The sequence below is a fragment of the Candidatus Binatia bacterium genome, from assembly GCA_026415395.1.
Taxonomy (GTDB): Bacteria; Desulfobacterota; Binatia; order HRBIN30; family HRBIN30; genus HRBIN30.
The window spans coordinates 1-115,343 of record JAOAHD010000016.1 but is presented as its reverse complement, the minus strand read 5'-3'; the positions used below and the strand labels follow the sequence as shown (position 1 = coordinate 115,343).

At 61.2% G+C, this 115,343-nt stretch carries 91 protein-coding genes, 1 tRNA gene, 1 other RNA gene and 3 pseudogenes (1 of these 96 running past the window's edge); 62 read left to right on the top strand and 34 right to left on the bottom strand.

Annotation, left to right across the window (positions count from 1 at the left end; genetic code table 11):
• A protein-coding gene (locus N3C12_12200; GenBank protein ID MCX8073194.1) for a hypothetical protein crosses the window boundary here: on the bottom strand, positions 1-1,543 show its 5' portion. The gene continues 443 nt to the left of window position 1, outside the view; 1,543 of the gene's 1,986 nt are visible here — the first part of the coding sequence; it begins with the start codon at positions 1,541-1,543; its stop codon lies off the left edge, out of view.
• A 231-nt stretch (positions 1,544-1,774) separates the two neighbouring features.
• On the opposite strand from N3C12_12200, the gene N3C12_12195 reads away from it, so the two are divergent.
• Entirely contained in the window at positions 1,775-2,968 is a 1,194-nt protein-coding gene (locus N3C12_12195) for a hypothetical protein (protein ID MCX8073193.1), read from the top strand.
• A 472-nt stretch (positions 2,969-3,440) separates the two neighbouring features.
• Here N3C12_12195 and N3C12_12190 read toward each other — a convergent pair whose 3' ends face one another.
• Positions 3,441-5,240: a hypothetical protein gene (locus tag N3C12_12190; GenBank protein ID MCX8073192.1), complete on the bottom strand. Its 1,800-nt coding sequence runs from the start codon at positions 5,238-5,240 to the stop codon at positions 3,441-3,443.
• 183 nt (positions 5,241-5,423) lie between these two features.
• On the opposite strand from N3C12_12190, the gene N3C12_12185 reads away from it, so the two are divergent.
• The 11 genes from N3C12_12185 to N3C12_12135 all read left to right on the top strand — a co-directional run bounded on the left by N3C12_12185 (position 5,424) and on the right by N3C12_12135 (position 21,699).
• Entirely contained in the window at positions 5,424-6,950 is a 1,527-nt protein-coding gene (locus tag N3C12_12185; GenBank protein MCX8073191.1) for a YifB family Mg chelatase-like AAA ATPase, read from the top strand.
• A gap of 117 nt (positions 6,951-7,067) precedes the next feature.
• On the top strand, positions 7,068-8,108 hold the full coding sequence (dprA, locus tag N3C12_12180; GenBank protein MCX8073190.1) for a DNA-processing protein DprA: 1,041 nt from the start codon (positions 7,068-7,070) through the stop codon (positions 8,106-8,108).
• Between the two features lie 33 nt (positions 8,109-8,141).
• Positions 8,142-10,463, top strand: a complete 2,322-nt coding sequence (topA, locus tag N3C12_12175; GenBank protein MCX8073189.1) for a type I DNA topoisomerase — start codon at positions 8,142-8,144, stop codon at positions 10,461-10,463.
• Between the two features lie 82 nt (positions 10,464-10,545).
• Positions 10,546-11,925 (top strand): methylenetetrahydrofolate--tRNA-(uracil(54)-C(5))-methyltransferase (FADH(2)-oxidizing) TrmFO, encoded by a 1,380-nt coding sequence (gene trmFO, locus N3C12_12170; protein ID MCX8073188.1) that lies wholly within the window; start codon positions 10,546-10,548, stop codon positions 11,923-11,925.
• A 45-nt stretch (positions 11,926-11,970) separates the two neighbouring features.
• Complete coding sequence (locus tag N3C12_12165) at positions 11,971-12,567, top strand: CBS and ACT domain-containing protein (protein MCX8073187.1); 597 nt, start codon at positions 11,971-11,973, stop codon at positions 12,565-12,567.
• A gap of 7 nt (positions 12,568-12,574) precedes the next feature.
• Positions 12,575-15,652 carry a bifunctional [glutamate--ammonia ligase]-adenylyl-L-tyrosine phosphorylase/[glutamate--ammonia-ligase] adenylyltransferase gene (gene glnE, locus N3C12_12160; protein ID MCX8073186.1) on the top strand — a complete coding sequence of 1,026 codons (3,078 nt, stop codon included), beginning with the start codon at positions 12,575-12,577 and terminating at the stop codon, positions 15,650-15,652.
• Between the two features lie 59 nt (positions 15,653-15,711).
• Positions 15,712-16,632: a branched-chain amino acid transaminase gene (locus tag N3C12_12155; GenBank protein ID MCX8073185.1), complete on the top strand. Its 921-nt coding sequence runs from the start codon at positions 15,712-15,714 to the stop codon at positions 16,630-16,632.
• A gap of 149 nt (positions 16,633-16,781) precedes the next feature.
• Positions 16,782-17,963 (top strand): hypothetical protein, encoded by a 1,182-nt coding sequence (locus N3C12_12150; protein MCX8073184.1) that lies wholly within the window; start codon positions 16,782-16,784, stop codon positions 17,961-17,963.
• Positions 17,960-19,144, top strand: coding sequence for a hypothetical protein (locus N3C12_12145; GenBank protein MCX8073183.1), 1,185 nt, complete (start codon positions 17,960-17,962; stop codon positions 19,142-19,144). The genes N3C12_12150 and N3C12_12145 overlap by 4 nt, the downstream gene beginning before the upstream one ends.
• Before the next feature lie 123 nt (positions 19,145-19,267).
• The gene (locus N3C12_12140) at positions 19,268-20,425 is read left to right on the top strand and encodes a hypothetical protein (protein MCX8073182.1); all 1,158 of its coding nucleotides are present in this window, start codon (positions 19,268-19,270) and stop codon (positions 20,423-20,425) included.
• Between the two features lie 59 nt (positions 20,426-20,484).
• The gene (locus N3C12_12135) at positions 20,485-21,699 is read left to right on the top strand and encodes a hypothetical protein (protein MCX8073181.1); all 1,215 of its coding nucleotides are present in this window, start codon (positions 20,485-20,487) and stop codon (positions 21,697-21,699) included.
• Between the two features lie 62 nt (positions 21,700-21,761).
• Here the strand turns inward: N3C12_12135 and gshB are convergent, their stop codons facing one another.
• The 3 genes from gshB to N3C12_12120 are packed head-to-tail and all read right to left on the bottom strand — an operon-like array spanning position 21,762 to position 24,417.
• Positions 21,762-22,709: a glutathione synthase gene (gene gshB, locus N3C12_12130; protein MCX8073180.1), complete on the bottom strand. Its 948-nt coding sequence runs from the start codon at positions 22,707-22,709 to the stop codon at positions 21,762-21,764.
• The gene (locus N3C12_12125) at positions 22,706-23,500 is read right to left on the bottom strand and encodes a 16S rRNA (uracil(1498)-N(3))-methyltransferase (GenBank protein MCX8073179.1); all 795 of its coding nucleotides are present in this window, start codon (positions 23,498-23,500) and stop codon (positions 22,706-22,708) included. Before N3C12_12125 ends, gshB begins: the two co-directional genes overlap by 4 nt.
• The gene (locus N3C12_12120) at positions 23,497-24,417 is read right to left on the bottom strand and encodes a 50S ribosomal protein L11 methyltransferase (GenBank protein MCX8073178.1); all 921 of its coding nucleotides are present in this window, start codon (positions 24,415-24,417) and stop codon (positions 23,497-23,499) included. The genes N3C12_12125 and N3C12_12120 overlap by 4 nt, the downstream gene beginning before the upstream one ends.
• 24 nt (positions 24,418-24,441) lie before the next feature.
• Here N3C12_12120 and N3C12_12115 point away from each other — a divergent pair, with 24 nt between their 5' ends.
• From N3C12_12115 to N3C12_12010, 22 genes are all read left to right on the top strand, one after another.
• Entirely contained in the window at positions 24,442-25,173 is a 732-nt protein-coding gene (locus N3C12_12115) for a glycerophosphodiester phosphodiesterase family protein (GenBank protein ID MCX8073177.1), read from the top strand.
• A 98-nt stretch (positions 25,174-25,271) separates the two neighbouring features.
• A complete protein-coding gene (rpsU, locus tag N3C12_12110) occupies positions 25,272-25,472 on the top strand; it encodes a 30S ribosomal protein S21 (protein MCX8073176.1) in 201 nt (66 codons plus the stop codon).
• 18 nt (positions 25,473-25,490) lie between these two features.
• Positions 25,491-26,000, top strand: a complete 510-nt coding sequence (locus N3C12_12105) for a CvpA family protein (protein MCX8073175.1) — start codon at positions 25,491-25,493, stop codon at positions 25,998-26,000.
• A gap of 10 nt (positions 26,001-26,010) precedes the next feature.
• On the top strand, positions 26,011-27,750 hold the full coding sequence (dnaG, locus tag N3C12_12100) for a DNA primase (GenBank protein MCX8073174.1): 1,740 nt from the start codon (positions 26,011-26,013) through the stop codon (positions 27,748-27,750).
• Positions 27,751-27,823: 73 nt separating this feature from the next.
• A tRNA-Ile gene (locus N3C12_12095) sits at positions 27,824-27,897 on the top strand.
• Between the two features lie 50 nt (positions 27,898-27,947).
• Complete coding sequence (locus tag N3C12_12090) at positions 27,948-28,679, top strand: C4-type zinc ribbon domain-containing protein (GenBank protein ID MCX8073173.1); 732 nt, start codon at positions 27,948-27,950, stop codon at positions 28,677-28,679.
• Positions 28,680-28,701: 22 nt separating this feature from the next.
• Positions 28,702-29,056, top strand: an RNA gene (rnpB, locus tag N3C12_12085) — RNase P RNA component class A.
• Between the two features lie 666 nt (positions 29,057-29,722).
• Positions 29,723-30,172 carry a division/cell wall cluster transcriptional repressor MraZ gene (gene mraZ / locus N3C12_12080; GenBank protein MCX8073172.1) on the top strand — a complete coding sequence of 150 codons (450 nt, stop codon included), beginning with the start codon at positions 29,723-29,725 and terminating at the stop codon, positions 30,170-30,172.
• Positions 30,173-30,248: 76 nt separating this feature from the next.
• Entirely contained in the window at positions 30,249-30,539 is a 291-nt protein-coding gene (locus N3C12_12075) for a hypothetical protein (protein ID MCX8073171.1), read from the top strand.
• On the top strand, positions 30,536-32,479 hold the full coding sequence (locus N3C12_12070) for a transpeptidase family protein (GenBank protein ID MCX8073170.1): 1,944 nt from the start codon (positions 30,536-30,538) through the stop codon (positions 32,477-32,479). The genes N3C12_12075 and N3C12_12070 overlap by 4 nt, the downstream gene beginning before the upstream one ends.
• 45 nt (positions 32,480-32,524) lie before the next feature.
• Positions 32,525-33,910: a UDP-N-acetylmuramoyl-tripeptide--D-alanyl-D-alanine ligase gene (locus N3C12_12065; protein ID MCX8073169.1), complete on the top strand. Its 1,386-nt coding sequence runs from the start codon at positions 32,525-32,527 to the stop codon at positions 33,908-33,910.
• The gene (gene mraY, locus N3C12_12060; protein MCX8073168.1) at positions 33,910-34,986 is read left to right on the top strand and encodes a phospho-N-acetylmuramoyl-pentapeptide-transferase; all 1,077 of its coding nucleotides are present in this window, start codon (positions 33,910-33,912) and stop codon (positions 34,984-34,986) included. Before N3C12_12065 ends, mraY begins: the two co-directional genes overlap by 1 nt.
• Positions 34,983-36,320 carry a UDP-N-acetylmuramoyl-L-alanine--D-glutamate ligase gene (gene murD / locus N3C12_12055; GenBank protein ID MCX8073167.1) on the top strand — a complete coding sequence of 446 codons (1,338 nt, stop codon included), beginning with the start codon at positions 34,983-34,985 and terminating at the stop codon, positions 36,318-36,320. The genes mraY and murD overlap by 4 nt, the downstream gene beginning before the upstream one ends.
• On the top strand, positions 36,317-37,483 hold the full coding sequence (ftsW, locus tag N3C12_12050) for a putative lipid II flippase FtsW (protein MCX8073166.1): 1,167 nt from the start codon (positions 36,317-36,319) through the stop codon (positions 37,481-37,483). Before murD ends, ftsW begins: the two co-directional genes overlap by 4 nt.
• Positions 37,483-38,562: an undecaprenyldiphospho-muramoylpentapeptide beta-N-acetylglucosaminyltransferase gene (murG, locus tag N3C12_12045; GenBank protein ID MCX8073165.1), complete on the top strand. Its 1,080-nt coding sequence runs from the start codon at positions 37,483-37,485 to the stop codon at positions 38,560-38,562. Before ftsW ends, murG begins: the two co-directional genes overlap by 1 nt.
• 5 nt (positions 38,563-38,567) lie before the next feature.
• Complete coding sequence (gene murC / locus N3C12_12040) at positions 38,568-39,965, top strand: UDP-N-acetylmuramate--L-alanine ligase (GenBank protein MCX8073164.1); 1,398 nt, start codon at positions 38,568-38,570, stop codon at positions 39,963-39,965.
• A complete protein-coding gene (gene murB / locus N3C12_12035; GenBank protein MCX8073163.1) occupies positions 39,965-40,903 on the top strand; it encodes a UDP-N-acetylmuramate dehydrogenase in 939 nt (312 codons plus the stop codon). The genes murC and murB overlap by 1 nt, the downstream gene beginning before the upstream one ends.
• Positions 40,900-41,730 (top strand): FtsQ-type POTRA domain-containing protein, encoded by an 831-nt coding sequence (locus N3C12_12030; protein ID MCX8073162.1) that lies wholly within the window; start codon positions 40,900-40,902, stop codon positions 41,728-41,730. Before murB ends, N3C12_12030 begins: the two co-directional genes overlap by 4 nt.
• A gap of 87 nt (positions 41,731-41,817) precedes the next feature.
• Positions 41,818-43,098, top strand: a complete 1,281-nt coding sequence (gene ftsA / locus N3C12_12025; GenBank protein MCX8073161.1) for a cell division protein FtsA — start codon at positions 41,818-41,820, stop codon at positions 43,096-43,098.
• Between the two features lie 69 nt (positions 43,099-43,167).
• On the top strand, positions 43,168-44,448 hold the full coding sequence (gene ftsZ, locus N3C12_12020; GenBank protein MCX8073160.1) for a cell division protein FtsZ: 1,281 nt from the start codon (positions 43,168-43,170) through the stop codon (positions 44,446-44,448).
• Positions 44,449-44,524: 76 nt separating this feature from the next.
• Positions 44,525-46,291, top strand: coding sequence for a radical SAM protein (locus tag N3C12_12015; protein MCX8073159.1), 1,767 nt, complete (start codon positions 44,525-44,527; stop codon positions 46,289-46,291).
• Positions 46,288-46,659, top strand: a complete 372-nt coding sequence (locus N3C12_12010; GenBank protein MCX8073158.1) for a holo-ACP synthase — start codon at positions 46,288-46,290, stop codon at positions 46,657-46,659. Before N3C12_12015 ends, N3C12_12010 begins: the two co-directional genes overlap by 4 nt.
• Here the strand turns inward: N3C12_12010 and N3C12_12005 are convergent.
• A complete protein-coding gene (locus tag N3C12_12005) occupies positions 46,633-46,920 on the bottom strand; it encodes a hypothetical protein (GenBank protein MCX8073157.1) in 288 nt (95 codons plus the stop codon). The genes N3C12_12010 and N3C12_12005 overlap by 27 nt on opposite strands.
• Before the next feature lie 91 nt (positions 46,921-47,011).
• Here N3C12_12005 and N3C12_12000 point away from each other — a divergent pair, with 91 nt between their 5' ends.
• The gene (locus N3C12_12000; protein MCX8073156.1) at positions 47,012-47,359 is read left to right on the top strand and encodes a hypothetical protein; all 348 of its coding nucleotides are present in this window, start codon (positions 47,012-47,014) and stop codon (positions 47,357-47,359) included.
• Positions 47,360-47,401: 42 nt separating this feature from the next.
• On the opposite strand, the gene N3C12_11995 is transcribed toward N3C12_12000, so the two are convergent.
• Both N3C12_11995 and N3C12_11990 read right to left on the bottom strand, forming a co-directional pair.
• Positions 47,402-48,490: an AAA family ATPase gene (locus N3C12_11995; protein ID MCX8073155.1), complete on the bottom strand. Its 1,089-nt coding sequence runs from the start codon at positions 48,488-48,490 to the stop codon at positions 47,402-47,404.
• A 10-nt stretch (positions 48,491-48,500) separates the two neighbouring features.
• Positions 48,501-49,460, bottom strand: a complete 960-nt coding sequence (locus tag N3C12_11990; protein MCX8073154.1) for a hypothetical protein — start codon at positions 49,458-49,460, stop codon at positions 48,501-48,503.
• A 143-nt stretch (positions 49,461-49,603) separates the two neighbouring features.
• On the opposite strand from N3C12_11990, the gene glpK reads away from it, so the two are divergent.
• The 4 genes from glpK (at position 49,604) to N3C12_11970 (ending at position 55,400) form a co-directional block, all read left to right on the top strand.
• On the top strand, positions 49,604-51,079 hold the full coding sequence (glpK, locus tag N3C12_11985) for a glycerol kinase GlpK (GenBank protein MCX8073153.1): 1,476 nt from the start codon (positions 49,604-49,606) through the stop codon (positions 51,077-51,079).
• A gap of 45 nt (positions 51,080-51,124) precedes the next feature.
• Positions 51,125-52,732, top strand: a complete 1,608-nt coding sequence (locus tag N3C12_11980) for a GMC family oxidoreductase (GenBank protein ID MCX8073152.1) — start codon at positions 51,125-51,127, stop codon at positions 52,730-52,732.
• 13 nt (positions 52,733-52,745) lie between these two features.
• Positions 52,746-53,180 carry a gluconate 2-dehydrogenase subunit 3 family protein gene (locus tag N3C12_11975; GenBank protein ID MCX8073151.1) on the top strand — a complete coding sequence of 145 codons (435 nt, stop codon included), beginning with the start codon at positions 52,746-52,748 and terminating at the stop codon, positions 53,178-53,180.
• 231 nt (positions 53,181-53,411) lie between these two features.
• Positions 53,412-55,400: a hypothetical protein gene (locus N3C12_11970; protein ID MCX8073150.1), complete on the top strand. Its 1,989-nt coding sequence runs from the start codon at positions 53,412-53,414 to the stop codon at positions 55,398-55,400.
• A gap of 107 nt (positions 55,401-55,507) precedes the next feature.
• Here the strand turns inward: N3C12_11970 and N3C12_11965 are convergent, their stop codons facing one another.
• Positions 55,508-56,224, bottom strand: a complete 717-nt coding sequence (locus N3C12_11965; GenBank protein ID MCX8073149.1) for a TerB family tellurite resistance protein — start codon at positions 56,222-56,224, stop codon at positions 55,508-55,510.
• 383 nt (positions 56,225-56,607) lie between these two features.
• Between N3C12_11965 and N3C12_11960 the strand changes: the two genes are divergently transcribed.
• On the top strand, positions 56,608-58,308 hold the full coding sequence (locus tag N3C12_11960; GenBank protein ID MCX8073148.1) for a hypothetical protein: 1,701 nt from the start codon (positions 56,608-56,610) through the stop codon (positions 58,306-58,308).
• Positions 58,309-58,323: 15 nt separating this feature from the next.
• Here N3C12_11960 and N3C12_11955 read toward each other — a convergent pair whose 3' ends face one another.
• A complete protein-coding gene (locus N3C12_11955; protein ID MCX8073147.1) occupies positions 58,324-59,466 on the bottom strand; it encodes a DUF1501 domain-containing protein in 1,143 nt (380 codons plus the stop codon).
• On the opposite strand from N3C12_11955, the gene N3C12_11950 reads away from it, so the two are divergent.
• On the top strand, positions 59,467-59,685 hold the full coding sequence (locus N3C12_11950; protein ID MCX8073146.1) for a hypothetical protein: 219 nt from the start codon (positions 59,467-59,469) through the stop codon (positions 59,683-59,685).
• A 124-nt stretch (positions 59,686-59,809) separates the two neighbouring features.
• Here the strand turns inward: N3C12_11950 and N3C12_11945 are convergent, their stop codons facing one another.
• The 9 genes from N3C12_11945 to N3C12_11905 form a co-directional block, all read right to left on the bottom strand.
• On the bottom strand, positions 59,810-61,354 hold the full coding sequence (locus tag N3C12_11945; GenBank protein ID MCX8073145.1) for a DUF1800 domain-containing protein: 1,545 nt from the start codon (positions 61,352-61,354) through the stop codon (positions 59,810-59,812).
• Between the two features lie 22 nt (positions 61,355-61,376).
• A complete protein-coding gene (locus N3C12_11940; protein ID MCX8073144.1) occupies positions 61,377-62,225 on the bottom strand; it encodes a hypothetical protein in 849 nt (282 codons plus the stop codon).
• A 233-nt stretch (positions 62,226-62,458) separates the two neighbouring features.
• Positions 62,459-63,907 carry a DUF1501 domain-containing protein gene (locus N3C12_11935; GenBank protein ID MCX8073143.1) on the bottom strand — a complete coding sequence of 483 codons (1,449 nt, stop codon included), beginning with the start codon at positions 63,905-63,907 and terminating at the stop codon, positions 62,459-62,461.
• A 16-nt stretch (positions 63,908-63,923) separates the two neighbouring features.
• Positions 63,924-65,408: a DUF1800 domain-containing protein gene (locus N3C12_11930; GenBank protein MCX8073142.1), complete on the bottom strand. Its 1,485-nt coding sequence runs from the start codon at positions 65,406-65,408 to the stop codon at positions 63,924-63,926.
• A 176-nt stretch (positions 65,409-65,584) separates the two neighbouring features.
• The gene (locus N3C12_11925; protein ID MCX8073141.1) at positions 65,585-66,748 is read right to left on the bottom strand and encodes a hypothetical protein; all 1,164 of its coding nucleotides are present in this window, start codon (positions 66,746-66,748) and stop codon (positions 65,585-65,587) included.
• 21 nt (positions 66,749-66,769) lie between these two features.
• Positions 66,770-67,954: a hypothetical protein gene (locus N3C12_11920; protein ID MCX8073140.1), complete on the bottom strand. Its 1,185-nt coding sequence runs from the start codon at positions 67,952-67,954 to the stop codon at positions 66,770-66,772.
• A 9-nt stretch (positions 67,955-67,963) separates the two neighbouring features.
• Positions 67,964-69,136 (bottom strand): glycosyltransferase family 1 protein, encoded by a 1,173-nt coding sequence (locus tag N3C12_11915; GenBank protein ID MCX8073139.1) that lies wholly within the window; start codon positions 69,134-69,136, stop codon positions 67,964-67,966.
• Entirely contained in the window at positions 69,133-70,887 is a 1,755-nt protein-coding gene (locus N3C12_11910) for an ABC transporter ATP-binding protein/permease (GenBank protein ID MCX8073138.1), read from the bottom strand. Before N3C12_11910 ends, N3C12_11915 begins: the two co-directional genes overlap by 4 nt.
• Before the next feature lie 28 nt (positions 70,888-70,915).
• Complete coding sequence (locus N3C12_11905) at positions 70,916-73,459, bottom strand: glycosyltransferase (protein MCX8073137.1); 2,544 nt, start codon at positions 73,457-73,459, stop codon at positions 70,916-70,918.
• Between the two features lie 219 nt (positions 73,460-73,678).
• On the opposite strand from N3C12_11905, the gene N3C12_11900 reads away from it, so the two are divergent.
• A complete protein-coding gene (locus N3C12_11900) occupies positions 73,679-74,212 on the top strand; it encodes a CBS domain-containing protein (protein MCX8073136.1) in 534 nt (177 codons plus the stop codon).
• Positions 74,213-74,347: 135 nt separating this feature from the next.
• On the opposite strand, the gene N3C12_11895 is transcribed toward N3C12_11900, so the two are convergent.
• Complete coding sequence (locus tag N3C12_11895) at positions 74,348-76,939, bottom strand: M1 family aminopeptidase (protein ID MCX8073135.1); 2,592 nt, start codon at positions 76,937-76,939, stop codon at positions 74,348-74,350.
• Positions 76,940-77,115: 176 nt separating this feature from the next.
• On the opposite strand from N3C12_11895, the gene N3C12_11890 reads away from it, so the two are divergent.
• Both N3C12_11890 and N3C12_11885 read left to right on the top strand, forming a co-directional pair.
• A complete protein-coding gene (locus N3C12_11890) occupies positions 77,116-77,649 on the top strand; it encodes an archaeosortase/exosortase family protein (protein ID MCX8073134.1) in 534 nt (177 codons plus the stop codon).
• Positions 77,633-78,247 (top strand): hypothetical protein, encoded by a 615-nt coding sequence (locus tag N3C12_11885; protein MCX8073133.1) that lies wholly within the window; start codon positions 77,633-77,635, stop codon positions 78,245-78,247. The genes N3C12_11890 and N3C12_11885 overlap by 17 nt, the downstream gene beginning before the upstream one ends.
• Here the strand turns inward: N3C12_11885 and N3C12_11880 are convergent.
• Positions 78,235-81,366, bottom strand: coding sequence for a dockerin type I domain-containing protein (locus N3C12_11880; protein MCX8073132.1), 3,132 nt, complete (start codon positions 81,364-81,366; stop codon positions 78,235-78,237). The two genes, N3C12_11885 and N3C12_11880, sit on opposite strands and share 13 nt — an antisense overlap.
• 98 nt (positions 81,367-81,464) lie before the next feature.
• A complete protein-coding gene (locus N3C12_11875) occupies positions 81,465-85,577 on the bottom strand; it encodes a hypothetical protein (protein ID MCX8073131.1) in 4,113 nt (1,370 codons plus the stop codon).
• Between the two features lie 1,482 nt (positions 85,578-87,059).
• Between N3C12_11875 and N3C12_11870 the strand changes: the two are divergent.
• From N3C12_11870 to N3C12_11860, 3 genes and pseudogenes are all read left to right on the top strand, one after another.
• Positions 87,060-87,314, top strand: a pseudogene (locus N3C12_11870) (hypothetical protein).
• Between the two features lie 1,015 nt (positions 87,315-88,329).
• Positions 88,330-88,824: pseudogene (locus tag N3C12_11865) on the top strand (hypothetical protein).
• A gap of 912 nt (positions 88,825-89,736) precedes the next feature.
• Entirely contained in the window at positions 89,737-90,519 is a 783-nt protein-coding gene (locus N3C12_11860) for a hypothetical protein (GenBank protein ID MCX8073130.1), read from the top strand.
• Positions 90,520-90,837: 318 nt separating this feature from the next.
• Here N3C12_11860 and N3C12_11855 read toward each other — a convergent pair whose 3' ends face one another.
• Together N3C12_11855 and N3C12_11850 are read right to left on the bottom strand one after the other, a co-directional pair.
• On the bottom strand, positions 90,838-91,017 hold the full coding sequence (locus N3C12_11855) for a hypothetical protein (protein ID MCX8073129.1): 180 nt from the start codon (positions 91,015-91,017) through the stop codon (positions 90,838-90,840).
• 66 nt (positions 91,018-91,083) lie between these two features.
• Positions 91,084-91,359 carry a hypothetical protein gene (locus N3C12_11850; protein MCX8073128.1) on the bottom strand — a complete coding sequence of 92 codons (276 nt, stop codon included), beginning with the start codon at positions 91,357-91,359 and terminating at the stop codon, positions 91,084-91,086.
• Here N3C12_11850 and N3C12_11845 point away from each other — a divergent pair.
• Positions 91,358-91,516: a hypothetical protein gene (locus N3C12_11845; GenBank protein MCX8073127.1), complete on the top strand. Its 159-nt coding sequence runs from the start codon at positions 91,358-91,360 to the stop codon at positions 91,514-91,516. The two genes, N3C12_11850 and N3C12_11845, sit on opposite strands and share 2 nt — an antisense overlap.
• Before the next feature lie 240 nt (positions 91,517-91,756).
• Here the strand turns inward: N3C12_11845 and N3C12_11840 are convergent, their stop codons facing one another.
• The 3 genes from N3C12_11840 to N3C12_11830 all read right to left on the bottom strand — a co-directional run bounded on the left by N3C12_11840 (position 91,757) and on the right by N3C12_11830 (position 93,769).
• Positions 91,757-92,734, bottom strand: coding sequence for a helix-turn-helix domain-containing protein (locus tag N3C12_11840; GenBank protein MCX8073126.1), 978 nt, complete (start codon positions 92,732-92,734; stop codon positions 91,757-91,759).
• Positions 92,735-92,807: 73 nt separating this feature from the next.
• On the bottom strand, positions 92,808-92,966 hold the full coding sequence (locus N3C12_11835; GenBank protein MCX8073125.1) for a hypothetical protein: 159 nt from the start codon (positions 92,964-92,966) through the stop codon (positions 92,808-92,810).
• A gap of 152 nt (positions 92,967-93,118) precedes the next feature.
• Positions 93,119-93,769, bottom strand: coding sequence for a hypothetical protein (locus tag N3C12_11830; GenBank protein ID MCX8073124.1), 651 nt, complete (start codon positions 93,767-93,769; stop codon positions 93,119-93,121).
• Between the two features lie 179 nt (positions 93,770-93,948).
• On the opposite strand from N3C12_11830, the gene N3C12_11825 reads away from it, so the two are divergent.
• Entirely contained in the window at positions 93,949-94,977 is a 1,029-nt protein-coding gene (locus tag N3C12_11825; GenBank protein MCX8073123.1) for a creatininase family protein, read from the top strand.
• A 19-nt stretch (positions 94,978-94,996) separates the two neighbouring features.
• Positions 94,997-95,935 (top strand): TIGR03560 family F420-dependent LLM class oxidoreductase, encoded by a 939-nt coding sequence (locus tag N3C12_11820; GenBank protein ID MCX8073122.1) that lies wholly within the window; start codon positions 94,997-94,999, stop codon positions 95,933-95,935.
• Between the two features lie 23 nt (positions 95,936-95,958).
• On the opposite strand, the gene N3C12_11815 is transcribed toward N3C12_11820, so the two are convergent.
• Both N3C12_11815 and N3C12_11810 read right to left on the bottom strand, forming a co-directional pair.
• Positions 95,959-96,915 carry a cyclase family protein gene (locus N3C12_11815; protein ID MCX8073121.1) on the bottom strand — a complete coding sequence of 319 codons (957 nt, stop codon included), beginning with the start codon at positions 96,913-96,915 and terminating at the stop codon, positions 95,959-95,961.
• Positions 96,916-96,926: 11 nt separating this feature from the next.
• Positions 96,927-97,766: a universal stress protein gene (locus N3C12_11810; GenBank protein MCX8073120.1), complete on the bottom strand. Its 840-nt coding sequence runs from the start codon at positions 97,764-97,766 to the stop codon at positions 96,927-96,929.
• A 180-nt stretch (positions 97,767-97,946) separates the two neighbouring features.
• On the opposite strand from N3C12_11810, the gene N3C12_11805 reads away from it, so the two are divergent.
• From N3C12_11805 to N3C12_11770, 8 genes and pseudogenes are all read left to right on the top strand, one after another.
• Positions 97,947-98,411, top strand: coding sequence for a hypothetical protein (locus tag N3C12_11805; GenBank protein MCX8073119.1), 465 nt, complete (start codon positions 97,947-97,949; stop codon positions 98,409-98,411).
• Between the two features lie 103 nt (positions 98,412-98,514).
• Positions 98,515-100,935, top strand: a complete 2,421-nt coding sequence (locus N3C12_11800; protein MCX8073118.1) for a TonB-dependent receptor — start codon at positions 98,515-98,517, stop codon at positions 100,933-100,935.
• 234 nt (positions 100,936-101,169) lie between these two features.
• Entirely contained in the window at positions 101,170-102,639 is a 1,470-nt protein-coding gene (gene tldD, locus N3C12_11795) for a metalloprotease TldD (GenBank protein MCX8073117.1), read from the top strand.
• A 3-nt stretch (positions 102,640-102,642) separates the two neighbouring features.
• Positions 102,643-103,998 carry a metallopeptidase TldD-related protein gene (locus N3C12_11790; GenBank protein ID MCX8073116.1) on the top strand — a complete coding sequence of 452 codons (1,356 nt, stop codon included), beginning with the start codon at positions 102,643-102,645 and terminating at the stop codon, positions 103,996-103,998.
• Positions 103,999-104,127: 129 nt separating this feature from the next.
• Positions 104,128-104,667, top strand: a pseudogene (locus N3C12_11785) (septal ring lytic transglycosylase RlpA family protein).
• Positions 104,664-105,293 carry a CPBP family intramembrane metalloprotease gene (locus tag N3C12_11780; protein MCX8073115.1) on the top strand — a complete coding sequence of 210 codons (630 nt, stop codon included), beginning with the start codon at positions 104,664-104,666 and terminating at the stop codon, positions 105,291-105,293. Before N3C12_11785 ends, N3C12_11780 begins: the two are co-directional and overlap by 4 nt.
• 234 nt (positions 105,294-105,527) lie before the next feature.
• Positions 105,528-106,640, top strand: a complete 1,113-nt coding sequence (locus tag N3C12_11775) for a type IV pilus twitching motility protein PilT (GenBank protein MCX8073114.1) — start codon at positions 105,528-105,530, stop codon at positions 106,638-106,640.
• A gap of 18 nt (positions 106,641-106,658) precedes the next feature.
• Positions 106,659-107,825: a PilT/PilU family type 4a pilus ATPase gene (locus N3C12_11770; GenBank protein ID MCX8073113.1), complete on the top strand. Its 1,167-nt coding sequence runs from the start codon at positions 106,659-106,661 to the stop codon at positions 107,823-107,825.
• Positions 107,826-107,935: 110 nt separating this feature from the next.
• Here N3C12_11770 and N3C12_11765 read toward each other — a convergent pair whose 3' ends face one another.
• Genes N3C12_11765 through plsX form a run of 3 tightly spaced genes read right to left on the bottom strand, consistent with a single transcriptional unit; the run spans position 107,936 to position 110,375 of the window.
• Positions 107,936-108,274, bottom strand: a complete 339-nt coding sequence (locus N3C12_11765; protein MCX8073112.1) for a divalent-cation tolerance protein CutA — start codon at positions 108,272-108,274, stop codon at positions 107,936-107,938.
• A gap of 17 nt (positions 108,275-108,291) precedes the next feature.
• Positions 108,292-109,350: a hypothetical protein gene (locus tag N3C12_11760; GenBank protein MCX8073111.1), complete on the bottom strand. Its 1,059-nt coding sequence runs from the start codon at positions 109,348-109,350 to the stop codon at positions 108,292-108,294.
• A gap of 11 nt (positions 109,351-109,361) precedes the next feature.
• The gene (gene plsX / locus N3C12_11755; protein MCX8073110.1) at positions 109,362-110,375 is read right to left on the bottom strand and encodes a phosphate acyltransferase PlsX; all 1,014 of its coding nucleotides are present in this window, start codon (positions 110,373-110,375) and stop codon (positions 109,362-109,364) included.
• Between the two features lie 343 nt (positions 110,376-110,718).
• Between plsX and rplU the strand changes: the two genes are divergently transcribed.
• From rplU to proB, 4 genes are all read left to right on the top strand, one after another.
• Positions 110,719-111,039, top strand: coding sequence for a 50S ribosomal protein L21 (gene rplU, locus N3C12_11750; GenBank protein ID MCX8073109.1), 321 nt, complete (start codon positions 110,719-110,721; stop codon positions 111,037-111,039).
• Between the two features lie 4 nt (positions 111,040-111,043).
• A complete protein-coding gene (gene rpmA, locus N3C12_11745; GenBank protein ID MCX8073108.1) occupies positions 111,044-111,298 on the top strand; it encodes a 50S ribosomal protein L27 in 255 nt (84 codons plus the stop codon).
• A gap of 84 nt (positions 111,299-111,382) precedes the next feature.
• Positions 111,383-112,444 (top strand): GTPase ObgE, encoded by a 1,062-nt coding sequence (gene obgE, locus N3C12_11740; protein ID MCX8073107.1) that lies wholly within the window; start codon positions 111,383-111,385, stop codon positions 112,442-112,444.
• A complete protein-coding gene (proB, locus tag N3C12_11735) occupies positions 112,441-113,616 on the top strand; it encodes a glutamate 5-kinase (protein MCX8073106.1) in 1,176 nt (391 codons plus the stop codon). The genes obgE and proB overlap by 4 nt, the downstream gene beginning before the upstream one ends.
• Here the strand turns inward: proB and N3C12_11730 are convergent.
• The gene (locus N3C12_11730) at positions 113,573-114,124 is read right to left on the bottom strand and encodes a GTP pyrophosphokinase (GenBank protein ID MCX8073105.1); all 552 of its coding nucleotides are present in this window, start codon (positions 114,122-114,124) and stop codon (positions 113,573-113,575) included. The two genes, proB and N3C12_11730, sit on opposite strands and share 44 nt — an antisense overlap.
• A 143-nt stretch (positions 114,125-114,267) precedes the next feature.
• Complete coding sequence (gene menB, locus N3C12_11725; protein MCX8073104.1) at positions 114,268-115,059, bottom strand: 1,4-dihydroxy-2-naphthoyl-CoA synthase; 792 nt, start codon at positions 115,057-115,059, stop codon at positions 114,268-114,270.
• Positions 115,060-115,343: the final 284 nt, after the last annotated feature.

The following is a 115,343-nucleotide window of genomic DNA, read 5'->3' as shown; positions in this document are numbered from 1 at the left end:
GATTGCAATACAATGGCCCATCGGGAGCCGCGTTCTTGATGTGCTTGTAGAAGAACTGTGTGGAAATGAAAAACGTCTGGTGAGGGTTCAGCCAGCGAATCCACTGGTTCCGATCGATGCCGAGAACGAAGTTGATCGAATCGCGCAGCAGCCGCCGCCCGTGGTTGCGCCGCCCGGCTGCGGTTCGCCGCGCGGCTGTGAACTGCCCCAGGTTGAACTCGAAGGGATCCAAATCTTCCTGTTGGAACGCAGGCTCATCTTTAAAGTACGCAAGCTCGCTGCGGATCACGCTGTAGTACTGCGGCAGCGCGAACGTCGTCGTGATTCCAGACACCTGTACGCGCGGAGCGGTCTGCACGGCGCGAACGGGGCTTCCGCAGTTCAGGTTCGTGTAGTCGGGCCGAGTTGGGTCTCCTGGGGTAGGACAAGGAAGACCGTCGTTGATTCCGAAGATGAAGGGGAGGACTCTGCCCTGCTGATCCAACTGCTGGGTGGTGAACACTTGGACCGCTGGCGTGTCGAAGTACGTGTAGTAGTGGGCAAGACTGAACGTGGCGTCGAACAAGTTAAAGACAATGCGCCCGCCCCCACGGGCGTCTTCGAAGTTCCTGGCAGGGGCGATCTTAATAGACCTGGTATCGTTGCTTGGAGCTCCCTGGCTGGGTAAGGCCCATGGGGAGCCATTGGGCACTCCAGGGATAAAGCCCACCTTGTTGTCGATCGCGATGTAACCCTCGAAGAACACCTCCGCCAGAGGTCCTAAGTCGCCCCAGTAGTACTGTGCCCGAAGCATATCCAAGGGTACACGCCGCTCATCCAACGGGATCAAAAACCCTCCGAAGCTCGCGTCCAGCGGATTGATGTTGTCGAGCAAGCGAAAAGCGTCCGTCTCACCCCAGGATAAAAGTTGGCGGCCGAAGCGGAAGAAAAAGTCGCCCACCTTCATGTCGAGGTAAGCCTGGAACAATCGCTCGCGGTGGACACCCTTCTTCCTGAGGTTTTTACGCAGTTGGTAAATATCATAAGGAGTCTGTTGAAAACCATCGGGGAACAATGGCGGGCCGATGAAAGGGTTGGGCGGATCTGCTTGCGCAAGCCGCTTGAACTCACGCGCCGTGCTGTACTCCTTGGGACCCCAGTCATAGATCCCATCACCCTCGCCTCGAAACGTGAGCCCGTACCCGAGGTCGCGGATCTTGAACGGCAGGTCGTTGAGCAGACTTAATGGACCAATACCTTCCCTGCGAATCCGGTCCAAGTCGTGTTTCAGCTCCGCTTCGATGAAGAAACGGTTCTGCCGAAGATGCCCCGCTGCGGAGCGCGGCCAGGTGGCTGAAGTGGATACGCCAGGATCGTCAGGGTCCCGCGCACCATCGTGGGTGCGTTCGGTACCAATTCGGGCGTTCACGTAGGTACGTACCCCGAGTTTGATGTCGCCATCCTTGTCCAACGGTACCGCCCACGCAGGTGCTCCTGAGAATTGCAACGCCAGTAGGCCGCTGGCAGCCCCCCCCCACCAAACCGTGCGCCAAAAACGCCGCATAACCAACCCTCCTCTGTCTCCCAGCACCGACCCACAGTCGGTCCCTTGGTTCGCTTGTTGCCGCGAATCCCTACGCTACCCGTCGGCCTCATGTCAAGTAAATCCAGGCTGTTCTCGATGGCCCTCTGTGTGACGGCGGTGCTTGTGCTTCAGGCCCTTTTTCTGAAATCGGGCGCGACATCGCTGGACAGTGTGGAGGATATCCACCCTTTCCAGAGGTGGGCTCCTGAGGTGAGTATGATCTCAGGCATGGATGTGCCCGCACTGTGGGGTTGCCCGGTGAGCAACATCCTGGCGTGGAGGTGTGAAACCGACTGCCGGCTAATGTTGCTTCAAGTGGACGAGCGCGATCCCATGGGGCGCTGGGTGCTGGACCGAGCAGAGGACGGCTCGCAAGATGAAGCACCAGGTTTGCTCGACGCCACGGACGTTCTTCTGTTCGGCAATTCCCACCTGGGCGAGGAGATATCGGAATGGCCAGCCACCGCGCAGTATTTGGTGAAGTTGCTCAGTCCAGCGGGATCCATCGAGGCTCGTTCGTTGTACTTAGGTTGTGGCCATGGCGGGAAGTCCAAGCAAAGCACCTGGGCCCCTCTTTTGTCCGTGGAGTCGGGTTCGGGCAGGGTGCGAATGCGGCACGCGACCATTGGGTTCAGGGGCGCCTGGCCGGATTGGCTCTCGATCGGTGCGGGGCCTAATCTCCTCGACCGACTGAAGGTGCGTGCTCGCGCACGTTTCCTCTTGGGGCTGGTTCGGGTCGAGCGCGACGAATCACACCTGCAAAGCCGAGTCGTGGGCTGGCGCGTAGGCCCGCTGCGCGCGATTCGCGCGCAAGAGCAGTGGGTATTTCTCGGCTGGGGCCTCCGCACCCCGATCATGCGTGCATACGCTGTCTTCTACCCCGACCACGTAGAGGTTCCGGTCGCTTTCCGCTTACGCTTTCCCGCTACATACTTCTTCTCCGACATTCGCATTCGAGCCTACGCAGATTTCCGCGACTTACATGGTTGGGTGCTCCTTTTGCCAGAGGATCCGGCCGAGTACCCGATCGATGGTACTATGAGCGCAGAGGAGCGAGGTCTCCGGGAGCGCAACCCAGAGTGGTTCGCACTCCGCGGCGCGACCGTGACTTTAGTTCAGGTGCTGACGCTCAGTGACTCTTTGCGTTCGGTTAAACGGACGTTTTTTTTCAACGACTCGCTCGGCGCTCAGTCGCCTCCCGAGTCTTCGGCCGGGGAACTTCCGGGTGTGGGCTACGAGCTCAGCGATTGGCAGCATGTCGGTGCAGGGCTCCACACATTGCAGCTCGTGAGTTTTGTGGTTCCCAACACGGTGCGCCCAGAGGATGTCGTTGCAGCTTATCGCAGACCGGCAACAGTCCAAGTTCTCCCCTTACCGTCCGCGGTGCAAAGTCCTCGTTTGTGACCGTCCTTTGCATTCGATCACTGCATGGAAGCTGCAACGCTGGGGCTCAAGAGTGTGGACGAGGCTCAGATGGACGAAGGAGGGTGGACTCCGAGCGCGGGTGGAGCGAATAAGCCGCGGAGGGCTGCTTTCGCGAAAGCCGGTGTTTCTTTTCTCGGTGCAAGTTCATGGTCGCTGCTGCGTTGATGAATAGACCCGGCGCCGTGTGAACCGAGGGCGCCCACCCGCCCCCGATGGCGAAAGGTAGGCTTCCGTTGCGCACGGAGCCCCCAAAAGGGTTTCGCGGCCGATGAGATGGTTGGCGATTGCGTGTCTGGCGTTGGTTGCCAACGCCAGCTCCCCAAAAGGGTTTCGCGGCCGATGGGATGGCTGGCGGGCGGCAATCGACGCCGAGGGACTTCTCAATTCTAATCCCGTTTGCAGCCCGGGCTACGCTAGCGTCCCCGGCGCAAGGCGCCCGTGAACATCTGCTTTAGATCACGTAGTCGACGCGAAACTGGATGTTGTCCCGATCGCGCAACAGCCCAATTCCACTACCGCCCTTGAGCCGGCCAGCGTCGAGGATGCTGTAATCGACGGTAAACCGGAACGGATCGCGGATGAAGGTGACCCCTGGCTGGTACACGAACGCCCCCACCCAATCGTAGAACACCGCCAGGGTTGGGTTGACTTTCCCGCCGCGGTAGGAGGTTGTCAGGAGCAGGGTTTGCAGAAATGACGTTGCTGGCTGGCTGACCATCACCGGCTCGAGCGGTACGCCGAGTTGGGGAAGGAGCGTGTCGATGACAGGCACGACTTCGCGATCGGGATTGAGTCGACCGTCGGGATTGAAGACACGCGAGCTACCCGCGTTGCGGATGTGCTTGATGAAGAATTGGGTGCTGAGGAACAAGGTATTGTTGGGGTTGAGGAAGCGCAGCCAGAAATTCACGTCCCAGCCGACGAGCAGGTTCACCGAATCGCGCAGCCGGCGGCCTCCGGTGGTGCCGCGTTGTCCGAAAAGGAAGGGATCGAATTGAAACTGGGAATACGCCGGCTCGTCTTTGAAGTAGGCGACCTCGCTGCGCAGAACGCTGTAGATTTGCGGGATGGCGAAGGTCGTCGTGCCTCCGAACACTTGCACGCGGGGCGCGGTTAAGTGCACGTGCACGGGGCTGCCACAGTTGTTGCGCGTGGGGTCGTTGCCACGGAAGGGAAAGCGAGGGTCGAGCGGGCAGGGTCGGCCCTCGTCGAACGCTTGAATGGGGATGCCACGCACGGTGAACAGTTGTGCGGCAGGTAGATCGAAGTACGTCGATAGGTAGGCAAGGCTGAACGTTGCGTCAGCCCAGTTAAAGACAATCCGTGCCCCGCCCCGGCCATCGCGGAACGTGCGCCGCGGCGTAAAGCTGAATGTCCTGACCTCGGTGCGTGGAGCGCCGAATGACGGTAGGGTCCACGGTGAACCGGCTGGGATGGCCGGCACAAAGCCCACCTTATTGTCGACCGAGAAATACCCCTCGAGGAAGGTGTCGGTCAGCGGTCCGATGGAGCCAATTCGGTATTGTGCCCGTAACATGTCGAGCGGCACGCGCCGTTCATCGAGCGGAATGAGGAATCCCCCGAAGCTTGAGTCCAGTGGGTTGATATGATCGAGGAGTTGAAATACGTCCGATTCTCCCCACGACAACACTTGCCGCCCGAAGCGAAAATAAAATCGCCCGGCCGTGGCCTCGAGGTAAGCTTGGAAGAGCCGCTCCCGGTGCGAGGCTACACGGCGCAAGTTACGACGGGCTGCAGGAATGTCCGGCGGCGTCTGGTTCAGCGCAACCAGCGGGAGGCGCAGCAGGAAGTCCAGAGAGTCTGCAGTTGCATATTCTTTCGGTCCCCAGTCGTAAATTCCGTCGTACTCCCCGCGGAACGTCAGGTGATAGCCTAGATTGCGGACGCGGAAGGGAAGATCACGGAATAGGGACAGCGGCCCGATTCCCTCTTGAACGAGTCGGTCAATGCGGTGGTCAAGTTCTGCTTCGACAAAGAAGCGATTTTGCCGTAAGTGACCCGCAGCGGAAAACGGGAAGGTGCCTGACGTCGACGGCAGCACTTCGCTACCGACGCGATTGGGTACGCCCTCGTGGGTATTTTCCGTCCCAACGCGCGCATTCACGTAAGTACGGACACCGAATTTAAGCGAGCCCTCGCGGTCGAGCGTGACCGCAATTGCCTGCCTGGAAACAGCGAGGCCTGCGATGAGTACGAGCCCGACACCCCACCAACCCCAACGCTCCCTCACGGTGCACCTCCCGAGAATGCAAGTTCCGCACTATTGGTTGCCTCGCTTACGGCGAAGTCGTGGGCGAGGTCAAGCGGACGTGGCGCCAGCGTGGCTCGCCCTCGCGTCATGCATTATACATAATCTGCTCAAATTATTATACACTATTGACAGTCAAGGAGTTGGTGTGGCAGGAAAGGGCTGATGTCCTCTCGGGTGCTCTCCGGTGCGGTACATGGGGTCGACGCCTTGCTGGTGGAAGTGGAGGTGGACTTTCTTCCCGGCTTGCCGCGGCTGGACATTGTCGGGTTGGCGGAAGGCCCGGTGCGCGAAAGTAAAGAGCGGGTGCGGGCGGCCGTGAAGAACAGCGGCTTCCGGCTTCCGAGCTCGCGGGTTGTGATCAACCTGGCTCCAGCAGATGTCAAAAAGGATGGCTCCGCGTACGACCTACCGATTGCCGTAGGGATCCTGGCAAACCTCGGACTCCTCGCGGGAACGCGGTTAGCCGAATACATGATTTTAGGAGAACTGTCTTTGGACGGGCGAGTGAAGCGTGTGCGGGGGGCATTGCCGATTGCCGCAACTGCCCGCCGCTACGGGCTGCGAGGGCTGCTACTGCCAGCGGAGAACGCGCGCGAGGCGGCGGTGGTGGACGGAGTCGATGCTGTTCCCGTGACGAGTTTGGCCGAGGCCGTTGGGTTTCTCCTCGGCCACCTCGACATTGCGCCCGTGCGAGTGAGCGTCGACGAATTGTTCCGGGAGGCGCAAACCCACGAGGTCGACTTCAGCGAAGTCCGTGGGCAGCTCCATGTAAAGCGCGCATTAGAGGTTGCGGCTGCGGGCGGGCACAACGTCTTGATGGTTGGCCCACCCGGTTCCGGGAAAACCATGCTGGCAAAGCGGATTCCCACGATCCTGCCCCCGCTCACTCTGGCCGAGGCGCTGGAAACCTCGCGGGTGCATAGTGTGGTCGGGCTGATGGACGGCCGCGCGCTGATTACCACACGTCCGTTCCGCTCGCCGCACCACACAATTAGCGATGCGGGGCTCATCGGCGGCGGATCCATCCCCAAGCCGGGGGAAGTGAGCCTTGCGCACAACGGCGTGCTGTTTCTTGACGAACTGCCGGAGTTCCGCAAAAACGTTCTCGAAGTGCTCCGCCAGCCTTTAGAGGAGCAGCGCATCACCATTGCCCGGGCCCTTGCCTCGATCACGTACCCTGCCCGCTGCATGCTTGTGGCGGCAATGAATCCATGCCCGTGTGGTTTTTTGGGTGACCCGCAGAAGGAATGCACCTGCTCGCCACTACAAATCGAGCGGTATCGATCCCGCATTTCTGGGCCATTGCTCGACCGGATCGATATCCACATCGAAGTCCCTGCCGTGCAATTCCGCGACCTCGCGAACTCCACCCCCGCAGAATCTTCAACCGCTATTCGCGAGCGCGTGGAACGTGCCCGGCGGCGCCAATTGGAGCGATTTCGTGGACGTAAACTGTACTGCAACGCCCAAATGACCAGCCGGGACCTCGCTCGTTTTTGCCGCTTGGATGCGCAAGGCGAGAAGCTCTTGGAGACAGCGATGATGCGATTGGGCCTAAGTGCCCGCGCCTACACCCGGGTGCTAAAGGTTGCCCGCACCATTGCGGACCTCGAGGGCACGGAGGCGATCCAACCGACCCATATCGCCGAAGCGGTGCAATACCGCTCGCTCGACCGCCCGGTCGCGTAGAGAAATAGGCAATCGAACCGGAGAGAGTGATTTGTGCGGATTGTGGCCGCTGCGCCTAGAGGACCTGAGGATTGGCGATGGTGGATCGCTCTTCGGCTTGTGCCTGGAGTGGGCCCGGTGGTGTACCAGTCACTCCTGCGCATTTTTCACGAACCTCGGCTGGTGTTTGGTGCTGATCGGGATGCGTTGGAGTGCGCAGGGCTCCGACCTGACGTCGCACGCGCGATTTGCGAATTCCAGCGGTGGAACGAAGTCGAAGAGGATCTCCGACGCGTGCAGCGTGCTGCTGCCAGGGTGATCACGTGGAACGATAGTGACTACCCGCTCTTGTTGCGCCACATCCATGATCCACCGCCGCTGTTATACCTCGTTGGAGAACTCCATCCTGCAGACAACCTTTCTGTGGCGGTGGTGGGTTCCCGACACCCGAGCAGTTACGGTTTCCGCATGGCGCGGGAGTTGACGCAAGGCATTGTCCAATTTGGCCTGACAATTGTGAGCGGCCTTGCTCGTGGTATCGATGCCGCGGCTCACTGGGCGGCGCTGAAAGAGGGCGGTCGTACCATTGCGGTGCTCGGGTCGGGAGTTGACGTGATTTATCCTGCCGAGCATCGTGTTCTCGCCCAAAGAATTGCCACGCAGGGTGCGTTGTTGAGCGAACTACAAATGGGGGCGCAGCCGGATGCGGAAAATTTCCCCGCCCGCAACCGCATTATTAGTGGTATGACGAGAGGGACGATCGTGGTTGAGGCGGCAGAGAAAAGTGGCTCGTTGATTACGGCTCATGCCGCGGCGGAACAGGGACGGGAAGTATTCGCGGTGCCCGGACCAGTGGGGGAGCGGTCGCGGGGAACCCACCGCTTGATTCGCCACGGAGCGAAACTTACGGAATGCGCCCGCGACGTGATCGAGGAGATCGCTCCGGAGTTACTTGCTGGAGGCACCCGATCGGCGCTAGTGCAACGGTCCCTGCCATTAGAAGCCGTGCCCATTGTGGAGCTCTTGCGCTCCCGCCCACTCCACATCGACGAGTTGATTGCCCGTAGCGGGAAGCCGGCAACGGAGGTTCTCACAACCCTGCTGAGTCTTGAACTGCAAGGGATCGTGCAACAGTTACCCGGCAAGTGCTTTGCTCTCGCAGCGGGTGTTTCTGGTTGACGACTGGGGCGTGCGGGCTATCAGATAACTTCCATGGCAAAAAATCTGGTGATCGTGGAATCGCCGACCAAGGCGAAGACTCTGCAGAAGTACTTAGGCAGCGACTACCAGGTGAAGTCCTCAGTCGGCCATATCAAGGACCTGCCGAAGAGCCGGCTCGGGGTTGATGTGCAGCATGACTTTAAGCCCGAATACGAAGTCATTCACGGTAAGAAGAAGATCATCACCGAGCTACGCAACGCCGCCAAGGGCAAAGAGCAAATCTTCTTGGCGCCCGATCCGGACCGCGAGGGTGAAGCAATTGCGTGGCACATCGCCGAGAGCCTCGGTGTCGACTCGAAGCGAATTCGGCGAGTGCTGTTTCATGAGATCACCAAGCGAGCCGTACAAGAGGCCTTGCAACATCCCCGTGACCTCGATCGCAATCTCTTCGAGGCACAGCAGGCGCGGCGTATCCTCGACCGTCTCGTAGGCTACGAAATCAGCCCCCTGTTGTGGAAAAAGGTTCGGCGCGGGCTGTCCGCTGGTCGCGTGCAGTCCGTGGCCGTCCGATTGATTGTCGACCGCGAACGTGAAATCCAGCAGTTCAAACCCAAAGAGTACTGGTCCATCACCGCTCGCCTAGAGGGTAAGCAGCCACCGCCTTTTGCGGCACGGTTATTCAAAATTGGGGAACAAAAACTTGACCCGGAAACGTTCCGCATCGAAACCGAGCAAGCGGCCCAAGAACTTGTGCAACGACTGCAGGGTGCAGAGTTCAAAGTTGTCCGGGTCGAGAAGAAGGAGCGCCGTAAGTTTCCCGCCCCTCCGTTTACCACCTCACGGCTGCAGCAGGAGGCGGCACGCAAACTTGGCTTTACGCCAACGCGAACGATGCGGATCGCCCAGCGCCTTTATGAAGGGGTCGAGCTGGGTCCCGAGGGTTTGGTCGGGTTGATTACCTACATGCGGACTGACTCGACCCGTGTATCCACCGAGGCACAGGCAGAGGCGCGCCGTGTGATCGGGGAGAGGTTTGGCAGCAACTATCTCCCTCCAGAGCCGCCGGTGTACGCCAGCAAGAAAGGGGTGCAAGATGCCCATGAGGCGATCCGGCCCACGTCACTCGATTACACCCCGGAGCGCGTGCAGCCGTACCTGAAGGCGGAAGAGTACGCTCTGTATAAACTGATCTGGGACCGGTTCATTGCCAGCCAAATGCTTCCCGCGGTGTACGACCGCACCACCGTAGATATCTCCGCGGCGGACACTCTGTTCCGCGCCACCGGGCAGGTGATGAAGTTCGATGGGTTCACCCGTGTGTACACCGAGGGGCGGGACGAGGGGCCGGCCAAAGCCGAGGACGAGGAAACTGACGGCGAGGGTGAGCTGCGGGAGGGGCTGTTGCCTCCGCTCGAGGAAGGAGAGGTGTTACGGCTACTCGAGCTCACGCCTGCGCAGCACTTCACGCAACCTCCGCCACGTTTCACGCAGGCGAGCCTGGTGAAAGAATTGGAGGAAAAAGGCATCGGTCGCCCATCTACCTATGCCACCATTGTGGGGACGATCCTCAACCGGGAGTACGTGGTGGAAGACTTGTCGAAGCGTTTGCGACCGACGGAGCTGGGCTTCTTGGTAACCGATCTGTTGGTGCAAGCTTTCCCGGACATTTTGAATGTGGAGTTTACTGCCGGGATGGAGGAGGAGCTGGACAAGGTCGAAGAGGGCAAAGAGAAATGGACTGAGACGCTGCGGCGGTTTTATGAGCCCTTTAAGCGGGACTTGGAGCAAGCCGAAGCCCACATGCGAGATGTAAAAAATGGTCAGCCGACCGATGTCGCTTGCCCCAGTTGTGGCCGCCCAATGCTGTTGCGGTGGGGGCGCACAGGCGAATACCTTGCGTGCTCCGGGTACCCCGAATGTAAGACGACGCGCAATTTCGCCCGTGAGGACGACGGCTCCATCCGTATCCTCGAGCGAGAAACGACTGAGGCAACCTGCCCCCAGTGCGGCAAGCCGATGCAGGTTAGGCACGGCCGGTTCGGCAAGTTTTTGGGGTGTTCGGGTTATCCTGGTTGCAAGACGATCTTGCCTTACGAGCGGCCGCGGGAAACGGGTGTGAACTGCCCAGATTGTAAGGAGGGCAAGATTCTAGAAAAACGAACACGGTCCGGGAAAACCTTCTTTAGTTGTAGTCGTTTTCCGCAGTGCCGTTTTGCCACCTGGGAACGGCCTGTGCCCGAACCCTGCCCAGAGTGTGGGGCGCCCTTTGTGGTCGAGAAGACTACAAAACGCCAGGGTACAGTGCGCCGGTGTCTGGCGGAGGGCTGTTTTTACCGCGAGACGGTTGCGGAAGCCGTCGAGGAAGTGTTGTAAGCGCTGCCCTGCGGCTCCGCCTAGTACCCTGGATTGGGCTGCCTTTCCGTGGAAAACAAGATTTATAGTAAGAGAGGTCTCCATGAGGTCTGACGCAAGATTAGCTGCCGTAGGTGAACCTGTGATCATTGTCGGAGGGGGGCTGGCGGGTTCGGAAGCTGCGTGGCAGTTGGCCCAACGTGGAATTCAAGTGCTTCTGTTCGAAATGCGCCCGCAACGGCAGACGGAAGCCCACCGGACCGACCGCTTAGCGGAGCTCGTTTGTTCCAACTCCTTTCGGAGCGCAAGCCTGGATACTGCGGTCGGGTTGCTCAAGGAGGAGATGCGCCGCCTAGGCTCTCTCGTGTTAGCTGCGGCGGAACGAACCAGCGTTCCGGCTGGATCAGCATTGGCTGTGGATCGCGACCTATTTGCTGAGGCAATCACCAGTGCGATTGCCTCATGCCCGAACATCAACGTGGTTCGGGAAGAGTTGCGGGACATCCCCGAAGGGTTGTGTTTGATTGCCACGGGGCCGTTGACGTCGCCCGCCTTGTCCTACGCACTCCAAGAGCTGCTGGGCCAAAAGTACCTATATTTCTACGATGCGATCGCGCCGATCGTGACTGCCGATTCGATCGATCGGAACGTGGTTTTCGCGGCCTCGCGCTACGGCAAAGGGGGAGAAGACTACCTGAACTGTCCGCTAACGCGCGAAGAGTACTATGCGTTTGTGGATGCGGTGTTGGCGGCAGAAAAAGTACCCGTGCGAGACTTCGAACGCTGCATCTACTTCGAGGGATGTATGCCGATCGAAGAAATGGCTCGCCGTGGTCGTGACACGCTTGCCTTTGGACCCATGCGCCCAGTGGGTTTGACGGATCCGAGGACGGGCGCACGTCCCCACGCGGTCGCACAGCTCCGCCAGGACAACGCCTCCGCGACCCTGTACAACATGGTTGGCTTTCAGACCAAGATGACATATCCGGAGCAACGGCGGGTATTTCGGATGATTCCAGGATTAGAAAAGGCGGAGTTCGTTCGGCTGGGGAGTTTGCACCGAAATACCTTCATCAATTCACCTCGGGTGTTATCGCCTACGCTGCAACTACGGCGGCGGCCGGTGACCTTCTTAGCGGGGCAGTTGGTCGGGGTGGAGGGGTATGTAGAATCCGCCGCCACGGGGTTGCTGGCCGGGGTGAACATGGCGCGCTTGCTTGCGGGATTGCCGTGCGTGGTTCCGCCGCCGACAACAGCCCTCGGTTCGTTATTAGCCTATATCTCGGACCCAGAGCGGCGCGACTTCCAGCCCATGAATGCGAACTACGGGTTGTTTCCCCCCTTGGGCGGGCGCGAGCGCGGGAGGGAAAAGCGCGAGCGGTTAGCTCGACGCGCCCTTGCGGATTTAGACGCTTGGATCGAGCAACACCGGATCGCGATCGTGAGGCCGATTCAAGAGCAAACCGTCGCTGTGGGTTCGTAACCGCGTGGCCGCGTTGGCGGGCAGCTTATGTTAGTTGGAGAGCACATGACATCGCCGGTGGTAACCGTGGATCCGCATACCACGGTGGCCGAAGCGCGTAGGCTGTTACGCGTGCATGATATTCGGCACCTTCCGGTGACGGAGCGCAGCCGGCTGGTAGGCATCGTGGCTCGGAGCGACTTGAACTGGCCAGCGACGGCAGGAATGTCCGACGAAATACCGGTTGCAGAAATCATGAGCGGCAATGTGATCACAGTGACACCACACACGACAATCGAAAATGCGGCGAGCCTGATGCTGGCGAACAAAATCGGTGCGCTGCCAGTGGTGGACGAGGAGGAGCACGTTGTCGGAATTTTGACTGCTGCTGACATTCTCTCCGTGTTCCTCGACGTCATGGGCGTAGGATCGGGTGCGCGCCGGATCGAAATCCGCTTACCGGATCGGCCGGGCGCGCTCGCGCCAGCGGTGCAGTGCATCGGGGAGCTTGGTGTCAACATCGTCAGCGTGGTTTCTGCACGCGAGCAGGACGGCTGGCGGAGTTTGGTCCTGCGGTTGGCGACGGACGACTTGGAGCCCGTGCTGACGGCGTTGGCTGATCGCGGGGTCGAAGTCGTGTCGACGGGTGAGGGGGACGACTGAGCCTTCCGTGGCAACCGCTGGCGACCTCTCCGCTCTCTTCGAACGCTTTGGTGTCGCCTGGTCACGAGTGGTTGAGTTTGCCAACGGGCCGGTCGCTGCCCGAATTCCGCCAGCAGTTCGGGCCAAACTGCCTGAACTTTTAGCCAGGGCTGCAGACCCCGCCACGGCTTTGACGAACCTTGAGCGCCTCGTCGAGTTGGAGCCGCACGCGCTGGAAGAATATTACGAGCAAGCTTGGTGGGTTGATCTGATCACGCTTCTGGGGGCAAGTCCGTCGCTGGCTAACTGGCTGGCTTCTCAAGGTGCAGAATGGGTGCGAGCATTTACCGACGCGCGACAGGCCCCGAGACTGAGCGCTGCGCAGCATGTAGATCGCCTGGCAAGTATCGTAACCCTTCCCTGGGGCGAATTTGCCGATGCGTTGCGGCGCTATCGCCACCGAGAGTACCTGCGCATCGGCTTGCACGACTTGGTTCACGACTATTCTGTAGAAACCACTTGGACGGAACTCAGCGAACTTGCGCAGGGGGTCGTGGAGTGCGCATACCGGTGGGCGCGCTGCCGCCTCGAGGGCGACTACGGTCCTTTACTGGATGGCTCCGGAAGGTTGGCGCCCTTTGTTGTCCTCGGCATGGGAAAACTCGGTGGCGGCGAGTTGAATTTCAGTTCCGACATCGACCTCGTCTACTTGTACGAATGCGACGCGAGTCAGAGTCAAGGTGGGCCCCAGGGCACCCTCGATGCTCGCGCCTACTTCACGCGCTTGGCTGAGGGGCTGACCCGTGCCTTGCAAGAAGTGACCAGCTGTGGGTTTGCCTTTCGCGTCGACCTGCGGCTGCGGCCCGATGGGGTAAACGGCCCGCTCGTTAACTCAGTTTCGAATGCGCTCCTGTACTACGAGTCGTACGGTCAAACTTGGGAGCGAACCGCATTGCTGAAGGCACGCCCGATCTCCGGGGTGCTCGAGCTGGGAGAACGATTCCTCTACGAGGTGCGTCCATTTGTCTTTCGGCGTTACTTGGATTTCGCCACCCTCGCCGACATGCAACGGATGAAAGGGCAAATCGAGGCCCAGCTTGTGCGTAAGGGCGATGAGTACAACGTGAAACTCGGGCGCGGAGGGATCCGGGAAATCGAGTTTCTCGTGCAAACCATGCAAATCGTGCACGGTGGGCGGGATGAGCGGGTGCGCTGCCGCCCTACGCTGGAAGCATTGGAGCGCTTGGCGACTTGCCGCTACCTCCCGAGCGACGATGCCCGAGCGCTCGCGGATGCCTATCGATTCCTTCGGGATGTAGAGCACAAACTGCAAATCGAGACGCAACGGCAAACCCACACGCTGCCCGAGGCGCCACTGAAGCAGGAAATTTTGGCTCGGCGGCTCGGATATTCTGGCGAGGTTGCTCGCGACGAGTTTCGCCGCGAACTGGGCCGGCATACCGCGAGCGTGCGAGCGGCGTTCGAAAAGCTGTTCTTCCGGCCGGAGTCGGAGCGCCGCGCCCAAGTGGCGGAGGCAGAAGAACGAATCGTTGCGGCGCTGGACAATCGGGACGCCGCTACCAGCCTGTTGGCTGATCTCGGCTTCCAAAGCCCGGAGCAAAGTTACGAGCACTTGCTCTTTTTACGGGATGGCCCGCCGTCCGCGCCTTCAAGCCCGCGGCGCCGCAAGGTGTTGTTCGAGCTATTGCCGAGCTTACTCTCCGCGATGCGGCAATCGCCGCACCCAGACTTGGCCCTACAAAACATGGCGAGTTTCCTGGCGGCGGTGGGCGCCCGCACGAGTTTTCTGATGTTGCTGCGGGAGAACCCGGGTACGATGCGCATGCTCGTGCGGGTATTTGCGACCAGCCAGTACCTGGCGAACCAATTCATCCGCCACCCGGAATTGCTTGATTCTCTTGTGCGGGCCGACTTGGTGCGAGTACGGCGCCCGCGCGCAGAGCTCGCGGCTGATCTCGCGAGTCTCCTCGCAGCAGCAGAAGATCTCGAAGGAAAACTCGATGCGCTTCGCCGCTTTCGGAACCAGGAGTTTCTACGGATTGGCATTAACTGCGTGGAGGACTTGCTCGGGGATGAGGAGGTCGGCGAGGAGCTAACGAACCTTGCCGAAGTGTGCTTGCAGGCATCGCTCCAGGTCGCGGCGGACCAAACCTTGGCACGCTTTGAACTGCCTGAGTTGCCGGGCCGGCTGGTCGTTCTCGGCTTGGGTAAATTCGGTGCGCGAGAACTGAGCTTTAACTCCGATCTGGACCTCATCTTCGTGTACGACCCTCAAGCCCTCCCCGGAGTGGGTCCGACACCGCATGAAATATTCACTTGGCTGGCGCAGCGCCTGATCACCGTACTGCAGGTGCCGACGAAGGAGGGGATCGTTTACCGCATCGATACGCGTCTGCGCCCCTCGGGGCATTCTGGGCCCCTGGTTTCTTCGCTTGCCGCCTTCCGCTCGTACCACGAGCAGAGTGCGCAGGTATGGGAGCGCCAAGCCTTGATTAAGGCCCGGCCGGTTGGCGGCGACGCCGGCTTGGCGCAAGAGGTCAGCGCAGTGGTGGAACAGTTCGTCTACCGGACACCGCTGTCGACGGAAGAGACCAGGGAGATTCGGCGCTTGCGCGGACGAATGGAACGGGAATTAGCCCGCGAGGGAACAGACCATGTCAACATCAAGACCGGCCGGGGCGGCTTGGTGGACATTGAATTTCTCGTGCAGATGTTGCAGTTGCACTGCGGAATCTTTCACACTCGCCTGCGGCAGCGAGCAACGCTTCAGGCCTTGCAAGTGTTAGCAGACCTGCACATTTTACCGGGTGACGATGCTCAAGTGTTGACTGGTGGTTACCGCTTTCTCCGGCGTCTAGAGCAGACGTTGCGGTTGCTGCACGACCGTCCGGTGGAGGACCTGGAGCGTCATGACGTTGATCTGTTCGTGGTCGCCCGCCGTCTGGGTTTTGCGAGCAGGAGCGACCCGGCGCAGGCGCTGTGGCAAGAATACGTAAGTCGGCGCGAGCGAATTCGCGAGCTTTACGAGCGGTGGTTCGACCGTGCGGAGCACGGAGAAATCGACTGCCGGGCGCACTCGCGGTAGGGCAAGTTTCGTTGACTGGCTTATCCGCGTGAGCTAGCCAACTCGCCTCCAAGGAGCGGCTGGTGGAAAAGACCGAACACATTTGGCTCGATGGCCGGTTTGTACCATGGGACCAGGCGCAAGTTCACGTGCTCACCCACACGCTTCACTACGGCTTGGGCGTGTTCGAAGGGATTCGGTGCTACGAAGGGAAGCACGGTCGCCCCCTGATCTTCCGCTTGACGGAGCACATTGAGCGGTTGTTTGCGTCGGCGCACATCCTGGGCATCAAGGTGCCGTTTTCTCGAAGCGAGATCGAGAGCGCGTGTGTGGAAACCATTCGGGTGAACCGGTTGAAGGCGGGCTACCTGCGACCGCTGGTATTTTTAGGGGATGGGGAGATGGGGCTCGCGGCCGTGCACAACCCAGTCCGCGTCGCGATTGCTGCCTGGCCCTGGGGAGCGTACTTGGGTGATGAAGGTGTTCGTCGAGGTGTGCGGCTGAAAACCTCGTCGTTTCAGCGGATGCACGTAAACTCGTTCATGACCAAGGCAAAGGCCGTGGGGAATTACGTCAATTCGATCCTGGCTGCCGTTGAAGCGCGTAGCGCGGGTTATGACGAGGCGATGATGCTCGATACCGATGGCTTTGTGGCCGAATGCAGCGGGGAGAATTTGTTCATCGTACGGCGAGGTGTGGTGAAGACCCCACCGCTGACTTCGGTGTTGGAGGGTATTACGCGGGCGTCTGTGCTGGCTTTGCTGGACGATATGTCGGTGCGTTGGGTGGAGGAGCGCTTCACGCGTGACGAGGCTTACATTGCCGATGAAGTGTTCATGACAGGCACTGCGGCTGAGGTCACCCCGGTCCGCGAGATCGACGGGCGGGTCATTGGGGACGGAGCCCCTGGGGTGGTGACGCGGCAGCTTCAAGACCGGTTTCGCGCCGTGGTGCGGGGTGAGGTTGCCGCATACCGCCATTGGCTCACAGAGGTGAGTTAGGGAGGCCTCGTTTTGGCGGAATTTGAATTGACACGACTAGGGTATCCGAGTATAAGCGCGCTGCCTGGATGTGTGTGGTGCGGAGGAATTGGATAGCGCCCTGTGGCGGGCCTTGGCGACTGGGGGACGCGACGGAGGATCGGGGAGTGATGGGTAAACTGAGCCGTTGGGTGGTTCGATATGCCATCGTCACCTGGATGGCTTCAGTGGCTTGTGTCTCCCAGTTGCGTGCTGATGTCAGCGTGGAGCGTGGAAGCTCGATCTTGATCTTTCCCAAGGTCATTTCGGACGGAGATGGCTTGCTCACCGGAGGCTTCCCAGTTGAGACAATTATTCAAATTTCGAACACTTCGAACTCGCTCGCTTTTGCGCACTGCTTTTACGTCAATGCTGCGCCCTTGGATCCAAGGCAGCCGGTCGGTCCCTTCAATCCACCGCAGTGGCAGGAGGTCGACTTCGATATCGTGCTGACGAAGCAGCAGCCGACATACTGGGTGGTGGGCCAGGGCCGGAGAGTGGATCCGACGGACCCTCAGTGCAGCCGTGTGCCGCCTGTGTTCAGTTGCCCGAACGCGGGGTTTGACCCGGGCCCGATCCCTGCAGTCCCTCCGAACTTTGAAGGGCAGCTCGTTTGTATTGAAGTCGACGCCGCTGGTGCCCCGTTGAACGGAAACCGGCTGAAGGGCGAGGCTACGTTGGTCACTCCCCGAGCAGTGACCGTTGGAGCGGTCACGATGCGGCAGGGCGAGGTTAGTAAGTACAATGCCGTAGGGATCCTGGGTTTGAACACGGATACCAACTCAAACGATGGGGATCTAACCTTGTGCATCGGTGGTCCTCCGAGGCCGGGCTGTCCGGGCGGCGCGGAATACAATGGATGCCCGGGTGCGGTGATTGTGAATCACTTTGCTGAGCGTGCAACGATGCCGGCGCTTCCAATAGCGGACATCCCCAACTCTCGTGTGGAAACTGAGGTTACCTTGGTACCTTGCACGCAGGACTTCGAAAACCAGATTCCCGGCACTGTGGTCGTGCAATTTCGCGTGACAAATGAGTTTGAGAACCTGTTCTCGGCTAGCACCACGGTTACATGCTGGTCGAACTTCCGCTTGAACTCAGTGGGGCGCATCTTTGACCAAAGTTTTTTGGGGACGCGCTTTGCGCAAACGCGAATGACTCCGGGTGGGCCTGAGCAGCCCGGTTTCGTGGGTGTTTCTGAGGAATTTTATAACGATGGGCGTGGGTTTCTGTCGCGCGCGGCTCTTAACCTGCACGTGGAGGGTGAACGCCCTGGTGGAGACCGCATCACGATCCCGGAGGTGGCCCCATGAAGCTGCGGCGCAACGCATGGGCAGTGCTGCTGATTGCTGCAGCGCTTACCAAAGTGGCTAATGCGCAGGTCGTTGGCTCCGATCGCGCCGCGGCAATCCTTGTCTTCCCGAAGGTCGTGGTCGACACAAATAACAGTGCTGGGCGCGGTAGGCTCGACACGCTCATTCGCATCAGCAACACGCTGAACAAGCCGATTCGGATGCAGTGCTTTTGGGTGAACGCCAACGGTCATTGCTTTAATGCCCCGGGGGTGATTTGCGATCCCACGTTGCTCCCGCGCGATGATCGTTGCCCAGCGAATTCGGTCTGTGTTCCGGGATGGCAGGAGACGGACTTCATTGTGCAGCTCACCGCTCGTCAACCTGTGGCCTGGCTCGCCTCGATGGGTGCAACCTTGTGCAGCGATGCTGTGGATCCGAACTTGCCGTGTTTCCCAATTGGCGGCGCCGGGCGGCCAAGCCCAACCAATAACTTGGAGAGTCGAGTGCCTGCTGTGCAGGAAGATCCCTTCGTCGGCGAGTTGAAGTGTATTGCGGTTGATCAGAATGACGTTCCGATTGAAGATAACGCCCTCAAGGGCGAGGCGTTGATCGTGCGTTCGGACATCCAGAACGGGATCAATGCCTTCGACGTGCGTGCATACAACGCTGTCGGCATTCCGGCGCTGCCAGGTGCCAACAATCGGGATAACGTTCTTGTACTGGGGGGTAACGGTGCCGAGTACGCCGGCTGCCCAAATGTGCTGATTTTGGATCACTTCTTCGACGGCGCGCAGGACCCGGTGACGCAGCAGGGAATCAACACCACACTCACCTTGGTGCCGTGTACGGAAGACTTCTTGACGCAGCGGCCAACATCCATCCCGGTGCAATTTTTGGTTTTCAATGAGTTCGAGCAGCGCTTCTCGACAAGCTTTCGCGACTTCAACTGTTTTCGGGAGTTCCGGCTTTCAGAAATCGACACGCGGGTGCCCACGTTTTCCATTTTCCACGCGGGTGTGTCAGGCACGCTTACAGGGCAAACGCGCATCCGGGGCGTGGCGAACAACGACCGTACGCGTGGCCAAACACTTCTTGGCGTAGCGGAGGAATTCCGTGCGGGGGGCGGGAGTGCGGCGTTTCAACTGCACATGCAGGGAGCGCGCCCGCAGAGCGACTTTGTCTATTTGCCGTTGCAGTGAGACGGTCATGAAATTCGGCGCTTTTAGCTTGACAAGGTGGAACCATGCAGATATAAGGCCGTCACTCAATCGAGGGGTTCGCCCTGGCGAATACGGTGCGGCGTGATCGAAAGGAGGAGGGTAATGCGTAGGCAGCGAGGGCTAGTTGGGCTCATGGGACTCGCGGCGTTGGTCGGTTGGGGTGTTAATGCCCGATTGGCTGAAGCCCGCGTCACTACGGAGCAGAGCGCATCCATTCTGGTGTTTCCGAAAGTGATTGCCACCGCCAGCCGGGATACGGTGATCCAAATCACGAACACCTCGAACAATATGCGGCATGCGCACTGCTTTTACGTGGATGGCTCGCCGGTGAATCCGGACCTGCCGGTGGGGCCACTCAATCCGCCGCGATGGGTAGAGACGGACTTCGATATTTGGCTCACTCGCCAGCAGCCCACTCACTGGGTGGTCTCCACGGGCCGCTGGGATGATCCTACCGATGATTCGTGTCGAGCCGTTGCATGTAACCCTTCAAGCAGTGGTGGCAACAACGGCACGGCGGACTGCTGCGATGCCGGCTTCGATCCTGGTCGGATTCCGCCAATGGGGCCAAACTTCACGGGTGAGCTCAAGTGCATCGAGGTTGATGCATCCGGTTTCCCGGTGCCTGGAAACTCGTTGAAGGGTGAGGCGACTTTGGTCGACCGTGGTCTTGACGGAACCTTTGACGTGTCGAAGTATAACGCAATCGGGTTACAAGGGTTCGACACCAACAACATGGATGGCGTGCTTTGCCTCGGTGGGTCGGTCAGCGCCTTGTGTCCATCTGGCCCGGAATATGAGGCTTGCCCACGTACGTGGATTTTGGACACGCCTTCTTCTGGGGCGGAAAATCCGGTGGTTGATGATGAAGACAGCAGTGTGAGCGTTGAGTTGACTGTGGTTCCCTGCTCGCAAAACTTTGAGACCCAAGAGTTGACTTCGGTCACCCTACAGTTCGCGATCACGAACGAGTTCGAGCAGACCTTCTCGGCATCGACAACCGTCACCTGCTGGGCAAACTGGGATCTTGAGCAGATCAACCCGGTGTTCAACGTGAACGCCGTGGGTGGGAATACGTTGCAAACGCGGATTCGTGCCGCCGCCGCGACACCCCGCGGGATTATGGCGGTCGTTGAGGAGACCGTCAGCCATCAAACGCTTGGGAGGGCGCGGGTTGCTCATAACCCACACAACACGCTGGACCCGGCGCCGGGCCAGGACCTGATCGTGATTCCGGCTGACCAGATTCAAGCTCCCTAAGGCGTGGTGGTATGCGTGAACAAAGGCGACGTCCAACGAATGGGGAAAGGAGAATAACGATGCGACAGGTGCGATGGGCTGGCTGGACAATGGCTGTCGCCGTCGGGCTGCTGTCTGGTGGACTGGTTACGAGAGGGTTCGCTGACATCGCCTCCGATAAGCCTGCAGCGGTGCTGGTATATCCGAAGGTGCAAGTGGTCGGCGCAAGAGGCGTAAATACGACCATCCGGCTTGCAAACACCAACACCACCAACCCAATCAATTTGCATTGCTACTACATCAACGCGAGTTCTTACTGCGTGGGTGGCACAAACGCCGGAGCGAACTGTACGCTGTCGCCCACGGTTTGCACTGGCGGTGGGTTCTGTCAGCCGAGCTGGCAAGAGACCGACTTCCGAATTGTACTGACCGCCGGTCAGCCGATCGAGTGGGTGGCGTCGGAGGGCCTGTCCGACGGTGACCTACCGTTGCCGCGTGGCGTGTGTGTGCGGAACCCGACCAGGCAGTGTGGGACGGATGCGGATTGCAATCCGTTCCCGGGCGGCACCTGCACGCAGAGCAACGCCGGAACACGAATCCCACCGGTGCCTGATGATCCGTTTATCGGAGAGCTGCGTTGTATCGCGATTGACCCACAAGGCAACCCGATCCCGAGGAACGACCTGAAGGGTGAGGGGCAGGTTGTGACAGTTGGTGATTCGTCGATAGACGTTGCCGGGTACAACGCTATTGGAATCCAAGCAACCGGCAATTCCGATGGCGTTGCGAATCAGTTGACCCTCGGGCCTGGCCGTAGGGGAGAATACAATGGATGCCCGAATTATCTGATTGTGGATCACTTTTTCGATGGGGCGCGAAATCCAGTTCCAGGTACGGCAGCTACGATTTCTACCAACTTGGTTCTGGTGCCGTGCTCGACGGATTACCTGCGGCAAATTCCGGGGCTTGCCGTTGCGCAGTACCTGGTGTTTAACGAGTTCGAGCAGCGATTCTCGACGAGCCGTGCGGTACGTTGCTATCAGGACATCCCGCTCAGTCGGATCGATACGGCCAACAGTGCCCGGTCGATTTGGAACGTGAGCGTCGCCGGAACCTTGACTGGCCAAACCAGGGTGAATCCGATTGGTGTTCCGTCTGCGAATCCGCCTTCCATTCCGAGTGGGCTGTTAGGGATTGCGGTGGAGACCCACACCGGATCGGTCACGAAGAGCGCGGCGTTCAACATTCATATGGCGGGTGATCGTGAGCAGGCTGACGTGATGATAATCCCGTAAGCCGCGTTTGGGAGCAGGAATGTAGAGTGAGGGGCTGGAGCCCATATGGGTCCAGCCCCTCGTCATTTTCGGATCTGTGCAAGAACAAGGTCAATGACAGCGGCTTCGAGACGGGTGCCGTGAAGTCGGTTGTATTCTTGGATCCCGGTGGGGCTCGTAACGTTGATTTCCGTCAAGTACGGGCCGATGACGTCAATGCCGACAAAGTAAAGACCATCGGCACGCAGTCGCGGCGCAAGCGTGGCGATGATTTCGCGGTCCCGCTCGGTGATAGTGGTAGGGTGGACGGTGCCACCGACGTGGATGTTGCCGCGATGGTCGTCGGCACGGGGCACGCGCAGGATCGCGCCTAAGGGCTCGCCGTTGAGGAGGAGAATGCGCTTGTCGCCCTCGCGCACCTCCGGAAGGTAACGCTGAACCATGAGGTATCGGCGTCCGTCCTGAGTGGTCAGCTCGAGAAGGGAGTTGAGATTGCGGTCGTCGATGGATGCGAGAAATACCCCCGCGCCGCCACAGCAATCGAGGGGTTTGAGAATTGCGGTTCCGCCTTGCTCGCGAATGAAGTCCTTGATTCTGGTGATATCCGAGCTCACCAGGGTGGGAGGAATGACGCTAGGAAAGTGCAGGGTGTAAAGCTTCTCGTTGGCTTCGCGCAGACCGCGGGGAGAATTGAGGACGAAGGTCTGTTGTGGGTTGACCAGGCTGAGCAGGTAGGTGGCGAAAAGATAAGATTGGTCGAACGGGGGATCTTTCCGCATGAATACCGCGTCGTAAAACTCAAGCGGTTCCACCCTGTCCTCTAGCCGGTGGAAGGGGTTGCCTTCGCGGTTGACGTCGGTCCGGTGAGCCTGGGCATAGGCACGGTGGCCACGTGCAAATAGTTGCTCGACCGTGCAGGTGAATACTTGGATCCCGCGCGCTTGGGCCTCCAGCATGAAAACAAAGGTGGTGTCGCGATCCGGAAGGATTCGCTCCAGTGGATCCATGACGAACAAAAAGCGCCGGCTCATGACTGGATGCTACGCGGCCGAGCTTCCGCGCGCAACTTGTCGCCTACGGAGGAGCATACCCGGAGGTCGCCCCACCAGAATTGCGCCAGTGTGAGGCCGACAACGGCAGCGGTTTCGGTGCGGAGGATCCGCGGCCCAAGGTGTAACGAGACGAACCCCGCCTCGCGGAAGCGGAGCCGTTCCTCCACGCTGAACCCGCCCTCGGGGCCGACGACAACGGTCACCCGTGGTGGAGGTTCGAGTGGCAACGGGTTTTGCGGGAGATGGTTCTCCAGCGTTTCCTGCTCGTCCAGCAGTAAACCAAAAGTGGGTCGCGTCTGCTCAATGAGCGTTTGCACCGAGGCACAAGAGCTGATCGCGGGCACGCAGCTTCGCTGGCACTGTTTCGTTGCTTCTTGAAGAATCCGTTGCCAGCGACGGAGACGAGCGCCCACGGCCGCCGGCCGCGAGCGTTCACAGGCGAAAATAATGATGCGAATCGCACCGAGCTCTGTGGCTTTCTCCAGCGCGTATTCGAGCCGTTCCGGGCGGATCATGGCAATGGCGAGCGTGATTTCCAAATGCGACTCGCCGGCAAAGGGAAGCGCGCGGCAAATTCGGAGGGTCGCTTCCGTGCGCCCAATGGTCTCCACGGTGGCGACGAATGAAGCGCCCGTGCCATCGATCACCCGGACCTCACTGCCGGGGCGAAGGCGCCGTACCCTCAAATGGTGAAACTCGCGCCCGTGAAGATTCAGGGTGCTGCCAATGCCGACGGAGAACGGTGCCGCAATAAAGGTCGGGAGCGTCATCGGACGGGATTGTGGAATAGCAGTGCTACCCAGCCATCGCGTTCCCAGCGCTGTTCCAGCGATACCCCACGCAACGTGTACGTGCTGACGATCTCAGCCTCGTCTGGCCTTAGGAAGCCGGCACAAACGAAACTTCCGCCTGCTGCTAGGTGCGTGGTGATCGGTGCAGCCAATTCGACCAACGCGTTGCGGTACAGATTGGCGACGATGCAGTCATATACGACACCGGGTAAGGCCCAATCTTCTCCTACGCTGACTACATCGGCGACTTGGTTGCCGAACACATTTTCTCGTGCGACGTGGAGAGCGGTACGGTCGATATCGACCGCGTACACTTGGGCCGCCCCCAGCTTGGCGAGGGCAATGGCAAGGATTCCGGAACCAGTGCCCAAGTCCAAGGCGGTCCGGACTGGGCATCGCTCGAGCACAACTTCGAGGAGTTCTAGGCACCCAAGAGTGCTCGCATGGTGGCCTGTCCCGAAAGCCATTCCCGGTTCGATCACGATTTTCAGTCGGCCGGGTGGTGCGTGCGTGGTCCAAGGTGGTTGAACCCACAGGCGCTGCCCAGCGGCCACGGGAGTGAACCAGTCGCGCCAGGTCTCCGCCCAATTTTCCGCTGCCAGCGTACGAGTCACAATGGTGGGCTGGGGGCAACCGAGCTCGCGCAGCTCCTCTTCGATCCGTTGCGCAAGAAACTCACTCGCAGGTTCTGGGAAGTAGGCGCGAAAAGTCACGGCCTGCCCCTGCTCTTCAACCTCCGTACCCGTAGAGCCGAGTTCGAACAGGACTTGGGAGGCAAGGTCAGCGTAGTCAGCGCGGACCGTTACGTCACACTGACGGTACGTCTGCATGCGATCGACAATAGCGCTGCTGACGGAGGCGCGCTCGATCATTTCCTTGGCAGTTGGTTTTCCCATGCGAACAGAGTAAACGCTGCTGGCATGATGCGGAAGTGTTTGTGTATCGCCCACCGGGGGTCGTCTGCCCATGCCCCGGAGCATACCCGCGCAGCCTTCGAGTTGGCACTCGAGCAGGGGGCGCAAATGATCGAGCTCGATGTGCAATTGAGCGCCGACAATGCCTTGGTTGTGCTGCATGATGCTGACGTCGCCCGTACGAGCAACGGAAAGGGAAAGGTGCGAGAGTTGTCGCTCGACCAACTGCGGAACCTCGATGCCGGCAGTTGGTTCGCCGCCGCGTTCGCGGGCCAAAAAGTATTAACGTTGGAGGAGGTGCTCGAGCTGATTGGGGGGCGAGCTCTACTCAACGTTGAGATCAAGTCGCCTCGCGAAGAGGGCGGCATCCTGATTCCAAGGCTGCTGGCGTCGCTGGAACGGTTCGGAGCGCTCCACACGACGCTGATTTCCTCGTTCGATTGGTGGCTGCTGGGTGACGTGCGGGAGGAAAGTGAAGAGGTGCGCCTTGCACTCCTGTGGAGCGATCCCTTGATCCCGTGGCCGTGGGACCGTGCTGCGAAGCTCCGAGCCACTCATTTGCATCCGCTGTGGGCGCTAGTCACACGGGAGCAGGTTTCCGAGGCGCATGCGCGAGGACTTTGGGTGAATGCTTGGACGGTGAACGATATCCCGACGATGGTCGAACTCATCGACATGGGTGTCGACGGGATCATCACAGATTACCCGGATCGATTGACACAGGTGCTGCAGGGTTGATTGCCGCGGAGGGGTGAGTTAGCCTCAGTCGCTCTGTGACAGAAGACACGACCCAGTGGAACCAAAGCTCGGCTTGCACGGGAAGGGGGTGAGTGTTTTTGGCAGGCGTGCGCGTAAAAGAAAACGAACCGCTCGATAGTGCTATCCGAAGGTTTAAGAAGCAGTGTGAGAAAGCCGGCATCTTGGCGGAGTTGCGCAAGCGGGAACACTACGAGAAACCGAGTGTTCGCCGAAAGAAAAAAGAACTAGCTGCAAAGAAGCGGTACCTCCGCCGTATGGCCCGAGCAGCGGGCTTGTGAGGAGGACAGCTTTGTGAAATGGCTGAGCCCACACAGGTGTCCGTGGTGAGTTGGGATCTGCCGGTACTCGGATTTTTGTTGTTGGCCAGTTTACGCGGCTTTTGGCGCGGCGTGTTTCGGGAGATCGGCTCGCTGGTGGGCTGTCTCTCCGGCATTATTCTCGGGTGGTGGGGCGCCGTGCCATTGGCAGAAGGCATGAGGAGTGGAGCGCCGGGTGCCGCATCGCAGCTCGATGCGGCACTCGTGTTTTTGGGGACCTTTGTTGGCTTGTGGATGGTTGGAGGGTTGGTTGGCTGGGCAGTTGAGAAGCTTGTGAGAAACCCTGTGGCGGTTTGGGTGAGTGGCGCGGCTGGCATGGTGGTCGGTGCGATCAAAGGTGGGGTGATTGCCGGAGCCTGTCTTGTGTTCGCTCAGGTGTTTGTCCCGCAAGCGGCGGCCCAGATCGAGCACGCCACTGTGGCTCGGTGGCTGAGCCAAGCGACGAGCACCGCGACCATGTGGTTGGTTCGGTACCCACAGGAGCCGTAATAAGCAGCTCATGGCAGAGTTCGTTGCCGATGCGAGCTTGGAAGAAATTCAGCGCCGAGTATCGATTGTCGATCTAGTCTCCACCTACGTACGCTTGAAGAAGCAGGGGCGCCGCTTTGTCGGGTTGTGCCCCTTTCACGCGGAAAAAACGCCTTCCTTCTCGGTCAGCCCTGAAAAAGGGCTTTTTTACTGTTTTGGCTGCGGTGTGGGTGGGAACATCTTTACGTTCTTCATGCGCGTCGAACGGGTCGACTTTCGCACCGCCGTCGAGCGCTTGGCAGAAAAGGCCGGGGTGCCCTTAACGCAGCGTAGAGGTAGCAGTCCGCACGATGTGCGGAACCGGGCTTACCTGGTTCACCGCGTGGCTGCTGAATATTTCGCGATGGCGCTCGCCCGCCCGGAAGGAAGGTTGGCTCGATCATATTTAACGCATCGTGGCATTTCGCCAGAACTCGCGGGGCGATTCGGCTTGGGATTTTGCCCGCCGGGTCCTGGGTTACAGCAGGCACTCACTCATGCTGGCGTGAGTGTAACGGAGGCGTGCCGTTGGGGATTATTGGCGGAGCGCACCGGTGGTGGCACCTACCCGCGTTTTGGGGGCCGGGTGATATTCCCGATCCGCAACGCGGCAGGGGCAGTGGTCGCCTTTGCGGGGCGCGCCATCGGGGATCAGCTCCCTAAGTACATGAACTCGCCGGAATCCGTTGTGTTCCGCAAGGGCGAATTGCTCTTTGGCTTATACGAGGCGTGCCAGGCCATTCGTGACAGTGGTCGCGTGTTGGTTGTCGAAGGATACTTGGATGTGTTGGCGCTCGTAGAAGCGGGGATGGGCGAGGTCGTGGCCACGATGGGCACAGCAGTGACGGAGAAGCACTTCGAAATCCTCCGCCGCTTAGCGGATGAGGTGTACATATGCTTCGACGGCGACGAAGCTGGTCGGCGAGCGGCGGAGCGCGCGTTTGTGGTCTCGACTAAGGTGGGCGTGTGGGCGCAAGGAGTTTTTCTGCCCGCCGGCCAAGATCCCGATTCGTTTGTGCGCAGTGCGGGAGTTGAGGCAATGCGCCAGGCAATCGCGAACTCGATCCCGCTTGCGGATTTTTACGTCGACCGCAAAGCCCCGCCACCCGGGGCCTCGGTGGCCGCAAAATCACGCGTGATTCACGAAATCGCCGAGGTGGTCGGTTCGATGCCCGACCCCGTGATGGCGCAATTGCTCGTCCAGAAGGCCGCGGTTCGAATTGGGGTGGACGAGCGCTTCTTCCAGCTCCAGCGACGGCCTTTAATAACGGAACAGCCGGATCCTCAGACGCCGACTACGGAAGGCGCTCCGTGGGCGAGGCCGGAAGAGCAGACTTTATTGGCGGCGATGGCAGCCAACCGGCAAGTGGCGCAGCGGATGGCGAGCGAAGGAGTCGGGCAACTCTTCTTGACGCCAGGTTTAAATGAGTTGGCACAGCGGATTACGCGCGCCTGGGAGAGCGCGACGGAGTCGTCGGAGTTCCTCAGTGAGTTGCCAGAGGACTTGCAAGGAATGGTGAGCGCCTATCTTCTTGGGGCTGGGCCCTTGGCGGGAGTGGACCTTGTGCGAGTGGCAAACGACTGCGTGGTGAAACTCAAGAAACGGCAGAGCCGAATGCGTTTGGAGACGCTGAAAGAACAACTTCGCCTAGCGCAAAGCCAGGGCAACGAAGCGAAAGTCGCCGCGCTCCGCGATCAGCTCAAGAGCCTGCGAGAGTTGTTAGACCCATGACTCGTCGGGAGAGAAGTGTTGCGTTGCTTACCGGTTGTTGCGAACTGTTGGAGGAGTGAGATGGCTTGGCATAGGGCCCATAGCTCAGATGGTCAGAGCCGCCGGCTCATAACCGGTAGGTCCCAGGTTCGAGTCCTGGTGGGCCCATCGTACTCCATCGCAAAGCGATTCGTGAGGAACGAGGAAGGAAACAATTTATGCCAGTGGAATCAGCGCTAGCGCAGTTGGCTGCCCTGCAAAACTTGGATCAGCAGCTCCGGGAGAAGATGGAGCAGCTCGAAGGGCTGCGCGCGAGGCTGAGCGATTGGCGCACTCGCATCGAAGCGAGGCGGGAGTCTGCTGCAGCATTGCAGAAGCAATTTCAGGAGCTCGATGGCCGACGCCGGGATCTCGAGCGGAGGCTTGCCGAAGAAGACGCTAAGATGCGCGACCGTCGAATGCGTTTGCAGCGCGTGCGCAACGAAAAAGAGGCCCAGGCGCTGCACCGGGAGATTGAGCTCGGCAAGCAAGCAAACCAACAACTAGAGTCGGACTTATTGCAACTCCTCGAAGCCCTGGAAACCCTGCAGAAGGAACTCAAGGCTGCCGAAGAGGACCAACAGGCCCTGGAGAACGAATTTCGTGAAGACAGCACGCGGCACGAGGTGGAGATTCAACAGTTGGCTCAGGAGATTGAGCGGATTCGCGCCGAACGGGCACAGTTGGCCATGGCAATCGATGCGAGCTTGCTGCGCAGGTACGAGCAAATTTTTCAACGGCGCGAAGGGCTTGCGGTCGTCGAAATTCAAGAGCCGATTTGCAAGGGCTGCCACATGAACCTCTCCCCGCAGTTCTTTATCGAACTGCAACGGGGTGACGAAATTCGCCTCTGCCCGAACTGCCACCGGATCTTGTATTTTCGCGTCGACCGAGCTGGTGAGGACGGGTAGATCCCGCTATCTGTAACCGCACGGAGAGGGCCGGGCGGCCGCTCGGGGAGACCCCGAGAGGAAAGTCCGGACTCCATAGGGCAAGGTGGCCGCTAACGGCGGCCTCGAGCGATCGAGGGAAAGTGCCACAGAAAAGAGACGGCTGGTAAGCTCTGCTTGCCAGATGCGGTGAAAACGATGTGCTCGCACATCAGCATTCGTGGTAACACGGGTGCTCGGCAAACCCCACCTGGAGCAAGACCAAAGTGAGGGTGCGTGGCCCGCGCAGACCCTCCGGTGTGTCGCTTGAGGCGGTTGGCAACAACCGCCCCAGAGGAATGGCCGCCACCCACCCCGTGGGGTGGGGACAGAATCCGGCTTATAGGCCCTCTCCGACTTCTGCTGCCACGAGCGGCGGTAACTCTCCACATCGTGAGTAGATTGGGGACGCGAGCAACCCCGGACGCGGGTGCTCGCCGCGGTGCGCGGCGCCCGACCTTGCTGCCCCGAGAGAGCGCAGCGCGATCTTCAAGCCGTACAGCTGGCCTTCGAGCGTTGCTGTTCGACTCGGCGTGAAATGGATGAGTAGCCCGGCCCCAAATCAACAAAGCGCACCCGCTGGTTCAACCGGTCCGTGTGCATGGACGCACGTGAGGATTCTTTCTCTAGCCGGATTCCGCCGTGCGGAGAATCCCTGGTCGCAGCCCGGACACAAGGTAGGTCAATGGTGCTCTGCGGAAGAAGAACTCCTTTGCCCACCAGGGGCAACCTCTTCTAGCTGCGCCTGCTGCGGGCTTCGAAAGCTACCCATTCGTCCTCCCTACGCATAACGCTGGGGGTTCGGGGCTAGCCGCCGCTGAACGCACCGCCTCCACTCCGTTACCAACGAGGGAATGCGACTCGTTTGGACCTCAGCGTAGCTGGGCCATGAAGGTGGGAACGAGCGGAGTGCCCGCGGCGAAAGCCCCCCACTTGCCGATTGACTTGCCAGGCCGAGTTGTTGTAGAGGGCGGCCCACTGGTGAAAAGTGGTATTAAGTGGGATGAAGGGCCATTTGGTGGAGCATGTTTCGGGGCACTTTCGAACACACGGTGGATGAAAAGGGGCGAGTGAGTGTCCCAGCTCGGTTCCGGGCGTACTTGCAATCGGTGAACGACAACCGAGTGGTCATCACCAATTTCCAGATCGACGGCTTCCCCTGTCTCGACGTTTACCCCTATGCTGCTTGGGTTCAGCTCGAGGAACAACTCCGCGGAAAGCCACAGTTCGACCCGCGGATCCTGAAGTTCGTCACCTTCTACGTCGCCAGTGCGCACGACTGCGAGTTGGACAAGCAAGGCCGAATCTTGTTGCCGCCCACGTTGCGCGAGTACGCCGGGCTCAAGCGCGATGTGGTGTTCGCTTCAGCGATCGACAAGTTCCGCATTTGGGATCGCGAGACCTGGCGTAAAGTACATGCGGCGGCAAGCGAGGTAGCCAATCAGCCCGAGGTTCTCGAGCAGTTGGGGGTGTGAAATGTCCGTTCGGATTGAACCTCGTTCCGTGCCGATTGCAACCTATAGCGTTTCGCGGTCCTCGCGGCCGCGCACGATGGCTTTAAGTGACGTCAAAGAGCGGCGCTTCCTCGCGCGGGTGTGGTTGGGATTCTCGTTTCTGGCGGCTGCAGTCGGGGTGTTTAACGTGGTTGTGCGTTTACGGGTCGCCGACTTGGGGTACCGGATCGAGGCCACGCACCGAGCGATCGAACGACTCGAGCTGGAAAGGCGCGAACTTCAAGTGCGGGCAGCGCGGGCCGAAGATGCCCGACGTCTGGAGCAGCTTGCAAAATCTCGTCTCGGCCTCGGTCCGGCTTCGGCAAGCCAGAGAATGGTGGTGCCATGAGTGGGTTGGCGGTGCGGACGGGCGCGCGACTGCGCTTGATGAGTGGTTTTTCGCTGCTGCTGTTCACTGCGTGCTTCGTGCGGGCTGTGCACCTTATGGTTTGGCAGGCCGACTTTCTGCAAGTCCGTGCGCGGCAGCAGCACACCCAGCGCGTGGCAGCCCCCATTGAGCGTGGGCCGATAGTGGACCGTAACGGGGAGCTGCTCGCCGTTACCGTTGAGGCCGGAGACATTTACCTCCGACCTGCTGAGTTCGATCCGGGTCACGCAGCCGCCTTGGCAGATGCGCTGGGCATGACCGCTCGCGAAGTGTTGCAGCGGGCGAGCGCACCGGCACCTTTTGTGTGGCTCAAGCGGAATGCCTCGCGTGAGCAAGTGGATCGCGTGGCGTCTTTGCGCACGCCTGGTGTGGGAGTGCAGGCGACTCGGCGTCGTGAGTACCCCATGGGATCCTTGGCTGGCCAGGTGCTGGGAACGGTCGGGGTCGATCTTCAAGGTCTCGGCGGCGTAGAAGCGGCGTACGATCGCTTTTTGCGGTTCTCTGGGCCGCGAGACTTCGTGGAGCGTGACGCTCGTGGTCGGCGCCTGCGGCGCCACGCGCTGAAGGGACCGGAAGCCGCCACCGGCGTGCAGGTGCAACTCACATTGGACGCAAGATTGCAACGCGCCACCGAAGAAAGCTTGCGCCAGGCGGTGGAGCAAACCCGTGCGCTGCAAGGTTTGGCGGTAATTCTCGATCCACAAACAGGCGAAGTGCTCGCCTTGGCCCATTACCCGTGGTTCGATCCGAATCAACCGGAGGAGGCAGCGAGTGGTCGAGCCCGCATTCGGGCGATTACGGATCCGTTCGAGCCAGGCTCTACGTTCAAAGCGTTTGTGGCCGCGGCAGGGCTCGAACATGGTGTTGTCCGGCAAGACGAGCGCCTCTATTGCGAGGGAGGTCGGTACCGGGTTGGCAATCGGGTTGTGCGTGATCACGAGGGCTACGGCTGGCTCAGCCTGGCAGACGTAATTCGCCACTCGAGCAACATTTGCACGGCAAAAATCGGCGAGCGGCTTGGAGCAGAACGACTGCACGCTGCGCTGACTCGCTTCGGTTTCGACCGCACCACCGGAATCGATTTGCCTGGTGAGAAGGCGTACCCCTTACGGCCGTGGCAGCGGTGGGCGCGCATTCACCTGGTGACGAAGAGTTTTGGTCAGGGTGTCGCCGTGACGCCTCTCCAACTTGTCACCGCCTACGCTGCTTTGGCCAACGGCGGGAAGCTTCTGCGACCTTACGTGGTTCGGCGTGTCACCAGCGCGGAGGGTACCGTTCTGTTCGAAAACCGACCCCAAGTTGTGCGCGAGGTGATCTCGCCCGAGGTGGCCGCCACTGTATCCAGCTTGCTCGAGGGTGTTGTGGAGTCGGGAACTGGTAAGAAGGCGCACATCCAAGGAATCCGCGTTGCTGGCAAAACGGGTACGGCCCAAAAGGTGGAACCGGGAACCGGCCGTTATTCTCCTCGGGATCGGATTGCATCGTTTGTCGGGTATTTCCCGGTTGAGGCACCGCGCTTCGTGATTTTGGTCGTCATCGACACTCCTCGTACAGCGACGTACGGAGGCTTGGTCGCCGCACCAGTCTTTCACGAAATCGGCGAGTTCGTCGCCGATCGGTTTGAATTGCGATTGGCTGCGGTGCCCCCTCTTCCCCCGCCCGCGCTTCCCAGCAGTGCTCCCTCCCTGCAGAAAGCAAACTGGGCGGGGGAAGAGGCTTTTGTGGGTATGCCGAGTTTTCTCGGCATGAGCCTGCGGGAGGCCTTGTTGCAGGCGCAAAGGGCCGGGTGGAACGTGGAGGCGGAAGGATGGGGCTTTGTCATCGCGCAGGATCCACCTCCTGGGGCTTTGGCAGCTCCGGAGAGAAAACTGAAGCTGCGGTTGGCACCCCCGATGGGTTGAACTATGCTCGCAAAATTTGCCGAACTGGAGAAAGTGCGCCGCGAGATGGAATGGAGCATCGGGGAAATCCTGCGCGCCACTGGCGGCAGCAGCGCCCTGCCGGAGGACAAGGTTGTGCGACGCGTGGTCATCGACTCGCGCTTGGCCTCCCCCGGCAGCCTGTTTATCGCTCTCAAAGGAGAGCGTCACGACGGCCACTCGTTCGTAGCCCAAGCCTTAGCGACTGGTGCCACTGCGGCTCTGGTCAGCACTCCACCTCAAGGGGTGGACAGCGGGCGCTGCATCTTCGTTCCGGATACCCTGGAGGCCTTAGGGCGGCTCGCAGCCTGGACGAGGCGGCGCGAGGACTGGCGGGTTGTGGGGCTCACTGGCTCGGCCGGCAAAACCACAACGAAGGAAATGATTGCCGCCATCTGCGCTCAGGCCCGGGGCAGCGAAAAAGTGCTGAAGACCCTAGGGAATTGGAACAACCTCGTCGGGCTCCCGCTCACGATTTTCTCCGCTCAAGGCGGTGAAGAGATCGCGGTCTTGGAAATGGGCATGAACCGCTTCGGTGAGATCCGTCGGCTTGCCGAGATTGCCGATCCGGATGTTGGACTCATCACCAACGTGGGCTTGGCGCACGCGGGTGGCGTCGGCGGAACGCAAGAAGGGGTGGCACGGGCAAAAGGGGAGTTGATCGAAGTTCTCAAGCCCACCGCCACGTTCGTGGTGAATGCCGATGACGAATGGGTTTGCCGCCTTGCCGAACGATTCCATGGCCCAAAGATTCGCTTTGGTAGCGGGGGTGAAGTTCAGGCGCACTGGATTCGCGACCTGGGTATCGACGGCGTTGTGTTCGAACTCGACCTAGCAGGGGAGCGAGCCAAGGTTCGTTTGCGCTTGTTGGGGGTGCACAATGTGAGCAATGCCTTGGCGGCGGCAGCCGCCGGGCTAGCGATGGGCTTTCGCGTTGAGGTGATCGCTGCCGGGCTGGAGAGTGTGGATGCGGTGGCGGGGCGGATGGAGGTGGTGCGGTTGCGGAATGGGGTGACCGTGCTCGACGACACCTACAACGCGAATCCGTCCAGCGTGGAGGCCGCCCTGAAAGTGCTCCGGCGCTTTCCAGGGCGGCCGCTGGTGGTGTTGGGCGCGATGTTGGAGCTGGGCGGCGAGAGCCAACGCGCTCACCGGCAAGTCGGTGAGCGCGTTGCAACTCTCGATGTGGCAGCGCTGGTTCTGCTCGGGCAGGAAACCGAGGCCACGGCCGAGGCTGCGCGCGCGGCCGGCTTGCCAGCGGAACGAATTTATTCGTGTCGGGACTGCAACGAGGCAGCACAGACTGTCGTGAACCTCTGGCGCAGCGGTGACGTGGTACTGGTGAAAGGATCTCACAGTTTGCATATGGAAGAGGTGATACGCTCACTCGCGATCAGTGGGAACTCGAGCTAATGCTGTATCACCTCCTCTATCCGCTGCACACTTCATTTTCCGCACTCAACGTCTTTCGCTACATCACCTTTCGTTCGTTGGTTGCGGCGCTGCTGGCGCTAGCCATCTCCTTTTTGCTCGGTCCATGGCTCATTCGCCGGCTGCGGCAAAACCAAATCGGCCAGACAATCCGGCCCGACGGACCAGAACGCCACCTTGCCAAGGCGGGGACACCGACGATGGGCGGTACCCTCATCTTGTTCTCGTTGCTCAGTGCCACCCTGCTGCTCTCTGACCTTACGAACTTCTATGTGTGGCTCCTGATTGGCGTGACCACTGCGTTTGGAGTGATTGGTTTTGTTGACGATTACCAAAAACTCCGCCGGGGCAATGCACGCGGGCTGACTGGCCGGGAAAAACTATTTGCTCAGTTCCTCGTCGCGTTCATCGTAGCGGAGCTGCTGTACCTGCGGCCCGGTTTCTCCACTGAGCTCTATGTGCCCTTCTTTAAACATATCCATCCCGAGCTGGGCTGGTTCTATGTGCCCTTCGGGATGTTTGTGATTGTCGGCGCGTCGAACGCGGTGAACTTGACCGACGGGCTGGACGGCTTGGCAATCGGGCCCGTGATGACCACTGCCTTCACCTACGGGATCTTTGCGTACCTTGCGGGAAGCCCCCGCCTCGCAGAATACTTGCAGATTCCACATGTGGCCGGAGCAGCCGAACTGGCCGTCTTTTGCGCCGCACTGATTTGCGCGGGACTCGGATTCCTTTGGTTCAATGCGTATCCAGCGAAGATGTTCATGGGAGACGTGGGCTCGCTTCCCCTGGGCGCAGCGCTTGCCACTGTGGCTCTGGTGACGAAACAAGAAATTGTTCTGATCGTTGCGGGTGCGGTGTTTGTGGCGGAAGCCCTGTCGGTGATTTTCCAAGTCGTGTCCTACAAACTGCGACGGAAGCGGATCTTCCGCATGGCACCGATCCATCACCACTTCGAGCTCCTGGGCTGGCCCGAGCCACAAATTATTGTGCGATTTTGGATTGTGTCCGTGGTGGCCGCGCTGCTGGCCTTGAGCACCTTGAAGCTGCGATGAGGTCCGCCTGGAGTGCGAAGCGGGTGGTGGTGGTGGGAGCAGGTCGAAGTGGCACGGCCGCGGCCCGCTTTCTCTGCGCAAACGGAGCGAACGTGCTGATGGTCGATCGCGACCCTCGTAAGCTGCAAGATCAGGCTCTGCACGCATCGGCTTCCGTGGGCGATGAGGAGTGGGGTGCCGAGCAAGTGCGGAGCGCAGACCTCGTGGTGACAAGCCCTGGAGTGCCACCTACAAACCCCGTGCTCCGACGCGCGCAGCAGCTCGCTGTGCCTATCTTGAGCGAAATTGAACTCGCGTTTCGCGAGCTTAAGGTTCCTGTCGTCGCCGTCACAGGGACGAATGGAAAAAGCACCACCACGACCTTGATTGGGGAAATGTGCCGCCAGGCCGGCATGAAGGTCTTCGTCGGCGGGAATCTGGGCACGCCGTTGATCGAAGCCGCCGGCCATCCTGAGTACTCGGTCGCCGTCGTTGAGGTATCGAGCTTTCAACTCGAATGGGTAGAAGAGTTTCGCCCCGCCATTGGGGTGTTCTTAAACCTCAGTCCAGATCACTTGGACCGCTATCCTAATCTCGACGCCTATGGCGAAGCAAAGCTCCGGCTGTTTGCTCGGCAGACGACACAGGACTTCGCGATCCTGAATCGCATGGACCCGTGGATTTGGTCTCGACGACAGCAGATCCCGGCGACAACCCGTTGGTTCGGCGGCTGCGAAGGCGGGCTATCGCACGCCTGGATCGAGGGTGAGTTCTTGCATGTGGCCGATGGGCGCGGGGATGCGTGGTGTTTCGCGCTTTCCGAAGCGTCCCTCGCGGGCCAGCATAACCGTGAGAACATGATGGCAGCGGTGCTCGCCGCTCGGTGTCTCGCACTGCCCTTTCGAGCTGTGAAACATGCGTTGGCGGCGGTTCGCCCGTTGCCCCATCGGCTCGAGTTCGTTCGGGAATGGCGCGGCGTGCGCTTTTACGACGATTCGAAAGGCACCAACGTAGGGGCAGTGCAAAAGTCGTTAGCGAGTTTTGACCAGCGGGTGATTTTGCTGGCTGGCGGTTACGATAAGGAAAGCGATTTTCGCTGCGTGATTCCGCAACTGCGAGAGCATGTTCGCTACGCGATCTTCTTCGGTGCAGCGGCGGGTAAGTGGGCGGAGCAAACTGGGGAGTTTGTGCCCCACACCGTCGTGCCGAGTTTGCGGCAGGCGGTGGAGGTTGCGGCTGCGATTGCTGAGCCCGGAGACGTTGTCCTTCTCTCTCCCGGCTGTGCGAGTTTCGACGAGTTTGAAGATTACGCCCACCGCGGCCGCTGCTTCCGCGAGTGGGTGGAGGCGCTATGACCTCGATCACTCGGGTGACAGACCTGCGCCCGCGGCCAGGGCGATTTTGGCAAAGAACGGTTGCCGTACCACGGCTGGGCTCCGGTGATCCCTGGTTGCTTGGTGCTGTGGCGGTGTTGCTCGCGCTCGGCACGGTCATGGTTTTCAACGCGAGCTACTTTTATGCGCGGGATGTGTACGGGGATCCTTTGTTTTTCGTGTGGCGGCACGTGACGTACATTGGCATAGGTGTGATTGTTGCGACTGCTGCGGCACGGCGCCCATGGACGTTTTGGGAGCGCTGGGCGCGAGCGCTTGTTTTGTTCGCGGCGGTGGCCCTGCTTGCCGTGCTGCTGTTCGGCCGCGAAGAGAACGGAGCGCGGCGCTGGCTGTCGCTGGGGTTTTTGCCGCTCACTGTGCAACCCTCGGAATTCGTGAAAACCATCCTTGTGATTTACCTGGCGCGGTACTTGGCTCGCCGGCATGACAAACTCCATCTTTGGTGGGAAGGTATTTTACCCCCCTTGTTTCTCACGGGAGTCTTGCTCGCGCTTTTGTACTGCCAGCCGGACTTCGGCACGATGATGATCCTTGCGGCGACCGCCGGCGGCATGCTGTTTGTGGCCGGCGTGAGCCGGAAGCAGATTGCCATACTGGCGACGCTCGCCATCGCAGGCGCCACAGCCGGGATTTTGGCAGAGCCCTACCGCGTGAGCCGGATCGTAAGCTTCCTCTCGGCGTGGGAGCGGGAACGAGACGTTGGTTATCAACTGGTGCAATCGATGATTGCTGTCGGATCTGGTGGATTGACTGGAGTGGGTTTGGGCGCCAGCCAACAGAAACTATTTTTCCTTCCTGCAGCGCACACCGACTTTATCTTTGCCCTAATAGGCGAAGAACTTGGCCTCCTCGGGGTGGCCGTTGTGCTGGGCTTGTTCGCATTGATTGCCCAGCGCGGCTTGCGCATTGCACGCGGCCATGAAGAGCTATTTGTCCGCTTCTTAGCCTGCGGCCTCGCCATCACGTTAGTGTTCGAGGCCTGGCTAAACATGGCAGTGGTGTTAGGCATGGCACCGACAAAGGGTTTAGCCTTGCCGTTTGTGAGCTATGGTGGTTCGGCACTCGTCGGCGCGTTGCTGCGCGTCGGCATCCTGTGGAATTTGTCGCGATCAACGAGTTCCTGATGCGCATCGTGATCGCCGGAGGAGGCACGGGCGGGCACTTGTTCCCAGGCTTGGCTGTGGCGGAGACGTGGGTGGAGAAGACGGGTGGAGAGGTGCTGTTCATTGGCAGCATTTACGGCCTGGAGGCGAGAGTGGTCCCCCTGAAGGGATACCGCTTCGAGGGCTTAGCGATTAAGGGCGCACGCGGTCGTGGATGGCGCGGATTCGGGGAATTTGCATTGCAGATGCCCCGTGCCTTTTGGCAAGCCCGCCGCTCCCTTGGGGAATTCTCTCCGGGAGTTGTCGTTGGCTTGGGCAGTTACGGATCCGTGCCCGTGATTTTAGCGGCCTGGAGTCGCAAGATTCCCGTAATCCTGCTCGAGCAGAATGCTCGGCCAGGAATGGCGAACCGGATCCTCGGTCGATTGGCCGCCAAAGTGTGTACAGCCTTCGAAGAAACGGCGGCGTTTTTCCCTGCCGGCCGGAGCGTGTACACAGGCAATCCGGTTCGTCGCCTGAACGTGCAAAGAGCAAGGACCGATGCCGGTGCGAACGAGTTTCATTTGCTCGCCTTCGGCGGGAGCCAGGGGGCTCGCTCGATTAATCGAGCCATGGTCGAGGCTGTTCGCCGGCTCCAATCGCATCTTCCTGCCTTGCAGGTAACGCACCAAACCGGCGAAGCCGATCGTGTTTGGGTCGAACAAGAGTATGCAGCCTCGGGTGCGCGGGCGCGCGTGTGCGCTTTCATCGACGACATGGCCGATGCTTATGCGTGGGCTGACCTTGTGGTTTGCCGGGCCGGAGCGACGACCCTTGCGGAACTTTCCACCGTTGGCAAACCTGCGATCTTGGTTCCGTACCCCTTTGCGGCGGACGATCACCAGCGGGCCAATGCGGAGGTTTGGGTGCGGGAGGGAGCCGCGGAGATGATTTTGGATTGTGAACTGTCGGGCGAGCGGTTGGCAGAGCGAATCGCTGCTTTGGCAAAAGATCCGCAGCGGCGGCTGTCCTTAGCGCATAATGCGAGTCGGCTAGCACGGCCCGATGCAACGGAGCGTGTAGTGGCTGTCTGCATGGAACAATTGGAGGGAGAAGCATGACGCCGCTGTATAAACGCCGACGGAAAGTTCATTTTGTCGGCATTGGGGGCGTCGGCATGAGTGGCATCGCCGAGGTGCTCCTTCGGCTCGGCTACCGAGTGAGCGGCTCCGATTTACGAGAAACGGAAACGACGCGACGGTTGGCTTCGCTTGGCGCGCGCGTCGTCTACGGCCACCACGAGAACAACGTGGAAACGGATGTCGAGGTGGTTGTGATCTCATCCGCCGTGCGGTTTTCGAACCCGGAAGTCATGCGTGCTCGAGCACTCAACATTCCGGTGATTCCGCGTGCGGAGATGCTCGCGGAGTTGATGCGCACCAAATCCGGCATCGCCGTTGCCGGAACTCATGGAAAAACGACGACCACTTCGCTCATTGCGGCAATTTTGGCTGGCGCTGGGCTCGACCCGACCGTGGTCATCGGAGGAAAGGTGCTGGCTTTGGGAGCCAATGCCCGCCTCGGCAACGGGGAGCTCATGGTTGCCGAGGCGGACGAAAGCGATGGCAGCTTCCTTTTACTTTCTCCGGTGCTCGCGGTGGTCACCAACATCGATCCTGAACATCTCGACTATTACGGCGATCTCGACCGGGTGAAGGCTGCCTATCTCGATTTCATCAATCGCGTGCCGTTCTTCGGGGCCGCAGTCGTTTGCCTCGACGACCCCAATCTCCGTGCCCTTTTACCGCAAGCAAAGAAGCGCACGATCACCTACGGGACCTGCCCAGAGGCTGAGTATCGGGCGACAGAAGTGTGGGTGCGGGGCTTGCACACACACTTTGTCGTGGAGCGACACGGACAGGCTCTCGGCGATCTAGTCGTGCGCATGCCTGGTAGGCACCAAGCGCTGAACGCCTTGGCGGCGCTGGCCGTTGCGACGGAACTCGAGGTGCCGTTTGAAACGGTCCGCAAGGCTTTGGCCGAGTTCAACGGAATCCACCGCCGCTTCGAAATTTGCGGCGAAGAGCGCGGGGTGCTGCTCGTCACCGACTACGGCCATCACCCCACCGAAATCCGCGCTACCCTTGCCGCTGCCCGCGAAGGCTTCGGGCGTCGATTGGTCGTCGTCTTTCAACCGCACCGCTTCACGCGCACGCGGGACTTGTTCCAAGATTTCCTCGGGGCCTTCGATAGCGCCGATGAGCTGTTTCTAACGGAGATTTACCCAGCCGGGGAGCAGCCCATTGAGGGAATTACGGGCGAGGCTCTGTACCGGGCGCTCCGGCGTCGCGGCCATTTGGATGTCGAGTTTGTTCCTGATTTGAGCGAGCTTCCGGGAGCCGTGGCCGCCCACGTGCGCCCGGGTGACCTGGTCTTGCTCTTAGGGGCAGGGAACATTCACGAGTTGGTGGAGCCGCTTCGTGAGCGGCTGGGAAACATTGGGTCGCCGCTCTCCGTACACTGATGAATCCGGAAGTTGTTGCCCCTGGGCTCGAAGACGAATTGCGCGCCTTATTCGGGCGGCGGGTGCGCCGGAACGAACCGCTCGCCAAGCACACGTCGTTTCGCATCGGTGGGCCGGCTGACTACTGGGTCGAAATTCAGGAGCCTAGGGAGATCGCCGCTGTGCAGGAGTGCGCGCTGCGCTACGGGGTGCCGTGGACGTTACTTGGCGGCGGCACCAACGTGCTGGTGAGCGACCTCGGCGTCCGTGGCATCGTGATACGATTGGGCCGCCGCTTCGCGTTCATCCACTGGCAGCCGAAGGGCGAGGCCGTTTCCGTTCGTGCCGGTGCCAGTTTGCCTTTGAAGAAACTTGTGCTGGAGACCGTGGAGCGGGATCTCTCCGGACTGGAATTCGCAGAGGGAATTCCCGGTACCGTCGGTGGCGGTTTGCTCATGAATGCAGGAGCCTTCGGCGGTGAATTGGCCGACGTGGTGCGAGCCGTGGAGTTGGTGAGCCCAGAAGGGCAGGAGCTTCGCGTTCCGAAGAAACAGTTGCGCTTCGGTTACCGCTGGTTCGACTTGCCCCGCGGTACAGTTGTGACCGCAGTAGAGTTCGAGTTGCGCCACGCTCCGAGCGAACACATCCAGCGTCGTTACCAGATGGCCAAGGAGCGGCGCGATCGCAACCAACCAAAGGGGCTGCCGAACGCTGGCTCGGTCTTTAAAAACCCGCCGCAAGATTTTGCAGGGCGGTTGATCGAGGCTGTTGGCCTGAAAGGACACCAGGTCGGACAAGCCATGATTTCTTCGAAGCATGCCAATTTTATTGTCAATCTCGGGGGCGCAAAGGCAGCAGAAGTGCGGCAACTGATGCGTGAAGCGCAAAGACGGGTCGCCGAGCGGTTCGGGGTTCAGTTGGAACCTGAAATTCGCCTTATGGGGGAGTGGCGGGAATGAAGCCGATGTCCCTGCGGCCCTCGCGGAATGATTCGTGGCTCCGGACCCTGGTAAGGGCATCGGCAGTGATTCTCCTCGTGTTGGCCCTCGCCCTCTCATCCCAGCACGCGCCACCGTTGCTGAACTCGGTTCGTCATCACCCGTACTTCCGCGTCTCTACGGTGGAAATTGAAGGGAATCGGCGCGTGCCGCGCGAGCAACTGGTCGAGTGGATCCACTGGCAGGATGACGTGAGCATTTGGGATATCGACCCAGACACCCTAACGGCTCGTCTGGCACAGCATCCTTGGGTACGTGGCGCCACCGTCCAGCGCATCTTCCCGCGCCGCGTGCGCATTCAAGTGCGTGAGCGCCGGCCAGTGGCACTCGTACAAGTGGCGAAAGGGTTCCAATACGTGGACCGAACGGGCAAAGTACTGGGCCCCGTGCACTCCGGTGAGGCCCCGGATCTCCCGATCATTTCTGGCGTGGATCAGTTTAAAGAAAGAGAACTTTCGTCCCTGCACGTGCATCGCGCGCTGCAGTTATTACGGATTTGCGAGCGCCTACAGTGTTTCGACAGCATCTCGCAGGTGCAAATAGGCCGTAAGGGTTTGGTCGTGATTCCGGTGCGCAATCGCGTTGCGGTGGTCTTGGGCTGGGGCGGGTTTGCGGAAAAGCTGCGGCGCTCCGCACGCGTGTTCGCCATGTGGGAGGGGCAGGTGGACCGGTTACGGGTGCTCGATCTTTCTTTTCCTAAGGTTGCGGTCCTGAAAGTCGCGCCAGAGGAACGCGTAACGCCTTCTTCCCGAAAGACGAAGCGACGACCGGGACACACCGAAGCGTAAAGGAACGAGCGCGAAGTGATGCTCTAGCTGCAGAAATGTGGTAGGCACAACGGCGATGTTTGCGGTGGTTGAGGGTGCGGTTCGCACATGGCTCGGCAGGAGGAGTTGATCGTCGGTCTCGATGTTGGCGCATCAAAGGTGGCCGCGGTGGTTGCAAAGCGGAGCCCTGCAGGCCTTACGCTGGTTGGCTGCGGCTTTGCCCCGCTGGTGAGCGACGGCCAAGTGGCGCTCCACGACCGTGTCCGGCGGGGGACCGTGATCGATGCGGACGCAACCATCCAGGCCGTGCAGGACGCTGTTCGCGAGGCCGAGGTCAGCGCTGGCTGCTCCGTTCACAGTGCCATCGTTGGGATCGGCGGCGCGCACTTCCGGGGCGTCAATAGTCACGGTGTGATTCCCGTCCGACGCGGAGAAGTGCGGGCGGAGGACATCGAGCGCGTGTTGGACGCGGCGCGTACCATTGCCTTCCCGGCTGAACGCCAGGTGCTTCATGTACTGCCGCAGAACTATGTGCTCGACGACCAGGAGGGCATCGTGGACCCTTTGGGAATGGTCGGCGTGCGCTTAGAGGCGCGGGTGCATGTTGTAACCGCTTCGGTATCCGCGGTGCACAACGTGATACGTTGCTGCCAGCGCGCTGGGGTGGAACCCGTGGAACTCGTATGGGCGCCTCTTGCTGCCGCCGAGGCGCTGCTCACTCCCGATGAAAAGGAGCTGGGCGTCGCATTTTGGGACCTGGGCGCCGGCACCACCGACGTCCTGATCTTCCACCGTGGGGGGCTTCGCTTCAGTTACTCCCTGGGTATGGGTGGAGCCTGTATTACGAGCGACGTTGCCCAAGGGTGCCACACCACCCTGCACGAAGCCGAGCTCATCAAAGTTCGTTACGGCTGCGCATTGCGCAGCGAAGTGAGCGAGCAGGAGGTGGTCGACGTGACCGGCCTTGGTGGGCGACCGCCCCACGCGGTTCCGCTGCGGGAGCTGGCGTGGATGATCGAGGCACGAGCGGAGGAGATCCTCAATCTAGTGTGGCAGGAGGCCCGTAAGGTGGAAGCGAACCAGTACACTCGCTGCGGTGCCGTAATTGCTGGGGGTGGCGCGATGCTGTCTGCAATTGATCGGTTGTTGCAACAAGTAAGTGGAGTGCAGGTGCGGGTGGCACGACGGTGCATTCTTCCACAATCCGAGGAGACCGAAGTTGCAGAGAGGGTTCTGGCCGATCCGACCTATGCCGCAGCGGTTGGCCTCGTTGCAATGCACGAGCGAGCAAGGTTGCGACCACGGAACGACGTTGCCGCGGATGGTGGCGGAAGGTGGAATCGAGCTTGGTCAAGAGTGTCCTCTTTTCTTCGGGCGCTGTGGGAGTGAACGACCGAGCCGAACAAGAAGTTGTCACTGTTTGTGTGGGTGGACCCTAGCTGTGGGAGGTGTGGTGACATGCACGGGATGGAAGGTGAGGCGCGTGTAGGTGCAAGGATCGTCGTCATCGGCGTTGGCGGAGCTGGCGGGAATGCACTGAACACGATGATTGAGCGAGAATTGCAAGGAGTGGAGTTCATCGCCGCTACCACGGATATGCAGGAGTTAGCGGCCAACCTCGCTCCGGCCAAGATCCAGCTCGGCGAGAAACTTACCCGCGGCCTCGGAGCGGGAGGCAACCCGGAAATTGGGCGTGAGGCTGCGCTGGAAACCGTCGATGCAGTTCGCCGCGCCTTGCAGGGGGCTGACATGGTTTTCGTTGCTGCCGGCATGGGCGGCGGCACGGGTACCGGAGCTGCCCCCGTGATTGCAAAGGTTGCGCGCGAGCTGGGCGCACTGGTTGTCGGTTTGGTCATGAAGCCGTTTTCCTTGGAGGGGAGGGTTCGCCTCAAGCGGGCCGAGGAAGGCATCCGCGCTCTCGAAGAGGTGGTCGACTCGTTGATGGTCATCCCGAACGAGCGGCTGATGAGTGTGGTAGAGCGCGGGACGTTTGTTCTCGATGCCTTGCGTCGGATTGACGACGTATTGTACCAGGCAGTCCGCGGCGTGGCTGACCTGGTGACTGTGTATGGTTTCATCAATCTCGACTTTGCCGACGTGCGCGCGGTCATGGCCGAGGGGGGCCGGGCACTGATGGGATGGGCTTCTGCCTCGGGACCTGACCGCGCAATCCAGGCAGCGCAAGCGGCTATTAGCAGCAAGTTGTTGGAGGGCGTCTCGTTGGACAAAGCTCGGGGCCTACTGATCAACATCATGGGCGGCCCGACACTGGCGATTGATGAAGTCATCGAGGCGGCAACCGCCATTCAGCGGCAAGCGAACGAAGACGCCAACGTATACTTCGGCGCCGTGTTCGACGAAACCTTGGTCGATGAATTGCGCGTTACCGTGCTCGCCACCGGTTTCCGTGCCGAGGACGTCGATGCGCTTCCAAAGCCGGGTGCAGGAAAACTCACGGCTCAGGCCCTTGCCGTTGGCGATGGAGACCGGCCCGCAACTCAGGCGGCACCGGCAGGCTCCGCGGACCGTCGCAAGCAACGGGTTTTCGTAGGTACGATTGAGGAGACGGAGGATGGCCCACGACTGCGTCCAGCACAGGTTCCCGGGGTCCCGACAACGCAAGGGACTGGTCCAGCTCCAGAGCCATCTGAGACTCGGTACGTGCTCGACGAAAATGGCAAGGAGTTCGACGAAAACGATCTGAGTATCCCTGCCTTCCTGCGGCGCAGTCGTGGCTGAGCTTTCTCGAGACTCCTAGTTGCGGCTCCCTGGGGTGCGGCTATAGCCTTGGCTATTGGTGAGCCAGGGAAAATTGGTGAGTGCTCGGAACCGTCGATCCATCGGGGCGAAGCCCGTCAGCGAAGAGGTGGCTTTGTTCCCGAGAAGGAGTGTAGGCGCTCTTCGCGTTTGCCTGCTTTACCCCAACGAATACCGGGTCGCCATGGGAAACCTTGGCTACCAGGCGGTGTACGAAATTTTCAACCTCTTCCCAAAGATCGTTTGCGAACGGGCATTTTTGCCTGAGCGAGAGCGGAGGGTGCGCCGTGGCGAGTTGCGGAGCTTCGAAACCGGCACGCGCGTCAGCGAGTTCGACATTCTCGCCTTCTCCGTATCCTTCGAAACCGACTATCTGCACATCGTTGGGTTGCTCGACGCTGCTGGGTTACCTGTGTGGAGCCATGAGCGGCAGCAGGGCCCGCTAGTGATCGCCGGCGGAGCCGCCGTCTTCCTCAACCCGGAGCCCATTGCACCCTTCATCGATCTGTTTTTGATCGGGGAGGCGGAGCAAATGCTGCCCGAGTTTTTGGAGGTGCTGCGCGACTGTGGCGGCGCGGCCGACCGCGAGCGGGTTTTGCTCGAAGCAACACAACACGTGTCGGGATGCTACGTGCCTAAGCTGTACCACCCTCGTTACGAGGGCCCGCATACGGTTGCGGTGGACTTTGAGGCGCCCGCGAAACCGCGAGTGGAGCGGCGTATCGTTTGGAACCTGGATGCCTTCCCGACCACCACGCGGGTGCTCGCCCCCGACGCCGTGTTCGGCGATATGGTCTTGGTGGAAGCGAGTCGCGGGTGCCAGTGGGGATGCCGTTTTTGTGCTGCGGGCTACATGTACCGGCCGCTCCGCCACCGTTCGGTACAACAGCTTGCAGCGGCAGTGCGCGCCGGGCTGCAGCATCGCCACACGATTGGCTTGGTCGGCGCCGAGATGGCGAGCGTGCCTGGGGTTGCTGACCTGGCTACCTTGGCCGCGGAAAACGGTGGTCGGCTGTCACCCTCCTCGATGAAAGCAGATTGCATCACTCCTCAGCTCGCACGGGCGCTGGCAGCCGGGGGTACACAGAGTGTGACCGTGGCCCCGGAGGCCGGCTCGGAACGGATGCGCCGGGTGATCAACAAAAACCTGAGCGAGGCCGACATCCTCCGTGCCGCCGACTTGCTGGTCGGCGAAGGCGTGCCCGACCTCAAACTGTACTTCATGTTCGGCTTGCCGGAAGAGCGCTGGGAGGATGTAGAGGCAATTGCAGAACTGGTAGCGAAGATTCGCCAAACGTTGATCAGTCGCGACGGCCGGCGCAGCCGCGTGGCCAAAATTACGGTTTCCGCGAATCCTTTCGTTCCCAAACCTTGGACGCCCTTTCAATGGGATGCCATGATGGAACTCCCTGAGCTAAGGCTGCGTGCCCGTAGGCTTGAACGGCTATTGGCGGCGATTTCTGGGGTCCGCTTCGACTGTGAGTCCCCGCGCGAGGCGTTTTACCAGACGTTGCTTTCTCGTGGAGACCGCCGCACCGCGCTGTTCTTAGTGGCGACCTACCAGGCAGGGAACGATTGGTGGGGGACAATCCGCTCGTGGGCGCGGGGCGACGCGCATGCCGCCCCGTGGGCGACAGCGTTGCCACCACCCCACGACTATGTCCACCGCACCTACGAAGAGGACGAGATCCTTCCGTGGGACTTCATCGACCATCACTTGAGCAAGCAGTACCTGCTTGCCGAGCGCCGCAAAGCGCGCGCGGGCTTACAAACACCTCCGTGCGACACGACCACCTGCCGCATCTGTGGCGCCTGCCCGGCATGATTGTCGGCATTGGTGTAGACATCGCTGAGGTGGAACGCATCGCCGCAGCCCTTGCTCACCCGACACGAGGGCAACGCTTCCGCGCGAAAGTCTTTACACCTGCGGAAATCGCTTACTGCGAGCGACGACGCCACGCGGCCCAAAGTTACGCCGCGAGATTTGCCGCGAAGGAGGCGGTGATGAAGGCGCTCGGTGCGTTTGTTCCGTGGCGTGAAGTGGAAGTTGTCCGCTCCGACCAGGGCCCCCCGCGGGTACAGTTGTCGGGCAGGGCCGCAAAACGCGCAGAGGAGCTCAAAATCCGGCGTTGGTCCCTTTCCCTGACCCACACGAACAACCTCGCCTTAGCCTGGGTTGTCGCGGAGGCCTGACGCTGGTGGCGCTTGGCTGCGTTGCCGCTCTTGTCGCCGCGTGAGCAGCAATAAGCACACGACTGCCCATAACCCAGCGATGAAACCAAGTAGCGTCCAGAGGTTCTCCGAGTAGCGGTTGTTCCGAGCGAAGACACGGCAGAGGATCGCGTCGAGCAGATGGATCACGATCAGCGTCGGCCAAAAATATTCGTCGCTCAACCGCGGAGCCAATAGCCGGACCCCGGTTGCGTAGCCGATCCAGGTCTCAATTGAGCTCACGTGCCCTCCGCTCGATCCGACAGTATGGGGGGTGAATCGCCAATGCAACAGTCGGTTGACCGCTGCCGCGTTCTCGCGGTATGCAGCGGCCATGTCGACAAAGCCACAAAAGGATACAAAGAGCGTTTTGGACTGGCTCCTCAGCCAAGGCGAAGCAACGCTAAATCAAGTCATCGAGGAGCTGCTCCGCCGCCCTGCCGTAAGTGAACAGATTGGGAAGGTGCTGCAGCGCGCTGCGAAAACTAAAGGCCGCGTAGACAAGAATGTGGAGGCCTTGCTTCACTTGTTGAATCTTCCCAGCAGGGCTGACTTGGAGAAGCTCCGCCTCAAGCTCGACGCGCTGCAAGGAAGCTTGGTGAATCTGAACATAAAACTCGATCGGTTATTGGCAGCGCAGGAGCAACAGCACGCGAAAAAGAGCCCGGCGAAGAAAGCCTGACGTGGCCGTGCCACCCTCGCCGGCCGTGGCTGACGCCCGCCGCTACGGCTGGTCGGCGAGCAGGTGTTCTGCGACCTGTGCGAGGCCGGACAGCGAGCAAGGTGGTGTTGCTTGCACCGGCACGCGCGCCAGGATCGGCAGCCCGGCTTTCTTCACGAGGCGCGCCAACTCCTCGGCATCCCGCTGGCTGCGAGCCGCAAGGGCACGGTAATTTTGCCAAAGGCGCCTGGTGAACGGATCCGGCCCGACAGATTCGGGGAGTGTTTGGGAAGCGAACATGTGGACGCGGTTGGCCACGATTCCGGCAACCGGATAACCGCCGGCCCGCAGCTCATCGAGGAACGCTTGTCCGAGGCTCATTGTGTGCGGCTCGGGGGTGGTGACGAGCAGGAAGACCGTTCCCGCGTCGCGCAACAGCCCTGCGGTGACCTCCGCCCGGTTGGCGAAGCTCGCCAGCATCGACTCGAATGCATTCACAAAGTCGGCAAGATCTTTAAGCAAAGGCAAACCGCTCCAACGCTGCAGTGCTTCCAAAAGCGTGCGCAAAGCAAAGCGCGCGGTGCGCGACGTTGCGCCCTCGACTAAACGGGACGGAGCCTGTAACAAACGCACGGCTCGCGAGGCGAGCAGAGTCAGCAGGCGGTTTGGGGCAGCCAGTAGGTCGTGGATATGGGCACTGGGCGGCGTGTCGACGATGAGGGTTTCGTAGGCACCGCTGCACACTAAGTCGTGCAGCTTCTCCATCGCCATGTACTCTGCCGAGCCGGCAAGCTCGTTGGAAAGTTCGCGGTACAGGCGGTTGGCAAAAATCCTCTCGGCGGTCGCCTGATCTGGGGCAAGGCGCTCGACGAGCTGATCGAACATGCGCTTGGTGTCGAGGGCCAGAGCATCGAACGCGACGCGGCCGCCATTCACCTTGACGCGGTGCGGCTCGTGGGAAAGGGTATCCAGACCCAGGGCACTTTTGAGTCGTTTCGCGGGATCGACGGTAATCACCGCCGCCCTTCTTCCGAGCTCAGCACTGCTCAGGGCTAGGGCTGCAGCGGTGGTTGTTTTGCCCACCCCGCCGCAGCCGACGCAGATAATCAGGCGCTTGCTTCGCAATAAGGCAGCTAAGGAAGATCGGTGCATGACGCTAGGGCTACGGCCGAACGTCCCGCTCCTCCGCCCGCTGGCACGGGAGCCAACCGGCGTCCTTCAGGAGAGCATCCAGCAGCCGAGAGCCCATGCGCTGGAGGTCGTCTCGCGTCATGGTCCCCGCGAAGTTCTCGCCAACAAATGTTGGGCGTTTTCCTGTGGTCTTGTGTAAAACCTTGGTGAGCCGTTCGGCCTCTTGTCGCATCGCGATTGCATAGCGGGCAGCGTCGTACAGCGGCCCGCCGTTGCGCTCGCTGGTAATCTTGCGAATCTCCGCGGTGGAGAACCTGCGGGGGTGCACACGGTTCACTACCGGGCGGCTGACGTTCAAAAAAAGCTCTTGGCGCAACACGGCCCAATTTTCCAAGGTCTCCTGAACGGCGAGCTCTTCCGCGAGGGTAACGGGCACCACCAGGCAGCGGCTCGGGTCGGCGAGCAATGCCTCGAGATGCAGCGCCGTGCGCCGTAATGGCCCGGCCAAAACCAGGTTCAAGAGCTGCCGCGGAACCTGCAGGAGCTTGCGCATGTGGCCACTGGCTGGGCCGTCAACTAGCACGAGGTCAAATCGTTGCCGCCGGTGCCAAAACGGGGCATCGACCCACATGCTCAAGTGCTCGAGCAAAAGAAACTCCACCACCCCAGGAGCCGCGTCGGTCAACGCGCGGAAGCTCGTACTTTGCAGGAGCCGTTCAACAAGAAATGGGATTTTCAGGAGACGAGAGAAGTAGTCGCGCACGAGGTGCTGGGGATCCACCGCTACGCCAGCAAGATCTGCAACCAAGGGCCGGGGCCGGAAGCCGAGCTGTTGCAGGTTGAAAAGTCGGGCTAGGGAACCGTCCGCCGCAGTTTCGACCACTAGTGTGCTAAGGCCGGCACTGGCAGCGGCCAAACCGAGCGCAGCGGTGATGGTGGTCTTGCCGACGCCACCTTTCCCAGTCACGAACACGATGCGCCCCGCAGCCACGTGCGCAATCCTAGCGAGGTTCCGAACGCGGAGCTAGCTGCCACCGGGCTTTCTTGCAAAACGCTGCGGAGCGGATGACGCGCATGGTACGCTGTTGTAGCTAGAGCGGGGACGAGTGCGGAGCACGCAAGGGAGGAGAAGGGATGAGCCGGTATGTGGTGGCTATCGATCAGGGAACAACCGGAACCACGGTGCTCGTGTTGGATGAAGCGGGCCGGGTCCGGGGCCGTGCCTATCGGGAGTTCTCGCAATTTTATCCGCGACCCGGATGGGTGGAGCATGACCCGGAGGAAATTTGGACAACGACCATCGGTACCGTCCGCCGGGCGCTACGCGCGGCTAAGGTGGCTGCCAAGCAAGTGGCAGCGGTCGGGATCACAAACCAGCGGGAAACGGCCGTGGTGTGGGACCGCCGGACGGGCCGCCCCCTGCACCGCGCCATCGTCTGGCAAGACCGGCGTACCGCTCCGCGCTGTGACGAGCTGCGCTCTCGTGGCGTGGCAGGGGAAATCCGTAAACGCACGGGACTGGTTTTGGACCCCTACTTTTCCGCGACGAAGATTGAATGGTTGCTTGCTCATTTGCCTGAGAGGCGGCGGAGAAACGTCGCGGTGGGAACAATCGACTCTTGGCTCGTATGGAAACTGACGAATGGGGCAGCCCACCTGACAGATTTCACCAACGCCTCGCGAACCATGCTGTTTCACCTCGAAAAGCGCGAGTGGGATCCGTTTTTGCTCGAGCTCTTTGGTGTTCCCTCGGAGGCGTTACCGGCGCTCGTCCCTTCGGCGGGTGTTGCCGCCACCACCGCACGCGCGGTGTTCGGCGCAGAGGTGCCCATCGCTGGCATTGCTGGGGATCAACAAGCGGCCTTGTTTGGCCAGGCGTGTGTGCAAGCCGGGATGGTGAAGAACACGTACGGAACCGGTTGCTTCCTGCTTATGCACACGGGGGCGGCACCGGTGTATTCCCGTCGCGGACTGCTGACCACGGTTGCGTGCGGTCCCGCTGGTGAGCCCGCCTACGCTATGGAGGGCTCCGTGTTTATCGCCGGAGCCGCCATTCAGTGGTTGCGCGACGGCCTGGGCTTGATTCGCGACGCCAAGGAAAGCGAGCGCTTAGCCCGACAAGTGGAATCGACCCTCGGCGTGTACTTCGTGCCGGCCTTCGTTGGCCTTGGCGCGCCCTATTGGGACCCGGCGGCGAGAGGCGCAATCGTGGGGCTCACGCGCGGCGTGACCAAAGCTCACCTTGTCCGCGCTGCCCTCGAGGCCCTGGCGTACCAGACCCGCGATGTGGTGGAAACGATGGTGGCGGACTCCGGCCAACCGCTGAAGCTATTGCGGGTAGACGGTGGTGCGGCCGCGAACGACTTCCTGTTGCAGTTTCAAGCGGATATGTTGGCCGTACCGGTGGACCGCCCCGCGCTCGTAGAAACGACTGCGCAGGGTGCGGCGTTCTTGGCTGGTTTGGGTGTGGGCTTGTGGAAGCCATCGCAACTCGAACGGCTACGTCGGCGGGACCGCTTGTTCCGGCCGCGAATGGCGGGTGAGCAGCGCGAATTGCTCTACCAAGGATGGCGACGAGCAGTGGCGGCTGTGCGCTCCCTCGGGTCTTGAACCCACTCTCGACTGGAGCTCTGCACTCTTTCTAATTTGACTTCGATGACACGTAACGAACCGGTTGACGTACTGATTGTCGGAGCGGGTGCCTCGGCAGCGGCTTTTGCCTGGAGTCTTGCAGAAACGAAGATGCACATCCTCTGCCTCGAGCAGGGCGACTGGATTCGCCCACAGGACTTGCCCGGCAACCACCTCGATTGGGAGGTGCGACATCTGAGCGACTTTCACTTCAGTCCGAACGTGCGTCGCCGGCCCGAGGATTATCCCGTGAATGATTCGGCTTCGCCGATCCAGGTGTCGATGTTCAACGCAGTCGGCGGGAGCACGATTTTGTATGCCGCACATTTTCCGCGATTCCGCCCGGAAGATTTTCGCACCCGCTCCCTCGATGGAGTAGGGGACGACTGGCCGATCGATTACGACACACTCGCTCCGTTCTACGATTTGAACGCGGAAATGATGGGGGTGTCAGGGCTCCCGGGCGACCCGGCATATCCCGCGAAACAGGTGCCGTTGCCGCCGGTACCTTTGGGGAAGCTTGGCGTGACGCTCGCAGCCGGCTTCGAGCGCTTGGGTTGGCACTGGTGGCCCTCGGATAGCGCCATCATCACCCGCGATTATCGCGGACGAGCAGCCTGCGTGAACGCAGGCACTTGCTTGGTGGGTTGCCCGCAGGGGGCAAAGGGCAGCGTCGACGTCACGTACTGGCCCGAGGCGTTGCGGCGCGGGGTGCAACTGCGCACGCGCTGCCGCGTGGGTGAAATCACCGTCGATGAATACGGAATGGCGAGCGGCGTGGTGTATTACGACGCCGAAGGTAAGGAACACCACCAACCGGCCCATGTGGTCGTACTCGCTTGTAACGGTGTCGGCACGCCGCGCTTGTTACTGGCTTCGCGTAGCAAGCACTTTCCGGAGGGTCTCGCGAACCGCTCCGGCATGGTGGGGAAGAACCTGATGTTCCACCCCTATGCCATGGTCATGGGTGTCTTCGATGAACCGCTGGAGGCCTACAAGGGACCCACTGGCTGCTGCATCATGAGCCAGGAGTTTTACCGCACCGATCCCCGCCGCGGTTTTGTCCGCGGGTATTCGTTCGAAATCCTGCGCGGATTTGGGCCCATCTCCACGGTGCTCTGGGGCATGCAGCAAGGCGTTCTTCCTTGGGGGCGAAACCATCACCGCGCGATGTCGGAATTGTTCGATCACGTCGCCGGCATGGTGGCCATTTGCGAAGACCTGCCGGAGGAGCACAACTGCGTCACGCTTGACCCCGACCTTTGCGACGAGCACGGGGTTCCGGCGCCGCGCATACAGTATCGACTGAGCGAGAACAGCCAACGTATGCTGGCTCACGCGGTAGAGCGTGCACGCGAGGTGCTCGAAGCTGCAGGAGCACGCCAGACGTTCGTGCAGTCGCCGCTGCCGTTTGCCGGTTGGCACTTAATGGGTACCGCGCGGATGGGACGGGATCCGCAAACATCCGTGGTGAACGAGTGGGGTCGGTGTCACGACGTGAAAAACTTGTTCATTATCGATGGCAGCATTTTCGTTACCTCCGCTGCGGTGAATCCCACAAACACCATCCAAGGCTTGGCCCTGTACATTGCCGACCAGATGAAGCGGCGGCTCGCAAATCTCTTTGACTGAGGGAGCCCGCACGATGAAACAACCCGACTGTGGGGCATTAGCGTTCACTGCCGAGGAGCAGCTCCTGCTCGCTGCGGTGTTGGATACGCTGATCCCGGCGAGCGACGATGGTCGCTTTCCCGCGGCTGGAGCTCTGGGCTGTGGTCCGTCCGTGATTGAGGGCTGCAATCGGATCCCCGGCCTTTTGCAAGTCGTGCGGGACGGCTTGCGAGAATTGGCGCGACTCAGCACGGCCCGGTACGGGCAGCCGTTCGCCGCGCTCGATGGTACGACGCGCGAACAGCTACTGGCCGAGCAAGGTTTTGTGTTCCCCTTACTGATGCAGACCTACATCGCTTACTATCGGCACCCTGCGGTTCTGGCAGCGCTTGGGTTAGAACCACGCCCGCCCCACCCAAAAGGTTACGCCCTTGCAGAACCCGCAATGCCCGTCCGTCCGAAGGCGTGAGTCGGTGCCCCCTAGTGTCGGTGCTGAGGCTGTGGGTAAGCTCCAGGCAACTCGCGAGAATCGCGTTCCAGGCAGCGGTTCAAGCGAGGCGACGCCATCCCGAAGCGCCCAGGTCCAGTGCTGGAAGCCCCACCGGAACCGGAGTTGCCCTTGAAAGGGGCGAAGCGGCGCAGCTTGACTTTGTCTACTCAAAGGGTGTAAGCGCGCTGGCCAGATGGGAGGGAATGCCGTGTGCGGCCGTGGCTGATCCTGGTCTTAGCCGTAGGTGTGGCGGTAAGCGGTCCGACACGAGCACAATGTCCTGAGGACAGTTTCCAAAGTACCTGGGAAATTGTGCAAGATGTGTTCGTGCGGCGTGGCTGCACGAACGACCTCTGCCACGGTGCGGCCCGTGCTGGGGACTTGGACCTCCGTGGCCACCGCGCCTACGAAAACTTGGTCGAGGTCGACGCCTCGACTGTCCCAGGGATCGATCGGGTGCTGCCAGGGCTCGGTACCCGCAGCCTCTTGTTCTTGAATGTCGCAGCAAGGGCACTCCCCGACCTTTATCGGGCTCCGCTTCGGCCGATGCCGCCCGAACCGCTGCCGGCACTCAGTCGAGACGAAGTGGAGCTCATCCGCTTGTGGATCCAACAGGGGGCACCGCGAGAAGGCGTGGTCCCGGGCACGGCCAATCTGGTCGACGCGTGCTTGCCGCCGCCAGAGCCGATGCCAATTCAACCATTGCCTGTGCCTGACCCGGAGAAAGGCTTTCAACTCCGCATGCCCCCTTGGGTGGTGCCGCCGCACAGTGAGAAGGAAGTGTGCTTCGTGAGCTACTTCGATCTCCGCAGCGTGGTTCCACCACAGTTCCGGGGGCGTGGTGGCTTCACCTTCCGTTTCCGCGCCAACGAGGTGCGGCAAAGCCCGGTGAGCCACCACATGATCGCCAACCTGTACGTCGGCCGTGCTTCCCCGAATGACCCGGTTTGGGGGCCGTTCCGCTGCCGAGGAGGGGAGCGCGACGGGGAGACCTGCCCGCCCATGGACACGACCTTCTGCGGCTCAGGCGTGTGTGCTTCGGATCCGGTAGAAGCGGTTGGTTGTGCAGGGTTCGGTCCTCCCGATTTGGGTCAAGGGCTTAGCCTCATTCCTTTCTCGGGCAGCCAGCAGGTGGCGAACGAAATGCGGTTTCCTCCCGGCGTGTTCCAGGAGTTACCGCTGCGGGGACTGATTGTGTGGAACGCCCACAGCTTCAACCTGGGCGACCGCCCCGCTGTGCACGAGGCTTGGCTGAACTGGGAGTACGCAGCCCCGGAAGAGGCCCGCATGGTGGTGTGGCCGATCGCAGGCAATCGGGACATCTACAAGATGACGCCGGTGCCACCGTTCACCACGCGGGAAGTCTGCAGCCACTACGAGTTTCCTCGCTTTGCTCGACTCTTTCAGCTCAGCGGCCACGGCCACAAGCGGATGAAACGTTGGCGGACCTTCGAGGGAAAGTTTGCCTGTCAGGGCGGACCGGCAGCGGGCGAAGCGTGCTCGCCGCTGGGTTATGATTTTGCAAGCCCCGATGTTTGCCAAGGCGCCCCCTGTCAGGCGTGGGAGCGCGAAGCCGCCAGCGACTGCAACGAGGATGGCACTGTCACCGTGGACGAACTTGTGCGCGCGGTGAACGTTGCGCTGGGCTTGGCTGCGGCGGGGAGCTGTATCGATGCCGATGCGAACGCCGATGATGCGGTGACCGTGGAGGAGATCGTTCGCGGCACCAACGCGTTGCTGACCGGCGGGCCAACGGCGCGGCCACGCGATCCGCACGCCTCGCTGTTGTACCTCAGCACGGTTTACAGCGACATGCTGGTGCTCGACTTCGATCCCCCTCGCCGGTACGATGCGATCGCTCCGGAGAAGCGCACAATTACGTACTGCGCGCTGTATGACAACGGGTTTGTCGACCCGCACGCGGTGAAGCGAAAGTCCACGGCGCCGGTGCCCTCGTCGCCGGGAGCCGAAGGTGGCCCGTGTGCAGTTCCCACTCACTGCACAGAAGGCCGGGTGGGCGCGCCATGCTCCGGTAGCACACTCGAGGAGCGACACCGCTCCTGCGACAGGGGCGACGGCGCGCGCGACGGCTTCTGCGATGCCTGCCCGCTTACCGGAGGCGTGACCACCGATGACGAAATGTTCGTGCTCCTGGGGTTGTACTATTTGCTCAACGTGCCGCCGACTGGTGACAACTAAACGAAGCCAGGAGTGAACCGATTGGCCGGGCAGGGAAGCACCGGGCTCGTCTGGCCTACGGGGAACACGGCCAGGGCATCCGAGCCAGCACGAGGGGGATGAGTGAATCAAGATGGACGGGTGTGCTCCAGGCGCTTCCAGGTAAGGTAGGCGTCGGCAATTTGACCGAGTCGGCGGATCGCTAGTACAGCAAACTCGGGCCCGAGGTCGATCACATGAGCCGGGTCGTAGCGATGGACCAGCGCGCGGAATGCTTCATCGACGGCCGCCGGAGAAGCATCCGGTGGCAAGCCGAGCACCTCCAACGCGCGCACCAGCTCTGGTGGTAAGCCATCGCCAAAGCGAGTTGGGGCTGCGCCGCTTTCCATTGTCGAACTGCTTCTCGCTTCGGCCTCCGATGTTCGGATAGGCACTTTCACCCCCGCTTCTTCGCTGGGTTTGTCTTCGCTCCGCAGTGGGGGTGGCGGAATCTTGCTGCTTGTTGCCGGCTCCAAGTCCCAGCGTGCGGCAAGACGGTCGAGCAGTGCTGCCTCCGTTTGACTCAGGTCCCCATCCGCTGCCGCAAGCTCAGCGAGAACTTCGAAGATCACCGCACGCGCTCGAGGCGAGAGGGCCGCAAGCGCAGCAATCGCGGGCTCGAGCTCGAGCCGCCCAGACCGAGTCTGCTCAAGTTCGGCAAGCAAACGCGGGCGCATGGGGCCAAGCCCAAGCTCGTCCAACACTGCTGCCGTTGCCAATTCCTCTGAGGTGATTCGGCCATCCGCCACCATCACAGCCATAGCGAGCCGTGCCAGTGCCGCCGCCGGATCCATCGGATGTTCCATGAAAACCTCCTGGGCCGTGACTGTGCCACCCCTTGGAGGAAAGCGCAATGACGGCAATACCGCGCGACTCGACGTTGTTTCCCTTCCAAAAAGAACGGGCCCAGCCTGAGCGGAATGGGGCGTGGGAGCGAGTTCCGCCGGCCTTGGCGTGGGACTAAATGGAAGCAACCGATGAGCGCTCGCCGACCGCTAAACGTGCGGGTGCGCGCGTGCGGTCGCACCGACGGAGCGCGGCCCCTGGCGGAAGCTTCAGGAGATCACGCCAATTTCTCGAGGGTAGCCTGGAACGGAAACAACCGTCCGTGGGACGCGGAGCCACAACAAACGCGCCAGAGATGATCGTCGTCCACGACCATGGTAGCGTGTTTCGCAAGGAGCGCCCTGTGAACGGAACTCGGTGGCATTGGTGCTTCGCGCATTCCGAGATGGTGGTCGTTCCTGTGGAGGCCATCAGCTCGAGCGGACTTTGCCACGAGTTTGCAGAAGCCTTGGAGTCCACGGGTGGGATGCGGGCGCCTTGGGTTCGCGCGCTGCACGATGCCATCATCCGTTACTGGCAACGAGCGCGCGCCTTGCATGAAATCGCTCCGCGCGACTGGTTTCCCCCGCGCGCACAACACATTTGCATCGTACGACGCGGGCACCGGGTGAGACCGTACTTCCAACCCATCTACAACGGTTCGTGGCTTTTGTATGAAGACGACTTCGACCCTGCCACCTCCTCTCCAGAGTTCGGCACCTACCTTCTATTTCACGCCGAGCGCATGGGGTGGCACCGGCAGGTGCTGGCCGCCTTTGAACGCAATTTATCCTACTGGTTGGTCCGCACGGAGGAGGAGGTAGCGGACTTTTGCAACGGCGCTCGCCGCTCTACGCGGCCTGATGCGAGGGCCTTGCAAGCGCTGGCTGACGCGTTGCCTTGGATTCGCATGCTGTATCACCCGGCCTTGCGTCCACCGAGTCTGGCAATTCCTGGCGGACTGGTGCCACTAGGTGCGAGCGGCCTGCTCGGCCCGCGGACGGTGGGCGAGGAGTGGGCCGCTCTTCAGCGGCGTTGGCAGCGGGTAGCCGAGCGTGTGGTCGAGCAACATTACCGCTCGTACAAGCGGGTCGATAAGGATCGCGTGCGGGCGTTTTGCTGTTGGCTCGAGACCGAGCGCCCCGAGGTCTTGGTTGTCGGCGAACGAATGGACATTGTTTGGGATCCCGCGCTGCCGGACGACACGAGCCGTGTGAAATCCTTTTTAGCGGGCTCCTCTGCCGACGCGCTCGCGAGTGTGCAGGCCGACTTGAAAGTGATTGACCACCATAGCCTAAGCTTTCGCAGAGCAGCGTGCGAAGAGATGCCGGCACAGGTTGGCGGCGTGGAGCCAGGCGGCCTCAGCTTCTTGTGGCCGGGGCGCGCAATCATTGCGTATCGCTTAGGTGAGCCGGGCATGGATCGCTTGCGCCTTCCGGCTCCGCCGTACGAGCGCCTCATGCTCGGTGCGCGCACGATGCACGAGTGGGGTCATTTGGCCGCTTCGGCTGGCTGGGTGGGTATTCCTGCGGAGAGTGAAGCAAAGGGGGTAGCATTGTGTGCTCGTTTGGAGGACATTTGCGAGCGGGTGGTCCGCGATGCGCCGACCGCGGTTCGAGCTGCGCTGAGCCACGAGCTGGAAAAGCTTGCGACGCAAGCTGGGGTAGGGCGCGCCCTAGCCAACATCGTGTATGCACGAATGGAAGATTACCGGGCGAACGTCGTCGCTCGGGAGTTCTTGTCGCCGTTGGAACTGGAAACTTACGTCCGTAACAACGTCACTTGCTTGCAGCAATCCACCCGGCCAACGGCGTTGTTTCAGCGTTTGGTGCGCTACGCCTACGAGTTTCAGTACCTGCACCTGCTCGGCTTGCGCGATCCGTGGAGTTACCTGTGCTCGAGCACTTGGTTCGATCGGGAATACTGGCTGAGCGGCGTGGTGTCGCGGTCATTGACCGAGGAGCTCTTCCACTGTGTGGCAGAAATGTGTGCCCTGCAGCAAATCGACGAGAGCAAACTCCACGTCCCGTCGAGAGCCGCCAACTCGCCACGACGGCAAGCGTGAAACAGCCATATGCTCTTACGCTAAGAATCCTTGCGGCTGGTAGCTAAAACCACCGGCCCCGAGAATGTTGTTCGCGGTGGACGGAGAGAGGCCGAGCCAGTGTACCATGATTTCCCCGTAAATGTGGCGGAAGTCCAACGTCGGGACCATGTTGCCGTTGCGGTCAGGAAGGTGTAGCTCCGGATACGCACCATACACGCCGCCAGCTACGAAGGAGTTGGTCGAAGCTTGGGTCTTCGTCGGGCCGATGACGAACACCGGGCTTGCGGTTCCATGGTCGGTGCCACTGTCGGCGTTGTTGTTGCCGTTCTCGGCAATTCGGCGACCGAATTCGGTGAAAGTCATGATCAGCGTGTTGTGGTGCAGGTTGGCGGCCTCGAGGTCACGCCAGAAGGCAGTGATGGCTTTGTCGACCTGGTGCAGGAGCTTGCCGTGGAGCTCATCGGGAAAGTTCTCAGCTACTTTTTGATTCAGCGGCTTTTGACTCAACGGGATGTGCTTCCCTTGGTCGGAATGAGTGTCGAAGCCGCCGATGCCGACCCGGAAGATGCGGCAGCCCAGTGGCTGGTCTCCTGGTTGAGCACCGCGCAGCAGTGCGTACACAAGCCGCAGCGCGGTTGCCAAACCGTAGCGTTGCCGCGTAGGTGCTGCGATCGGATGATCCGGTGCGCCGTTGATCAGTGCATTCAGATTTTCTGCGGTTGAAGAAGAAACCGTCCGATACGCGTCCATGCGCGAGGCTACCGCATAGCCGACACGCGCCCATTCCCCGATGAAGCCACCGCTGGAATTTGCCAGCTCCTGGTAAACCGAGCGAAAGGCTTGTTCCAATGGCTGGCGATCTGCGTTCTGGCTGAACACGGGATTGCTGGGGATGACCAGGTCATTCACGCTTGTAAAAGCAAGAGTTGAGGTTCGCCCGAAGAACAGCGGGTTCAGCGATCGACCGATGTCAACCGCTGGCACGGGCATATTTTGCCCTAAGCACAGCGCGTCGAGTGTGCGCCCCATCCAGCCGTCGCTGATGCCGGACAGCAACGGATCTGCTTTGTACCAGATAGACTTCGAGACGTCGTGGGAGAGGTTCCCGTTGGCGTAATGGGCGCCGAGGATTACCGCGACATTACCGCTATCGTACAGCGTTTTGAGCCCGTTCATATGAGGGTGCAACGCGAGCGCACCGTTGTGCAGCGGGTCGTTATCGATTTGGGTGGGCCCGAGCTCCGACACTGGAATATTCAACCACTTCCGGACCAAGTCATAACGGGTGCGGTTTTGCCCCGTACCATCCGACATTGGCACGACGGTGTTGAGCCCGTCGTTCCCGCCATCGAGCTCGACGAGGATCAAATTCGTTCCTTGTTCGCAGGCCTCTAGGGCGCTGGCCTCGCGCGCCCGCAACCAGACACCCGGCAGCGCAAAAATAGCCGATGCTCCCAGCGAAGCTTTGAGAAAATCTCGGCGGGAAAACTGCATGAGTGCACCTCCTTGTTCCTGCTCTTCAGTGCACGTGGTACTGCGGCAACATCAGAATCATTTGCGCAAGCGGATGAAGACGGAAGAAGATGTTTTGCTCGTCGCGAGGATCGAAGGGATCGTCCGGGCCAAGGAGCTCGACTAAGTGGTTATGGGTGACGGCGTCGACTTCGATCGGGCCGAGGAGCAAGAGCAAGCGGTTCACGACCTCGGCACGCGGCATTGCACGGCGGGGGAGCAAGCGTTCCACCCAGACCGCGTCTCTCGGTCGGTTTACTGGCCAGCGGCGAGCACACAGGCGAGCCGCGAAGATTGCCCGCTGCAGCAACGCATGAGAAGTGATCCAATAGGAGTTGCCCTTCCAGCTAAAAACGTCCGGAGGATCCAACAAGGTCTGCCCCATTTGCCCGAGGCCACCTTTGTTTTGGTTCCCCTGATCGCTGAGCTCTTCCAACGTGTCGAGCAACGTGTAGCGGCCGTCCTCGGTCCGCGTTGCCTTGAGCATGCGTAAAGAGCCAACCACGTATTCGACAGGGCTTTTCACGGTCCGCGTGCGGTCCGCGTAAAATTCGGTGCGGAGAAACATCGCCCGTAACACTGCCGGAATGCGGTAGCCGCTGGCCACGAACACGTCGGCGAGCTCGTCAATCAAGCTCAGGTCTTCCCGGCTGGTGCCGACGTCCACCACCGGATCGTACGCGTAGAATTTCCACAGCTTGCGCACGAGGAAGCGGGCTGCCGTAGGCCGCCCTTCTGTGTCTCGATGGTTGAAGATGGCGTCCACCAGCCTCCGGTGTTCCTCCGCCGCCCAGGGCGCGTCGTTGGAAGCGGGTTCCGTGTATGCATTCGCCGGGTTTTGTAAGGGGGTTTCATTCGGATCGGGGGCGAAGATGGTTTTGGAGCCCGTATCGTGGCGGTTCATGTCGAAGTAGGCTTCGACGTCGTTATTCACTTCGCGGATCCGCCAGCCGGTGAGCATGCGCGCTGCCTGGGTGACGTCGGCTTGCGAGTAATTTTTGTTGCCGGCGAAGTCGAACACGCCCAAGGTAAACAGCTCCATGAGTTCGCGAGCGTAGTTCTCGTTAGGGGCACGGCGGGAATTTGACTGTCCATCCAGCCACCACAGCATGGCTGGGTCGATGTTGATCGCTTTGACGAGCTCACGAAAGTCCCCGAGCGCGTACGCCCGGAACAAGGCGTTTTGTTTCGCCATGTAGAGCGACTTGTTCACGCGCGATTGGGCCGTGGCAAAATGCGTGTGTAGGAACAGAACGATTTTCTCCAGGGCGGGATTCTTGGTTTTGATCATCGACTGCAGCCACCACGCCCGCAGAGAATCGAAGGACGCCCAGTCGCGGGCGACAAGATTCCCTGGGCCTTGGAGTTGTCGCGGGACCCGCAAGTTCAAAACCCAATCGACAGCCTTCTCCGGTGTCTTGTTGGCGAGTGCGCGCACGAGAGTTGCCTCGCCAGTACTTTTGCGGATGGAACCGTGGTGACCGAATCCCGAACGCAACAGTAAGTGCGCTGCCGTCTGGTAATTCCACTGCTCTGGGCCGATCACCGGCATCAGTGCCACCTCCTAACCGAAGCTATTGGCAAGAGTAGCTGCTGCTGATGAACCCGGAGGCAGGAGCCCCGGCAAGGATCCAATCTTTGAGCAAACGGATCTCGCCAGCCGTCAGCCGAGGGCGAGCACGATCGGCAGCCGGGTTGTGATAGGGCATGCGGAGCCCGTACGCACCGGTGCCGAACGTCGGACTGTTGAGACGAGCCCCTCCCAATAATTTCAGGTACAAGAGGCTTCCGTCTGGGTCGCCGGGTTTGACCCGCAACAGTCCGTCCGATGCGGCGGCGAAGTTGTGCGGCGTGGCGTTCACGAGATCTGTGTGCGCGGAGCGGCCACCACCACAGGAAGGCTTAAGACACAAGTCATGCGTGGGCTCGATGGAGCCGTGACATCCGGCGAGGTTGGAGCACTTCCGGTCAAAGATGTGTTGTTGGATTTGCTCGAAGGTGCTGTTGATGCCGCTGCAAGGACTGATGGGCTGGTTGGTCATCGGATCCACCGGCGGCAAACACGCAAGCTTGAAGGTATCCTTATCTTGACTGACGCCGGCCGGACACTTGCCTCCACTCAACAAAGGCACCGCGCAAATCGTCGTCTGGAGTTTCAAGGTATAAGGGCGGAAGCGCGGCCCTGAACTCGTTTGCGTGACTGGCAGTATTACCCGCACCGTGGCGGGGCTCGACCAACGGTCGGTATCCGCACTCGTGAGGGGGAGTTCGCCCTCGGCAAAAAGCTGCAGGGGCTCGAAGTCCGGCACATGCTTTGGGTGATCATCGAACCCGGGCCCCGAGTAGGGGATCGCAAAGCCGCCGGCAGGGAAACTCGATGGGCTACAGCCCGTGAAGGCAGTCGTGTTGAGGCCGATTTGCACCTGGAAACCGCACTGCCCAACGGTGGCATCGCTATCTCCGCAGCTGGTGTCTTGGTCGCGGCAGCGAACGTACTTCGGTCTCGACGTTGGAGTGTTTGGCGCCGGGCTCGATTGGAACGCGACCCAACAATCCGTTGCGGCCGGGCCTCCTCCGGCCACTTGCGCGTTGGCCAATGGCGTCACAGCGCTCAACGACAGCAACCAGAAAACTTGCAGGAGAAACCTTGCGCGTCTCATGGCAAGAACAAAGGCTGGCTATTGCTCGGGTGCACAAAGTCGAAGTTGGGGGCAGTCCAGTACTGTGCAGGGTCGCCTATGTCTGGCTGCAAGAGACTGGCAAGAATCTCCGTTTGGGGGATTGCCAGCCAGTGTTTGAGAATGGCCCCGTAAACGTCGCGGAAGTCGGTGGAACGGTGCGGATCGGAGTTGTCCTGCGAGTACTTGGTGTTGCCATCATCCCACGTGGCGCCGGGGTTCAGAACACGGCTATCCGAGATGTTAGGGTGGTTGCCATACACCCCGCCGTTGATCCGGCCGCCCACGAGGAACACGGGGCCCTGCGAGCCGTGATCGGTGCCGTTGTCGTTTTGCTGTGGCCGTCGCGAGAACTCGCTCCAAATCATCACAAGCACTTTGTCGGCCACCCCCATGTCGTCGAGGTCGTGGTAGAAGAGTTCGAGTGCATCCCCGACCTCCCGGTGCAGCTCGTAGTGGGCTTCGTTTGCACCCACGGTGCCTTGGTTGGAATGCGTGTCATAACCGCCATTGGCTAAGGCGAAATGCCGCGCAGCGATGTTGGGCACACCTTGCGTGATCCCGTAAATCACTTTTGCCACCTCGCGCAGCCGACGTGCCGTGCCGCTGTCGAGGTCGTCGTACTGCTGGAGCCAGGATGGGCGATCGGTGTTGTACAAACCATCGAGATCCGGGTAGGCCTGGGTCGCCGTGAGTGTGGCTTGGCCGCTGTTTCCCACAAAACGGAGCAGCGGCTGCGCCGAGGCCTGAGCAGCGGCATATACAGCCTGAAATGCGGCGATTTTGTCGCTGTCGTCCGCCGGGTACCAGTCGTCGAGCGGAAACTCGAGTTCCGAGAGGCGACTGGCCGTCAACACACTCGTAGCCTGTTGGTGTAGCTCTCCCGCCATCCAGTAGCCGACGGAGAGAGCCGGGATGTCCGAGGCTCCATAACGCGACGCTAAGTAGCGGCCAAGCCAGCCCCCACCCATGGCCGCACGCGTGCCAGTTTCCCATATGGAGCGCGACACCGCATGGGACAAATTGTACTCCGGATAGCCACACCCTTGGATGACCGCGACTTTGCCGAGTTGATACAAGCGATGGAGCCCCTCGAGCCCGGGGTGAAGCGCGAGGGGAGTATTGGTGGAAGGGTCGGGGGCGATGGCTAATGGAGCTAGCACGCTCGTAGAAAGGCGTAACCCACCGGGTCCGCTGCGACGCAGGGTTTCGTAACTCGTTCTAAAGTTTGCGAAGGTCCCGTTGGCAACCGGCACAACGGTGTTGAGCCCGTCATTGCCCCCGTCGAGGAATATGGACACCAGAAAGCGATCTCCGATGTCTGCCCACGCCTTGCGCACGAGGGCACGATTCCACAGCCCCTGGGCCATCAGGCCGCCGGCGAGAAGGCCCGAACGAATGAGAAAATCACGACGAGAAAGCGACATGTGGGCGAACTCCTCTTCAGTGAAGGTGAAATGCGGGCATTTGGAGAACCAGAGCAAACAAACCGTGCAGTTTGCGCTGCCGGACACCAGGGTCGTTCAAATCCAGCGAGCCAGGGCCAAGGTAGTTGATCAGCGCCTGACGCTCGTCAGACGAGACGTCATCGCGCACGCCGAGCACCTCGGTGACGGCGTCGACGATGTCCGCAGGCGCAGTGAGGCTGAGGTCCATGAGCAGCTGCGGGCGGAGGTGCTGGGCTTTGTTGCCCCGCGCCATGGCGACATCGCGGGCGAAAGAGTAGCGGGCGAGCAGGGTGGCGCTGTTGATCCAGCCCTCTTCCCAGTCCCAGCCAAATACGCTGGGCGGCTCGAAAAGAATCTGCCCCATGTCGGCCAAATAATCCGTTACGTTCCCCCAGTTGCCGCCCTCGATGTACCAGTTGCCCCACTTGTCGCTGCGCGGGCTGACGCGCAGCAACCGCAAGGTGGTCATCACGAAGTCGATGGGCCAAACCACTGACTTTGGAGTGGTCGCAGAAAACGGTGCGGTTGCTGCCGTCTCGTAAAAGAAATCGTCGACAAAAATCTCGCGCACTAACCGGCGGAGGTCCCAGGTGGTGTCAAAAGCGGCGCGCTGCACAATGCGGTCGATGATCGTGGCATTCTCCGGATAGGCTGGCAGCGGGTGTGCGAAATACTCGAGCAGCTTCTTCGTGATAAAACGGGCAACAGTGCTCTTCCCGTCGCTGTCTTGGTGTTCGAAAATGATGTCCACGACTTGAGAAATCTCTTGCGGCCCTTCGCCGCCTGGTTGGGTAAAGTCTCGTCCACTGGGGCCAAAGCCCCCGTGGTTTCGGAAAATGACCTTGGGCCCTCGCTCGGCGCCGTACTCACTCATGTAGTCGTGTGCCCAATCGTTAAAGCGCACCCGATTACGACTCCAATCCCAGCCCCAGCCGGAAAACGCTCGGGCAATTTGCACAATGTCCTGTTGCTCATAGTTCGGCTGCCCGGCTAGGTCAGTGACCCCCAGAGTAAACAGCTCCATGAGCTCCCGCGCGTAGTTTTCATTGGGCTGCTCTTTGAAGTTCCGGAAGGTGTCGAGGTATTCCATCATCGCCGGGTCGACATTGATGGCTTTCACGAAGTCCTTGAAGTTGCCCTTGCAGTAGGTACGGAGCAGCCGGTTCTGATCGGCCATCCAGTGGTGGTTTTGTACCTTGTCGTAGCCAGTCGCGAAGTGATCGTGCCAGAAAAGAACGAGCTTTTCTTGCAACGGAGTCTTGGTGCGCACCATGTACTTCAACCAGGACACACGGCGACGCCAGATGTCCTTCCCGGAGGGCCGAAACTTTGCAGGCTTGAAGCTGGTCAAGCGATCGGCCGCGGCGCCACGGCTGAGCCCGGAAAAGGTGTCCACGTCGCTTTTGCGCGCGCCGAATCCCGCACGCCGCAGCAGGTGACGTGCGTGTCGGACACCTAGAATCGTGTTTTCATCGCCCATGACTCCCTCCGCCAATGTGGTGCGCTGGAACGCGGTCGCTCGGAATTAGCGAATCCCGCGCCGTATCGTTGAATGCGCACACACCTCTGTCAACGAGAAAGTCGTATGTGATGAGACCCACGCGAAGGGTGTCACCACGTTGTCAGCAGTGCCGGTTTTTGTCAGTTGCCGGAATGTTAAACGTGTTCGATCAGCTCATGGAGGACCTGTCGAGCCTCGAACCAGGTCCGGGCGATCAATTGGGCGTGTGCCCGGTGGGGAAGCGGATCGGATGCTACTGCGCGGATCGCTGCCGCCGCTTCCTCCACAGTGGTCACAGCAAAGAGACCCTCTGCGGTTGGCAAAACCTGCTCGAATCCGGTTGCTTGCGTGACAACCGGCCGGCCGGCGGCGAGATAACACGCGCTGCGGTCGGAAAACCAGCCCGTGCGCAGGCGCACGTTTAAGTCTTTCGCTGTGGTGAACTCTCCAGCGGACGAGCAAATGAAGTCCCGGTATACGAACGGATCGGCCGAGACGGCTAATGGGTCGACGACTTCCCACCCGTAGCGGTTCAAGAGCGCCAGGTCGTTGGGAAACTTGGCAACATCCATAGCAACGCAAAAGCGCTGTGCTGCCCGCTGCGGTAAGTCGAGGAAGCGCAACCACTCATCGCGCTTGCTCCAACCGTAGCGGTCGTTCCCAGTGACGATATCGCGGCGAGTTTCGTGCCAACGACCGATGGTGGTCCAAGCTCCATCCTCTGCAGGTGACGACCCAAGCCACAGCCGCGTTACGACGGGCTGCCGCGTGGGGAGCCAGTGCAAGTTGCCGGTGGGCACCGCGCAGGCTGGAGAACCAATGAGTTCGCCAATGGTGAAATGACGGTGGTGTTCGTGCAACAAGGAGCGTAACGCCTCATCACCTTGGTGGTAACGAAACTGTGTGTATCCAGGGTCAAGGTCGATGAAGACGCGGGTGGCGCGCCCCGCTTGAGGGACTCGAGTCACGGGTGCAAGCGTGAGCACGAGGCGAGCGCGCTCCAGAAGATCGAGCATCACGCTGCGTGGGAGCCCGAACTCGCGTTGTGACCCTACCTCCCAAAAATGCCAGCGCTTGCCGAGCCCATGAGCGGCGAAAAACTTGGAGAGGATTTCTACGCCGCGGTCGCACCGTGCCGGCATCGTGCGGGTGACTGGGTCGAAGCACTCGCCATAGAGGGCGGTGTCTTCATAGAAATAAGCTTCAAACCCCAGCTCTTCGAATCCGAGCAGGTAGTGCAACACTTGCCACGCGTACCCGCCGAGAGGGCAGCGCGCGAAGTAGCCGGCAATGACGACGACGTCCTTGTTGGTCCCCATCGGAAGTCGAGTTCCTAGAGTTCAAACCCCCGCGGTTTGCAACAAGCGCTGGAGAACCCGATCGGAGTCGAAGTACTCCCGGGCGAGCTCGCGTGCACTCGCGGCATGTTGCTCATAGCGAGCTTCAACCATTCTCAACGCCTGGCAGGCCTCTTCAAGATTGACGAAGGAAAGCAAACCGCTTCCGGTGGGCAAAGCGCTGCTGAAGCCCGTTTCCTGGACAACCGCTGGGCGACCGGCAGCTAGGTAGCAAGCGCTCCGGTCGCTGAACCAGCCAGTGTGGCCAACGCGATAGCCGTTTTTCACCACCGTAAACTCGCCACGCGAGCTTTGAATGTAGTCCCGGTACGCAGCGGGGGTGGCGGCGCATTGTCTCGGATCGACAATTCTCCAACCTGCCTCGCGCAAACGGGGCAAGTCGGGCTCTTCGGGGTGAATTGCAAGGCACAGCTCTAGCGCTGCTGGGGCGCTTCGCGGCAACGAAAGGACGCGAAGAAACTCCTCGCTCTTTTGCCCGTACCACGTACCCTGCCATTGCACGGGGCTGTAGCCACGCCAGTCGGCAACCGTTGTGTATGTACTCCCGGGAGGAAGGTTCGTTGCCCAAGCATCCAACACGACAGGGGGCAGGGTCGGGTGCCAACGAATGCTGCATGTGGGCACGGGGCATTGCGGGGTTCCCACACAAAGGCCGACGGTAAAATGACTCTCGTGACCCTGGAGGTTCATGTTCACGCCATACCCTTCTTGCCAGATCTGCGTGAAACCGGGGTCGAGGTCGATGTAAATCCGCTTGGCAGGGCCAGCGAGGATTTCAGCCCGATGCATGCGCCCGGAGAGGTTCACAATCGCGTCAGCAGTCCGTGCTATCGCTGAGAGGGTGCGAAACGAGAGCCCTACCCCTTCGTTGGGGTTCTCTGCCGGCCAAATGCCCGCGTGGTCAGCAAAACCGAACTCTTGCATCACTTGCTGCACGTAGCGCGCGTTGTAGGAGGAGGCGAAGGGGACTCGCCGCCACTTTTCGTCGAAGCAGCCTTGCGGTGGCAGCTCCTCCACGTAGAACACCTCGAAACCCAGTCGGCGCAGCCCCAGTACGTACTGGAGAAACGCCCAGGTGTTGCCACCGCCGCCAATGGGATGCGCAGCGATGGCTCCGGCAACGAAGATGCGCCCGCAACGCTTTGTGGAGCCGCTGCTCGAACTCACGCTTGCTCCTCAGGCCAAGCCGCAGTCGGCCAACAGCTTTGTCAGCACCCGCTCTGCCGCGAAGTGCTGCTCGGCTAAGGCCCGTGCGGCATCGCAGTGGTGGCGATAGGCTGACTCGATTTGCTCGAACGCAGCGACCGCCTCTTCCAAGTCGCGAAACGCAAACAACCCGTTCCCCACTGGCAAGTAGCGGGAGAATCCGGTGTCCTGCAAAACAACTGGTTTTCCGCTGGCCAGGTAGGACGCACTGCGGGTGGCAAACCAGCCACTTCTGGTTGCAACATAGGCGTTCTTCGCAACGCTCCACTCCCCGCGGGAGCGTTGCAAGAACCTCTGGTAAACGCGCATGTCTCGTGAGCAACGGTAACCGTCAACCAGTGCCCATCCGTGCTGCACCAACTGATCGCGCGGGGCCGCTCCCGAAAGGGCGACGCGGAGCTGCACGGAGGTGCGCTGGGGGAGGTCGACAAATTTGAGGAACTCGACGTCCTTGTCACCGTAGCGCACTCCGCCAAAGGTTGGCGGGCGGATGTCAATTTTCCACGACATCACCGTGCTGTACCAACGAGCCTTGGGGGTGTAGCGCACCGGCCAATCTGCCAAATAAATCGGTTGTCGTGTGCGGCGCCACTCGAGCCCGCAACGTGGCAACAAGCAGTCATCGGCCCCCATGTTTTCCGCCAATGTAAAGAAATGCGTGTGTTGCCGAATCAGGCCGACGGAAAATTGTTGGTCCTCCGTGGCCACGCCCTGCTCCACCGCCCAAAGCTTCGCCTGCGTATAGCCCGGGTCGGTATCCAGGTACGCAACGCAGCGCGCACCGCGATACCAGTCTCGTAGCCAGCAAGCGCCGGAAACGTTGAGGAAAAGGTCGGCATTCGCACAAAATGCCGCCACCGCTTCTTGCGTGCTGCCGTGGTACAGACCATCGGGGGACCGCAAAGCCCAGCGCGGCGGGCGGTTTAGCCGGGAGTGATCGAGGGCCTGTTCGAGATAGCGGGCATTGAACGACGGATCAGGTGTGAAGGTGCTCGCGCGCGGGTCGTAAAACCACTGCCCTGTGTCCTCGAGATATAGGACATCGCACCCCAAGGCTTGAAATCCCCGAACGTACGCCAAGTAGTCCCAACTAACCCCGCCGAGCGGGTAAGTGGCGATCAGCCCGGTAACGACAACTCTCATACCCTGGTTTCTGGGGGCGGTGCAACAAGCCCGTGGGAATACAAGTGGTGAAAGAATCCCCGCCTCGCGAGCAGCTCCTCGAAGGTACCGCGCTCCACAATGTGGCCACGGTCGAGCACAAGGATGAGGTCGGCTTGCTGCACCGTGGGCAGCCGGTGGGCAATGACAAAGGTTGTTTTTCCGCGCATCGCCGCGCGCAATGCCTCGATAATGGCAGCCTCGGTGGCAAGATCGACCGACGAGGTCGGTTCGTCGAGGATGAGAATTGGCGCGTCGCGAAGCAACGCGCGGGCAATGGTCAAGCGCTGCTTCTCACCCTCGGACAGCGTCGCACCCTGGCTGCCGAGAGTCGTGTCGTATCCCTGCGGCAGGCGTTCGATGAAGGCGTGGGCCTGTGCGAGCTTTGCGGCGCGCTCAATTTCCGCTGTCGACGCATCGGGGCGCCCGTAGGCGATGTTCTCCCGCACGGAAACCGGGAACACGATGGGGGGCTGCAAGACCATGGTGACCACTTGTCGCAACGAATGGAGGGTAAACTCGCGCACGTCCACGTCATCGAGGAGAACTCGCCCTTCACCTGGGTCGTAGAACCGCGGAACAAGACTGACCAAGGTGCTTTTGCCAGCGCCCGTGGGCCCGACAATTGCCACCACTTGCCCGGGCTCCACTTCGAAATCGATGTCGACCAGCGCCGGTTTTGTTGGCTCATAGGCAAAGCTGACGTGCTCGAAACGAACGCGACCAGCCGGCTTCCAGCTCAGAACGCGATGGCCGTCTTGCACCTCGGGTGTCGTCGCGAGCAGCTCGAGCACCCGACGCAGACCTGCCCTGGCTCCCTGGACGGAGCCGTATGTGGCAAAGATGGCGTGCAACGGAGAGTACAAAGAAGCCAGGTAGTTGAGGAACACCACGAGGTCGCCCGCGCTTAGCCCTGCGGTCCATACCCGTTGGGCACCAAACCACAACACCGCCGCGCTTCCAGCCGCGAGCAACAGGCCGGTCGAGGCGCCGAAGGCCGTTTGCCAAAGGTAAAGGCGGAGGTGGGCGCGCAGACTGGCTGCACTCCGGTGCGTAAAGTCGGCGTGCTCCTCTGCCTCTTTGCTGAACGCTTGCACCACTTTCACGGCCGACATCGTCCGGTGCACATGCTCGTACACTTCGCTCTCTCGCTCGCGTGCCTCGCGCGCAGTGTCGGTGAGCTTGCGTTCCATCAGGAACAGCACCGCCACGAGAGCCGGACAGACCCCTGCCGCCATGAGGGTGAGCAGCCAGTCCATCTGCACGAGCACTGCGAACATTCCGGTCAGCAAACACGCCGAGGCTAGCACTGGGAACACGCCGTTCATTGCGAGGGTCTGGATCGCGTAGGTGTCGCTGGTCACCCGGTAAATGAGGTCGCCCACGGAGGCGCGGGTGTGAAAGGACAGCGAGAGACGCTGCAAGTGTTCGTACATCTTGCTCCGTAGGTCGGCGACCATGCTTTGGCCGATGGCGATGGTGGTGTAGTTGTTCCACACCTGAACGGCTCCCAGGAGTCCATAAATCGCCACAAGGCCCACCGTGGCAATGAGGAGCAAGGTGTGTTGCCGACCGATGCTGGCAGGCAGCCACGGAGGAGGTTGGTTGGGGAGCACATAGTCAATTGCGATCTTGAGCGGCCAAGGCTTGGCCAATTCCAGGGCGGTGATCAATGCAACTTGCGCCAAGCCCACTACGAAGCGCCCTTTGTATGGGGCGAGGGAACGGAGCACAAAAGGCAACACCCGTGGAGGGTTTTGCCTACCTGCGGGTGGACGCGACGCTGTCATCGCTGAAGAGATGCAGTTGCTGGGCCACGATTTCTTGCGCATGCCACACGGTTTGCCCGAGGCGGAGCGCTTCCACGCCAGTCACACCCACGGAGATGGCGAGGAGCAACAATGCCAGTTCCCCGACCTCGCGAAGCCCGCTCACCAATGCAAGCACAGCCACAATCAGCAGTGCTGTGGACAGGGAACGAACGAACCACGAAGGGCGCACTCGATTCCGCGTACGGAGGAGCCGTTTGGTTCCCCCGTGGTTCTCGGCAGCGACAGTAACGTCCACCCGCGACCACAAGCCACGGTGGACGCTGATGTCGTAGTCGCTCCATCCCTGATCGATCGCCACGAGGTATTTGCGCGGCGTTAGAAAATCGATCAGCGCCTGGAGGAAATGCTCCTTTTCGGTTCCGGTCTCACTCCAAAAGCGCAATAAGAACTGGCGCTGACGCCAATGCACTTCCGGCTGTTGGGGTACGCCGGTGAACTGGATTCGCGAGGCACCGTTTTGCCCTTGGATGCGGTGGAGGTACCGGTGGACACTGCGGACCAATGGGCCGAAATAAATGAGCGCGGCCACCAGCAGGCGTCCCCGCCAGTGGTCGAAGCGCGGGTCGATTTTGGCCCGCCAGGCTCGGATTAGGGCGATTCCGGCCGGAACCAGCAACGGCAAAGCAGCAGCAACGCGCCACCGCCCGGCAATGACAGCGCCGCACAAGAGTACGACGCCAATCAGGTTCCACTCCAAGGTGAAGGGAAGAAACGCAAGCAACGAGGACGGCGTTTCATACAGAGTCTGAAACAGCCCTCGCCCGAACACGCCGTAGTAGATGATCGGGCGAGAGGAAAGCACCGGCAGACCGATATCTCCGTAAATCCGCCCAATCCATTGCGACTGACCGAGCATGTTGAACCGAAAGGGATGTTTGAAGTAGAGTTGTGCTTCTGCTTGCCCGTAGCCCATCTGCTGCTTGAGGTAAGCGCGCACCGTGTTGCGGCGAAAATGCCAAACTTGAGCCGCCGCACTGAACCCAATGCGATACCCTGCGTCTTGTAGGCGCCAACACACATCGACGTCGTCCCCCGCAGCACGGTGGACAGGATCGAAACCGCCGATCTTCTCCAACGCCTCCTTGCGGAACGCCATGTTGCAGCCGGGAATGTGCTCCGCCACTTCGTCATCGATGAGTACATGGGTGGGGCCTCCGGGGGCCGCCGCCACGTAAGCAGCAATGGCTGAATCTTCCGGCGGTGGCAGGTTCGGTCCACCGACGCCGGCAAAGTCGGAGGAAACGAATTTGTAGGCGAGGTAGGTGAGCCAGTCGGGATCGACCACACAGTCGGAGTCGGTGTAGGCAACGATCTCCCCGCGGGCAGCTTCGAGACCGACGTTGCGAGCGACACTGAGTCCTTTGTTTGGTTGCGAAATCAGCCGAAACTCGGGATATCTCTTCGCGATGGCCTCGGTGCGGTCGGTCGAACCGTCGTTGACGACGATGACCTCGTAGTCCGGATACCGCAGCTTGCGGAGCGCAGCCAAGCAGGCATCCATTGTCCGCTCCGCATTGTAAGCGCAAATGATCACTGAGATTTTCGGCGGCTGGGCTAGAGGAGGAGGGAGTACGCCGCGGTACAGCCGCTGGACACTCGCGAACGCCGGCTTGCGGTGGCGAGTGCGGTCGACCAATCCGAAGGCCCAGTCCTCCACTTGAAAACCGCCGGTGAACCAATCGTCCGTCCAAGAAAACACGAACGTCCCGGCCACGCCGCATTCGAATGCGGCGCGCACTTGCCAAGCGAGGATTTCTGCCTGCCGGTCTTCACCCTCTCGTAAAGAGTCGACGCCAAATTCGGTCAGCACCAGGGGCTTCTCGCCCGCCAAATTCTGCAAACGCGACACGTAGCGGCGAAAGTCGCCCTCGCGGTGCAGGTACACGTTGAAGGCAACAAAATCGATGAAATCCAGCTCCAAGTACTCGGTCGGCGGGAAATTCGCATAGCTCACGAGGGCATCAGGCATTTCCTCTTTGGCTATCGCAAAAAGGCCGCGCAGGAAGTCAGCAATCCGCCGGGGGCCGTGCCAACGCACGATATCGGGAGGGATTTCGTTGCCGATGAGAATGCCAAATACGGCCGGATGCCGGCCCAGGGCCCGGATGGCGGCGGTGACGTCAGTACGGATGCCCTTGGTGACGTCCGAATGGTCGAGAAAACAAACGTGCTCGGTCCACGGGATGCCCGCGAGTACCATGATTCCGTGTTCGGCGGCCAAGTCCAGAAACCAAGCAGGTGGCGGAGTGAATGTGCGCAGGCAATTGGCGCCCAGGTCGCGCATCAACGCCAGATCGCGCACGACGGTCTCGCGAGGGGGAAAAAACGTGCCGTCGTGCGGGGCAAATGGACCATAGGTGACACCGCGCAGATAAAGTTTCTCGTCGCCCCGGAAAAAGAACTTGCCTGCGGTTCGCACGCCGGAGCTTTCTGGGGCTTGCTCCACGCGCCGCTCGAGTGAAGCTGCGTACATGACCGCTCTGGGTAGCGAAGCCCAACGGTCATGAAAACTCGGCACCAGTAGGGGATCGAGGCGGAACTGTCACCTCCTTTTTCTCCTGGGAGCGCCACCGCCTGGTGGCGACAGGGCGGCTTTTTCATACTTTGCCCGTAGGGAAGCTGCCGCTTTGCTGTGTTTCTTGCGGCCGCCGCCCGTGGTAGGCATAAGATCGTTTACCCGAGGAGAACAGCCATGTTGGATGAAATCTTCGCTGAAGAAGAAGAAATCCAGGCGGAACGCGAAGCGGAGGCTGCGCGGCTGGGCGCGCAAATTCTGGGGTTGCCGATTCGGGAGTTGTCGACATTGAAGCCGGCCGTGTGCCTGCCGAGGGAGGCGACGCTGCGCGAAGCGATCGGACGCATGAACGCTTCCGGAGTTGGCTGTGTATTGGTGGAGGACGGCGGCCGCTTATGTGGAATTTTCACGGAGAGGGATGTGCTGACTAAAGTCGTGGGGAAGCCTATCGATCTCGACCGGGAACCCGTGGATCAATTTATGACGCCTGAACCGGAAACGCTGTCGCCCGAGGATCGTGTGAGCTTTGCCTTGAACTTGATGACGGTGGGTGGGTTTCGGCATGTCCCCCTGGTGGACGAAGCCGGCCGGCCCGCCGGAGTGGTGTCGATGCGGAACGTGGTTGATTACATGGTAGAGCTTTTCCGTACTGAAGTGCTGAACCTGCCTCCCTCGCCGCGCCACTTGGTGCACACGCGCGAAGGCGGGTGATGGGCAATTATGTTTCCGTTGGTCGGAATCGAAGCCGACTGCGCGATCCTTTTTTAAAGGCCTACTCTTTCCTTCACCGTTTCGGGCTGCGCAGCTCCGCACTTCTTGACTTTCCCGCGGCGCTCCGTCGATTGGCTAGGGGCTGGCTTCGAGGGCGAGCCCATCCTGGCCAACTCGTAGCCGCACGATCGTACGGGACCACGGGTAGAGCAACGGGCGATCCGGTGGGATGCGCCGAGCAATGGCGAGCAAGGCATTGTCTGCCGCCCAGGCAACTTGTGTGAAGTCGAGGTCCGGGTCCGACCAGTGCTGCACCCGCCGTTCGCTCAGGTCGAGCACAAAGACCTGTCGCTGCGTGCGCGGGTATCTTCGTGCCGGTGCTGCAACAAAGGCGAGCAGATTGCCCTCGGGGCTTAAAGCCAGATCGCTAAGCAGCACGGCGCCTTGAACGAGCGGCCGAGCCGGGGGTACGTCCGGAGAAAGCTGCCAAACTTCCCACACCCAGCCGTTGGGTATGCTGACGAAGAAAGACTCGTCAGCGGCTCGCCAGACGACGAATTGTGGAGACCTCTCCCAACGGAACACGGTCTCTACCCGCGCCGTTGCGTCGCGCTGCACGAGAAGGTTGCTGAAAAATTTATCAGTCGTCACCAGGGCAAAGTGCCCGGCCGACGCAAGAGGAACGATCATCTCCACTCGTTCGTTGGGAAGGCGAAGCAACGTTCGTGCGCGGCCGGAGGGGCCATAGCGCACCACCCGGTTGCCAGCGGCAACTAAAATTGCGCCGCCGTCGGCCGGCACGGGAGCACGGCCCGCTCCAACTTCGCGTCGGCTGCCGTCGGCCTCTACCACCACGACCTTGCCCGTGTCCCCATGCGACGCGGCAACGTTCAGCACAAACCAGCCGTGCTCCCCGTCCACCCGCGGGGGTCCTAGCAAGCCGCGAGGGAACTCCCACTCCTTGACTTCCCCAGCCGTGGGTTCGAGGCGCACACGGGTTTTCGACCACGGGAACCCTTCGCCACTAACCACCAAGATGCCGCGGTCGCTGGCGGTGACCGACAATGGCTCCTCCCTGCGCGGATAGCGATTGTTCTCTCGTGTCACATCCGCCCAATGCAAGTAAGGATCGACGAGCACTTCGGCATTCGCTGCCCCGATGGGAATCTCGGCCGGGGGAATCACCTCGAGCTCGCGTGTTGCTGCGCTGTCGGGGGCGCGAATGATTACCGTTACTGGGTGTTGCCATTTGGCGGTGCCCACGTTGGTAAGCGACAACGTTCCCGGAGAAGCCGGATCTAGCGAGAAATCCAGCGTTGCTCGCCCACGCACAAAATCGTCGAAGAACGCGCTCAGGTCTTGGCCGCTCGCCCGTTCGAAAATTTCTTGCACCTCTGCAACTCCGGCTTCCTTTTGGGCGTAGCTGTGCACCAGCTCGGTGAGCCCGGAGAAGAAGGCATTATCGCCGACGATGCGGCGGAGCATCCACAGCACATACGCACCCTTGCGGTAGATGGTCTCCCGCGCGTGCGCCTCCGGCAGGGCGTTGTCCAGCACGGTCATTTCGACCAGTGCCTGTTGCTGTTGAGGATCGTAGAACTCGCCGAGGAGCCGCTTGACGAGCGCGTCGCGCCCATAAACGGACTCGGTAGCCAGAAGGCTGCTCGCTTCCGCGAATCCTTCGATAATCCATTGCGCGCCCGTGCCTGCGCGCAACCAACCTCCGGTAACGGTTGCGCCCCACCACGAATGCGCCAGCTCGTGAGCGACCAGCGCGAAACCGCCGTCTTCACTGGCGAGGGAACGACGCGGAATCCCCATCGAGCCCGCTCCATCGTGAAAAGCACGATTCAGCGCAGGGTGAACGAACAGACTGAGCACTGGAAAACCGCTGGGACCGAGGCGACTCGTCAGTGCTCCGTAAGCACTCTCCATCGTGTCGAGGAGTGCTGCGGGATCCAAAGGATCGTGTGCGGGCACGTACACGCGGAGACGCACCTCGCCCGCCCATCGTTCGTGATAGCGATACGCTCCTGCGACGAGGCTAAATCCGGCCACGGCACGGTGCGTTTCCCAGCGATGCTCCCGGTAGAGACCTCTCCAGTAGGTCTCCGCCGTCCCCGCGCTATCGATGCGCTCCCAATTCGCAGGCAACTCGATGCTCGCTTCGAGTGAGAAAAAGCTCTGCCCGTCCATGGGGTACCAAAGGCAATCCGGGGGCAGGAGAACTTCCGTGGCGTCGATCCTGCAGTCCGCCGGATGGAGCAATGGCTGGCCAGCGTAGCGGATCCGCACGCGTTGCTCCGCCGCGCTCATCCGTGGCGGGAAGATTTGTACTAGCGGGCCGATTTGCACCCAGTGCACGGGGATTTGATTCCGCTCGGGGGACTCGATTGTGACGTGTTGGACTCGCAGTCCGGGATCGAGAAGGAAATACAGTGGAGCCGCGGGGGTGTTGGAAGTCTGCCGTATGCGCAGGGTTGCGGCGGCGACGATTTCGCGTCGGTCCGCCTCGACGCGAGCGTGCAGCGAAAGTGCCTCGGTGGTCTGATTGGCGACCAGGGTCTGAACCCGCGCCAAAACTTGACGCATCACGCGGAGGTCCGGCGCCTGAAGCGTGTGCCAGCAGACGAACACGCTCACCAACACCAGCAGTGCCACCAACCACGCTCCTGCTTCGACCAGCCCAAGTGCTGCTCGGGCGAGCGATCGAGCCCACGCCAACATGCGCGCGGTTCATACGTGCCGAACCTAGGGAATGTCAACGTACAGGGCGGATGGCCGGGGTGAGCCCGCTTTGCCAAGCGCGGGTGAGCCGCAGTGCGCGAACGATCTGCGCTTGACAGCCTCGGAGGGAGCGGCGACATTGCCGCCCACCAAACGAAGGAGCGTTCGCGGTGTCGATGTTGTGGCGCTGGCTGCGAGAGCAATGGCTGGTGATCCGCGTGGTCGGAACGTTTTTGGCGGTGATCCTGCTGGTATTTTTTGCCACCGACTACGCGCCGCTTGCGGATCGGCTGAACGTCGCGGCATGGATGGCGCAGTTCGCCACCTGGGCCAGCGCGATTTTCTTGCGTGTCTTAGGCTCATTGTTGGGCTTTACGCTGTCGGTCGAGGGCACGCGTTTAAGCGCGAACGGCTTTGCCGTGGATGTGACAGAGGCGTGTTCCGGAGTGGTGCCGACCGCGATTTACAGTGCGGCTGTGCTCGCTTACCCGGCCAGTTGGGTTTCGCGGTGCGTTGGGCTGGTGCTTGGAGCGGTGGTGATCCACGCACTCAACGTGCTGCGGGTCGTCGGGCTTTTTCTCGTCGGGTTGTTCGCCAACCCATACTTCCATTACACCCACGTCTACTTGGCGCAGGCGATGATTATTGTCGTCGCCGTGGCAACGTGGCTGTACTGGGCGCAGCGGTTCGTGCATGTCGCTGGCCGTTGAGCCACTCAAATTCTTGGGCCGCATACTCCTGGCTTTCTTGGGCTTCTTTGTCTTTTGGCTCCTGATTGGCTCGGCATACACAGCAGGGTTGGCGGTGTTTGCCGAATTGGTGGTAAGCATCGTCGATCGGCCTACGAGCGTGTGGTCGTCGGGCACGACGTTGTTCTTTTGGCCGCGCGGCTACCAAATTCCAGGCAACCCGCCGAGCATTGCTGCGGAGTGGATCCACGCAAACACGGTACTGCTCCTCGCCTTGATGATCGCGACGCCCGCTCCGTCCTGGAACGCAAAGAGCAAACGGCTCAGTGTGGCGCTCTTGCTATTGCTGCTGTGGCAAGTGCTCGACGTCGTTTTGGCAATCGAGTTTGGGTATGCAACGAGAATCGACCCGCAGGCCTATAGCGCTCGGTTTCGCTACCGCTTGGCCTTGCTCACCGACCTGGCGATGTATGTGGACACTCAAGTTGTCCCCTTCATGATTTGGGCTGGGATCCATTTTCGCCAACTCCTCTCGATTGCCGGTCGGGCGCGGCGATTCTCACAGGCCAACGGCCATCAACGGGGCCACAAGTCACCAGCCCGCGCTCACTCGACGTGAATCCACTCGATCCGAAGCGCTCCGCGCGGGACTGCGGCGGCCCCGCGAACGTCGACCCATAGGGTGCTGGGTTCGGCAATCGCGACGGCACTTGCCGCGGCCACCCGTAACTCTCCGCCGCTGGCGTATTGGGCCACCAGAACATTCCCACCGCGAGCCACGAGACGAGCCCGCACGGAGCGAATCGTGCGCGGGTCGTAACGCAGGCTACCCTCGAGTGCGGAGAACGGCCTTGACGGTACGATGCGAAATGGAATCCGGACCACCGTTTGGCCGCTGCGACGCACGAGCCGCATCGGGCCTCGGTGCGCCGTGGCGGTATGCTTCGCGATCAGCGGTCCCGAAGCTTGCCAAGAGGCGTTGACGTCCCCGAGGAGAATGCCGGTGAAATTTTGCCCCGCAGCAGACGTGCTGAGCGGCTCGTACGCGATCGCACCGGCGACGCAAGGATTCGCTGCAGGTTGTGGTGTAACGATCAGTTGATTGGGCGCCGGATCCGGTTCGGGCAAGAAGAGCCACGGGGAGCCGCACCTGGCCGCGGCAGGAAACTCCGGTATACTGCCAACCACATACTGCAGGACTGTGGCCGCGTCAGCCGCGGTAACGTCTCCCGACGCGTTCACGTCCGCGGCAAGGGTTCCCGCGGCGTTCAGCGACTGCATGCCTACAAGAGCTTGCAAGATGACCACGGCATCGGCGGCGGTAACGGCACCGTTCACCGCACCGCTATACGAAGGCGTGATCCGCCCAATGCCGAGCGGCACGGAGCTGAGAACAAACTCGCCGTTGGAGTTCGTGAGCGCGTCGATGGCCGGGTCGGTAAACCGCACCTGCACGCCGCTGAGAGCTTGGGAGGTTTCGCGGTAAACCACGCTGCCGGTGAGCGAGTTGGTTGGCGCGGGGGTGGGAGTTGGGGACGGTGCGGGCGAGGCAGTGTGCGTGGCTGACGAGGTTGCGGTGCGCGACGGGCTTGCAGTGGGTGTCAGGGTTGGAGACGGTGTGGAAGTCCGAGTCGGGGAGAAGGTTGCCGTCGAGGTCGGGGAGCGTGTGGGCGTTGCGGACGGTGTTGCGCTGCGAGTGAAGGTAAATGTCGGTGTTGGAGTAAGGCTGCGTGTGGGCGTGCTTGAAAAGGTGGGGGTGAGAGACGGTGTGGCGGATGGCGTGGTCATAGGGGAGGGTGTGGAAGTTGTGGTGGCGGTCGGCGAGAAAGGCGGCGTCGGACTTTCTGTTGCTGTGAGGGTCGGGGAGGCGGTTTCCGTAGGTGTCGGGGTCTCGGTGGGCGTGCGTGTTACAGTCGGTGTGCCCGTAGGGGAGTGCGTCGGAGTGGTCGTTCGCGTCGCGGTGCTCGTGCCCGTCGGGGACAATGTCGGCGTGAGCGTCGGTGTGAAACTCGCTGTCCGTGTGGCGGTGGCGGACGGCGTAGGGGTTCGTGTTGGAGACAGAGTTTCGGTCGGCGTGGCTGTAGTGGTTGGCGTGTCGCTCGGCAGGGGGGTCGGAGTGGGGGTGGCCGTGATCGACGGGGTGGGTGTGTTGCTCGCGGTGGCGGTCTCGGTAGGTGTGGCGGAAATTGTGGGTGTGGGCGTGTGAGTCGCCGTCAGCGTTGCTGTCAGCGTGGGGCTTGCCGTGAAGGAGGCGGTTGGTGTTGGTGTCGCGGAGCGAGTGGCGGTGAACGTCAGTGTCGATGTGGGAGTTCTCGTCGCAGTCGGAGTGAAGGTGCCAGTTGGAGTGCGCGAGGGCGTTGCGCTGTTGGTCGGCGAGCGGGTGGAGGTCATGGTGGGCGTGGGGGTTACCGAGGGGGTATTGGTAGGGGTTCGTGTGTCCGTGGGTGTAAACGTGGGCCCAGAATATGGGTACACGAACTGCATCGCGGCCACATCGTCAACGCGCACTTGGGCGCAACGCCCGTCGTTGTGTGCGCGGTAGTACATGGTGGCGTCCTTCAATGTGAAATTCGGCTCCGATGGGTTTTCAGAGGAGTGGCCGAATCCGATGCTGTGGCCGATTTCATGGGTGATGACCTCGGCGACCAGGCAAGGGGTCCAGAAGCTGGGGCATTGCGTGGACCACCCGTTGTTCAGCACCACTTTGCCGGCGGTAATTCCAACAAAGGTGGTGCCATTCACGGTGACTTGGTTAAAGCCGCTTGCGCAGTAACCGCCGATTGCCAACGTGCCGCTACAATTGCTGGGATCCGTGATCTCCCCGCGCGGGTCATCGAAGATCACTCGGTTGAAAGCACATCCGCCGTAGCCGAGCGGTGTCGGTGTAGGGAAGCCCGGAGCCGGTGTCGGAGTCGGGCTCATCAAGCCGCCATAGGCTAACACCAGGGAGGCTCCGGACACACTGCTCCACGCGGCCAAGGCGTCGCTCACGGCTTGCATGGACGCAGTGGGACCAAGAGCGCTGTCGGCCGTGCTCACATACGTCACCGGAGTTCCTGTGTCCGCCTCGTGCCAGCGGGCCGGTGGGCTCCCGAGGAGGGTAAAGGCAGCGTGATATTCGAATTCACCGCTATTGTCTGTCGCAGCAGGTGTCGGCTCGCTTTCGCTCGCACCGCGTGGCGCGGAAGGGCCTACGAGTCCGCGGATGTAGTTGAGGAATGACCAGAGCTCTTCCACGCGTGCTGCCGGCGACGCAAGCCCGCCGCCCGGATCGAGGAGAGCAGTGCCGAGCCCGAGCTCGCGCACAATTACAGAAGTGCCATTGCTTTGCTGGCGAACCCCGAATTTGCCCCACGCGAGAGAATTTGTTTGCCACTGCCCCCGAACGTCGCGAACGAGAAACAACAGAACCTCTTCTCCCATCAGGAACTGCGGAGCGCCGAAAATCCATTCGATGTGCTCCCCGACCTGACCTCCGGGGACCCACACCATCAGCACCGGATCGCCCACCTGGCCCTTGAGGACTTCGTACACCTCCACGCTCACCTCGGTGCGGACGCTGTGCGCCGCATCGAGGTGGGAGCGAATTTGGCCCACGCGGCCAAGCACAATCGCGTCCGAGCTTGCCACTAGCGCTTCATCGTTCATGGGTACGAAGGTGCTGGCCAGAGCCCGCTGGCCAGCCGAGGCGATGATCGTGAGGATCACCAAGAAACACCAGTCACGAAGCCGGCTCATGGACGCATTCAACAGCTCTGCGCTTTGGAATCGACGATGCCACCGTGGCTCACCGCACTCAAGCAAGATTTTGCGTCCGCCTTGAGAGCGGCAGAAAGTTACTCCACTCGCACGTTCTGAATTGCCAATACATCGCTGCCAGGTCGAACGCGCCGGTCGAAAAGCAGCCAAGCGAGAACCTTGTGGTCCGCCCGGGCGTGCGGGCGGGCAACCGCCAGCATCACCTCATTGCTACCGACCCTATAAGCCGTCAGTGAACCGTCGGTGCTTTTCGGTACGGAGACGCGCATCCCGCGCAAGCGGCGGGCATCGAAGCGAATGTGCACCGTGGCCGCGCTCCAAGGCCGCGAGGCCAGGACTTCTACTGGGACTCGCCAGGCGCCGCGTTGACGAAGAGGTCTGCCGACAACGGCGCCCGTTCGTGTCGGGTCTTCGCGCAGCGCGTGGGCGACGAGTCCTCCGCTGTTGCCAGCGAGACTGCCGTTGCAGTCACCGACCACTCCAGAGACAAAGTTAATTCCGCTCACGTCTTGGAGCGCGTCGGCTAAAGATACCTGCAGATGCGGCCCACAAGAGCCGGTTGTGGTGGGCGTGGGAGTGGCGATTGGCGGAAGACCTGCATCGGGCTTCACGGCCCACGTACCGATACATGAGTCCTCAGGCGCTGCGCCGACCACGGACTGGAGAATAGCCACTGCATCGCTGGCCGTGATCGAGCCGCTACCGTTAGCGTCGCAGACGGATTGCTCGAGATCCGTCAGGGCAAGCAGTCCGGTCACCGCTTGCAGGACTTTCACGGCATCTGCTGCTGTAATCGCTGCGGTTCCCGTGCTGATCCGCGGGTTCAGCGAGTGACTTTGATCCGGAAGTGCCGCCACACTCACGGAGCCCGGGGGTACTTGCTCGATTCGATAACTGCCATCGCTTGCTGTGCGGGCCTCGAGCATACCTCCCCGGGTGTCGGCACGGACTAACACGTCGGGCAGCGGGTTAACGCTGTTGAAGTAGGTCACCATTCCGCTCAGGCGAATTCCGTTCGCTGTTGGAGTAGCGGTTGGCGTCGGGCTCGCCGTGGTGGTCGGTGTTGCGGTGCGCGTAGGCGTGCCCGTGTTCGTGGCCGTCACGGTGCGGCTCGGTGTGAACGAGGGAGTGGCGGTGGGCGAATTCGTTGCCGTCCTCGTTGCGGTTGCAGTCGGCGTGAAGGTCGGCGTGCTCGTGGATGACGGCGTGCGGGTGGGCGTCCACGTGAACGTCTGGGTGGGAGTTAGGGTGAGCGTGAATGTGGGCGACGGAGGCATGGTCGGAGTGGCGGTTCGAGTCGGTGTCGGCGTCCTCGTGCTCGTCGCGGTGTTTGTTGCGGTGCGGGTTGGGGATAGCGTCGGAGTAGAGCTGTTCGTCGGTGTTCGTGACGGTGTCGGTGTGAAGCTCGGCGTCGGAGTGTTGGTTGGCGTATGGGTTGCAGTTTGAGTCGGCGTGTTCGATGGTGTGGCGGTCGGGGTCGGTGTACGCGTCTCCGTGCGCGTGGGTGTGGAGGTGCGCGTCGGTGTCGTAGTGAACGTGTGGGTGGCGGTGGGGGTGTTCGTCGGGGTGAAGGTTTGTGTCGGCGTCGGCGAGGCGGTCCAGGTGGCCGTCTGGGTGGGCGTGAGGGTCGGTGTGCGCGTGAAAGTCAGTGTGGGTGTGTTCGTTGCGGTGAACGTGTTGGTCGCAGTAGCTGTGGAAGTCGGAGTGCGTGTTGGGGTGTGAGTAGCGGTCTCCGTTGGCGTCGCCGTGCGGGTGGAGCTTGCCGTCACTGTGGGCGACGCCGTAGGGGTCGGCGTAAAGCTTGGTGTTGGCGAGTTCGAAGGGGTAAACGTACGGCTTGCCGTTGCTGTCGGTGAGGGGGTGAATGTCGGCGTATTCGTTGCCGCTCTGGTTGCGGTCGGTGTGCCCGTTGAGCTTGGTGCTAGCGTCACTGTGGGGCTAGGAGTGAGCGACGCGGTAGCCACTGGAATCGGCGGTGCGATGTCCAAGCTTGCCACGCGCACCCGCGCCGCGTCGGGTACCGACAAGAAGAGATGCCCTTCGTCGTCGATCGCTAAACCACTGACCCGCGTGAGGCTTGCGGCCAGTACCGGTCCCCCATCGCCTGAGTTCATCGGGGCACCATTGCCAGCCACGGTGGTGATGATGCCTGTAGACATGTCTACCCGACGGATCCGATAATTGCCCGCATCGGCAATCAGGAGGCCGCCGTATTGGTCGAAGGCAATCCGCGTCGGCCCAGAAAGTTGCGCTTGCGTGGCGGGTCCGCCGTCACCGGCAAATCCCGCCCACCCCGTACCTGCCACCCGCTCTAACAAGCCAGCACGAATGCGCCGCACTATGTTATTCCCACGGTCGACAAAGTACAGGGTGCCGTCTGGCCCAATCGCCACGTCCGTGGGGGCGCCGAGGGGAGACTGCGCGGCAACCGAACCGTCCGCTGGGTTGCCCCAGTTGCCGTTCCCCGCCACCGTGGTGATGATGCCGCGGTCCACCTTGCGGATGCGATTGTTTTGGAAGTCCGCAATGTAGAGGGCACCGTCGCTGGCTGAGGCGGCAACTGCGTACGGGTTTGCTAACGTTGCTTGCGTTGCCGGGATGTTGTCGCCGTTGTAACCAAATCCGCCGGTGCCGGCGACGGTGGTGATCGTGCCGGTAGCTGCGTCCACTTTGCGGATGCGGTGGCCGCCGAGTTCGGCGATGTACAAGTTGCCGAACACGTCGAGATCGACATCGAACGGGCTGTCGAGCTGGGCGGCAACCGCCAGGCCATTGTCGCCGCAGGAGCTACCAGTGACGCACGCGCTGCCATCGCCGGCAACGGTCGTGATCGTGCCGGTAACCGAACTGACGGCGCGCACGCGATTGTTGGTGGCATCGGCGATGAAAAGCTCGAAGCCGTAGGTCGTAAGCAGCGGGCGCACCACGAGCCCAGCGGGATCGATGAGTGCGTGTTCCGCTGCGCCACCGTCGCCGACCCCGCCCCCGACGAAAGGAGCGACCATGCCCGAGGCCAACACCGCTCGCGCACGATTCTCTCGATTGGGCGGGTTGGTTGCATACTGGCCAACGTAGAGGGAGCCGGTCACGCCATCCCAAGCCAAACCCGTGAGCATGGCGAAGCTCGTTTGCGTGGCGGGCCCGCCATCGGGGGAGGGAGCGCGAACGCCATTGCCCGCGACGGTGTCGATGATGGAGGCCGATGTCACGATCCCGCCAACGGCAGTGAGCCGGCGCACGCGGTTGTTCCCGACATCGGTGAAGTACAGATTGTTGGCGGTATCGAAGAGCAGCTTCCCTGGGTTGAAGATGCGCGCTCCCGAAGCCGGACCGCCATCGCCGGAGAATGCCTGCCAGCCGTCGCCGACCACGGTTGTGATGATCCCTTGAACATCGACGCGGCGAATGCGCGAATTGCCGTAATCCGCGATGAATAGGTTCCCGGCCCAATCGACCGCGACGTGCCACGGGTTGGCGAGTTTCGCTTGGGTCGCGAGACCATTGTCGCCTCCAAAACCCCAAGAGCCTGTGCCCGCAACAGTGGTGATGATGCCGTTTGCTCCCACCTTGCGGATGCGGTTTCCGTCCGTTTCCGCGACGTACAGGTTTCCTGCGGAATCCAGGGCAACACCGCGCGGCGAGTTTACGCTGGCAGAGGTCGCGGGCCCACCGTCCCCATTACTGAACGCGCGGCCGTCCCCAACCACCGTGAGGATTGTCCCGTCCCGCGAGATCTTGCGGATGCGGTGGTTGAACGTGTCTGCCACGAACAAGCTTCCGTCTTTAGCGCAAGCGACATCGGTGGGGAAATTGAGCTTTGCTGCGGTTGCCGGGCCACCATCGCCCGAAAAGCCACGCTCTCCGGTGCCCGCAACTGTCTGGATCACCAGGGAGTCGAGGTCCACTTTGCGCACACGGTGGTTGAGGCCATCAGCGATGAAGAGCGAGCGCCCACACACGACCATGCCGCGCGGGTCGACGATCGCGTTCGACCCCCAGCCACCGTCGCCCACGCCCCCGCCGACGACGGTGTCGATGTTGCCCAGCGGGGGCAATTGCAAGGCGAGAGAGGTGGTGCTGAGGGCTACAGCGAGGAATAGCATCGCGGTGGGAACGCACAGCCATGCCGCGACGCCGGTCGAGTCGGATCGAGCCAATCGGAAACGCAATCGGTTGAGCTTATCGTTCATTCAGCTTTACCAGCGCGAGCGGGGTCATCAGCGGAGAGACTGAGGAATCGAGTGCCTTGTCGTAAGTACCGAAAGCCACGCGCCAAATCCGTGCCAGATTCCCTCCATTGGACGCTGCTGTTTCCCTCTTGGTCGTCGGACGAAAATGTTCGAACCCGCCGGCAAAAATTTGCCGTAGTTGTTACCAACAGGCATGTCCCCCCTCGGTTTGTCATAGTTTCCGAGGACCGTTGGGTCCGCCCGGTCTGCATACCCAGCCGCCTCCAGTCCCACTCCTCGCGCCGAAGCACTGCGTAACGGGCAATGCGGGCTCGCAATTCATCCCGCAAATTCACCGGCAAATCAACCTCTAAAATTTAGGGCCAACCGATCCCGCGCGGAGGCGCCGTCGGACTGGTTCCGTGCTCGGACGAAAAGGAGGACGTCGCGCGGGAACTGCGCGGAAAGCTGCCCCGACCTTAATGAGAATCGCAGGGAGAATGGGCAGCTCCTCTCCAGTTTGCGGTTGACATCTGTTCGGAGAGCGTGATAGGGGTCGGGTCGCATTTCACGCGGGGCCAGTTGGGCTTTGAGCAGAACGTCGCTAACGGTCAAAGGAGTTTGTGGATGGCACGAGGACGGATGGCAGATTGGGTAGCCGGTGGGTGGCGGACTTTGGGAGGCGGCTCGCTCGGGTTGCTCGTCGCCGTGTTGTGGGGAGCACAAGCTCATGCACAATTTAGTTTGTCGTTCAACCAACGGGCGTCGGACGGTACCGCTTACGAGGTGCTCGTTGTTCCACCCCCGCCTTTGGCTGCTGGGGCGGATGAGATGCGAATTACCACCATTGCGGGGTCTACGTCGGGGGTTCAGTCGTGTTCCTCCCCTGGCGGTTCGTCCGGGCAAAGCACGGCGGCGGTGGCAGGGGTAGACCCGAACATCGGATCGTTGCACCCGTTTGCTGCGGTTTTACGAACCAACGTCCTTACGCCCTCGAGTGTCAGCTCGGTCTCTTTCAGTGCTGGAGGTGGAGGGCGACTCACCATTGGTGGTATCGACATTTGTAGGAATCCTGCCGATTGTTCGGGTGGTAATCCAGATGCCGCCGTTTTCGATCTCGACGGAAATACCGTTTACAGTGGCTCGGTGACTGGTACCGCAGTGCCTCAAGCTTGCATCGCAACCGGGGTCACGGCCCTCTGTTCGAGCGTTAATTTTAACACCTTCGGTTTCGGGCTCTCGCGGGACTCGAATACAAAGCAATGCTTAAGCTCGCCGACCACCAACCGGACTGTGTGCGGGGAGTCGCCGACCGATGGTTTTACTGTGCAACCGGGGCAGGTCATTGTGTTTATTTACGATGGAAACCTGGCCAACACGGGCTTTGCCGTGGGTGCAGGCGGTTTCGGCATCGACACGAACGGTATTAATAACCCGAATTGTTCCGCGAACACGGTGATTACGGCTGATGGGCAGAACCCGAGTGCTCCGCCACCGCCTCCGCCAACGCCGACAAACACCCCAACATACACGCCGACACCGACGTCTACGCCTACCCGGACACCGACCTCGACTCCTACGTTAACGCCGACCTCCACCTCGACCCCGACGCAAACACCGACACGGACTCCGACAAACACGCCAACGAACACACTCACGTCGACGCCGACGCAGACACCGACGAATACGCCGACCGTGACCCCGACGCGAACACCCACACCCACGTTGACACCGACGATCACGCCGTCGCCGACCCCGCCGCCAATTCCTGTGGTTCCGTCGCCGGCATCGCCGGCAGGTGTCGCGATGATCAGCGGCCTTGCGGTAGCTCTCGTATGGATGATGCGGCGGGCGATCAGGCGTTCGCAGGTGGAATAGACGAAAACCGATAGATTGGCTCTCGAAAGGTGGCAGCGTGGTGAAAGCGCAGGATCTAGTGGGCCTCCTTCCACACAGGAACGTTGCCATCTTGCTCGTTGCGTGGCTCGCTTTCAGTGTCGGTGCTCGTGATGCCGCGGCGCAAATTAACCAAGGGTCGTCTCAACGTGCGGCGGACGGCACGGTATACCAGGTGATCATAGTTCCCCCTGGGCCCCTTGCAGCAGGTGCAGAAGAGGTTCGGATTACGACATTGGCCGGCGGGGTCCAGGGGCTCGTGTCCTGCTCCGGCGTGGTCGGCGGACAGGGGGCTGCTGCTCGAGCGGTCGTGGGTGCGGACCCATCAGCGGGCCAGAGTCTCTTTCCTGACACGCAGATTTCGAGAACGACGGTGTTGAACCCGTCGTCCCTTACCGTCTCGTTCTCTCCCGGAGGGAGTGGTCGGCTGGTGTTTGGCTCTGGTCCGACAGGCTTGCAGATTTGTCGCAACCCAGCCGACTGCATTGGCCCAGAGACGGTGGTGAACCTCGTGTCAATTTTGACTGCAGACGCGAACGTGCCGCGCGCTTGTACGGCCTCCAACGTAGCGGCTGGCTGTACGAGCTCGCTGGTGACGACGTATGGATTCGGCTTGGACACGAATAACGACGGCACGTGCGATGCGCCGCCGACCACGAATACCAACGTGTGTGCATCGGCACCCACGGATGGGTTCAGCTTGCCAGCTGGCCGGGCGATCGTGTTCGTTTACGACAGCGGTTTGTCCAACATTGGTTTCACCATCGGAGCGGCGGGATTCGGCGTAGACACGGATGGTACGAATAACCCGCAATGTAGTGCCGGGAGCGTGGTGAGTGCGGACGGCCAGAGCCAAAGTGCTCCACCTCCGCCACCACCCACGTTCACGCCGACTAATACGCCGACCGACACGCCGACTCCAACTAATACGCCGACCGATACCCCGACGCACACTCCGACACCCACGCCAACGGCGACACCCACAGATACGCCCACGGCCACGCCCACGAACACACCGACCGATACTCCGACTTCCACGCCGACGAACACACCCACGAACACACCCACGAACACGCCCACGCATACCCCGACGAACACGCCCACAAACACGCGCACCAACACTCCGACGAATACGCCCACGAATACCCCGACCTCGACCCCCACGCCGACGCCGACGAATACACCCACAAATACACCCACGAACACGCCGACGCCTACGAGCACGCCGACACCGACGCCGACATTCACGCCTACGGAGACCCCGACCTCCACACCAACGCCAACGTTCACCCCAACGGCCACTGCAACTCCCACTCCCACACCGACCACGACACCGACGCGCACCCGCACGCCGACGCGCACGCCTCCACCGATTCCTGTGGTCCCATCGCCCGGTGCTCCGGCCGGTGTATTGATGATTGCGGCATTCGCGGCAGCTCTGGCTAGGCTACTCGGGCGGACGCGTCGCGCCGGTCATTGAGCACCAGCCTCCACGGGGCTGCAGCTTCGAGTGATCGCCGGTCGACCGCGGCCAAAGCGGCTGTGATTGCACCGGAACCGGGTTTCGCGGGTATGTCGCTGCGTGCCGCGCTTTCGCAGGCCCAGTACTTCGGGTAAGCGAGGTGCGTGGTCGCCATCGGCAGTGGCGCGTCCGCGATCGAGATCGCCGACCGTGGCTGTGCGCTCACCGGTTGGCTGCAAGCACGAAGGAAAAGCGCTTGCGAAGGCCGCACAAGTGAGAAACAACTGCTGGGAAGAAACGAATTTTGCGCAACGGTCAGAGCATGGGACAACCACGCGGTTACATCGCTGCCCACTCAACAAAGCGCACACGACGCTTGTCCCTGCTTCTGCTGTTCGTTTGTCTGGTGACCGTTGGTTCCACACCCTTGCAGGCGCAAACCCGTAACGTGAGTTTGCAACCGCCAAACACCGCAGTTGGGGTGGGATCGACAGTGACCATATCGGTTTACATTGACGACCCGAGCGACATCATCGGCTACAATTTTGGAATTGCTTACAATCCGTCGCTGTTGACGGTGAACAGCGACCTGACGTTCACGACACCAAATTGCCTAGCGCAGGGAAACCGCTCGGAGGCAGGCAAAATTTGCATAGCCATTGCCTGTCTGTCCCCTTTACCGGCTTCGAATACGAAGATTGTCGACATCCCGTTCACCGGTGTCGGAAACGGGCAAGCCTCGGTTTCATTTGCTCAGGTGACCTGTGGGACAAGCACTGTTCCGCCTTGTTTGCTGGAGAAACAAGGCGGGGGTTCGTTCGCGTGCGTGACGTCAGGCTCGTCGGTGCAAGTGGGGCCCACACCGACGCCGTCGGCGACAGCCACTGCGACCGCTACCTCGACGCACACTCCGAGCCGCACGCCCACACCGACGCTGAGCCCAACGCGTTCGCCGACTCCGAGCCTCACGTTCACGCCGACCCCGAGCCCGACCGCGACCCTATCTCACACGCCCACGCGCACGTTCTCTTCGACGCCGACGTCGACCGCCACGCCAACGCCGACGTTCACTTTGACACCGACCCGAACCCCGAGTGCGAGTCCAACCCACACACCAACACGAACGCCAACCTCCACGCCATCGCCGACGGCTACTTCCACTGCCACCCGAAGTGCAACCCTCACGGCCACAGCGAGCCCCACACGCACCCCCACGCTGTCGCCAACACCGACAGCGACACCGAGCTTGAGTGCCACGCCCACGACGACCGACACTCCAGTAGCTTCCGCCACCCCGACGGTAAGCCCGACCCAAAGCCCGACGAGCACAGCGACGTGGTCTCCCACGCCATCGCCGACGTCCACCTGGACGCTGACACCCACGACGAGCTCGACCGCAACTTACACGTGGACTCGAACGCCAACCTCCACGCCATCGCCGACGGCCACTTCCACTGCCACCCGAAGTGCAACCCCCACAGCCACAGCGAGCCCGACCCGCAGCCCGACGCTTTCACCAACGCTAACGACGACGCCGAGTACAACTGCTACACCCACGGTCACTCGCACGCGCCCAGCTTCGGCAACTGCGACGCCGAGTCCTAGCCGCACGCCGACGAGCACATCATCGGCGACGTTCACTCCGACGGCGACGCGGACGCCAAGTCCCACTCCGACGTACACACCGACACGGACAGCGACGCTCCCGCCGTCGGCGTCCCCCACGGCCACGATTACGTGGAGTGTGACGCCGACCGCTAGCCAGTCTCCTACACGGAGCTTTACTCCAACGGCGACTCACACGCGGACCGCGACGCCTGAGCCATCGCTGACACCGTCACCGAGTCCCACCCGAGAGACAACGCCGACGAATACTAAGCCGCCGACGGTCACCCGAACGCCGACGCCCACACTCAGCCTGACTCACACGCCAGCGGTTACAGCCACACCGTCGCCGACCGTGTCGCCCTCGGAAACTCCCACAGAAGCCCCGACGCCGAGCCAGACGCCAACCGCAACAACCACGGAAACCGCGACGCCTTCGCATACGCCCAGCGCCACAGCGACGCATACCGAGACGCTCACGCCGGAGCCGACCGCCACGGAGACTGTTCCGCCGACCGAGGCCGCCTCACCGACCTGGACCCCGACGGCCAGCCCGACGGCGACTCACACGTCATCGGCATCGCCTGGCGTTACCGTGACGCCCGAGGTCACAGCAACGCCGTCGCCCACGACCGGGGCAGAACCTCCGACGGCCTCGCCGAGTGCTTCGCCATCCGGAACACCGACCGATACCCCAACGGCAACCCCTACGGAAACCGTTAGCCCGAGCCCTAGCCCAGCGGAAGCGAGCCCATCCCCGACACCGACAGTGGTGCTCACCTTGTGCCCGGGTGATTGCGATGTTGACGGGCAGGTGCAGGTGTACGAGATCGTCCGCATGGTCAACATCCTCCTGGGCTCCTTCCCGTTGAGCGCTTGCCCGAACGGCGACTTGTGTGGAGATGGGGCCATTACCGTTGACGAGGTGGTGCTCGCAGTCCGAGCATTGCTGGAGGGTTGCCCATTTCCGGTACTGCCGACGCGCTGTCAGCTTTGACCTGCTGCTTCAGCGCCACCGCGTGCGATGCGAAGGTTTATCTGGCGTTGCCTGCGTGTGGGGCAACCGCCTTTAGGGACTGGCGCCGCTCAACGGTTGTCGTGCGTTCCGGATTGTGCCGCGAGAACCCCCGGGCGTTTGGCGTTCGGGAGGTGGAGGCAAGCCCTTAGCTGGTGCCCGGCAATGCCTGAGTTGGCTTAGACAAGTAGAACGCCTTTGCCGAACACAGATGCGGGAACGTTAAGGGGTAACGGTTGCGGGCAAGGAGCCCTGGTCTGGAGCGTGGCTTTGTGGGAACTGGATTCCCGCTTCGAACAAAATCCGCCGCAAATGCTGAACACTGATGCTTTTCACAACGCCGCGCTGCAGCAGCACGAGGCGTAGGCTTCGTAAAGACCATTGCGGGCGGGAAACGCCAAATTCCCCAGGGCTCCGCGTCGTCACAGCGAGGATGCTGCGGCGGATCTCAGGCGTGAAGGTGGCCGGACGCATGGGCCGCCTCGGGGCCTGGACGCCGAGCACACCGTGAACACGAAACCGCCGGAGCCAATACCGGACCGAAGAAGGAGCTATGCCCACCGCCGACGCAATCTCCAACTCGCTCAAGCCATTCGCGCGGCCCAGCACCAGCCGTGCGCGCCGCGCCACTTCCGGCTTCGCACTCGTAAGCAACTGCTCGAGAGCGGCACGTTGCTCTGCGGATAACCGCAAGGGCGCGCTCCGATTGCGCTGCCAAAAGTCCGCCGGAAGTGGAATGCCCCGCAGGAGTTGGCGCAGACCCTCGACGCTGAGTTGCTTAACCAGCCCGCGCCGGAGAATGTGCTGCTGGAGTTTGCGCAGCGACCAAAGATCGAAGGGCTCTCCAACCACCCGCGGGTGATTCATGGCGATGCGCACGATGGCATCACGAACGTTGCTCCCCACCTTGGGCTGCCTGCGCTTCCCGAGAGCGCTATGGGCAAGCCCGGCGAGGCCCAAGTGCACAAAGCGGCGCACCCAGCGGCGGGCCGTTGATCGATCAATCTGGAACTGCTGCGCAAGCGCATTGAGCGACCAGCCCTTGGCCCACAGCAAAACCACCTGGGCACGCCGTGCGACGGGTGCCGGTGACTCTTGAGCAAGCCACAAGAGATTCCCGAGCTCTTCGGCACTGAGTTCTGGCCGACCGATCCGCTCGGATGGTTGTAACCGCCGCCTTGCCGCTTTCCGCTGAACCATCTCGACGCGCCTTCAGCGCTGTCAGCAATACTAATCCGCTGCCAGGCACAGAACAAGCAGAACTTTGTTCTGCTTACACTTCGTCCCAGTACTCCAGGGCCCATTCAATGGAGGTCTGCGGCGCTCGTGGCACGGCAACCGGCGGTTGGGAAACCACCGTCTGCTGGCGCTCGCGAGTCCAATTCCGTTTGTCCACCCCCCACTTGGACCTTACCGCCTCGAGATCTGTCATAATTGCCTCCGTTGGCGGAGGGACACGCAAGCGACGTACCAATCGCACAGGCGAGCGGTTTTTGCCCGAAGTGCCGTCGTCGGTCGCAGAAACGAGTCAATCGAGTGTGCAAAAATTGAGACAGCGATGTACTGCTCGTGCGACGTCGCTTCCTATCGGGACCCTTGCTGCTGCATTTCCAGGAGTTGATCGACAATCTCGACTGTGCGGTTGGCTGCGCGTTCGGCTGCCTCGCTTTGCCGCACTGCATCTTCAGCGGCGGCTGCTGCACGGTCTGCCGCTGCTTCCACCCGGGCGACCAAGTCCTCCAACGAAGGCTTTTGCGGTTGCGCCGCAAGCGGAGCCTCTGGTTGGCGAGTGACTTCTGGTGCTGCAGGGCTTTCCGGTGGATTCAGTGCCAGTTCGATTTGCAATCGTTTGCTTGCCGGGATGCCGCCGGAAAATTTGAGCAAGCCAAGGTTCGGATAGGCCTCGGGCAGCGTGAGTGCTCTGCCGAAGTCGACTTCCACATTGCGCCGCAGGTAATAGAGGCGCACCTCGTACGAATCCCACGGCCATTCTGGGCGGATTTCTTGCACCTCGGCGTAGTCTGGGTATCCGTAATTGTCGAGGTACTGGCGCAATTCCTCCATGCGGGCCGCCTCGCGGTCAAGGGCGGCACGGGAAATGGCGTAGGGCTCACCGATTTCCGTGATATAGGGCCGACGCGCAGGAATTTCGCGACGCACGTCCGCCGTGGCCGTCAACGAACTCGCGACGACAGCAGTGCACAACAGAGAAATCAGCCAGCGATAAAATGTCATGGAATCAGACCTCCTATACGCGCGAGGCTACGGGAGGCCACCCTGGCGGTCAAGCGGAAATTACGGGTCGATGTGCGGACGAACTCGTCGGCCTGCCTTGCTCGTTTCGTAGCGGACGGGCTAGGTATCCTGCCATTCGTAGGTGACCCCGAAGCGAGGGAACCAGACTGGAGAAGCCCATGGCAGTGATCCGCGGCGAGGAACTCACGTACACGAAATTGCAGGCGTTGGACTTTGGTCGAACAATCTGTTTCCAATCGGTAAGCGCGCTCGAGGTGCATGGCCCCCATTTGCCTGTGGGCATGGATTTGTTCATGGCGCGGTGGATGGCGGAGGAAACTGCCCGCCGCTTTTCCGAAACGCATCCGGATTGGACGGTGGTTCTCCTCCCGCACTTGCCCGTCGGTACCGACGAGTTGCCGTTGCCGGGATCGGTGAACGTGAAACCGCACACGTTTTACCGCTTGCTTTGGGATCAGGTGCGCTCCCTCGTGGAGGCGGGTTACCGATACATTGTCCTCACGAATGGTCATGGAGGGCCGCGCCATGCAGCGGCCATTGAGAACGTGTGCCGCCGGATGAGCCGGCGCTACGGCGTGAGTGTGTTTTCGCCTTCGATTCTCGCCTTGCATCGGATTATTTCCGGGCAGCGCTTCGCCGAAGTGGAGGCCGTGTTAGGCCGTGCCCTTTCGGCCGAAGAGCGCGAGGGGCTGCTGGCAGGGGAACATGCAGGCGGTTGGGAAACCGCTTTTCAATTGGCTGCGGACGTTAAGACTGTTGAACCGACGTGGCAGAGTTTGCAGCGTGACGAACCGCCGAAGTGGGGCCCACTGGTGCGGTTCGGCGAGTGGTGGATTGCGCGCCGCGAGTGCAAGGGGCTTTCTGGAGAAAAGCTCCGCGAAATGATTGGCGGCTTAGCAGGCAGCATCGGTTGGCTCCTGAACGCACGGTACGGCTATGCAGGCCCGGCGGTCACTTATAAAGGAACGCCCGCGGTGGCTTCGGCCGAGCTCGGCCGGGCGTTTCGTGAAGTGATGGTGCGAGATTGCTTGGAGATCGTGGAGCAAGTCACCGGCGGCAGCTTGCCGGCTGAGTCTGTGCGCAGCATTGCCTCGGATCACACTGTGATTCAGCCGCTGTTCTTTCGGCGGGTCGGTTTGGCCGCCTTGGCCGTGCTGCTCGGGTTACTGCTCTTGGTGAAAGCCTAGTCTTCGAAGGAGGGGAACTATGCGGTTCGGGTTGCACACGGGTCCGCAAAACTGCAGCTATGCCGAGCTCGTCGACTTGTGGCGTTACGCGGACACGGCGGGATTTCACTGGATTTCCATCTGGGATCACTTTTACCCCGCGATGATCACGCCGCAGGACGCTGAGGGGAGCTGCTTCGAAGCCGTGTCCATCATGACCGCGCTGGCGTGCGAGACGCGGCGTGTGCGGGTGGGCTGTCTCGTCTTCTGTATGGCGTATCGTCACCCAGCCGTCTTGGCCAATGCCCTGGCCACGCTGGATCACGTTAGCGGAGGGCGCGTGGAAGCGGGTTTGGGAGCCGGTTGGAGTCAAATTGAGTTCGACGCTTACGGCATTCCCTTCCTCCCCATTCGCGATCGTCTCGACCAACTCGAAGAGGGCATTCAAGTGATTCGTGCCCTGCTGACGCAGCCAGTGTCGAACTTCGAGGGCCGGCACTATCGGCTTCGAGAGGCGCGCTGTGAGCCGAAGCCACTGCAGCACCGTTTGCGCTTGTGGGTCGGCGGCATGGGCGAGCGGCGTTTGTTGCGAATCGTCGCACAATACGCCGATGGGTGGAACGTGCCGTTTATCGCCCCGGAGGTGTTCGCGCAAAAGAACGCGGTGCTGACGCAGTGGTGCGAAAAGCTGCAGCGCGACCCGACCGAGATCACCCGCACGGTGAATGTCGGTCTCGCGATCGCTCGGAACGAAACCGAGCTCGCCAGGAAGCGCGACGGCTTACGCCAACAATTCGGCGCGATCCTCGAGTTTATGGAACCTGGGATGCTGGTGGGAACCGTCCCTCAGGTGATCGATCGCGTTGGGGAGTACCAGAAGGCGGGTGCCGACTGGGTCATTGTCGCCCTCCGGGCACCGTTCGACCGAGAAGGCTTGCAGCTCTTTGTCGAAGAAGTTCTGCCTGCGTTTGCGGGCTGAGGGAGACCGCCGCCAGCAGCACCTTACTTGATGGCCTGCGGGTTCACGGGCGAGCCGACGGCCCCGGTGATGGGAAGCGGCGGTGCTACGAACAGGAACTCGTAAACGCCATCCTCCGCGCAGTCCTTGGCAAGCTCCTCGAGATCGAAAATTTCCCCGACGAGCATGCCCATGTGCACGATGGCCACACAGTGCAGCGGCTGGAAGCAATCGGGGGTTTCGTTGGGAATCACCTCGGTGCCCCAGGTGTCGGTGGCGTAGCCCGCGATCTCGTGCGTCGCAAACCACTCCGCACAACGCAAGCTGAGGCCCGGCGCGGGGCCGCCAGCATACTGACCCCAACTGCCTTGCGCGCGTACCTGTGCCAGTTGGCCCGTGCGAACGAGTATGATGTCCCCACGCTCGATCGCCACACCTTGGCGCTCCGCAGCAGCATCGAGTTGTTCCGGGTAAATGGCTTCGCCGGCTTCGAGCCAAGGCTTGCCGAGCAGACGTGGAACATCGAGAAGGACGCCACGGGAGACGATGCTTTGCTTGAGCTTATCGATGGAATTCGCGCGGGCTCCGCTACTCGTTACCCATTCGGGGCCGCGGTTGTTGTACATCTTGCCGTCGAAAAAGATGTGCGAAAGGGCGTCCCACTGCGTGGCGCACTGCAGGGGCATGGTGATCGCGTCATCGCAGTAGCGCAGGCCCGGGATGAAGTCTTGTGCTCCCGAGGCAATGTCGCCGCCGTCTTGTAGCATGTAGTGCAGTGGATTCACGCGCCCGGCGAAGCCGGTTTGCGGGCCCTGCGCGTCGAACGGGATGGCGAGCGAAAACACCCGCCCGCGGCGCACCAGGCTGGCGGCTCGCACGATTTTCTCCGGCGTAATGAAGTTGAGGGTGCCGAGTTCGTCGCCTTCGCCCCAGCGGCCCCAGTTCGAGAGGCGTTTGGCCAAAGCGCGGACATCCTCGATCGTAAACTGCTGGCGTTCCATAACCCCTCCTCTTATCGGTGCAGGAACACGGGACAACTGGCGTTGCGCAGCACGTACTCCGTGGTGCTCCCGAGCACGAGTTCGATGATGCGGCTGTGACCGTAAGCGCCGATGAACAGCAAGTCGTGCCGGTGTTCGCGCAAGTAATTGGCGATCCGTTCGGGAGCGTTCCCCGTTTGTTGGAGCTCGAGTTTGACTTCGATGGAGTACGCTTTCAGATAAGTGCTCGCCTCCTGGAGAATTTTCCGCCCGGTGGCCTCGTCGCGGTGCACGGTCAGCACCGTTAGGGGCAGCCGGAGCACGGTGCAAAATTCCGCGGCAGAGTGCATGGCTGCCGCTGCCCGTTGGCTGCCATCGTACGCGAGCAGCGGGTTGCCGATTTCGTTGAATTGTAACGGGCAAACGAGGACCGGCTTCGGCGACCGCCGCGTGACGTTTTCCGCGGTGCTGCCTAGCAATCCGGTCACAAACTTCTCGTTCACGCCGCGGTGGCCAATGGCCACAAGGTCTGCCGTTTTTGCCGCGTCGGCAAGTTCGTTGGGTACGATGCCCATAGTGAGGATGGTGTCGTGCCGCACCCCAGCGTCCACCGCTCGCGCGCGGAACTCCTCTAAAATCGCCTTGCCACGTTCGTGCAAAACCTCCCGCATTTTCGAGGAAAAGTCCAAATACGGCTCGAACCCGAGCGAACCCGAAATGTCGTGGAAGAAGGATCCTTCGATGGAAACGATGTCCACGACGTGTAGGCCAATAACGGTGGCCTCGAGCTTTTGCCCGAGCCAGAGCGCGTAACGCGAGGCCGTACGCGCATGCTCGGAGCCGTCGAGCCCGACGAGGATGGTTTTAATCATGCTCCAGCGTGTACCACCGCTGGCAAACCTTCGACAAGCGGACTCGAGGGTTCGTCGGCAGTGTTTCGAGGGCACCAGGTTGTCTACACGTGCAGGCTGGTGTAGGCGTGGAGCCGGGTCACGGGAGTCCCAAGGTTGTCGCCCAATGGAGGAGCCGTGCAGGCCAGGAGGTCGGTGTCGATGAGGCGCCGGTGCAGCGAGCGCACGGCAGGGTCGTTCCTCGTCTTCTTGTTCGCGCTCTCCTCCTTGGGGCCACCCGTTGGAATGGTGGCCCATAGCCACCGCGGCGAAGATCGTCCCCATGTCCATCTCTCGCTGTTGAGTTGGAGCTGGAGGTTCTCCGCCGGCGAGCGGCAGGAAGCGGAGTTGCCGTTTGCTGGCGACGACACGCCCGTCGACTGGTGGGCCCACGGCCGCGAGCGGCAGGGGGCCGCGGAACCTGCGTGGCGCCAGGGGCCTCGAGCCGTGGGGCCACACATTCACGTATTCTCGCCAGTCCAGCCGAGTTTGCCAGCGCTTCCCCTGGCAACACTCGCGCTGGACCTGTGTGCCCATCCAGTTGTTTCCCCGCCGCCTTTGCGGCTTCCGGGCGCTCGGGTTTCGCTTCGTTCGCGCAGTCCGCCGTTCGCCGCACTCACAGCGTAAGGCAAAGGGTAGGGAGTGGTTGCTGCTTGGGCAGCGGCCCTCCTTTGGCCGACCGCACCATCCGTCCGGTTGGTGCAGGGTGAGTGTGAAGGCGGAGGATCGAATGCTGTTCGTTCGGTTGTGGTGTGTCCTAGGCGGAGTGTGGTTTGTCCTCGGTATCGGCAATGGCTGGGCGCAAGCGACTGCCTTAGCCGAGAGCGAGGGCGAGAACCGACAACAAGAGGAGAGGCAAACGGAACCCCGTGGCGAAGGGAAACGGAGAGAGTCGAAAAGCGGTCGCGGAACGATGGATCTCGGCTCGGTGATCGTGCAAGCGCGGAAGCCGCTGAGTTCTGCATCGTCGGAAGAAATTCGCGCGCGCGATTTTGCTTTGCGGCCGCACGGGACGTTGCAGGAGATTTTGAACAATGTGCCAGGGTTGGTTGTGGCCCAACATCAGGGGGGCGGCAAAGCCCCGCAGTGGCTGGTGCGTGGCTTCGATGGAGACCATGGGACCGACTTTGCCGTGTTCGTCGACGACATGCCGGTCAACCTCGTCTCCCACGGGCACGGGCAGGGGTACGCGGACGTGAACTTCGTCATCCCCGAAACCATCCAGCGCTTGCAGCTTTACAAAGGACCGTACTTCCCCGAGTTCGGCGATTTTGCCAACGCCGGGGCCTTGCAAATCGTCACGCGCGACGAGTTTCCGCAGCCATTCGCCTACGCAGAGGGGGGATCCTTTAATACCCATCGCTACGTGGCGGGTGCGTCCCCGAAGCTGGGCGACTGGAAAAGCCTGCTGGCGGCGCAGGCCTATTTCACTGATGGGCCCTTTGACAACCCGCAAAACTACTCGCGCTATAACTTGTTTGCCAAACTTGGCCGCGAGTGGGCCCCGGGGCAGGAGATCGCAGTCACGGGTGGAGTGTACGCCGGTGATTGGGATGCATCGGGGCAAATCCCGCTGCGTGCGGTGCGAGCTGGGCGCTTGCTGCTTGCACCCTTGGACCTCGACTCGCAAGCTTCGGCGCGCCCCTTCAATCGCTTCGATGCCATCGACCCTAGCGAGGGGGGGAAAACGGATCGCGAGTTTTTGAATCTGCTGTGGCGTTATGCGCCGCAGGGGGATCGAGAGTGGAGCGCGAGAATCTGGGGCCAGCGCTACAAGCTCGCGCTGTTTTCGAACTTTACCTTCTACAAGGATACCGGATTGCGCTTTGTGGAGCGGAACGGGCAAGTTGTGGACGTTGCCGCCGAACCCCCGGATCCCCGCCAATTTTACCTGCCGGGCGACGGCATAGAGCAAAACGACAGCCGTGTGCTTTACGGCGGTCGGTTGCAGTTCGTTCGCTACTGGTTCGCACCGCTCTGGGACGATGTTCCGTTACGCACCCGGGTTGCGGTGGAAACCAGGCACGACCACGTTCACCTGCATCTCCACCGGCAGGTACGGAGGCAGAGGTTTTTTACCGTGAATGCTGTCGCTGTGGAGGAGCGGTCGGTCAGTGGCTTTCTGGACCAGCAGGTTTTCTTCACCGATTGGGTGCGCTTGGAGGCAGGGCTTCGCGGCGATGTGTTTTTCTTCGATGGTCGAGATCGATTGCCAGCAGGAATCGGCTTGTTGAATCCATTGACCGAGGAGTGCGTAGGACAGAACGATCCGAACTTTTGCGCGGTGCGGATTCGCGGCAATGTGACCGACTCCATCGTCAGCCCGAAGGCGAATCTAATTATTTCCCCGGTTGCCAACACCGACATCTACTTCAATTTCGGAATGGGGTTTCACTCCAATGATGCACGGAATGCGTTGCTGGCCAAAAATTACCCCATGCTAGCGGGTCCGTTGCAGAGCCCACTGACCCGTTCCCTCGGTTACGAAGTGGGTGCGCGCACGCGCCAATTCGACCGGATCGACTTGGCTGCAGCTCTTTGGTTGTTGGATTTGGATAGCGAGTTGGTGTTTTCGGGTGACGCCGGGAACCAACAAATCGGGGCCGGGGGCACCTTCGAGCCGGCAGGAAAAACGCGGCGCTGGGGTGTCGACTTCGAGACACGCTATCAAGCCATGGACTGGCTTTTTGTCGACTACGACTTGGCCTATGCCGATCCCCGTTTTCGCGACACCGGAGAAGCGGTGCCTCTTGCCCCCACGCTACTGATGAATGGGGGAATCACCCTAAACCCGCTGGCGGGGTTCGAAACTGCATTGCGCGTTCGGTACCTCGGCGATCGCCCCGCAATCGAGGATCGTTCGCTGACTGCCCGTGGCTACACGTTGCTCGACCTTCTCGCCCGCTATCGCTGGAAGAACGTCGAGGCTTCGTTGGCACTGCTCAACTTGCTCGATCGCGACTGGCGCGAGGCGCAGTTTTCCGACACGTCCTGCCTCTTGGGAGAATTGCAAGACCCGGCCCGCCACCCCGGTACGCCTTGCTCCATCCGACCGGGGTTGCAAGGTACGCACGAGGATCCGCCACCCGATATTCACTTCACTCCTGGCAATCCTTTCTGGGCGCGGGGCGGGCTCACGGTTTATTTTTAACTCAGCCTGCCCTCACGCCCGCCGCGCGGTCGACGACCCGAGGGCGGGAGTTGGGCTCGGCTCCCACCCTGGGGGAACCGGTTACCAAACTCGTGCTGCACCGCGAACGGGCCACTGCCTGCCCGCCACCTCGAGCGCAGGGGCCCTGATCCCGTTCGGACCGGACCTGGAGATCTCAACGGTGCGCCATCCCGATTTGCTCGGCATGGTCGGGGCCGGTAAGCTGGAAAATGTATGTCTGGGCGTACGAGTTTGATTTTGAGAGCGCGAGACCCGCAAAAGTTCTTCTTCGAAGAGCTAGGAATCGAGCGCCGCTGGCTCGAGGAAGGGGTCGGCGGCGCGCTGCGTCGCCGTTGTGACGATGCAGATTTGTACTTTGAGTTTCGCTGCCTCGAAGCGGTGAGCCTCGAGGATGGATTGGTCAAGTCGGCCACAAGGTCTGTATCGCAAGGAGTCGGGGCCCGCGTCGTCGTCGGTGACAAGACTGGATACGCGCATACAGACGATGTGACCTTGGAAAGCCTGCGGCTGGCGATACGCACCGCGGAGGCGATTGCTTGGCAGGGGGGAGAAGAGCAGTCGGTGGCGGTGCGGTTCGAGCGACCTCGGCATGATCTCTACCCGTTGCAGCAAGCTCCAATCGAAGTGCCGCCGGATGAGAAGGTGCGTATGCTCGCTCGGGTGGATGAGTATGCCCGGCGCTTCGACCATCGCATCCGTAACGTGCTCGCCAGCATTGTGGTGGAGCACAAGGTGATCCTCATCGCGCGAGCGGATGGCTTGGTTGTTGGCGACGTGCAGCCGCTCGTCCGCATGCAGGTGACGTGCATTGCTGAGGAATCGGGCAATCGCCAACAGGGGAGTTACGGCGGTGGGGGGAGGGTGGAGTTCGAGTACTTGCTGGAGAACGATCGCTATTTGTCGTTCACGCGAAAAGCGGCGGAGCAGGCCATTCGGAATCTCGGTGCGGTCGATGCTCCGGCAGGGGAAATGATCGTCGTGCTGGGGCCAGGCTGGCCGGGGATTTTGTTGCACGAAGCCGTGGGGCATGGTTTGGAGGGCGACTTCAACCGGAAGGGAGTGTCGGCATTTGCCGGACGTCTCGGTCAAGTGGTGGCTTCCCCGCTGTGCACGGTGGTCGACGACGGTACCATCCCCAATCGCCGGGGCTCGCTGAACGTCGACGATGAGGGCACGCCCACCGGCCGCACGGTGCTGATCGAAAAGGGGGTGCTCACGGGGTACTTGCAAGATCGGCTGAATGCTCGGTTGATGGGAATGCGGCCGACGGGGAACGGTCGGCGTGAATCGTTTGCTCACCCGCCGATGCCGCGGATGACGAACACATTCCTTCTTCCCGGGGAGCACGACCCGGAGGAAATTATTCGCTCCGTCGACCGCGGTTTGTACGCCGTCTACTTTGGGGGCGGACAAGTCGACATTACGAACGGCAAGTTCGTGTTCTCTGCCAGCGAGGCGTACCTGATCGAGGGCGGGAAAGTGACTCGCCCGGTAAAGGGTGCCACGTTGATTGGCGACGGCCCTGAGGTACTCAAGCGCATCACGATGGTTGGCCACGACCTCGCTTTGGACGAAGGCATTGGCACCTGTGGGAAGGACGGACAGTCTGTCCCCGTTGGTGTGGGGCTTCCCACGGTACGGATCGACGGGCTTACGGTCGGTGGCACCAAGCCGCAGGGTTGAGCCATGCGTGTATCTCTTGCAGAAGTTGCAGAACTAGCGTTGGAGAGTGCGGCGGCCAGCGGTGCCACCGCCGCGGATGTGGTGGCTGTCCGCGGGCGAGAATTACAAGTGGGTGTGCGCCGCGGAAGTTTGGAGAAGGTAACGCAGGCTGAGGAAAAGCGGCTCGGCCTCCGTGTGTTCATCGGTTGCCGCAGTGCGGTAGCGTCAACCTCGGATCTTACCTCGAGCGGGATCCGGGAGTTTGCTGCCGCCACGTGCGCGTTGGCAAAAGTGGTTGTCGAGGATCGTTACGCGGGCCTTCCCGAGGAGGAAAGCTTGACGCGCACCTACCCCAATCTGGAGTTATTCGACCCGCAAATCGCGGCAGTGACCCCCGAGGAAGCTCGTGCGATCGCAGAGCGAGCGGAAGAGAGCGCTTTGGCCTATGACCCGCGCATCGTGAACTCGGAGGGAGCCGAGTGCTCGGTCGACGCGGTCGAGCTTTATTACGCCTCCACTGCGGGTTTCCGAGGCAGCTACAAACACAGCTTGATGAGCATTTCCGTGGTTCCTGTAGCCAAAGGCACAGATGGAATGCAGCGCGATTACTGGTACTCCGTGGCACGCCGGCGCGATCGGCTGGCAGCCGCAGAGGAGGTAGGGCGGAGGGCTGCGGAGCGAGCGCTTCGCCGCCTCGATGCCCGGCGTGTGGCCACGTGCCAAGTTCCCGTGGTGTTCGATCCGGAAACGGCAGCCTCCCTGCTCGGGCATTTGGCCCAGGCCGTGGTGGGCCAGTCGATCCATCGGGGAACCTCGTTCCTCGCCGGCCGGCTCGGGGAGAGCATTGCCCCTTCATTCGTGAACATCATCGACGATGGCCGCATTCCGCTGGGAATTGGCTCGAAACCCTTCGATGCCGAGGGAGTGGGCACAGGCCGCACGTGTGTTGTGGAGGAAGGTTACCTGCGTTCGTACTTGCTCGATACATACGCGGCGCGGCGGTTGGGATTTGCGAGGAGCACGGGCAACGCCAGTCGCGCGGTAAGCTCCGCTCCAGCCGCAGCGCCAACGAACCTTTTCCTCTGTCCAGGCAGTGTAGCCCCGGAGGAGATCATTCGTTCGGTCTCGCGCGGCTTTTACGTGACCAACCTCATTGGCTTCGGCGTAAACTTAACGACTGGTGACTACTCGCGGGGAGCCAGTGGAATTTGGATCGAGAATGGAGAACTCACCTTTCCTGTCGAAGGGGTGACGATCGCCGGCAACTTGCGCGACATGTTGGCGCAGATCGAGGCGGTGGGCAGCGATCTCGAATTGCGGCGCAGCGTGGCTGCCCCCACGCTCTTGATTGGCAGGCTGACCGTTGCGGGAAGTGGTTGATCCTCGCTCGTGGCAATGCGGAAAGCGCTGCACGGTGCGTTGGTGGTTGGGTTGGTGGTGCTGGTTGGCGGGTGCGGCTGGTTCCGCCCACGGCCGCCCATCGAGCCGCGTGTCGGCGCGAGGCAAGAAGGAATAGCCTCATGGTATGGCCCGGGGTTCCATGGCAACCAGACCGCAAGTGGGGAAGTGTTCGACCAATACGACCTCACAGCCGCACACCCCAGCCTTCCACTGGGGACACGCGTTTTGGTGACTAACTTGGATAACGGACGGCAGGTCGAAGTGCGGGTCAATGACCGCGGCCCCTTCGTTCGCGGGCGTATCATCGATCTTTCGTATGCGGCCGCCCGTGTGCTCGGAATTATCGGTCCGGGCACGGCACGCGTGCGGTTGGAAGTCCTTGGGTTCGAGGAGCCAGTGATCCGACAAGCGGTGTACAGCATACAGCTCGGCGCCTTTGCCAGGCGGAGTGACGCCGAACGGTTTCGCCGTACTCTGCAGCCCATATTTTCTACGGTCCGGGTACAAGCGTGGCGTTTGAACGGACAAACGTACTACCGTGTTCGGCTAGGGCGCTTCCGCCGCCACGAGGAGGCCCGCGCCCACGCGCGGAGGGTGGAACGCCTCGGGGTCATTCCAGTGATCGTTCGAGTCGAGGACAGCCGGTGAGTTCCGTACCCACTCGCTTTCGCCCTGCGCTCGCCGCGCTTCTCCTGCTCGCGATCGCCTTACCCCTGGCGTTGTGGTCGCACATTTCAGCCGTGTGGATTTTCGTTCCGCTCCTGTACCTGCTTTGGAACAAGCGCGACTTGGACGCCTTCGGCCTTACGCTCGAGGGAATCCCCGGACTGCGCTTTCACGCGGCAGTGCTCATGCTGGTGTTCGTTCCTTACCTGGTGGGGCACTACGGCTTCGGAGTTTGGTACCAAGGGCAGCAATTTTCCTTCCGCCTGCCGGACAATTTTGCTCGGCTTGCAGCGGATCACTTGCTCGGAGTCGGCCTTTCCGAGGAGTTCTTCTTTCGAGCGTACATGCAAACGGAGTTCGACCGAGTGTGGCCACGACGCTGGCAGTGGTTCGGTGCCCGGTGCGGGCCCGGCCTTTTGTACGCCAACGCCCTGTTCGCGCTGTGCCACGTGTTTAACGGTGGCCCCGGAAGACTGATTGTGTTCTTCCCCGGCCTGCTCTACGGATGGCTTTGGGCCCGCACAACGAATCTGCTCGTGCCTGCCTTCTATCACGGGTTCAGCAATATTCTCATGAGCGTCATGCTGGCATCGCTGCAGCCAGCGTGAATCCTCCGTCGGGTGGTGTCAAAAGCTGGCACTTTGCCGTTCGGCGGCAGTGCGCGGACAAACTCTGGCAGGACGACGTTACTGAGTTGACAGTTTGGCGGGTTTCCCATGCTGCGCAGATAACAAAGACTGTCCCTTGCCATGAGATAGCGGAAGGTGATGGTGGGGCGGTGCATTTGGCGCAGTGCTTGCAGGCCAGCAGGCGGCGTTGGTTGTGAGGTAGCCCGTATGGCGATGGACATTACGCAGCTCTTAACCTTTGCCCACCGCGAAGGCGCGTCGGATGTGCATTTGTCCTCCGGCGAACCACCGATGGTCCGCATCCATGGCGACATGAAGCGGATCGAGCATCCGCCGCTGACGCCCGACGAGGTGCACCGCATGGTGTTCGACATCATGACCGATGCGGTGCGCAAACAATTTCAGGAAACCAACGATGTGGATTTCTCCTTTGAGTTGGGGGAAGTGGCGCGGTTTCGTGTCAACGTATTCCGCACCCGCAAGGGCGAGGCGGCTGTCTTCCGCACCATCCCAACGAAGGTGATGACGATCGACGAGTTGGGGTTGCCGCCCGTGATCAAAGAGATCTGCAAGAAAGAAAAGGGCCTCGTGTTGGTGACCGGCCCGACCGGGTCAGGAAAATCCACCACACTGGCGGCAATGATCGACTTCATCAACGAGACCTACGAGGGCCATATTCTCACGATTGAGGACCCGATTGAGTTCGTGCACCGCTCGAAGAAGTGTCTCGTAAACCAGCGTGAAGTGGGTCCGCACACGATGTCCTTTAACGCTGCGTTGCGCGGGGCCTTGCGTGAGGACCCCGACGTGATTCTCGTTGGCGAAATGCGCGATTTGGAAACGATTTCTCTGGCCCTCACGGCTGCCGAGACCGGGCACTTGGTCTTCGCCACCGTGCACACTTCGAGTGCGCCAAAAACGGTGGACCGAATTATCGACGTGTTCCCGGCAGCCCAGCAGGGGCAGATTCGTGCCATGTTTGCCGAATCCATTCAGGCGATCATCACGCAAACGTTGGTGAAGAAAAAAACCGGTGGCCGGATTGCGGCGCTGGAAATTCTCATTGGCACGCCGGCGGTGCGCAATCTAATCCGGGAAAACAAGATTCATCAGCTCCCGTCGGCTTTGCAGACAGGCCAGGCCTGGGGCATGCAAACGCTCGACATGGCGTTGCTCGATCTCGTGGCGCGCGGACTCGTTACGAAGGAAGAGGCACAGTCGCGCACGTTGACGCCGAATCTCTTCGGACCGGAGACGACGGGCGCGCGCCCGGAAGCGCGCGCGAGCTCGCCGCTCAAGGCCTCGCGGCCCTTCCTCGGCCGCTAGTCACGGAGGTCGGTAGCGATGCCAGATATCCGCGAGCTGCTTGCCGAGATGGTGGCGCGGAATGCCTCGGATCTCTACCTCACGGCCGACAGCCCACCGATGTTCCGTGTGGAGGGGTTCAACCAGCCGTACGGCACCACACCGCTAACCTCCCGGGAGGTGGAGCTCCTTGCGCACTCGCTGATGAGCGAACGGCAGCGGGCGCAGTTCGACGAAAAATTGGAGATGAACTTAGCGATTGCCTCGGACCGGCTCGGACGTTTCCGCATCAATGTGTACCGCCAGAGAGGCGTCGTTGGGGTGGTGATCCGGCAAATCAAAACCCGGATCCCCACGTTAGATGAGCTTGGGTTACCACCCGTTCTCAAAGACATCGCCATGAGCCGCCGTGGGCTCGTGCTCGTGACCGGAGCGACCGGCTCGGGCAAGTCGACCACGCTTGCGGCCATGATCGACTACCGCAACGAAAACTCCACTGGGCACATCCTCACCATCGAGGATCCCATCGAGTTCATTCACCCGCACAAAAAGTGCATCGTGAGCCAACGAGAAGTGGGCTTCGATACGGTCTCGTTCAACGAAGCACTGCGGAATACCTTGCGACAGGCTCCGGACGTGATCTTGATTGGCGAAGTGCGTGACGTGGAAACAATGGAAGCGGCCATCACCTTTTCGGAAACGGGTCATCTGTGCCTGGCCACGCTGCACTCCAACAATGCGAACCAAGCAATCGAGCGGGTCATGAATTTCTTCCCCGCTTCGCGCCACCCGGAGATTTACCTGCAGCTTTCGCTCAACTTGCGCGGCATCATTTCGCAAAGGCTGGTTCCCGGAGTTGACGGCAAGCGTGTGGCGGCGTTGGAGATCCTCGTCGATACTCCGTACGTGAAAGAACTCATTAAGCGCGGCGAAATCGATAAGCTGAAGGAGGCGATGGAGAATAGCACGCAGGAAGGCGGGCAGACGTTCGATCAAGCACTGTACGACCTCTACGCACAAGGCCGAATTTCTGAAGAGCAAGCCCTGGCGAATGCGGATAGTGCCAATAACCTCCGAATTCGCATCAAGCAGCTCGAAATTGCCCGCAAGCATCCCGTGCAGCGAAAGATTGCCGCTCTTGCCGATACCGGTGGCTTGCGCATCGAGGGGAGGGAACCAACAGCGAGTAGTTTGCGCAAGCTCTGACGGCCTGGGGGCTGAAGGGGGGCCACCACTCGCCCGCCGGGTGGTGGTGGGACCGGGTGCGGAATCCCGGCTCGGGGAACGGGATTCCGGCCCGGCCCAAACTGCAGGCTTTACGCGTTTGGCGATTTGGGCCGCGCGGAGAGGGCCCATTGGAGGTAAGCCGGTGAGCACCCGGCAACTTCAAGCGCGAGGATTTCCGGCACCTGGTAGGAATGCCGCTCGCGCACTGCCTGTTCGAGCGCGGCGTAATTTTCTGCGCCCGCTTTGATGATCAGCAAATACTCGCTGTCGTTGTTGAGCTTGTCGTCCCACAAGTAAAGTGAGCGAATCGGACCGACGATGTTGACGCATGCGGCAAGCTGCTCGGAGACTAAGTGTTCCCCGATCTTGGTTGCTTCCTCCAGGCTCGCCGTCGTAACCAAAACCACGTAAAGCTTGCTTGCGGTCATTTCCGATTTCCTCTTGCTCAGGACATTGCCTCTCTCTCGATTTGGATGTGCCGTTGCTGCCAGTGCTCGACGAGCGCCAGATAGTCGATGTCTGGCTGGCGCGGCGGTAACGGGCGGGGGAGGGCGCGGGCGCGACCGCTTCGCGCCTGAACCCACGAGCGGAACCGTGTGAGCAGGCTCTGCTGCCGAGGCCGCGGCAAGATCTCTCGCCGCGTGAGTTCCCACTCGAGCACCTCGCGAACCTGCGGATGCAGGTACCCTCGGCGACAAATATCGGCGAGCGAGTTTGCAAGCTGGCGAGGAGTAAGCCCAGCCTCGAGCAGGACAGCATGCGCCACTTCGGCCACGCCCTGAATGTCAAGATGTTGGTCTTGATACAGGCACGCTGCGCTTTGGAAGTAGTCAAAGGTCGGAATCAGCCGAGGGCCAAAAGGCTCGAAGAGTTTCGGGGGCGAGCGACGCTCGAGGTTGATGTAAATCCGCTCGACCACCTCGCCAAGAAGCATAGTGGACGCAAGCTGCCGTGCCTCCGCGATAAGCTCGGGATCGACGCCGATGCGGTTCAGAATCACCGGCAAATCCTCTGCGGAAAGCCGGCCGGCGACAATGTCAGCGTACAGCGAGTAAATGATGGGGTCGGACTCCCAATCGTCCCCGAAGAGTACCTCGCGCGCCTCAGAGGGGAATTCGCTCCGCTGGCGCAACAGGACCGTGAGCTTGTAACCCACTTGCTCCCGCAAGTTGCGAAAGCGCCCGCGCATGATGTGCTGGAGTTGGTTCTTGAACGTGATGCCGTCGTATTCGGTGCCGTCGAGGGCGAGCTTTTCTTTGATGGCTTTGGCAATTTGCGGCGGGCTTGCGGAAATGAAAAACACGCGGACCTCCCGCCGGTGCTGGCGGGCAACGCGGCGGAGGTTGCGGATCAGGGCGACAACGCCGGGTACGGTGACCTTGTCTTCCGGTTTCTCGAACGGAATCTTGACGAGGTCACGCAGGCTGTCGAACTCGTTGCGCAAGTAGGTTTTGTCGAGGTCCCAGCGGAAGACAATCGGAAAGCTTGCGGTCGGGGCTGCCATGACGCCGGTTTTTATAAGCTTTCCAGTGTCGCTTGAATCTCCCGGACAACACCGTCGCGTACAGCCTTGGCCGCGACTTTCACCGCGTTACTCACGGCGCGAGCTTGCGACCGCCCGTGGGCCTTGATCAGCAGGTGCTCGAAACCGAGGATGGGCGCCCCGCCGTAAGCTGTGTAATCCGTGAGGCTCCGCAGTCGCTCGAGCCCACTTTCAAGCACCCGGAGCCCGAGCCGGTAGCGCCAGCTTTCACGGGCTGCCGTGCCCGCGAGGTCGCTGAGGCTATCTGCAATGCCTTCCAGAAGCTTCAACACCACGTTGCCAGTGAAACCTTCGGTGACGATGATGTCTGCCCTGCCTTTAATCAGTTCATGACCCTCGATGTTGCCGACAAAGTTCAGTCCAGCAATCCGACTCAGGCGGCGGTAAGCTTCGACCAAGGTCTCGCCGCCCTTGTTCTCCTCGCTGCCCATGTTGAGGAGACCCACGCGCGGGCTCGGCACTTTGGAGATTCGCCGCGCGTACGCGCTTCCCATGATGGCAAACTGCACGAGTTCCGTCGCCTCGCAGCGAATCGTGGCCCCGACGTCGAGCAGCAAGGCGAGCTGGTCCTGCCCCGGGTACTCCGTTTGCCTTGGGTATACCGAGGCGAGTCCGGCCCGCCGGATGCCTGGAAGTGGGCGGAAATGCCGGGCACAGGCCAGCACAGCAGCGCCGGTGTTTCCAGCAGTCACCGCGGCATCAGCTTCGCCTTCGGCTACCAGCTGAATGGCTTTGAGCAAAGAGGATCGTGGTTTCTTCTTCACCGCCTCGTGCGGCTCTTCTGCCATGCCAATGGTTTGCTCTGTGTGTCGCACCTGCAGGCGTTCGGGACGGTACTGAACCCGGTCGAGCACCGCTTGAATTTGCCGTTCGTCGCCCACGAGGATCACGTCAATTTGCGTTTCCAGGCTCACCGAGGCCGCGCCTTTCACAATTTCATGAGGCGCATGGTCCCCTCCCATGGCGTCGAGAGCGATCGTGGGCATGAACTCCTGTTTAGCAAAGAATCGGGCCGCGTCGCCTGCGCCGACGTGCGACTCTGGCGTTTCCTTGGGGAGCCCACGGCTGAAGGCTCGGGGTAGATGTGCAGGAGCGGCCGAGGGGTTCTCTTGCTTCCGTGGACCGAGCACTCCACCGCAGCAGTCGGTTCGCCGCGTTCATGCCCGGACCGCTCCGGTGGAACCCACTGCGAAACTGGACGTCTGAGGCTGGCTCGCTTAGAACCTCAGCTCCCGCTGTGCGGCGCGCTGCTGATAGGGAAGGCCGCGTTGACAAAGCCTGGCGCCTCGTCTATCAAGAGCGCTTCGCTCGTTTCGGGGAGACCTGCCCATGGAATACGCTGTAATCCGTACCGGAGGGAAGCAGTACCGGGTAACACCGGGTGAAGTCCTGCGCATCGAGAAGGTCGAGGCAGAACCTGGTAGTAGCATCGAATTCTCCGAGGTGCTGGTGGCAAGCGATGCGAGTGGCCTCAAGGTAGGTCAGCCGATGGTGCCCGGAGCAAAAGTGATTGCGCGGGTTGTCCGCCAGGGCAAGGCAAAGAAAATCCTCGTGTTCAAGAAAAAGCGCCGGAAGAACTATCGGCGCCGGTACGGCCATCGGCAGCCATTCACGGAGATCCGGGTCACATCCATCCAAGTGGGAGCGTGAAGCCATGGCGCATAAGAAAGGACAGGGCAGTACACGCAACGGTCGGGATAGCCAGGGGCAACGTCGCGGTGTGAAGATCTTTGCCGGCCAACGGGCTAAGGCAGGGAACATCCTTGTGCGCCAATTGGGCACCAAGATTTACCCCGGGCAAAACGTGGGGATGGGCCGCGACTACACCTTGTTTGCGAAGATCGACGGCATCGTGCACTACGAACGCATGGGCCGGAACCGGCGGCAAGTGCACGTGCTTCCCGCGTAAATCACGCAACTCGGCCTGCGACAAAAGGCTGCTGCCGCACGCTGCGTTTCGGCAAGTCGGTCGGAACGCTAAGATAGCGCGGTCATGAAGTTCGTCGACGAGGTAGAAGTCTACGTGCGCGGCGGCGATGGCGGGCGAGGGTGCGTGAGCTTTTGCCGCGAAAAATATCGCCCTAGGGGCGGGCCAGATGGTGGCGATGGGGGCGACGGGGGGGATGTGGTGCTGGTTGCGGACGAAGGCCTGAGCACCTTGCTGGACTTCCGCTTTCAGCCCGAACTCCGCGCCAAACGGGGGGAGCATGGGCGTGGGAAGCAACAGTACGGCAAGCGTGGAGAGGACGTCGTGGCCCGGGTGCCTTGTGGAACCTTGGTGTACGACGCCGATACGGGTGAGCTTCTTGCCGATCTTCAAAAAGCAGGGGAGCGGGTCGTGGTGGCGCGAGGTGGGCGTGGGGGGAAAGGCAACATGCATTTCGCCACGCCGACCAATCAGGCACCGAGGTATGCCCAGCCCGGCACGCCTGGCGAAGAGCGTCGGCTCCGTTTGGAGCTGCAACTGTTGGCCGACGTGGGTTTGATCGGCTTTCCGAACGTGGGCAAGTCGAGTTTGCTCCGCCGCGTGTCAGCGGCGCGGCCTAGGGTGGCCGATTACCCGTTTACCACCCTCGTTCCTCACCTGGGTGTTGTTCGGGCGGATGAGGACTTGAGTTTTGTGTTGGCTGACCTTCCCGGTCTGATCGAGGGCGCCCATCAGGGGCAGGGCCTAGGCGATCGCTTTCTGCGCCACGTGGCACGGACGAAGCTCTTATTGCACGTTTTGGATGTCGGAGGTCTGAGTGGGCGCGACCCTGTGGAGGATTTCGACAAGATTAACCGCGAACTCGCTGCCTTCGACCCTCGCCTGGCGCGGAAGCCGCAAATGGTGGCGGCGAATAAAATCGACTTGAACGGCGCCCGGCGGTGCTTCGCTGAGGTAGAGCGGCGGCTCGTTGCACGGGGTATCGAGGTACACCCGATCTCGGCTGCCACAGGGGAAGGCGTGCAAGCGCTCATGAAACTTGTCGGGCAGCGCTGGCGCGAGCTCCGCTGTGCGGAGGCACCTCACGACACCGACGCCAACGTTCCGCAGCCCGAGTTGCCGGCATGACGGACCAACTAGCTGCCAAACAACAGTGGCTCCGGCAGGTGCGCCGTGCTGTCGTGAAGATTGGCAGCAGCATTCTCTCTGGCGCCGACGGCATTGACGAGGCACGGCTCGCTTCGCTGGTAAGCGACATCTGCGCGCTCCACCAGCGTGGGATCGCTGTGGTCGTGGTGACCTCAGGCGCTGTGGCTGCGGGAATGGCGCGTATGGGCAAGCGTCATCGGCCACGTTCGATTCCAGAGCGGCAAGCGGCGGCGGCCGTGGGACAGATCGACTTGATGGCGCTTTACAAGCGCTACGCGGCCGAGCGCGGAGTGCAAGTAGCGCAAATTCTTCTGACGCACGATGATCTCGCTTCGCGCCGCCGATACCTCAACGCACGCCACACTTTGCAGGAACTGCTGCAGGCGCGCATTCTTCCGGTTGCCAACGAAAACGATACGGTGGTCACGGAAGAGTTACGGAACTTTGGCGATAACGACAACTTGTCCGCATTGGTTGCCGGCTTGGTCGAAGCCGATCTCCTGGTGTTGTTGAGTGACGTCGAGGGGGTATTCACCAACAACCCACAGCGCGACCCGTCGGCAAAGTTGGTGGAGCTGATTGCACACCCGCGGCGCACCGCCTCCATTGTGGTGGACGGCCAAGGCCCCTTAGGCACAGGTGGCATGGCGTCCAAGCTGGCGGCGGCGCGCAAGGCGGCTCACGCCGGCATTCCTACTGTGATTGCGAGCGGCTTGCAGCCGGGCACGCTACTCCGCGTGTTCGATCCGGGCGTGCGGGTGGGAACGCTGATCTTGCCGCGGGCGGATCGGTTGCAACGGAGAAAACACTGGATCGCCTACACGCTCCGTCCGGCAGGCACAATCACGGTCGACCGCGGGGCGTTCGAAGCGGTCGTGTTCAAGGGGCGCAGTTTGCTCCCTTCGGGAATTCGTGCGGTCGAAGGCAAATTCGATGCTGGGGACTGCGTGCGTTGCGTAACCGAATCGGGCGAGGAGTTTGCTCGCGGACTCGTGAACTACGCCGCTAGCGAGCTCGAACGCATTCGCGGCTTGCACACGAGCCAAATCGAGATGGTGTTGGGATACAAGGGCACCGACGAGGCCATTCACCGCAACGACTTGGTCCTTACTGGCGAATTCGCTTCCCCCGCTGGCGTGGCGGAGAGCTGAGGGAAGCGGGCGCCGGAGAAGAGTGGTCGGCGGGCTTGGCACTGGCGAGGATCTCCCATGCGGCTCGGTAGCGTGCGAGCCGCTCGAGGTCAGCCTCGCGCAGGTGCGGTAAGCGGCGGATATCCATGTTGTCCTCCAAGTCGGCGAGCTTGATCTGACGAGCAATCGGGTGGGCAGCCGCACGCCGTACGAAATCTTCGTAAAGTTCGCCTGGGCGGCGGGTGAGCGCGTCCACCGCGTCGACGACTTCGACCGGGAACCCGAGCCTGCGCAAGTCGTCGGGCGTGTAGCTCGTGTCCTCGACCACGTCGTGCAACGCAGCCGCCATGCGCGCAACATCTCCTTCTACCGCCAGCATCACCCGCAAGACATGCAGAATGTATGGAGCGCCCGCCTTGTCCGTGGCACCGCGGTGCGCACGAACAGCCAGCTCAATGGCATCCTCGAGGGTGGCGTGGCGCCGCGACCGGCGGGCGGCTGCTGCCCCTGCACTTTCCCTGTTGTTCATTGGTGACCGTCGTTGCCGTTTTGCGTGCGATTTCCTCATGCGAACTTTCGTGGGTGCCTCCTTCTTGCAGGCTGGTGAACCGTTAGGAGAGTGCCACGAGTGTACTTCGCAAACACGCTCTCTTTGCGAGGCGCTCCCATTACTTACGTGCGCTTTCGGGCAGCGCGAAAATTTGGCCTGCGCTTTTCCAGAAAGGCCTTGAGGCCCTCCTGCGATTCGGGGGTTTGATAGTAGAGCTCCAATGCCGCAAACCCAAGCTCGGTAATGCCATTGATGTGTTCCGTGTCGGCATTGAAGGACTGCTTGGCGAGCTTCAGTGCGGTCGGACTCATGCTCAAGATTTCCTGGCACCAGCGCTCCACCTCGGCACGCAACTCGCTCGCCGGAACCACTTTGTTGACCAGCCCCATGGCCAGCGCTTCTTGTGCACTATACTGTCGGCACAAAAACCAAATCTCCCGTGCCTTCTTTTCCCCCACGATGCGCGCCAAATAGGCTGTGCCGAAGCCGGGATCGACGCTGCCGACGCGCGGTCCGACCTGTCCGAAAATGGCGGTGTCCGCAGCGATCGTGAGGTCGCAGACCACGTGCAACACGTGACCCCCGCCGATGGCGTAGCCATTGACCATGGCGATCACCGGCTTGGGGATGTTGCGAATGACGCTGTGTAGCTCGGCCACATTGAGCCCAATTCCTGTGCGTCCGGCGTAGCCGGAGGGGCCGCGTTCCTTCTGGTCGCCACCCGAGCAGAAGGCTTTGTCGCCAGCGCCAGTGAGCACGACAACGCCGATGCCCTCGTCGGCCCAGGCATCGCGAAATGCATGGATCATTTCATCCACAGTTTGCGCTCGGAACGCGTTGCGGCGCTCCGGCCGGTTGATGGTGATCCACGCAACCCCATCGCATTTTTCGTAAAGAATGTCCTGGTAAGTCATACCGTCTGCGTGCCGTTTCTCTCGGCGAGACGCAAGTCAGCCTGCGGCGAAAAAAAGGGGTGCGGGAGCCTTGGGCTCCCGCACCCCTTTGCACACTGCGGGATGCCGTTGCAGGTTACGGGTAACAGGTAAGGCGCAGCATACTGGATTTTTTCTTCGGTCGTGGCAGGGTGCCGTCGAAGGCCGTGGTGCGGATCACCACCCGCCGCTTGGCACGGTCCTTGGCCGTCTGGACCACCAGCGCCTTCATCGCCAGCGGCTGGCTGCACCAGTCGGTCTGCGCC

Bases quoted from the DNA above. Each gene is read 5' to 3' on its own strand.
- N3C12_12185 (MCX8073191.1), top strand. From the start codon at position 5,424: ATGTCCTCTCGGGTGCTCTCCGGTGCGGTACATGGGGTCGACGCCTTG.
- topA (MCX8073189.1), top strand. From the start codon at position 8,142: ATGGCAAAAAATCTGGTGATCGTGGAATCGCCGACCAAGGCGAAGACT.
- trmFO (MCX8073188.1), top strand. From the start codon at position 10,546: ATGAGGTCTGACGCAAGATTAGCTGCCGTAGGTGAACCTGTGATCATT.
- N3C12_12165 (MCX8073187.1), top strand. From the start codon at position 11,971: ATGACATCGCCGGTGGTAACCGTGGATCCGCATACCACGGTGGCCGAA.
- N3C12_12150 (MCX8073184.1), top strand. From the start codon at position 16,782: ATGGGTAAACTGAGCCGTTGGGTGGTTCGATATGCCATCGTCACCTGG.
- N3C12_12145 (MCX8073183.1), top strand. From the start codon at position 17,960: ATGAAGCTGCGGCGCAACGCATGGGCAGTGCTGCTGATTGCTGCAGCG.
- N3C12_12140 (MCX8073182.1), top strand. From the start codon at position 19,268: ATGCGTAGGCAGCGAGGGCTAGTTGGGCTCATGGGACTCGCGGCGTTG.
- N3C12_12135 (MCX8073181.1), top strand. From the start codon at position 20,485: ATGCGACAGGTGCGATGGGCTGGCTGGACAATGGCTGTCGCCGTCGGG.
- gshB (MCX8073180.1), bottom strand. From the start codon at position 22,709: ATGAGCCGGCGCTTTTTGTTCGTCATGGATCCACTGGAGCGAATCCTT.
- N3C12_12125 (MCX8073179.1), bottom strand. From the start codon at position 23,500: ATGACGCTCCCGACCTTTATTGCGGCACCGTTCTCCGTCGGCATTGGC.
- N3C12_12120 (MCX8073178.1), bottom strand. From the start codon at position 24,417: ATGGGAAAACCAACTGCCAAGGAAATGATCGAGCGCGCCTCCGTCAGC.
- N3C12_12115 (MCX8073177.1), top strand. From the start codon at position 24,442: ATGATGCGGAAGTGTTTGTGTATCGCCCACCGGGGGTCGTCTGCCCAT.
- N3C12_12105 (MCX8073175.1), top strand. From the start codon at position 25,491: ATGGCTGAGCCCACACAGGTGTCCGTGGTGAGTTGGGATCTGCCGGTA.
- dnaG (MCX8073174.1), top strand. From the start codon at position 26,011: ATGGCAGAGTTCGTTGCCGATGCGAGCTTGGAAGAAATTCAGCGCCGA.
- N3C12_12090 (MCX8073173.1), top strand. From the start codon at position 27,948: ATGCCAGTGGAATCAGCGCTAGCGCAGTTGGCTGCCCTGCAAAACTTG.
- mraZ (MCX8073172.1), top strand. From the start codon at position 29,723: ATGTTTCGGGGCACTTTCGAACACACGGTGGATGAAAAGGGGCGAGTG.
- N3C12_12075 (MCX8073171.1), top strand. From the start codon at position 30,249: ATGGCTTTAAGTGACGTCAAAGAGCGGCGCTTCCTCGCGCGGGTGTGG.
- N3C12_12070 (MCX8073170.1), top strand. From the start codon at position 30,536: ATGAGTGGGTTGGCGGTGCGGACGGGCGCGCGACTGCGCTTGATGAGT.
- N3C12_12065 (MCX8073169.1), top strand. From the start codon at position 32,525: ATGGAATGGAGCATCGGGGAAATCCTGCGCGCCACTGGCGGCAGCAGC.
- mraY (MCX8073168.1), top strand. From the start codon at position 33,910: ATGCTGTATCACCTCCTCTATCCGCTGCACACTTCATTTTCCGCACTC.
- murD (MCX8073167.1), top strand. From the start codon at position 34,983: ATGAGGTCCGCCTGGAGTGCGAAGCGGGTGGTGGTGGTGGGAGCAGGT.
- ftsW (MCX8073166.1), top strand. From the start codon at position 36,317: ATGACCTCGATCACTCGGGTGACAGACCTGCGCCCGCGGCCAGGGCGA.
- murG (MCX8073165.1), top strand. From the start codon at position 37,483: ATGCGCATCGTGATCGCCGGAGGAGGCACGGGCGGGCACTTGTTCCCA.
- murB (MCX8073163.1), top strand. From the start codon at position 39,965: ATGAATCCGGAAGTTGTTGCCCCTGGGCTCGAAGACGAATTGCGCGCC.
- N3C12_12030 (MCX8073162.1), top strand. From the start codon at position 40,900: ATGAAGCCGATGTCCCTGCGGCCCTCGCGGAATGATTCGTGGCTCCGG.
- ftsA (MCX8073161.1), top strand. From the start codon at position 41,818: ATGGCTCGGCAGGAGGAGTTGATCGTCGGTCTCGATGTTGGCGCATCA.
- ftsZ (MCX8073160.1), top strand. From the start codon at position 43,168: ATGCACGGGATGGAAGGTGAGGCGCGTGTAGGTGCAAGGATCGTCGTC.
- N3C12_12010 (MCX8073158.1), top strand. From the start codon at position 46,288: ATGATTGTCGGCATTGGTGTAGACATCGCTGAGGTGGAACGCATCGCC.
- N3C12_12000 (MCX8073156.1), top strand. From the start codon at position 47,012: ATGTCGACAAAGCCACAAAAGGATACAAAGAGCGTTTTGGACTGGCTC.
- N3C12_11995 (MCX8073155.1), bottom strand. From the start codon at position 48,490: ATGCACCGATCTTCCTTAGCTGCCTTATTGCGAAGCAAGCGCCTGATT.
- glpK (MCX8073153.1), top strand. From the start codon at position 49,604: ATGAGCCGGTATGTGGTGGCTATCGATCAGGGAACAACCGGAACCACG.
- N3C12_11980 (MCX8073152.1), top strand. From the start codon at position 51,125: ATGACACGTAACGAACCGGTTGACGTACTGATTGTCGGAGCGGGTGCC.
- N3C12_11975 (MCX8073151.1), top strand. From the start codon at position 52,746: ATGAAACAACCCGACTGTGGGGCATTAGCGTTCACTGCCGAGGAGCAG.
- N3C12_11965 (MCX8073149.1), bottom strand. From the start codon at position 56,224: ATGGAACATCCGATGGATCCGGCGGCGGCACTGGCACGGCTCGCTATG.
- N3C12_11955 (MCX8073147.1), bottom strand. From the start codon at position 59,466: ATGAACGGGCTCAAAACGCTGTACGATAGCGGTAATGTCGCGGTAATC.
- N3C12_11950 (MCX8073146.1), top strand. From the start codon at position 59,467: ATGAGGGTGCAACGCGAGCGCACCGTTGTGCAGCGGGTCGTTATCGAT.
- N3C12_11945 (MCX8073145.1), bottom strand. From the start codon at position 61,354: ATGCCGGTGATCGGCCCAGAGCAGTGGAATTACCAGACGGCAGCGCAC.
- N3C12_11935 (MCX8073143.1), bottom strand. From the start codon at position 63,907: ATGTCGCTTTCTCGTCGTGATTTTCTCATTCGTTCGGGCCTTCTCGCC.
- N3C12_11930 (MCX8073142.1), bottom strand. From the start codon at position 65,408: ATGGGCGATGAAAACACGATTCTAGGTGTCCGACACGCACGTCACCTG.
- N3C12_11925 (MCX8073141.1), bottom strand. From the start codon at position 66,748: ATGGGGACCAACAAGGACGTCGTCGTCATTGCCGGCTACTTCGCGCGC.
- N3C12_11915 (MCX8073139.1), bottom strand. From the start codon at position 69,136: ATGAGAGTTGTCGTTACCGGGCTGATCGCCACTTACCCGCTCGGCGGG.
- N3C12_11905 (MCX8073137.1), bottom strand. From the start codon at position 73,459: ATGTACGCAGCTTCACTCGAGCGGCGCGTGGAGCAAGCCCCAGAAAGC.
- N3C12_11900 (MCX8073136.1), top strand. From the start codon at position 73,679: ATGTTGGATGAAATCTTCGCTGAAGAAGAAGAAATCCAGGCGGAACGC.
- N3C12_11895 (MCX8073135.1), bottom strand. From the start codon at position 76,939: ATGTTGGCGTGGGCTCGATCGCTCGCCCGAGCAGCACTTGGGCTGGTC.
- N3C12_11890 (MCX8073134.1), top strand. From the start codon at position 77,116: ATGTTGTGGCGCTGGCTGCGAGAGCAATGGCTGGTGATCCGCGTGGTC.
- N3C12_11885 (MCX8073133.1), top strand. From the start codon at position 77,633: ATGTCGCTGGCCGTTGAGCCACTCAAATTCTTGGGCCGCATACTCCTG.
- N3C12_11880 (MCX8073132.1), bottom strand. From the start codon at position 81,366: ATGAGCCGGCTTCGTGACTGGTGTTTCTTGGTGATCCTCACGATCATC.
- N3C12_11875 (MCX8073131.1), bottom strand. From the start codon at position 85,577: ATGAACGATAAGCTCAACCGATTGCGTTTCCGATTGGCTCGATCCGAC.
- N3C12_11845 (MCX8073127.1), top strand. From the start codon at position 91,358: ATGGTCAACATCCTCCTGGGCTCCTTCCCGTTGAGCGCTTGCCCGAAC.
- N3C12_11850 (MCX8073128.1), bottom strand. From the start codon at position 91,359: ATGCGGACGATCTCGTACACCTGCACCTGCCCGTCAACATCGCAATCA.
- N3C12_11840 (MCX8073126.1), bottom strand. From the start codon at position 92,734: ATGGTTCAGCGGAAAGCGGCAAGGCGGCGGTTACAACCATCCGAGCGG.
- N3C12_11835 (MCX8073125.1), bottom strand. From the start codon at position 92,966: ATGACAGATCTCGAGGCGGTAAGGTCCAAGTGGGGGGTGGACAAACGG.
- N3C12_11830 (MCX8073124.1), bottom strand. From the start codon at position 93,769: ATGACATTTTATCGCTGGCTGATTTCTCTGTTGTGCACTGCTGTCGTC.
- N3C12_11825 (MCX8073123.1), top strand. From the start codon at position 93,949: ATGGCAGTGATCCGCGGCGAGGAACTCACGTACACGAAATTGCAGGCG.
- N3C12_11820 (MCX8073122.1), top strand. From the start codon at position 94,997: ATGCGGTTCGGGTTGCACACGGGTCCGCAAAACTGCAGCTATGCCGAG.
- N3C12_11815 (MCX8073121.1), bottom strand. From the start codon at position 96,915: ATGGAACGCCAGCAGTTTACGATCGAGGATGTCCGCGCTTTGGCCAAA.
- N3C12_11810 (MCX8073120.1), bottom strand. From the start codon at position 97,766: ATGATTAAAACCATCCTCGTCGGGCTCGACGGCTCCGAGCATGCGCGT.
- N3C12_11805 (MCX8073119.1), top strand. From the start codon at position 97,947: ATGAGGCGCCGGTGCAGCGAGCGCACGGCAGGGTCGTTCCTCGTCTTC.
- N3C12_11800 (MCX8073118.1), top strand. From the start codon at position 98,515: ATGCTGTTCGTTCGGTTGTGGTGTGTCCTAGGCGGAGTGTGGTTTGTC.
- tldD (MCX8073117.1), top strand. From the start codon at position 101,170: ATGTCTGGGCGTACGAGTTTGATTTTGAGAGCGCGAGACCCGCAAAAG.
- N3C12_11790 (MCX8073116.1), top strand. From the start codon at position 102,643: ATGCGTGTATCTCTTGCAGAAGTTGCAGAACTAGCGTTGGAGAGTGCG.
- N3C12_11775 (MCX8073114.1), top strand. From the start codon at position 105,528: ATGGACATTACGCAGCTCTTAACCTTTGCCCACCGCGAAGGCGCGTCG.
- N3C12_11770 (MCX8073113.1), top strand. From the start codon at position 106,659: ATGCCAGATATCCGCGAGCTGCTTGCCGAGATGGTGGCGCGGAATGCC.
- N3C12_11765 (MCX8073112.1), bottom strand. From the start codon at position 108,274: ATGACCGCAAGCAAGCTTTACGTGGTTTTGGTTACGACGGCGAGCCTG.
- N3C12_11760 (MCX8073111.1), bottom strand. From the start codon at position 109,350: ATGGCAGCCCCGACCGCAAGCTTTCCGATTGTCTTCCGCTGGGACCTC.
- plsX (MCX8073110.1), bottom strand. From the start codon at position 110,375: ATGCCCACGATCGCTCTCGACGCCATGGGAGGGGACCATGCGCCTCAT.
- rplU (MCX8073109.1), top strand. From the start codon at position 110,719: ATGGAATACGCTGTAATCCGTACCGGAGGGAAGCAGTACCGGGTAACA.
- rpmA (MCX8073108.1), top strand. From the start codon at position 111,044: ATGGCGCATAAGAAAGGACAGGGCAGTACACGCAACGGTCGGGATAGC.
- obgE (MCX8073107.1), top strand. From the start codon at position 111,383: ATGAAGTTCGTCGACGAGGTAGAAGTCTACGTGCGCGGCGGCGATGGC.
- proB (MCX8073106.1), top strand. From the start codon at position 112,441: ATGACGGACCAACTAGCTGCCAAACAACAGTGGCTCCGGCAGGTGCGC.
- N3C12_11730 (MCX8073105.1), bottom strand. From the start codon at position 114,124: ATGAACAACAGGGAAAGTGCAGGGGCAGCAGCCGCCCGCCGGTCGCGG.
- menB (MCX8073104.1), bottom strand. From the start codon at position 115,059: ATGACTTACCAGGACATTCTTTACGAAAAATGCGATGGGGTTGCGTGG.